The following is a 115,343-nucleotide window of genomic DNA, read 5'->3' on the forward strand; positions in this document are numbered from 1 at the left end:
ATGTTGTGAATGAAGATAAACTGGAAGAACTCGAAACGCTCCTCTATTGCCCGATGCAGTTTCAGAAAAAAATTGAAAAGAAAAAAGAACTGAGAGTTACGGTAGTAGGGCGGGAAGTTTTTGCCTTTGAAATAGATTCCCAGCAATCGGATGCCGCAAAAATCGACTGGAGAAAAGATGGGGTTAATCTTATCGATAAGTGGGTTCCTGCAGAGCTGCCTTCCGATATCGAAGCAAAACTCCTGGAACTTCTCGACGTATATCACGTAGACTATGGTGCGATCGATATTATCGTTTCCCCTGAAGACGAATATTATTTTATTGAAATCAATGCAGCAGGAGAATTCTTCTGGCTCGATAACCTTACCGAAGGAAACATGATCTCGAAAAGTATCGCCGATGTTCTCTGCGACAAAGCACCAAGACGCAATAATGTTGTTTTGGTTTGATAAATAGCTTTTTTTTAATGTTAAATTATCGATAGAACGGGCTCAGTCCCGTTTTTTTGGATTGAAGGAGTTTAGTAATAAGGGTAAAATATATCATTTGTCTTTATTCATTAGAATTTTAACAATTTTGTCTGATATTTAATCTAAAAAAACCAGGCTGTGAAAAATATCAATAGGAATCGGCTTTAGCCCATTTTACCCTTGTGAAGAGGAGAAAATGTCTGAATACTTTCGTAATTTGTGATGAATTAAAACTGAATTCTCCTTTAAAAATCGCAAATTTGCAGATACGGATTTAATGATTATAAATGATTCAATCAAGTAAAAATAACGGATGGTTTTTGTAACAGGTGCTACCGGAATTCTCGGCCGGGTAATGGTTTTGGAACTCCTTAAAAAAGGGAAAAAAGTACGTGCTGCAAAGAGGCCGGCAAGTAATTTGGACGACGTAAAACATTCCTATACGTTTTATACGGAAAATCCTGAAGGTTTTTTTGATAAGATCGAATGGGTCGACGTAGATTTTGATAATATTCAGTCGATCCAGGATGCGCTGGCGGGGGTAACTGAAGTCTATCACTGTGCCGCAAAAGTAGGGTTCAATCCGGGCGATGATAAGGAAGTGTATCATACCAACGTAAAAGGTACCGAAAATCTTCTTTATGCCTGTGAAGGTTCAGGAGTCACAAAATTTCTACATGTAAGCTCGATCGCCGTTCTTGATCTGTTTAATGAAAACGGTGAGCTTGATGAAAGTTCCGATTTTAATCCTAAAGAAGAACATTCTGCGTATGCCATATCAAAGCATCTAGCCGAAATGGAGGTTTGGAGAGCTTCTGCAGAAGGCCTGAATACCATCATCATCAATCCGGGAATGATCGTAGGAAGCGGAAACTGGGGAAACAGCAGCGGAGATATCTTTCCCACCTTGGAAAATAACAGCTTTACTTTTTCCGGGGGAACCAGCTATGCCGATGTGAGAGACGTTGCCAGAATATCGGTAGAGCTGATGGAGCAGAATATTTTCGGTGAACGTTTCGTCATTATCTCTGAAAATAAAAGATATGCCGACCTGGCAAAACAGGTCAGAAAAGAGCTTGGTTTAAAGGAAGCCAAAGTGCTTTCCCGCTTTCAGCTCAATATGGGAATTCTGGCCAATACGCTTTTCGGATGGCTCATCCCAAAACTGAGAATGGTAACCCGGTCCAACGTAGAAGCGATTTCCGGAATGAATATCGTATCCAACAAAAAAGTCAAGGAAAGACTGAATTACACCTTTATTCCTTTGGAAGAAACCATAGACTTCCATCTTAAAAATTACATTAACGATAAAAAGCTGAAGAAATGAATCTTGCGGAGGCAATCATTCAAAAAAATATAGAAAAACATCCTTTAAAACCGGCTATCGGTTTTAAAAAGAAAAACGAAGGATGGAAAGAACTGAGCTGGAAGAGATTCGGTGAAATCGTGCTGAAAACAGCCAATGCTTTAAGAGAAACCGGGATCGGCGAAAATGATAAAGTAGCCATCTATTCGGATAACTCATCGGAATGGATGATCTTTGATCTGGCGGCCATGTCGCTGGGTGCGGTTACGGTTCCCATTTATTCCACCAATAATGCAGAGCAGGCCGAGTATATTATCCGTAATTCCAGTGCCAGGATCATCCTCGTCGGAGATCAGCCGCAGTATGATGCATGTCTTGAAATTCTGCATCAGCAGGAAAACAATCTGGAAACAATTATCGTATCCAAAAAAGCGGTTTGGATCAAAAAAGAGATGAACAGCTTTTATCTCGAAGATTTTATCGCCAAATCTTCCCCGGAAGCAGAGTTCTGCAAAAAAGAATCTGACGAAGTAGCCACGCTTATCTATACCTCCGGAACGACAGGAACCCCGAAAGGCGTGATGCTCACCCACGGGAATTTTATCAAAGCTTTCGATGCGCATTTTGAATTTTTTAAGTTTAAAAATTTTGAAGAAGAGCTTTCACTGGCATTTTTGCCGCTAAGCCACGTCTTTGAACGCAGCTGGAGCTTACTTTGTCTATACGGAGGTGCCAGAGTGTATTTTCTCGAAGATCCTAAAACTATTGCCAAAGCCCTTGAAGAGGTGAAGCCCACCATGATGTGTGCGGTTCCAAGGTTTTTCCAGAAAATCTATGCCGGTGTTCTGGAAAAGGCGGAAGAAGGCTCTTCTTTAAAGAAAAAAATATTCGACTGGGCCGTAAAGACAGGCTGGGAAACCGCAGAATTGAAAAGAAATGAAAAACCGGTTTCATTCGGGCTGAAAATAAAAGAAACGATTGCAGAGACCCTCGTCTTCAGTAAGATTAAAGAAAGAATGGGCGGGAGGCTCTGGTTTCTCCCTTGTGGCGGTGCTTCTTTATCTCCGGAAGTTACACGTTTTTTCGATTCGGTGGGAATTCATGTTACCGTTGGATACGGATTGACGGAAACTACGGCAACGCTTACCCTTTTTCCGTTTACCCATTTTGAACACGGAACCAGCGGAAAACCTCTTCCGGGAGTGGAAATCAGAATTGGAGCCGATAATGAAATTCAGGCCAAAGGAAACGGAATAATGAAAGGCTACTACAATAATCCTGAAGAAACCCGGAAAGTTTTTACGGAAGACGGCTGGTTTAAAACCGGTGATGCCGGAAAGATCGACGAATACGGAAATCTTACCATCACAGACCGACTGAAAGATCTTATGAAAACATCGAACGGAAAATATATTGCGCCGCAACAGATCGAAAACCTGCTGACCAATAACAATTTTATCCAGCAGATTGTTTTGATAGCGGAAGGCAGGCAGTTTGCCTCAGCACTGATCGTTCCGAATTTTGAATTCCTGGAGGATTATCTGAAGAAGAACAATATTCCGTTTACCAATTGGGAAGAAGTGGTAAAGAACGGGAAGGTGCATGATTTTTATAGTCAGAAAATTAAAGAATTGCAGGAGCATCTGTCAGAGTTTGAAAAAGTGAAAAAGTTTACCCTGATGCCTGCAGAATTTGAGATCAATACAGGAGAAATAACCCCTACATTGAAAGTGAAAAGGAATGTTGTTCTTAAAAAATACGCCGATCTTATTGATGCAATGTATTAGTGGAGGTTGAGGTTTTGAGATCAACATATTGCGGTAACAGATAGAAAAAAAAAATATGACAGCACAGGAATTTTTAGGAAAAGAAGAATTTACAGTATATAATCGGGAGGTTTCGGAAAGCTGCCCGTCGAATATAGCCCTGATCAAATATTGGGGAAAATACGACAATCAGATTCCGGCCAATCCGAGTATCAGCTTTACATTAAATCATTGTAAAACGAATACCACCATGGAATTCCTGGCTAATGAACCTTTCACGGTGCAGACTTTCTTAGCCGGAAACGAAGAAGTGAAGTTTGCCGAAAAGATTGAAAAATATTTCAGAAATATCGAACAATATCTTCCTTGGATTTTAAAAGGGAAATATGTGATCAAAACAGAAAATACCTTTCCTCACAGCTCCGGAATTGCAAGTTCGGCTTCAGGTTTCGGTGCGATTGCCAAATGCCTGATGAACCTGGATGCCTCTTTTTCAGGAAAAACTTCTGAGGAAGAATCATTGAGAAAAGCTTCCTTTTTAGCCAGGCTCGGCAGCGGAAGTGCCTGCAGAAGCTTATACGACGGCATGGTAGTCTGGGGAGAATCGCAGGTAAGAGGAAGTTCAGATCTTTTTGCCGTTCAGTATCCGAATGATGAGATTCATGATATTTTTAAAGATTTTAACGATTGGGTACTGCTGATCCACGAAGGTCAGAAATCGGTGTCCTCTACGGTAGGCCATGGTCTGATGAATACCAATCCTTATGCAGATCGCAGATTTCAGGAAGCAAGAGAAAATTTTGGTCCGATGAAAGAGATCCTTGCGGCAGGAGATATGCCAAGTTTCATTAAAATGGTAGAGCACGAAGCATTAACCCTACACGCCATGATGATGATGAGCGATCCCGCCTTTATCCTGATGAAAACAGGAACACTGGAGGTGATCAACAAGATCTGGGATTTCAGGAGAGAGACCGGCTTATCAATATTCTTTACCCTGGATGCCGGCGCCAATGTTCATGTTTTATTTCCTAATGACGGTGCCGAAGAAAAAATCAAGTCTTTTATAGAAACAGAACTCTTGCAGCATACGCAGAATAATGGTGTGGTGAAGGATGTGATGAGGTTCTGATGCCATTTTAATTAATGTATTTAAAATACCTAACTATGTTTCATAAAAAACCTGCGCAGCTTTCGGGTGAAAGGTGCGCAGGTTTGGAGTAACTCCTGCTTAGGTTTGAGATAAAAGCTGCGCAGGTTTATAGATTTCAATGACTGGGTTTTACTTTTTACTGGTGCATGAAGGTCATAAATTGAATATTTGATGTAGTCAATGAAGTATGATGCGATAGATAAAAATACACAGAACACATTCATCCCTCCGTCACCACGGCATCCCGTTCCCCATCTTCTTTCTTTCCCTCTTCGATCATTTCCCGGGCTTCATGTTTTTCTTCCTGCGTAGCGTAATCAATCCGTTCTTCCTGCTTTTCCTCCTGTTCGTGGTCGATGAAGAATTCGCAGTATACCGGAAGGTGATCCGAACCGAAGTTTTCCAGGGTCTTAAGATCTTCAATGAAAATTTCTTCACTGTGAAACATCAGATCGATCGGGAATCTCAATAAACGGTACCTCGCATGAAAGGTAGACACAAAAGAACGCCCGATCCTCGGATCAATAAGATGGCTTGTCTTCCTGAACAGGATGGAAGACTTCGACCAGGCTACATTGTTGAAATCCCCAACAACAATGACGGGTTTTTTTATTTCAATTACCCTTTTTGCAGTACTCAGAAGGTCGCCGTCTCTTTCCTTTGAAGTCTCCTCCTCGGTAGGACTTGGCGGCGGCGGATGAACTCCGAAAAAGACAAATGAAAATCCGTCTTCTGTCTTTAAATGAGCTTCAATGCTTGGAATATCATCTGCCACAAAATAATGGGTCTGGGAACTTTCTATTTTTATTTTCGAGTAAAAATGCATTCCGTAGGTATTTTCCAGCGTGACTTTGTGCTGATAGGGATAATCTTTTTCAAGAGGTCTTAGTGCCTTTTCCCAGTCACCGTTGCTTTCCATCGTGAGGAACATCTCGGGACGGTATCTTTCGATCAGCTGAATAAACCGGTCATATTCTTTGTTGAACTGGTAAACATTGGCTGAAATAAAATGCAGCTTTTCGGAAGACCGGTGTTTTTGCGTATATTTTTTAACAGGATATAAAGGGGTGTATTTTATTAAAATCACGCTGTGATGAATGAACATTAGCAGCAGTAAACCCTGATAGTACCAGAAATATTGTGATTTACTGGCAGCGATAAAACCAAGGATCATGGTGAAAAGAATAAAAAAGGTGATCTGTATTTTACCGAACTCCGGAACACGGAATATCCAGTGAGAATGTTGAATTTTTGGCAGTATGGTTAGAATCAACAACAATACAGTCAGAATCAGGTAGGCTGTCCACATATGTTAAAATAATTCTATAAATTTAAATTATTTTTTATTATTGCTCAAATCAAATTATCTTTAAAGCTTAATATTAATAACAATTAAAACCGTTCCAGATACACCTGTTTTTTATGAATAAATTTTTTCCGTTCGTTTTTCTTTTCGGAAGTTTTCGGTTCGGACAGAGGCAGGAAGACAGTGAGCTCCCTTTGAAGGATTTATTTGTCCCCATGAAGCTGGCAAACAAAACGGAGCGTGGAAAATTTGAGACCAAAAGAGTGAACGACGAGGCAAAAATACTCAACGTTGAATCTAAAAGACTCGATTTCCAGGCAAAAAGGCTCGTCGATGAACCTCAAAGGCTGAAAAACCAGTTAAAAACAGTCGACGGCGAGGCAAAAGGCTCAACGTTGAATCTAAAAGGCTCAATTTCGAGGCAAAAAGACTGGTTGATGAACCTCAAAGACTGAAAAACCACGCAAAAAGGGTGGACGACGAGGGAAAAGACTCAACGTTGAACCTAAAAGTCTCAATTTCGAGGCAAAAAGGCTCGTTGATGAACCTCAAAGGCTGAAAAACCAGGCAAAAAGAGTGGACGACGAGGGAAAAGACTCAACGTTGAGCCTAAAAGACTCAATTTCCAGGTAAAAAGGTTCCTTTAAAAAACATTAAGATAAACGCAAAAAGTAAAGTTAATGAGAAATAAAAATCTGATACTGAATTATGTATTCCTAAGCTGTCTGCTGGTTTTGTTCATGAATGATCATTTTTTTAAATTTCACTATACCAGCTGGTTTACAGGGAAATTGTCTGATGTTGTCGGGATTATTCTTTTGCCGATGCTTATCACCTACATTTTTCCGAAACTGAAGGAAAATTCTGTTTTTGCTTCCGGACTGTTCTTTATTTTCTGGAAATCTCCTTTTTCGGAAAGTTTTATCAATATATATAATATAATTTCACCTATTTACATTCATCGGGTGATCGATTATTCAGACTTAATGGTTTTATTACTGTTGCCAATTCCTTATTTTTTAATTAAAAACGATCATATTTTTGAAAACTTCGTGATCAGGAAAATACATGCAGCGGTAGTTTTATTTCCGACAGTTTTTGTTCTGATGTCAACCTCGCAGGCGAACGGATATACTTATTCTCCCGGAAGCGGTAAACTGGCTTTTCGACATTTCAGTTTTGACATCAAAAAGACGGAAGGTGATCTGTTGAAAAAACTTAAAGAACAAAATCTTACCGTAGTAAAAGATACCGCTGAGGTTCTGCACTCTTTACGATATCAGATTTCAGATGTAGGTAAATTTGATCAGGATGCTATTGTAAAAGGAGGTGAAATTTTTAAAGTAGATAACGACGAATTAAGAAAACTTATCACGGAACAGATGTATTTAAGTTCAGATTATAAAATTAAAGATCTTAAAATAGGAGAAAGGACCGTAAAAAATGTCAGGTTTTCCATACGGCCGGCCTATAATAAAATGAATGATAAAAAGTTTATCTCTATTGAACTTCGTGAGGTGCAGATTGATAAAGATCTAGACGACGATAAAGTTGCCGACCGGCTTAGGGAAATTTATCAAAGTGCCGTAATGAGCCGATTTAAAAATTTTTAAAAATGAAGATTCATCATATTGCCATCATATGTTCCGATTATGAAATTTCAAAGAAATTTTATACGGAAGTTTTAGGCTTAAATATTATCCGCGAGCTGTACCGCGAAGAAAGGCGTTCTTTCAAACTGGATCTTGCCATAGGAGATCATTATGTGATTGAGCTGTTTTCATTTCCTGATCCCCCGGAAAGACCGTCCGGACCTGAAGCGTGCGGATTGCGCCATCTTGCTTTTGCAGTAGAAAACACCGATGAAAAACGGGAAGAATTACTTCAAAAAGGATTGTCATGTGAGGAAATTCGGATTGATGAATTCACCGGGAAAAAGTTTTTCTTTACACAGGATCCGGATCATCTGCCCCTGGAATTTTACGAAATATAAATTATTTAAAATAAATCTGATGTTAATATGAAAAAATTAATCGTACTGCTTGCGTTTGCCCTTGCCGGCGAGATGAATGCACAAACTGTTCATGAGCCGAAAGATCATCCGAAAGAGTGGTCCCAGTCTTACGAACCCTTCAGGATTGCCGGAAATTTGTATTATGTGGGAACGTATGATCTCGCCTGCTACCTCATTGTGACCGATAAAGGGAATATCCTCATCAACACCGGACTTGCCGATTCGCTGCCGATCATCAAGAATAATATTAAAAAATTAGGATTTAAATATCAGGATACTAAAATTTTACTTCTTACCCAGGCACATTTTGATCATTTGGGAGCGATGGCAGACATCAAGAAAGAAACAGGCGCCACACTTTTTGTCGACGGGGCCGATGCTGATGCTTTAAAAACCGGTGGAAAATCGGATTATGAGATGGGTAAATACGGAGTGACCTTCAAACCTGCACGTCCCGATGTGATCTTAAAAGACAGGGATATAGTAACGCTTGGAAGTACTAAACTCATGATGCTTCACCATCCGGGACATACCAAAGGATCGTGCAGCTTTGTATTTGAAACCGGTGACAACCAAAGAAAGTATAAAATTCTGATCGCTAACTTACCGACCATTATTATCGATAAAAAGTTTTCCGAGGTCAGCGCTTATCCTGACATCGCAAAAGATTACGAATACACCCTGAATGCCATGAAGAAACTCGATTTTGATATCTGGGTCGCCTCGCACGCAAGCCAGTTTGGCCTTCATGAAAAACATAAGCCCAAAGATCCGTACAATCCCGGTGCTTTTATGAACAAAAAGGATTATTTTGAGGAATTGGATGCCCTGGAAAAAGATTATCTCGAGAAAAAATCGGCCGAATAAATGTTAATGGGCGTAACCCGTAAAGAAACTAATGGCCATAATGGCTAAAACGATAGAGGAAATGACTACGTACACGTAGTCTTTTTCTTTTAAATATCCGATCAGTGCAAAGATGATTCTCATTAAAGGTGTAAAGATCAGCAGCAGGATTCCCAGCTGGATGATGGCCATTCCTTCGCCTTTACAAAGGGAATTCCAGAAATGTCCCCATACTTTCTCCGAAGAGCTTCCCATATCGAGAGCGGTATATCGTTTAGGCATTTTAAAACCTTCCATAAAGAGCTTTACAAAACCGATGAGTGAAGTGATAACGGAAAGAATAACTCCGAGTCTCAGCAAATTACCGACAGAACGGTTCAGATCTACATCCGTGAAATTCTTTTTCATTATCTGAAGCTTTTGTTGATACCGTTATACATCATGTAAACAGAGAGAATCGTGATGACGATCGCAAAGAATACCTTTAATTTCTTAGTCTTTGAAACCATCAGGGTTTTTGATCCGATGAAACTTCCTACCACCACTCCGATCAGTACAGGCGCTACGATCACAGGAACAATTTCACCCCTCTGGAAGTAAATCAGCGCACTGGCAACAGCGGTAACCCCAATCATGAAGTTGCTGGTTGTCGTTGAAACTTTAAAAGGCAGTTTCATCATATTGTCCATGGCGAGAACTTTCAATGCACCGGATCCAATTCCCAAAAGTCCGGACATGGCGCCCGCAAACATCATCATCAGAAACCCGGGAACGGTATTTCTTGCCGAATAGCTTTTTAAAACTCCTTTGTCAGGAAAAGTTCCGAAGAGTTTCAGTTTTTCCTCAAGGCTTCCCTTGATGACCGGTTCCTGATGGTCAGGTTTTCCTTTTAAGTTTAAAATAACCGTTAACAGAAGAATGCTGGCGAAAATAATTCCGATCGTATTCGGATTCAGCATTCCGGAAACCAGGGCTCCGACAATGGCGCCCGCCGTAGTGGCAATTTCCAGAAACATACCGATTCTCATATTGGTAAAGCCTTCTTTTACAAAAGCAACCGCTGCACCGGAAGAAGTTCCGATCACTGAAATAAGAGAAGCACCAATGGCATAATGCATAGGAACGCCGAAACCCAGCGTTAATAAAGGGATAATGATGACTCCTCCTCCCAATCCGGTCAGTGAACCCAGAAGACCTGCCGCAATTGCTCCAAGGAAGAGAATAATGATTTCTGACATGCTACAAATATAAAACTATTGCGCTAGTCTGCCAAACGTTTAAAAAAGATAAATTTGACGTATTTTTGCACAAACAAATTGAGTATGAAATTATTCTATGTCATTCTCGGAGCGACACCGCCCGGCAGAAATATTGAGCAGCACGATGTTTTTTTCGGAATTGCAGAAAATCTCAAAGACCTTGTGGAAGATATGAAAGCTTTCTGGAAAGAAGCAAAAGGAAAAATCCATATCGACTGCTATCAGGAAGTGAAATATGTGGACGGATATGAAGTAAGGATCGTTGAAAGAGGTACCGAAACTCCTGAGCAACAGCTGTATTTCATTAATCTTGGAGGATATAAAAGAGGTTTTTTTGAAGAATTTCATGAGCAGCATCTTGTTGTTGCCAACTCGATGGGAGAGGCCGTAAAAAGAGCGAAAGCAACGGAATTTTATAAAACAATGGGTTTCAAAGGCGCCACCAGCCATATCGATGAAAAATTAGGCGTTGATATCGACGATATTTTTCCCGTAAAGGAAATTTTACCTTCAGACATGAAAAAAAGATATGCGATATCCCTCGTGAAATCGGATGCCGAAAATCAGGAGAACTTTACGAGCCTGGGGTATCTGAAAATCGATAAAATTCAATAAAAATTAAATCTAATAGAAAATAAAAAGGAAAATGAAAATAGGAATTTTAGGAGGCGGGCAGCTTGGAAGAATGCTGATTCAGGAAGCGTTGAAGTATGACGATGAATTTTATACACTGGATCCCGCTTCTGATGCACCCTGCCATAACATTTCATATTTTACCCAGGGAAGTTTTAATGATTATGAAACGGTGATGAACTTCGGTAAAGATAAAGATGTAGTCACCATCGAAATCGAGCATGTAAATGCAGATGCACTCGCAGCGCTTGAAAAGGAGGGGATAAAAGTGGTGCCGAATTCCAATATCATTAAAACCATTCAGCAGAAAATTCTTCAGAAACAGTTTTATAAAGCTCATGATATTCCAAGCCCGGAATTTGAAATAATGGACGGAAGTTCTGACGAAATCAAAATGCCTTTACCCTTCGTTCAGAAAATGAATACCGGAGGATATGACGGTAAAGGAGTTCAGGTGATCCGCACGCCGGAAGACATGAAAAATCTGTGGATCGCAGATTCAGTGATCGAAAAACTGGTCGATATCGACAAAGAGCTTTCTGTGATTGTCGCCAGAAATGAAAACGGAGAAACCCAAACTTTTCCTGTGACGGAAATGGTGGCCGATCCCAAATTAAACTTACTGGATTTCAATATCTGCCCGGTTGTATTATCTGATGATATTGAAGAACAGATCGATTCCATCACAGAGAAATTTTTGAATGCCATTCAGTCGCCGGGACTTTTTGCGATTGAATTATTTTTAGATAAAGAAGGAAAAGTCTGGGTAAACGAAACCGCACCTAGATTACACAATTCAGGACACCAAAGCCAGGAAGGCAACGCCAATTCGCAGTTTGAGCAAATGTATCGTGTTATTAAAAACCTGCCTTTGGCCGATACGGATGCCATCATCTACAGCGGAATGCTGAATCTTGTAGGCGCAGAAGGCTATTCAGGAAAAGTAATATACGAAGGCATGGAAGACGTTTTAAAATTACCGGAAACCTATATTCACCTGTACGGAAAAACCGAAACGAAACCCGGAAGAAAGATGGGCCATATTAATGTTTTGGCCGAATCCAGGGAAGAGCTGATGGAAAAGCTGGTGATGGTGAAAAGCATGGTAAGGGTGATCGCGGAACGTTAATAGGGCTATAAGCCCTATTAACGTTTAGCCGCTACTTAAAAATCTTCTTGATCACATTTCCGATTTCCATAAAATCGTCGTGGTTGCCGACCGATCTTTTCTCAGAGCTGTTTTCATTATATTCGGAGTACGGGAAAATGAGGAGGTAATTTTTATCTGCCAGGCTTCTGTTCAGCAATTCGGGGATCAGTCTCATTCTCGGAATGTAAGAATGCATTCCGCGTTTGGCCATAAAGAGGATCAGGGCTTCATCATCCTTCAGTTGGGAGGCGGTCTCTTCACCGTCCTTCCATGTTTTCATAATGATAAATTCGGCTTCAATATTAGCCTTTTTAATGATTCTCTGCAAAATATCAAGAATATTCTCCGCAGCATAAAATACCATAGTGGCACCGGAATTTCTCGCCATATTCCATACTCTCAGTAAGGCATGGAAAAATCCTGCCTCCTTGTGCGCATTTTCAGGAATCATCACCGCATATTTTTTTATCGTGGATAAAGGCTGTGCAGCATGATAGACAAGTACATTGACATCATCATTCTGAAGGTAGCCGTTGTAAAGATTGTAGACAAAAGCAGGGGAGAAGCCTTTTTCGTCTTCCAGCCCTATGATGAGATCGGTGATATTCTGTTCCTTGATCACGTTATTGATTCCGTTGACCACATCGTTATCATACCGCTTCAGTGACTGCATTTTCACATCTGCGGCGGCGGCTGTATCGGTGGCTTGATGAAGGAGTTTCTCGGCATTTTTTACGGAAGATTCGTTTTTATCTTCATTGATGACATTTAAGGCAAATAAATCTTCTGTATTGGAGTGGGCTTTAATCAGGATTCCAAGGTTTACCATGCGTTCCACAGTTGCTTCATAATTTAAGGCCAAAAGAATATTTTCTTCTTCATGGCTGTTTCCGGAAACCGTATCTTCATTATCCTGCTCGGCGATATTCTGTGCGCTCGACATGGAAATAAAAGAGGAAATGGTACAGGAAATAAGGATGAGAAGAATACTTCCGTTGAGCACATGCTCATTGAGTAAACGGATAGGTTCTCCTGTTTCAGTTTCAGAAAGGATAATGTTGTAACCCACCATGACTGAGGCCAGCGTTGCGGCTGCCGAAGCTGAACTCAGTCCGAAAATCAGTTTTCCTTCTTCCTTCGATAACCTGAACGTTTTTTGGGTAGCCACTGCCGAAAGATATTTTCCGCCAATGGATGCGACAAGCATTATACCGGCAACTTCCAGTGTTTCCCAACTTTTAAAGAAGACTTTAAAATCAATCAGCATTCCCACACTGATCAGGAAAAAAGGGATGAAAATAGCATTTCCCACGAACTCCACACGGTTCATCAGGGAAGAAGTATGCGGAATCAGCCTGTTCAGGGCCAGCCCTGCAAAGAAAGCACCGATGATTGCCTCGACTCCGGCAAGCTCTGCCAGCAGCGCGGCAAGGTAGATCATAACGAGCACAAAAATATACTGCGAAATTTTATCGTCTACTTTTTTGAAAAACCAGCGGCCGATCATCGGAAAAATTACTAAAACAATTAACCCGAAAACGACAAATGAAACCGAAAGCTTTATCCAGAATTCTGTTCCGACATCTCCCTGCGACATCCCGACGATAACGGCAAGAACTAATAACGCCAGGACATCGGTTATCATGGTTCCGCCCACCGTAATATTTACCGCAGGATTTTTGGCAATTCCGAGCTTGCTTACCAACGGATAGGCAATAAGGGTATGTGAGGAAAATAAGCTGGCAAAAAGAACAGACGTAAGAACAGAGAATCCCAGGATATAAAATGCCCCGAGATAACCTAAAACAAAAGGTACCGTAAAAGTATAAATCCCGAAAGTAAGGCTTTTCCATTTGTTCTTTTTAAAATCTCCCATATCGATTTCCAGGCCTGCCAGAAACATGATGTAGAGGAGCCCTGTGGTTCCCGTAACCACAATGCTGCTGTCTCTGGCAAGGACGTTGAAGCCATTCGGGCCGATGACGGCTCCCGCAATAATAAGCCCCAGCAAATGCGGAACTTTAATCTTGTTCAACAAAAGAGGTGCTGCCAGGATAATGATTAAGACAAGCAGAAATTTCAGAACCGGGTCTTCGATAGGAAAACTCAGATTATGGATACTCAATAAGCTCATAAGTGTTTTATTTGGTTGAACGCACAAGTTCTACAGAGAATTTTGCCAGGCATTGGTCTACGGCAATGGTTCTTGTTCCCCTGATTTTATTGGGAGAAAACTCATTCAGCAGAACATTCATTTCTACTTGTTTTTTTGAGGTGGAGTCGGTTTTATAATTCAGTTTTACCTCGTTATTTTCATATTTCCCGGAATAGACCCTTACGAGATTGTTATTGTTGATGATTTTTGTTGAAAGCTGCGTAGAATCACTGTCGAACTCCCATGTGTCGATACGCTGGTCGCCCACCACATAATCGTTACAATTAGACTCCGTACAGATTACTTTGCCGGTCCATGAACCTGCAATATCTGCGGGCCAGGCGATAATTTTTACAGAATCCTTTTTAGAAAAGAGGCTGTCTCTCATCTTCAGGAGGGCCTGGTATTCGGATTCTTTTTGTGCAAATAATTTTTCTTTTTCCAGCAGCTGCCTTTCTCTTACCAGAAGATCTTTCTCCTTTTTGTTGTCATCGCAGGCAACGAAAAAAAATGAAATGCAGATGATGATAAATAGTGAATTTTTAAGCATATTGTAATTTTGGATTAAACAATATAATGAAAAATTAGTGAATTATCAAATTTAAATCTGCCGAAACAGGCGATGTTTCTGTCCAATTAAATCAATTCATCCGCTTTTTATTTCAGGTCAGGACCTGCCGGATCAGATCACGTAGTACCTGTTTTTTTTTCAAAATACTACTGTTTTTGGTGTTTAAAATATCATTGAAATCCAACGTATATGGATTAGTGACTCAATTCATTTCCTTAAAGAAGACTGTAAAGTGTTGTAAACTAATAAATTGTACTTGATCGGCTCTTCTAACTGGTTGATCGGCTCTTCTAACTGGTTGATCGCTTCTTCTAACTGGTTGATCGTTTCTTCGGAAAAGTTGATTGCCTTTACAAAGCACTTGGACGCCCTCACAAAGTGGTTGATGATCTCTACTGAAAGCCTGAATGCCGTTTCTAAACGGTTGGAACAGTCTTCAAACTCCCTGAACGGTCTAACGTACTCTTTTACCGGTTTTTGAGTTGAGAACATTTGAGATATTTTAAATAATTGATTTTTAAAATAAAATTATTTTATCGCAAAGAGAAACAAAGAAATGTTTCATTTTGAAATGCTTTTAAGTTAAACAATGCCACTTCATTTATAAAGATGTTGTCCTAAAAGTTTGGATAGTCTTTTTATAATAGCCACTGCTTTATCTCACAGTTAGTATTTTTAAACAATGATTTTATAGCATAGCGTAGGATTTGCTCCGCTGGAGCATAAAAAGATTCTGTCCATTTTCGGTAGCAAAAAAGAGGCTGCCTAAAGTTTTAGGACAGCCTCCCGATAAGCTTCACGCCTTTGTATAGTTTAAATTTTTAAAAAACATCTGATTAATACCTTTGTTTAACTTTACGTTTTATATAAACTTATCCCGAACTCAGGTTAAAATAAGGTTATTCAATTCTTTGCTTTTTGAACATTTCACGGTTATAATTGATGACAAAAACGCCAAGGATAATTAAGATCGCAGCTGTAATGAATTTTGCGGAAATTTCTTCATTAAGGATAAGCCAGCTCAGGAATATGGAAATAATAGTATTGACGTACGCTAAGATAGAAACCTGAACGGGTGAAACTTTTGTTAAAGCATAATGATATGCAAAAAACGCAGCGACGGAGCCGAATAATGCCAGATAAAGCATGGCTGAAATGCTTTTTACAGACCAGTTTTCAAAATGATAATCGTCGGTAAACAGAAAAGCAAAGATGATCTGGATAATGCCGGCAAAAGCAAACTGGTAAAAAAGATTCAGAGAGATATTGCGGCTTTGTATATTCATCTTTTTGGTAAAAATTGTTCCGGAAGCCCAACCTAAAATTCCACAGAACAATAAAAGTATCCCAAACCGGTAATCCGGATTGGCCAGGTCGTGGATGCCATCCCAGAAAATAAAAGTAATTCCCCCAAAGCACATCAGGACTCCTACAAGCGCTCTGATGGTAAATTTCTGCAGCCCGAGGCCGACGCTTCCCAAGAATACGATGATGGGCGAGGTAGCACTGATCAGGGAGGTAAGGCTGCTGGTAAGCGTTTCTTCAGCTACTGTTGTGAGGCCGTTGGCAACAATCAGCATTAAAGATGAGAATATCAGCTGGTAGCCCAGGTTTTTCCAGCCGATCCATTGGAATTGGCCTCTATATAAAAGGATCATAAGCATAATGACCGCTGCCAGGAACTGACGGATCCCCGCCACAAACCAGGCAGGAATTGTTTCTACCGCAACACGGATGGATAAAAATGTAGTTCCCCAGACAATCGCAACGGTGAGGATGGCAAGTGTAAGTTTATAATCTTTCAAAATGGTGGTGTATATTCAGCAAAAATACAGATTAAAAAATGGCTGGTATGTGCAGCCGGTCAGTTTGCCTTTGACGGCAACAAGTTTTGCACCCTTTTGCATGAAGATTATTAATTTTTTATCTTTGAAAATCTAATATACAGACGATATGGTAGGAATTATTATGGGAAGTCAGAGTGACTTGCCTGTTATGGAACAGGCGGCCAATTTTTTAAAGTCTTTGGACATTCCCTATGAACTGACGGTTGTTTCTGCACACAGAACGCCGGAAAGAATGTTTGATTACGCAAAAACAGCTAAGGAAAGAGGTTTAAAGGTCATCGTTGCCGGAGCAGGCGGGGCGGCACACCTTCCGGGAATGGTAGCCAGCTGTACGACATTGCCCGTAATCGGCGTTCCTATTTTATCAAGCAATTCTATTGACGGATGGGATTCCGTTCTTTCTATCCTTCAGATGCCCGGAGGTATTCCCGTAGCTACGGTTGCTTTGAACGGTGCTTTGAATGCCGGAATTTTAGCGGCAAAAATCATTGGCAGTTCCGATAAGCTGGTGGCGGAAAACCTGCAGAAATACCAGGATTCTTTGAAAGATAAAGTATTGGGAACAGTAGATGATATCAAAGCGAAGCATCCCAATCATTTTGACCGGTAAACTTTGCCTTAACAATAAATATCTGCGGCTCACGATTTTCGTGAGCCGCAGTTATTTTAGTGTTTTATGAATTTGAGATTCTACGTTTGACAGAAATAATAAAAAAGCAGCTCACAAAATTATGAGCTGCAGATATTTTATCCGTTAGTAAAGGCATTGGTACTTGGATTATCTGGGTTCCAGATTGTAATACATTTATTCCCGGCCATTGTAATCTGAATGGAGAACTTAAGTACAATTAAGGCTGGTCTTTTTTTTTAATACCTGAAATAAAAAACTCTCCTTTTAAAGAGAGTTGATCGTTTATTCCTGGGTCATATTGTCCCTTGTGTTTTTCTGAACTGCAATGGCCCCAAACAGCGCCAGTAAAAATGCAAATCCGTAAAACCCTTTTTCACTTGGGAGAATAGTCGCATTCCAGAGGCCAATGGCGAGTAGTACAATGGAGGAGAGGGTGGCAAACCAGCAGATTCCGTAATAAATATCGGTTACCTTGATATTTTCCAATCGGTCACGTACCGCCTTTTGCAGGGAAACTACTGCGAACAAACCATATAAAAGAATGGTGAAGTAGTAGCCTTTTTCATTGAGCTGCATTTCCGCTCTTGCCAGACCTACGATAAAACCGATCATTCCAGCTCCTAAGGCGATCCATGATGCAGCAACGAAGGCATTCGAAACATTTTGCTTTTTCATTAAATGTAATTTTAAAATTAATTTTAAAGATATTATTTTTTAATTAATATCAATAAAAATTCTAAAAATTGCTGTCAAATTCATTCGAGGTATTACCTCTACAACGATATATATTCGTAGTTGTATTTAACAGTATTATTGCCATTTGCATCTTTTCCGGTGACCTGAGTAGGAAGCTGAGCACTGTTGTACTGAATTTCATAAGTGTTGACCTGGCTTTCTGTCCAGCTACCGGAATTTGTCTTATAGCTGATCTTTTCTGTTGTATAGTTGTTGGGACTTAATGTATAAGCTCCGCCCATCATCGTTTTTAGGTGTTTATTGGAATTGGTAAAGGGATTTGATTTGTTATCATAAGAATATTCTCTTTTTATTGCTGGGATTATTCCTCCCGACGATTCATGTATTTCAGAAGATATGTTTTCACCGATATAGGTGTAGGAATCAGTAATTGGGTTGCTGGCAGGCTGTAATAGGGTAGAAGAAATTACTTTACCGTTATTGTACATATACGTTATGGTCCGGTTATAGTCAGGATTGCTGTAGGTGGCCATTGTTTTTTCAAGCTGATCGCCGTTGTACGTATAGGTATTGGAATATTCCAAGCTGCCGTCTGGTTTATAGTAATTTGTTTTTACGGGTCTTCCTGAAGCATCGTATTCGTAGGTTGAAGATCTGCCTTCGGATAAAATTTTCGTCACTTGGCGCTGGCTATTATATTCAAGCGTGGAAACCGTTGTTTCAGGATTTGAAGGACTGTCATAGTAGACCGTAGTGATTTTACTCAACAGCATTTGTGGTTCTGTTCCCGCGTTTGGGTTTTCCGGATTTTCATCGGTAGGGCTGCAACTGCTTAGAATCAGAGAGAAACCCAATACTGTAGCAGGCAGAAGAAACTTTTTCATAATCAAAATTAATTTCACAAAAATAAGAATTCTTCTGTTCGTCGTCACAGCATTAAACAAAAAAAATCCCATTACTTTGAATAATGGGATTCGTATTTATATCTAAATGCAATTAGTATCTGTAATATTCAGGTTTGAATGGTCCTTCTACTTTTACTCCGATATAGTCTGCCTGTTCCTGAGAAAGTGTTTCCAGTTCCACGCTTAATTTCTTAAGGTGAAGGGCTGCAACTTTTTCATCAAGATGCTTTGGCAATGTGTACACTTCGTTTTTGTAAGCCGCAGCATTATTCCAAAGTTCGATCTGAGCTAAAGTCTGGTTAGAGAAAGAGTTAGACATTACAAAACTTGGGTGTCCTGTTGCGCAGCCTAAGTTTACCAGTCTGCCTTCAGCAAGAATGATAACCTCTTTACCTTCAATGGTGTAGATGTCCACCTGAGGTTTTACTTCAGATTTTGTATGACCGTAGTTTTTGTTTAACCATGCCATATCAATTTCGTTGTCGAAGTGACCGATATTACAAACGATCGCTTTATCTTTCATTTTAAGGAAATGTTCAGCTCTTACGATGTTGAAGTTACCGGTTGTCGTGATGATGATGTCTGCATTATCTACTACCGTATCCAATCTTTTTACTTCATATCCGTCCATGGCAGCCTGAAGTGCACAGATCGGGTCAATTTCAGTTACCGTAACGATTGATCCGGCTCCTCTGAAAGATGCTGCTGTTCCTTTACCTACGTCTCCGTATCCGCAAACCACGACTCTTTTCCCGGCAAGCATTACATCGGTAGCTCTTCTTACTGCATCTACAGCAGATTCCTTACATCCGTATTTGTTATCAAACTTAGATTTGGTTACCGAATCATTAACGTTGATGGCAGGCATTACCAATGTGCCATTTTTCATTCTTTCGTACAATCTGTGAACTCCGGTGGTCGTTTCTTCAGAAAGTCCTTTGATGTCTTTTGTTAATTCAGGGTACTTATCAAAAACCATATTGGTAAGATCTCCTCCGTCATCAAGAATCATATTCAATGGCTTTCTGTCTTCACCAAAGAATAAAGTCTGCTCGATACACCAGTCAAACTCTTCTTCATTAAGTCCTTTCCAGGCGTAAACAGGAATTCCGGCAGCAGCAATAGCAGCGGCAGCGTGATCCTGAGTAGAGAAAATATTACAAGAAGACCAGGTAACTTCAGCTCCCAAAGCTACCAACGTCTCGATAAGCACAGCGGTTTGGATGGTCATGTGAAGACATCCTGCGATTCTTGCTCCTTTTAATGGCTGAGACGGTCCGTATTCTTCACGGATTGACATCAGGCCAGGCATTTCTGCTTCTGCAAGAGTAATTTCTTTTCGCCCCCATTCTGCAAGGGAAATATCCTTCACTTTGTAAGGAATGTATTGTGTTGTAGTACTCATATGTAAATGAATAGGTTTAAATTCAACGATAATAAGAATGCAAAATTACAACTAATAATTAAGATAAAAAAACTTAGGGGCCAGATCCGTTATATGAATTTATACAGGTATAAAAATTATTTTTATTTATTCTAAATAGACTATTTTTGTATAAAATAAATCAATCATGAATCATACAACTACTGAAGAAGCTAAGAAAGCGGCCAAACCCTTAACCCCAAAAGTACAGGAGCTCATCGAAAAAAGCAAAAGTGTAATATTAGCCACTATGAATGAAGAAGGAACACCGAATGCAAGCTATGCACCGTTTATCAAAATCGATAAGACCTTCTATATTCTCGTGTCATTTATGGCAAAACACACCCAAAATCTGGCTGAGGGAAGAAAAACATCGGTCATGCTTATCCAGGACGAATCTGCCACAAAGCAAATCTATGCACGCGAAAGACTGACTTTTGAAGCTTCAGTTTCACAAATAGAAAGAGATTCCGCGACCTGGAACCTTGCTGTTGCTCAATTAAAGGAAGCACATGGTAAAGTGGTGGATGTTATCGCAGATATGCAGGATTTCATTCTGATTGGTCTGCATCCTGTGAAAGGCTCTTATGTAAATGGTTTTGGAAGTGCCTATTTTGTCAATGAAAATTTAGAGATTCTTGAACATAGAAATGACCAGAACCATCAGTCGAAATAATTTTTTCACAAAAGGATAAACGAAACATTTTCATTATTATAGTTTTTAAATTAATTAGGGTAAATTCACTTAATCATTTTAGGTGAATTTTTTTATGCATAAAACGTTAGTGTTAAACATCGGTCACCATACTTAATCGTTCACAGTCAAATTTTTCACTAATTTTACCAGATAAAATAAACAGATGCCACTTTACAGAGATTTTTCTGATGATAATGCCACGATTCTCGTATGGAAATATGATGAAACGGAAGATCTTGATATTCAAAAGCTTCTCGAGCCTGAGAACGCAGAAAAAGTGAAAGACTATCATCCCAAAAAGCTGCTGGAGGTTTTAATGGTGCGTAAGCTGCTCAAAGGTTTAAAACCGCATTCAAAAATTTTGTATAAAGAAAGAGAGCCTTTTTTATCTCCGAAAGATGCAGAAATTTCAATCACACACTCGTTTCCTTTTGCCGCTATTGCCATTTCTAAAAATAAAATAGGGATTGATATTGAAAAATTTAATCCTAAAATTTTAAGGGTAATCGATAAATTCACGTATGAAAATGAAAGGGGTTTTATTCCATTTGATAACGAGGTGACCTACTACACCATTATCTGGAGCGTGAAGGAAAGCATGTACAAAATTCACCATTCGAAACACTGGTCACTGAAAAAGCACTATGAAGTAAAGCCTTTTGAACTGAAATATCTTCATAATATCAAATGCACGGTGCACGATGAAACGATGTCGGACGAATTTAAGGCACGGGTAGAATTTTTTGACGAGTACTGCTTTACGATTGTTGAGGAATAGCTTTTAAACTTTCCTTATTTTCAGTTTCGCTGCGGTATTTTTCGATCACTTTTCGCTGCTCTTTAGCCACATCATAGATCAGCTCCAGGATGTCATGAATATTTTTGAGCTCTGTAAGACGTGAAATTTTATCAGGGTCTCTAAGATCATAGCTTTCATTTTCTGCAATCTCGGTTTTTCTTTTTAAAATAAGATCGTCGAGAGGAGAATCTTCCGGTTCTATCCGGCTTTCCATATTCAGGGTTTCCGTTATTTTATCGCCGTTCAGTAGATGGGAGACTTTCTGCATTTCTGCTTCTATCTTACGGCTCCAGCCTTCGGCATCGATCTCAGGATATTTTTCGTCATCCTTCACATATTGGGAAAGGGAAGCGGTATAGGCGGTGATCAGATGGGAGGTCGCCACAAACTGATGAACGACTTCCAGTTTTTTCTGCTGGTTCTTCGGTTCCGAGATCATTCGCTGAAAGTTATCAGAAAGGTTGGCCAAGGAGATAATGGCATTTTTACGCTTTACTTTATAATCTTCAATGTCGAATTTTTCCTCCAGAAACTTGGAAATCACACTTTGGAAATAAATGAGATTGCTTTCTGCAGATTTTTTCATTAAATCAAGGTTCTGTGTGTGTTCCCAGACCGGAAGGACAACATACGCCACCAGTGAGGTAATTACCGCCGCAATCATCGTATCCACAATCCGGTCCCTGAAAATAATATTTACGTTGCCCGGGCTTAAAAAATTAAAGCTTAAAAAAACATAGATGGTCATGAACAAAACGGCCCAGAAATATTTTCCCTTCAGAAAGCTGAAACACATAATCATGCTTAATAAGAGAATGGTAAAAAGAAGTTCATTGACATGAATGTAATGCAGGATGATGTAGGCAATCGTGGCTCCGGCAATGGTTCCGTACAATCTCAGTAAATTTCTTTTTTTGGTGATCGAGTAGGCGGGCTTGAGGATCGCTACTATGGTGATCAGAATCCAGTAGGTATGTCCGATTCCTAGGAATTGAAACAGGGAAAACAAATATCCTACCAGTAAAGCGATGGTAATTCTTAGCGCATGCCTGAAATGGGAAGATGAAAACGAAATATTATTTCTTAATACTTTGATATTGAGCTTTTCTTCATTCGGCATAAATTTTTTAAGATCGAGACCTGTGGAAAGACTTTTAGCCAGCTTTACATTCTGGGAAAAGACTTTATAAATCTCATTAATCTCTTTGGTGATCTCATTGATGCGCATCAATATCTGTCTGAGAACCATGAAGTCTTCAAAATTCTCAGGGGAGATACGTTTGTTTCGCAGTTCGAAGTAGTCATGGTTAAGATGCCTCAGCTCTTCTTCCAGGTTGAAAATCGCTTTGGCTCTTGTGCCGATCTGAAGCGATATTCCGATATTGGTGATTTCCTCAGACAGAAGGTTGAGATAATCGTGAATTTTCACAAGAATAGTGGTGTCATCAAAACTCTTCTGCAGTTTCTGGTAATCGCTTTCGGAAGTCATCAGCTTTTCATGCAGATCCATGGAATTCAAAAACATCAGCATTAAAAGACGGCTGGTGGTTGTCGATTCGTTTACGATGGTTCTGGTTTTAAAAACAGTTTCGCGGGTTTCTTCCTGTAAGTTTTTTATTTCGATCTGCTTGGCAATTACCTGGGTGGTCAGTTTATCGAAATCGGGATTTTTCTGGTAATAATTGGCTTTGATTTTTAAAAATTCTGCAAGCTGAAGGTAATTTTCCCCAATCATCTGGCTGGCCAGCTTATACGGCTGAATGGTTGTCACGATCAGGAATATCAGTAAAAACCAGGTGCATCCGGACGCGAAAATCAGTAGGCTTTTAAAAATATTAGCCCCGGTTAAATGCCCGTCGATAAAGATAGCCAGAACGACTAATGATAATGAACCTACTGCGGCGAGCCTTTGTCCGTAGACGCCGATAAGGGAAAAGAACATTCCGAAAACAATAATCTCGGCAAATACCAGAATTTTAATACTTTTTACAAGACTTGCGATCAATGCCACAAATACAAAGCAGATGATGGCAAAAGTCAGGGCATTTCTTCTTCTTATAAAAGGCCCCGGCTGATCGGTAAGCGCAACAAAGCTGGTACCCAAAGGGAATAGAAAATATTCTTTCAGCATTCCGAAGTGGGCAAGAACGAGACACGGAAGAACGGTAGCCAGTGTAATTCTAATCGCAGAATATACGTATTGGCTGGTAACGAATTTTTTAAGTTCCGCAGAATAGTTCATGCTACAAAAATAAGGGTAAAATATGAATTGTCAGTTTTAGTTGGCAGGTCAAACATGAATTTTTTTGAATATTAAAATGAATAGTGAAATATAAATCTGAAACTGATCAAATTTTAAACCATGAATCATTGTAAACTTAAATTCGTATAAAATGTCTGCCATCCTAGCCCCGATGGAAACGGCATCTTTTTTCTGCGTGTGGAAGAGGTGAGGGGAAAAAAGATACAGTGGACAGCGGGAAACAGCTTCTAAAAAAGAAAAGTCCCATAAAATATGAGACTTTTCAATACTATGTGGTATTTTTTAATAATCAACATTGGAGGTTTCTTCACCGATGTTCCAGGTAAGACCGAAACGTAGGGTGTTATCCAGTGCCGTATTGATTTTGGACACATTGATAAGGTAAGAAACGTCGAGACCGAAAGAACGGTATTTCAAACCGATACCCGCAGTGGCAAACTGTCTTGCTCCCTGCTCTTCACTTTCGTGGAAATAACCTGTTCTTACAGAGAATGCATTGTCATAAGAATATTCCAAAGCACCACTCATCATGATCGAGTTCGGGTTTTTAAAGGATTTTCCGATACCGGACATTACGCCAACATTAGGAACCTGATAAATAGGCTGTCTCGTGTTCGGGTCTGTTCCTACATATTCTGATCCGGGAACCAGAATTTTTGAACCTTCGAAGCTGATGCCTACTCTGTTCATATCGTCAAGATACATGTCGTAGCCAATCCCTAATCTTGCCATGGTCGGAAGATAAGATCTTGATTCTTCATTTCCGGTGTAGTCTAACTTAGGACCGAGGTTCTGTACTGCAAAACCGGCATTCAGTTTTCCGTCCATACCTCCGAAGCTGGAAAATCTTGGAGAGGTATAGTAACCGGACACGTCTACCGCAAAAGAATTTGCCGGTTTAAGGGTAGTGTCTGTATTGAACCCTCCGGCTAAGTCGGAACGGATGAATCTACCGGTAACGGCCATGGAATAAGAATCCGAAAGCTTAAGACCGTAGGCAACGTCGATAGAGAATTCGTTCGGTTTGGAAGTACCCATCGAAGTTACTTCGTTTCCTACTAACTGAGTCAGATCCACTTCACCCATATTGAAGTAATAAATACTCGCTGAGATGGTAGATCGCTCTTCCTGCCCTAAAAATTTATGGAACGCTCCATATAATAAAAACACATCATTGGTGAGTTTCCCCATGTACGGAGTGTAGTTTAATCCTACAGAAGAACTGGTTCTGCTGAAAGGATATTTTGCCGCATTCCAGAATTGTGAAAAAGCATCCGGAGAGGTCACGACACCCTGGTCCCCCATACCTCCAGCTCTTGCATCCGGTGCGATTCTTAAGAAAGGAGCTCCGGTTAATACAGGTCTTACTAGACTTAAATCTTGAGAATAGCCTAAAAAGCCAGCACTTAACCCAATTCCTAAAAGCAGTTTAGTAGTTAAATTCATATGTTGTCTTTTATATATTATCAGTTTTTTATTGATATTATTATGTTATTGTTTTAAAATTATTTCAAAAGTACCATTTTTTCTACAGCTGTAGCACTTCCTTTGCATTTTTCTTGATTTTGACTTTTTGCAAATATCTTAAAAATATACGTACCTTTTGCTACTGTGGCACCAAAATCATCTCTTCCGTCCCATTCAATGGCCTGACGGGGCGTTCTAAAGCCCTGTAGGAACGGTTCTGCGACAACCGGCTGAGATAAAGTTCTTACCAATTTTCCCGTAATGGTATAAATCTGAACGTTCACATCAAGGATGTCATCACAATTATGCTCAAACTGGATGTACGTCTTATTGGTAAACGGGTTCGGCCAGTTTAGCGGTCTGTTGATCACTAGGTGCTGGTCTGCTTCGTCCTTAACTTCAAAATTTAACGTTGCAGTTGTTGAATTATTGTTTATATCCCAAACTTTAAACGTCAGCTGATGCTGGCCTATCGCAAGATTCCTGAAAGGGTAGGTTACATTGCCTTTTTGGTAGTCTGCCAGACTCGGGCTTAAACATCCGTTTCCTTCTCCTGAAGCATAAAAATCATTCAGCACTACGGTATTGATGATTTGGCCGTCCAAATATACAGTAATATCGTGACCAATACCAGATCCTGTAGAATTAATTCCTGTATCATCCGTAATACATGCCAGCAAGGTCGGATTCTGATCTGTAATGCCGCCTTCCGCAAAGTTGGTATTGTTCATATAAAGCTTTACTTTAGGAGGTTCGTTGTCATTGATTCCGTTTGGATTAATGTCACCGACCTGCACTGCCTGATTATTGAAAACATCACTGGCCTTATTATCTGCGTATCCTAAAATTCTTCCCTGGCCGATGGCGTAATTAATATCCTTCGGTACATAGAATTCTACGGTAAATACACCGTTTACAGCAGTTCCCGAAGCTTTTACGATAGCACTTCCTTCTTCAGTATAATTAAGTACCGGGGTTAAGGTGCCATCATTGTTCAGAGTGGTTTTATTTAATTTTTTATCAAAAATATTGATGACCACACGACCGTTGAAAGAAGTATTCACCGTTCCGTTCGGATTATTGATATGGCCTTTCACCTTTACGAAATCCAAACCTCTGATCAGACCCGGAACCGGAGTTTCGATATCGTCGATCGTAAGGAGTCGTTTAGGTCTGCTCAGTGTCATAGCGGGATCGCCCAGGAAGTTAACTTTTAAATGGTCGCTGGCCGGTCCGTACTGAATTTTGGCATTTAAATGCGCACGTCCCAGGGTTGCAAAATCATCGCTGGTAAGCTTAAATATATTCTGGGTATACAGGTTGGTGAAATCGACACCATATCCTACACCGATAGCCCGGCTTGACGTAATCATAGCGGCAGGCCCGCCTTGTTTTAATTTTATGAACTGCTCTCCTGCGGAAGAGGTTTCCGGATCGTCCCAAAGGGTAAACTCGCAGGTAATTGTCGAGACAAAAGGGAATCTGCTGTACACATTCGAGAAGTTGTTGGCATTTTGAATCTCAGATAAAGTTAAAACCCTTTCCTGAGCCCATCCGTTGATTCCTCCGTGTCCGAAGTAAAAGATATAGAGGCTGTTCCCGATATCATTTGAAATAGCCTGATTCACCTGAGGATATCTTTGTCCGCCGGCAGTACTTTGTGCCTGAAAGGCATCCAGATATAATTTTCTTACGTTATATTCCTTAAGCTGGGTCGATGTAGACTGTTCAAACACAGTTACAAGAGAATTATTCATCACGGTATGGAATGGTGTTCCACCGTCATTATCATCATCTACGACAAAATCAAGCTTCATTCTCCACTCTCCAAAAGGAGACGATTGTCCCGACAGGCTGTTGTAGTAAGCCAGGGTTTTGTCCATCATATTGGTCGCTTCCGATACATTGGCTGCGGGAAGCCTGCCTACCGGAAGATCCGGTAAGTTGTTTGTGATGAGTTCGTTGGTCTGTGGTTTCGTCATCACAATGTAGTCATCTGTAACGAAAGATCTTACAACATCGGACGATTCTTCACTCTGATAGCTCGTTACCACATTGGAGTTATTGGGAACTCTGTTTTTAAAATCATACGAAGTATCCCCCAGAATGAATACGTATTTTAATGTGCCCGAAGGAGTATTCAGTTTGGTAACGAAATCACGGATAGCGGTAAGGTCTCTGCTTCCGCTTCCGAATTCGTTATATATTTTATCCGTATCTACAATTTGTACATTGTAATTATTCTTCGTCTGATGATAACTGGCGAGTCTCTGAGCCTGTCCCATCATTTCCGGAACTGTGATAATCAGATAATCTACATTTTGAAGTGCGGAGAGATTTTGATTGTTGATGCGGCCTACAAACTGAGGAGCGTAAGCTGCATCAGCCCTGAAAGCGACAAATTCATTGTTAAAGTTTTGATCCGATGTTGTATAGGCGAAATTGAAGACGGTATTTCCGGCAGCCTTATTTACGCGCCTGTTGGCATTGGTGATATCCGTAACATCCCAGATCTGTTCTGCCGAAGAAGCATTTGCCAGACTGAATCCGTATGTGGTATTCGTTCCGCTTGCTAATGAGAAATCCCTGAAGCTCATCTGGGACCCGTTGAAATTCAGGTTATCTTTATATTGAACCTCAATATAATCTAAAAAGAAATTCCCGTTGGGATTCACTGTTATATTTGGCTTGAGGTTAAATGTAAGCTGTGTTCCGCTTAATCCTGTCATGGTACCCGTGTAGTTCACAGGATAAAATTCATGAGTAGCTCCGTTATCGATAGGAGGCACCGTCTTGGTTTGCGGATTTAAAGTATTGAGATCAAATGAAATGCTGTTTTGCTGCGATTTGTAACCCACTACATTTGCTTTATAACGGATCACATCACCGGCCTGAATAGGTGATGCGGTTGTAAAACTCACTGCTTTATCTGTCGTAAAAGGCGTTTCTTCTACCCATATTCTGCCTACTTTCATCAGGTTCTTCTGATCATTATTGACAACCTGATAATTATCAAATCTTGTAATAAGCGGAGTAGACGGAAGATTTACGTCGACCACAGAGACTCTTTTTCCCGGACCTTTATCAAAATTTATATAATAATAAGAATAGTCTTCATAAATGTTTTTCACATTCTGGCTTCTGTCGCCTCTTGTATCAACTCTTTTAAAGCCGTTTCCGTTTGAGTTATCATAAAGGTTATAGCCATTCGGTCCCTGCGCATAAAATAAAGCATAATCGTTGTCGTTCCATACTCCGTCATCTTCTCCGACAAACTGAATTGCATTTTCCTGGAGCGCGCTGTACCTCGCATCCTGATTGTATTCAGGCAGCATAATTCCTCCGTTCCCGTAAATTCTGAAATTTTTGGGATTTACCGATGAAGGGTTAATGCCGTTATCCTGTAAAAACTGCTTGGTAATTTTGAAAATACCGGATTTGTCGACTTTAATCTTATAAAAATTTCCTGTCGACAGAGGATTTGTGGTTGTTCCTACTTTTAGGGTACTTCCTAAACTGTTTGATGCATTTGTCTCTGAAATTTCAAATGACGACATTCTCTGCACCTGTCCTTTTACCCTTTTAAATAAAGCAACATTAATGCTCGCATAACGTTGTCCTTCCACGTTATAATAAGCAACGTCTTTGATCTCGTATTCGGGCAGAAGATCTTTGCTGATTTCAAATAAATCTTTTCCGGAAACATTTTCCCAGACAGGATTAGAAACTTTTAACTGCTTTTCACCAACTTGTTGCTTGGTTGTTATAAAAATGTTATTTTGGCTGAATGAAAATCTTTGATTTTTAAAATTGGGGAGATTGAGTTTTGTATCGCCATAATCCCGGATTTTAGAGCCGTCCCATTCAATGGAGATTCTTTGAGCCCAAAGGGTTGATACAAAGCTTAGTAAAAATAAAAGCGAGATTTTTTGTTTCATGTTTATTTTTGAAATTTCTGAATTACAAAATAAATGAAAATTTTATAATTAAATTGTGATACAATAAAATTAATTTGTTAACGTTTTTCAAAAAAATCAACTCTTTACTTGATTTATTGAATAATTTATTTTTTCTTTGTACTTTGAAAATATTTATATCGACTATGAAAAAACTAAAGTTGTTTTCATTAATAGCATTAAGTTCTACACTTGCATTAACCAGTTGCGGAGGATCGAATAATGGCGGCGGTACTAAAAAGTTTGTCAGCAAAACAGGTTGGAAACCAAACGAAAAACAAGGTTGGTTTTTTGCAGGAAAGCAACAAAAACAGAAAGGTTGGCCGGGGATGGTATATGTAGAAGGTGGAACTTTTACAATGGGATTAGTGAAAGATGATGTTATGCACGATTGGAATAACTCACCACGCAGAATGCAGGTAAGTTCATTCTTTATCGGGGAAACTGAAATTACTAACTACGAATACCGCGAATACCTTACATGGTTGAAGTATGTATTCCCTCCAAGCGATCCCAGCTTCAAGGAAATCTACAACGGAGCGTTGCCGGATACCTTATTGTGGGACAACAAACTATCTAGAAATGATTACAACGAGACGTATTTCCGTTCTCCTGAGTTTGATTACTATCCTGTAGTAGGGGTTTCATGGACTCAGGCCAACAGATACTGCGAGTGGTTGTCAGACAGAGCAAACGAGAAAGCCTTAATGCAGGCCGGTATCATTGCCAAAGATTTGTACATCAACGAATCCAACAACCAGGGCGGAACCGCATTCAATATGGATAAATTCAAATCGAATGATCCTGAAATGCAAGGGTACATCAACGAAAAAAGAATGCAGCAAAAAACTGGTCTGAAAACAACGAATCAGAGACTTCTTGCTGCCAACAGAGCTCCAAATGCAGCTATGGTTACCAAATTCAGACTTCCTACAGAAGTAGAATGGGAATATGCAGCTTTAGGAATGGCTAAAAACAGAGAGTACAACCAATATATGGGTAAAAAACCTCAGATTGAAAAACTGAGAGGTACCAAAGGAAAAGAAAGAGGAATGTTCCTTGAAAACTTCAAAATGGGTGCCGGAGATTATTCTGGTATCGCAGGCTGGAAAAACGACGGATCAGCACAAACTTCCGACGTAAGACAATTCCCTTCAAATGATTTGGGTATCTACGGAATGTACGGAAACGTTTCAGAATGGACGGCTGACGTATACAGACCAATCATCGATGAAGATTTCAGTGATTTCAACTATTACAGAGGAAATATGCCACAGGCTATCGTAAGAAACGGAGACGGAACTTACAAAATGGTAGACGAAACCAGCATCAAATATGATACTTTAGCAGACGGAAGACTAGTTTACAAAAACCTGCCCGGACAGTTTGAAAGAGAAACGATTGCTGACTACAGAAACTATAGAGATGGTGACAGAATGTCTTCTTTAGATTACAGAAATGCATCAGACTCAGCAGCAACATATGATATGTACAATTCTCCAAAATCCAGATTTATCGTAGATGCAAGCGGTAGAGTGGTAATGCAGAAAGACAGAAAAGAAAGAACTTCTGAAATCTCAAATGATATCAGAGTAGTAAAAGGAGGTTCTTGGCAAGATACTGCTTACTGGCTGGATCCGGGACAAAGAAGATATAAAAATCAAAATAAGGCATACGGATGGATCGGATTCCGTGTAGCTCAGGATGCCAGAGCAAGTGACAAAGGTAGAACACGAAGATAATATTTATCAAAATAATTTTCAAAAAACCTTCCGGAATTCTGGAAGGTTTTTTTATTTTTGATCCATGAATGCAGAACAATTTTACCCTTTGTTTTTACAGTCCCGTAATGTTGTCATCGACAGCAGGAAAATTGAGCAAAATGACATATTCTTTGCTTTTTCGGGAGAAACTTTCAACGCCGCAACCCTGGCGGAAGAAGCGGTGACAAAGGGTGCCCTGGCCGTGATCGTAGAGCAGCCGGAGTATGAAAACCGGGAAAAGCATATTTTTTATATACCTTCCACTTTGCAGTTTTTACAGGAACTGGCCATCTATCACCGGCAGAAGCTTACAATCCCTGTGATAGGGCTTACCGGCAGTAACGGGAAAACCACGACCAAAGAAATTATCCATGCCGTACTTTCAGAAAAATTCAGTGTTCAGTACACAAAAGGTAATTTAAACAATCACATCGGAGTTCCTTTAACAATCCTTTCGATCAGGCCGGAACACGAAATGGCCGTTATTGAGATGGGAGCGAATCATCAAAAGGAAATAGAGCTTCTCTGTTCTCTTTCAGTGCCGGATTTCGGATACATTACCAATTTCGGAAAAGCACATTTAGAAGGTTTCGGAGGGGTAGAAGGCGTCATAAAAGGCAAGTCGGAATTATATGATTATCTGAAGAATAATGGCAGAACAATTCTGGTCAACGAAAATGATCCGATTCAGGTCGAGAAAACGGTCGGTTATTCGCAAAAAATTACTTTTGGAAAACCCGATTCCGACTACCAGTTTGATCTATTTTCTGAAGAACATTTTGTAGGCCTGATGTATAAAGGAGAAAAAGCCGTTTCAAAACTTACCGGTGAATATAACTTCACAAACCTTTGTGCCGCTGCAAGCTTAGGATTGTATTTCGGAATTGGTTTTGATAAAATCGTCCATGCCATTGAAAACTATACCCCAACCAACATGCGCTCTCAGATTGTGCAAAAAGGAGATCAAACGCTTGTGCTGGATACTTATAATGCCAATCCAAGCTCTATGTCGGCATCTCTTCAAAATTTTGTTACTTTTGAAGGTTCAAAAACGATCATTATCGGAGATATGCTCGAACTCGGTGACGAAAGTGAAAACGAGCACCGTCATATTTTAGATTTAGCTTTAAAGTCAGGTTTCGGCCAGGTCATCACCGTTGGCAAAAACTTCAGGAATGTTTATGATTCTCCATTAAGCTTCATCAGTACACAAGATTTAATAGAATATCTTAAAGACCACAAAATCACCTCAAAAAATATACTTCTGAAAGGATCAAGAGGCATCGCCCTGGAAAAATCGATTGATTTTATTTAAGCCTGGTATTCCAGAATTCTTTGATAATAAGCTTTATATTCTTAAAGGTGCTTGGAAAAACTTCCTCTTCTATCTGAGCGGTGTTTTTCCAGGCAACTTCAGTAATTCCTTCTTCGATTTGCGGCTTTGAAGTATCATTGCCTGTAAAATTCATTTCAAACCAATGCGTACACTTAAGAATTTTATCCCCGTTTCTTTCAATATAAATATGGTAAGTGGTGTTGATGAAATCTGCTAACTCCACATCCGCCAGTCCCGTCTCTTCTTCAATTTCCCGTACTGCAGACTCCTCCCGGGATTCTCCTTTTTCCATTTTTCCCTTCGGAAGATCCCATTTTCCAAGTCTCCGGATAAAAAGAATATCTCCCTGCGAATTGTTTACAATACCTCCGGCTGCTTCGATAATTCTGAACAATCCCTTAAACTCCGACCAGATTTGTTCGAGGTTTTCTCCATACACATTTAATTCTTTTACCGATGTATTTTCCAGAAGATCAAGAGCGATCTCCAGGCTTGTGACGTTTTCGTATCCAAGCGTTTTTTCTAAGTTTTCCGATTGCTTAGACAACAATAATTTTTTTTCGTTCACAAAAACTTTATACATATATTTGTAAGAATTAAGAATTTAATACAAAAATAAAAAATGAATTTAGAAGGACGAAAGATTATTGTGAATAAATCATCTAAAGACCTGGTAGAAATACTGAAATCACCGGAAAATTACAAAGATTTTATGCCGGACGGTCTTCAGAAATTTGAAACGAGAGAAGACGGATTTAAATTCGGTTTGCAGGGAATGCCTGAAATTGCATTGAAAATTGATGAAGTGACGGATCAGAAGGCCGTTTTAAAGTCTGCGAGTTCAAGCCTGGATTTTTCATTGACTGCCGCACTGCAGCCTCTTAATGAAAACCAAACGGAAGTTCAGATGCTTTTTGAAGGAAAATTCAACCCTTTCATAAAAATGATGGTCGAAAAGCCTCTGCAAAACTTTATCAATACGCTGACCGACAAAATTGAAGCTTATAAATAAACACATCAACCTCCGCTCAGGAGGTTTTTTTATGCGATAATTCCGGAACTGTGATTATGTGGACTGCCGGTAGCGGAAGCCAATACATTCACTTCATTATTGACCCTCAAAATTCCCATAAAGGCAAAGATAAGTGCTTCCTTATAATCAATAATTTCCTTTTCCGGGATGATTATTTGTGCCTGTGTTTTGGTACTGATTTTTTCGATTAAATATTGATTATATGCCCCACCACCTGTAAAAAGAACATTTTTCAGTTGGTTTTCATTCAACACATTGGAAATCTGAATAGCGGCGTGCTCAGTAAAAGTAGATAATGCATCAGTTTTTTCAATACCTTCCAGTAATGGAAAAATGTTTTCATTGCACCATTCGATACCTAATGATTTCGGATGAGGCTGATGATAGAAGCTTAATGAATTCAATCGTGACAAAATCTCTTCATTAATTTTTCCTTTTCTGGCAAGATTTCCGCCATCATCGAAACTCAGGTTGAAATTATGAGCAAGTCGGTTGAGAACAATATTTACCGGAGCAATGTCGAAAGCGACTCTTCTGTGGTCGACCTTTAAAGAAATATTGGAAAATCCGCCTAAATTAAGACAGGCGTCATACTGTGGAAAAAGCAGTTCATCACCGATGGGGACAAGAGGGGCTCCATTTCCGCCCATTAGTACATCCTGACTTCTGAAATCATATACTACAGGCAGACCCGTTTCCAGCTTTATTGCTCGCCCGTCACCGATCTGAAGGGTAAACTTTTTTTCGGGCTGGTGAAAAACAGTGTGCCCGTGCGAGGCGATAAGATCAATACTTTCAAGCTTGTGTTTTGCTATAAAGTGCTGAACAGACTTTCCTAAGAAAAAGCCATACGCCGAATTCAGCTCCGATAGTTCTTCCGCAGACAAATGAATAGCATTTTGAAGCTGATCCCCCATTGCTTTGTCGTAAGGAATAGTTTCTGCTTTTAATATATCAAAACTCCAGGAATCTTCTTTCCGCAATCTCACGAAACAGATATCAAGACCGTCAAGGCTGGTTCCGGACATTAATCCTATCGCATGGAAAATCATAAATTTACCGTTTGTTTTCGGACAATTTGTCGGTGGCAAAGTCTCCTGAATTCTGATAAAATACGTACTCGGAAAAATCATCTTTGGCGGTCATCCCATGAGCTCCGATCAGTGTTGATCCGTCTTTCATCGTTACGTAAACGGTATCTTTGGTATAAATCCTTTTTTTTCTCTGATCCCAGAATACGGATTGCATGGCAAATCTATCATTCTCGTTGGTCGTAATTCTTACATCCCCCCTCGCTTCGTAGAATTGCTTATAATCGTAGAATTTGGCATATTTAGCTTTTATCTTTCCGGGAACTTTGGGTTTCTTTTTATCAAAAAAAAGAATGTCAATTCCTTTTGATGCAACGGTATAAGGGCTGTCGATCAATTCGTACTTTTCGATAACCGGAGCTTTGGCCCTCATCGTTACAAAGCCCGAATCTCTTTGGATAATATCAGCATTGTTGATGATCTGTGAAGCAAAATTCTTATTATTCTTTCCTGAATTTTTGGTAAGGTCTTCTTCACAGGATGTGATCATAAAAAATATAGCACAACTAAAAAGGTATGCTATATGATTTTTGTATGATATATTTCCGAAGAATTTCATTTTAGTTGTAAAGGACTTTTCTGAACCACTTATCCGCAAAATTGAAACCAAGCTTGAAGTTAATATAATTCTGGTTGATCAGGTTATTTTTAAGAGTACCTCTTTTTCCTACCTCGAGACCAAGTTCCAGACCGCTCATTCTCGTTATGCTGCTGTTCTTGAATGGAAGAAGTACTCCGGCAGAAACTCCGAATTTATTGATACTCTGTCCCGCAATCTGTAAACTTCCTTTTTCATAGAAAGCCCCATAGCGGTAAACGATCCTTGAAAAATAACTTCTGAAGTTATTATAATTCGGCAGGTACCAACCTCCGGCGGAAATCTGGTAAGAGTTTTGAAGATCAAGGGATTGTCCGAAATAAGCGATACTTTCCCCTTTTTTATAATCTCCCTGAACAGACAAAAACCATTTGTTCTCTTCACCGTACCCTACACCAACAGAAGCTTGCAGAGGTAAAAGGTTATTGGAATTGGTACTTTTTTTATCGATGATACTTTCATTGGCCTTTACCGTTCTGGCATCATCAGAATAATAGTAGGTGCTGTTTATGTAATCGGTCGTTATATTACTCGTATTACCGAAAGTTGTCGTTGCCCCGATCGTCAGTTTTCGGTCTGTACTGGTATTCAGTTTCTGATAACTCGCTCCTACAGTAAAGTTGAAATTTTTAATGCTGTTTTTGGTTTCATAACCGTTGATAAGCTCTGCATTTGAGACAGCAAGCTCATTCAGGTCATATAGATTTCCAAAATAATAGTTGGCTCTGGCCCCTACCGCAAACTGATCATTGATTTTATATCCCAATGCGATCTGTGCCGTATTTAAAGTTCCGCTCCCCTTGAATCTGTTTCCTGTCATCACGCCGGTATCTTTATCAGTTTCCGTATGAATGATCTCGTAACTTTTTGAGCTGTATGGCTGATAAGAAAGTCCCATTTTCAATTTTGGAGATAAAGGAAAAGCCAGTGCAATATTAGATAAATACGTAGAATGTTTGGTAGACTTCGTATTGTTGTAATCTGATGTAAAGTAATTGTTTTCGTTGGTAGCCTCCAGTTTGATGCTTGTAAGCTCGAAATTAGCATTATTTGCAGGGTTTGCAAAATTGAAATTACTTGTGAAGTCGCTTATAAAAGCGGTAGATATCCCTCCCATAGAGGAAGTTTCGATCGTATTATCATATTTTACATCCCCGATTCCGTACGTCGCATAAGGTGAATTGCTTAGATTCTGCGCGTTTAGGAAATATCCAACTGATATAAATGATAGTACAAAGATTTTTTTCATTCTTTATTTTTAAAACAATGCGCAAATATCTTAAATATTAATGAATTGTAAAAATTATATGAGGTTAAAGTTTGTTAAGGCATATACAGAGGGAACCGCAGCCTTATTACGGTGAATGGTGAATGGTCAATTCGCTTCGCTTGTCAATTTTTTGTTTGTTGAATTTTGGATTTATTTGTCATAGATAATGGTGAATCGTCAATTCTTTTAAATTGTCAATTTTTACGAAGAGCATAAAATTCACCGTTAACTTATTGCACAAAAATTCACATTTCACAATCTACTGCTCACTTGCTGAGTGAAACGCCTTTGCGACCGAAAGATCCGCGTTATGCATTAAACAAAACCTTGCGATCCCAGCGTTAAAGAATCCGCACAGGTACTTCACAAGTCACTATTGCTTTGAACTGCAAAATTCACTCATGAAATAAAATTCACATCACAATAACCTACAATTTTTTTATCTTTGGACCATGAATTGGGAGAACATTGCCGGACAGGAAAATCTTAAAAATCTTTTAAGAGAAAGTATCGCCGAAAACAGAGTAAGCCATGCCCAGCTTTTCGTAGGAAGAGAAGGCTACGGCACCTTGCCGATGGCTCTGGCATACGCCAAAGAAATCTTAAGCAGCGAAAATGAACACGCCGCCTCAAAAGTAGAACATCTCAATCACCTTGACCTTCATTTCAGTTTTCCCGTTTTTACCGACAACAGGAATTCTTTAAGTAAAAATAAATTTGAAGAGTTCAGGGAAATGATCATCAATTCTCCCTATTCAAGTTATGACGACTGGACCGCCTTTCTGGAGTCGGAAAATAAGCAGCTCTTTATTTCAGCAGATGAAATTGATGATCAGAATCAAAAATTCTCATTAAAGAGTTTCGAAGGGGGAACCAAAATCCTTATCGTGTGGCGCGCCGATAAAATGAACGTTGCCGCAGCCAATAAATTCCTGAAATTCCTGGAAGAGCCACCGTCCAAAACAATCATTATTCTTACGGCAGAGACCACAAACGACATTCTGCCAACCATTCTTTCAAGAACGCAGATTGTAGAAGTTCCGAGAATTATCGACGAAGATCTCGAAAAATATCTGAAAAATAATTTTAATGTTTCCGATGACAAAATAGGGGAGGTCATTCATCAGGCTCAGGGAGATCTGAATGATGCCGTAAAACTTCTTCAGTCAGGAAGTAAGGACGATGAGTTTGAAAAACTTTTCATACAGTGGGTTCGAGATGCATTCATGGTAAAGAAAAAACCGGAATTTTTGAAAAGTATTATTTTCTGGGCCAGGGAAATTGCCGGCTGGAACAGGGAAAAACAGAAGAACTTTTTAAATTACTGTTCCGAAATTTTCAGACTTGCCCTCCTTCAGAATTACCGGTCGGAAAATCTGGTCTACAAAAAAATTGATGCCAATGGATTCAACTGGCTCGGGTTTTCAAAGTTTATAAGCGGTGCCAATATCGAAAGTATTCTTGAAGAAATCAGTACCGCCGATCTACATTTGACACGAAACGGAAATCCCAAAATTGTATGGACCGATCTGGGCATTAAATTATCACGCTACATCCACAAAAACTCATAAGCAATACCTCCGGAAACTTTCGGAGGTATTATTTTAAAGATTAAATTTTTATCAGATTTTCCGTTTTCCCGCCAAAAACGGGTGAAATTTTTCTTTCATTTTTCTTTAAAATGCGCTGTCTATAATGTTTATTAATTTTTTGAATAAATATTAAATGTCATATTATCAATATTTTATGGTGTTGAATATTAAAAATTCATTAATAATTCAATCAATCGTTTGATTTATTCAAAATTGGATGTAAATTTGCATGCTCAAAAAATGAGAATACATAATGATATCAAAAGAAGAAAACATATTGTTTGCTGCCGAGAAGCTTTTTGCTGAAAAAGGTTTTGAAGGAACTTCCACCCGGGAGATTGCCAAAGCAGCCAATGTCAACATTTCGATGATCTCGTATTATTTCGGTTCAAAAGAAAAGCTGTACGAAAAGCTGGTAGAATACAGAATGGAAGAAGGACAGTTTTTTTCAAAGGACATCCTGGAAAGAACAGATATCAATGAATGGCAGAAGATCGAAAAAATCGTAGATCAGTTTGCAGGAAGAGTAAGACATCACAAATGTTTCTACAGGATCATGCAGAGAGAGCAGCTTCACACACAGAATCCTCATATTGTTGATTTTCTGAAGAAAACCAAATTAGGATTTATTTCCATGTACTCAAAAATATTGGAAAGCGGACTGGAGAAGGGCATTTTTACTAAAAATCCACCGATCTACCTTTTGCATTCCACGGTGAGCGGAACTTTGTTCTATGCTTCCAATGCCAAAGAAATGTACAAGGAATTCCTGAACAATACCGATGAAGAGGGAATTTTTGACGAAACCTATTACACAGAGCTTAATACACACATAAAATACTTATTAAAAGACCTTCTAGGTTATGAAGAAAATAAATAACTCAGTCCTTGCGCTGGCACTATTCGCAGGAATGACTACTGCAAATGCACAGGAGAAAAGAACACTCACTCTTGACGAAGCGGTGCAGCTGGGCATTCAGAACAGCAAAAATCTGAAGATTGATGCCGCAAAAATCGAGGAAGCTACAGCAGATCTTCTCGAAGCAAAGAACAGACAATTGCCGGAGCTGAAAGTTTCAGGAAGCTATATGTATCTTCCCCTGAAGCCGAATATTAACATCAAGCTTCCCGGAGTTTCCGGAGACGGAGGCCCTGAAGTACACCAGGTAGCCTACGGATCTGCCAACCTTAGCGTTCCCATTTACAGTGGCGGAAGAATAAAATACGGTATCGAATCTGCAAAATACCTGGTAGAAGCATCAAAACTGAGTACCGAAAACGATAAAGTAGCCATCGCTTACAACGTGGCACAGGCTTACAACAATTTATTTAAGGCCAACCAGTCCATTAAAGTGCTGGAAGAAAACCTTTCCGCATCTCAGAAAAGAGATGAAACATTCCTTAAAATGGAAAACAATGGCCTCATCGCAAGAAACGACAGGCTGAAAGCGAATCTTCAGACATCAAACATCGAGCTGCAACTCCTTGAAGCCAAAAACAACTATAATATTGCGAATATCAATATGGATCTGTTGTTGGGACTGCCCGAAACTACCGAGATTGATGTAGACCAGAACTATATCGAAGAAGGAAGTGAAGTAAAAACCGTTGATTACTATATCAACACGGCAAGAGAAAACCGCAAAGACCTCCAGGCTTTGGGCATGCAGAGACAGGCCGCCGCGTTGGGAACAAAAGCCGCAAAAGCTGAAAACCTCCCTTCGATTGCTTTCACAGGAGGATATGTTGCTGCCGATATCCCTAAATTTTTAACCATTTACAATGCCGTAAACGTAGGGGTCGGGATTTCATACAATTTATCAAACCTCTGGAAAGAAAACTCTTCTTTGAAACAGTCAAAAGCCAGGGAAATGCAGTTGTCTGCCACCAACGAATTATTAAACGACAATATCAAATTAGATGTCAACAGGGAATACCAGAATACGGATTACTCTAAAAAGAGAATCGCCGTATTTGAAAAATCTGCTGAACAGGCTAACGAAAACTACAGGATTACAAAAAACAAATACGATAACGGGCTGGCGACCATGACAGAACTTCTGGATGCAGATGCCGCACAGATCGCAGCCAATGTCGGCGTGATCAATGCCAAGGCAGATGCCGCACTCGCTTACCGAAAACTATTACAAACCACAGGAACTTTAACAACAAAATAAAATTAAGAACGATACCGACAATGGAAAATAATACGACAATAGAAACTCAGCCTAAAAAGAAAAAAAGTTTAGTTTTTCCTATCATTTTAGCGGTTGTTGTCATCGGGGGAGGAATCTACGGATACAATACCTACACCTACGGACAGTCCCATGAAGAAACAGACGACGCACAGATTACCTCTAATATGGCTCCGGTAATTTCAAAAATTTCAGGATACGTAACGCAGGTAAAAGTAAAAGATAATCAGTTTGTAAAAAAAGGAGATACCCTGGTCATTCTCGACAGCAGGGATCAGAAAATGGCTCTTGAACAGGCTGAAGCTGCTTTGGCAACAGCAAAAAGCAATATTTCCAATGCTCAGGCCAGCACCACGGCGACTTCCAAAAATATCGGTTCATCACAAGCAGCGGTTACAACAGCCAACGCCCAGATAGAAGCCGCCAAAGTAAATGTGTGGAAGACTACGCAGGATCTGAAAAGATATGCCAACCTGGTAAAAGACCATTCCATCACCGAGCAGCAGTATGAGCAGGCTCTTGCCGCAAAACAGACGGCAGACAAGCAACTGCAGGTTCTGATCGATCAGAGAAACCAGATTGCCCAACAGACCAATATCGCATCTTCTCAGACAGCGGCAAGCTCACAGCAGATCAGTGTGGCAGGTTCCGTAGCGAAGCAGAGAGAAGTAGATGTTGAAAATGCCAAGCTAAACCTTTCATACACTGTAATTGTTGCTCCTGAGGACGGATACGTAGGAAAAGTGCCGATCCAGGCCGGACAGTACCTGCAGGCCGGATCTCAATTATTTGCTTTGGTTAAAAACGACCAGAAATGGGTAGTGGCCAACTTCAAAGAAACCCAGGTCGATAAAATGGTGGAAGGACAAAAAGTGAAAATCGAAATAGATGCCTTCCCGGACAGAGAATTTGACGGGGTCGTGAGCTCTTTTTCTCCCGCTACCGGAGCTACATTCTCAATCCTGCCTCCTGATAATGCCAGCGGTAACTTCGTAAAAGTAGTACAGAGACTTCCTGTAAAGATCGATTTTGTAAATCTTGATAAGAATGTCGCCCAACGCTTAAGAACAGGAATGAACGTGAAAGCGGAAGTTTCATTAAAATAAAATATAAGTGAATTGTCAGTCTCGAAGGAGCAGTCATTGATGCTGAAAGACATGCAGAAGCTTTGGTCACCATGAAGGTAAATGAAGAGGAGACCAAAATGACGGAGAAATGCCGATGAAGACGACAATGGAGTTGATAGACTGACCATTCACTTTTAAAAAACAATATAAGAGAATTGTCAATGATGCCGTAGCGTCGGATATGCAGAATATCCATGCAGCAGTATTGATCATGAAGAAGTAGCGGGATGAAGAAGAAACCGGTCGCGATGTGGAAATTTGAACAGGCCGGAAATGAAGAGAAACCTATCCGCAGAGGAAATCAATGGGGAAGATTGAAATGAAGCCGGAACCGACGACAGATGAAGACAGACCATTGACAATTCGCTTTTTTTTAATTAAGATTTTAGAGATTCAGAATAGAAGCCTTTCGGGAAGTGGTTTACAACCCCACAGGCAGAAAATGATCAGTAAGGGTAAAGTTAGTTCGTAAAAATGCTTGTTCTCCATCTCATTTTTTTCTGAATCTCATAATCTCTTAATTTTTTAATACCTATTAAACAAACATGCAAGATTCATTAGTAGAATATGGAGCGCGGAGAGTGATCATTACGATTACAGCTATTCTTTGTGCTTTGCTTGAGATTGTGGATTCCACGATTGTAAACGTTGCCCTCAATGAAATGAAGGGAAACCTGGGAGCCACACTTTCTGAAGTGGGATGGGTCATTACCGCATACGCGATCGGGAACGTGATTATTGTACCGATGACCAGCTGGCTGTCCCAACAGTTCGGACGTAGAAATTACTTTGCAGCCTCCATCATTATATTCACCGTATTCTCATTCCTCTGTGGAAATGCCACCAACATCTGGGAACTGGTATTTTTCAGGCTGATGCAGGGGATCGGCGGAGGGGCATTGCTGGTAACTTCGCAGACCATTATTACCGAATCTTACCCGATCGAAAAAAGAAGTATGGCACAGGCCATCTACGGTCTGGGGGTGATCATCGGGCCTACATTAGGTCCGCCACTCGGAGGGTATATCGTCGATAACTTCAGCTGGCCGTATATTTTCTACATCAATATCCCGATCGGGATTGCAGCAACATTGATGACCCTACAGTTCGTGAAAAGTCCCAAATATGCAGAAAAGCGTAAAGCTTCGGATGTCGACTGGGTCGGGATCGCCCTATTGGCCGTTACCGTTGGGTCATTACAATATATTCTGGAAAGAGGTCATGAAGAAGACTGGTTTGCCAGCGGATGGATCGTACTCTTTACCGTATCGGCAGTTTTAGGATTTATCCTATTCCTCTGGCGGGAACTCACCTTCAAATATCCTATTGTGGAACTAAGGGTTTTGAAAAACAGCAACCTCAGGATCGGTACCGTCATGTCCTTTGTATTGGGATTCGGCTTATACGGATCTACCTTCATCGTTCCGCTGTATACCCAAAGTATTCTGGGGTGGACGGCCTTACAGTCGGGAGCACTGATGATTCCTGCGGCACTTACCACAGCCTTCATGATGCCGATTATCGGCCGGTTGCTGTCTGCCGGGGCCAAACAGCAGATTCTTGTCTCCCTGGGATTATTCATTTTCTTCATCTACAGTTTCTGGGGATATAAAATACTCACGCCGGATACCAGCAAAGATGCCTTTTTCTGGATGCTGATCGTAAGGGGAGCCGGGCTCGGACTCTTATTTATCCCGATCACCTCATTGTCTCTGAGTACACTGAAGGGGCAGGAGATAGGTCAGGGTGCCGCCTTTACCGGGATGATGAGACAGCTGGGAGGATCTTTCGGGATCGCTGCTATCACGACCTTCATTGCCAATGCCGGACAGAAATACAGGCTGAATTTAATTTCGCATCTTGATGAAACCGATTTCGCCGTCCAGCAGCGGCTGCAGGCATTGAAAGGAAGCTTTATGGCTAAAGGGATGACTCCTGATGCCGCCATGAATGCTGCCTATAAAATGCTCGATCTGTCGGTCACCAAGCAGGCCACGGTGCTTTCCTATATGGATGTGTTCCTCTACCTGGGCGTCATATTCCTGATCTGTATTCCGTTTATTCTTTTTGTGAAAGAGCGGAAAAGCAAAGAAAAAATAGATCTCAGTGAAGCCATGCACTAATACAATAACCTCCGTTTTGCGGAGGTTTTTTATGGAGCGGGGTATTAATCCTGAAGATCCGGTTAAAATAATAAGACATCCCTCTTTTTAACGTCAACATACCCATCAAAAATCATTTTGGTGAATCAAAGTAATAGTCCGGCGATATTCCGGATGAGTTTTTATACGTCTTAAATATATCAATCTACGCTTTAAGAGTAGATTTATATATATAATGTATATTTTTATTCATATTAAGCGTATAAATATATACTTAAAGCGTATTTTAATATTGTTTAAACGTATAGGAATGAGTCTAAGACGTATATCGATATATCTTATACGTATGCGGAGCTATATCAGACCTGTTTTTACCATTAAATAAAGTCTCCTGACATACATTTGTCATCATCGGGTTGTACATTTACGGAATAAATGTGAACTTAGCACGCCACAGCGGAGCTTTTATCATCACCGCTCCGGAAAAAATTAACCTCAACTGAAAATACTGATCTATGAGTTACTGTTCAGCAATAGAAAGAATGATCCCCGAAGAGCGTAAAGCGCTTCATCAAAAATACCACGACCATCACTACGGTTTCCCGATCCATGACGATAACGAGCTGTTTGGAAGACTCGTCATGGAGATCAACCAGGCCGGCCTCAGCTGGGAAACGATCCTGAAGAAGGAAGACGGTTTCAGAAAAGCGTATAATAATTTTAATGTTAAAAAAGTAGCGGCATATAAGGAAACCGACCGCGAACGGCTATTGGCTGATCCGGGAATTATCAGAAATAAATTAAAGGTAAACGCTGCGATAGAGAATGCAAAAACCATCATGGAGCTTCAGAAAGAATTCGGCTCTTTTGAAAAATGGCTTGAGCATCATCATCCGAAAACATTACCGGAATGGATGAAATTATTCAAGAAAACCTTCAAATTTACCGGCGGCGAGATCGTCAATGAATTCCTGATGAGTATCGGCTACCTGAAAGGTTCCCACTCCGAAAGCTGCCCCATCTATGAAAAAGTAGTGCAGCAAAACCCCAAGTGGATGGAAGCTGAGCATTGAACCATTAAGATGGATTGATTCAAAAAGTTAAGTGGGTTTAAGCAATACGGGAGAATAATGATCAATAGCGTCGGGCTTCAGCCCGATGTCTAAATAAAGAGCAAAAGGGCTTTAGCCAAAACATACGGTAAGTTTTGGCTGAAGCCCATCTGTATTCTTAATTATAAAAATGGGCTAAAGCCCAATCCTATTGATATCTTATGTTAATCAAATTATTTCCACCTGACTTTTAATCCTTTCCGAAAGCATGGCCATAATTCTTTTATTATAGGCCTTCGTGTCGGAAAGATATATTTTCATTTCTTCAGAAACCAGCATACCGATGGTCATTCCGATGAAGAGGTTTCTGAGTGCATTGTCCTTCTGCAGGCTCTGATCGATAAAACTGATTTTCTTTTCCGTACTCAAAGCCGTAAAACCGGAAGTTTTCCGCAATGCATAATCTTTGAACAGCATTACATAGATCTCGTTCTGTAATTTCAGAACGGGACGCAGAACCTGGTTTTGAAAAGTTTCAGTGTCGCTGCTGTTTTCATATAACGGAAGGGAAATGGTTTCCCGGAGGTGTTTTTTGTCTGGCATATTTATTTTTATGATAGTTGTATCAATTTAGTGCCAGTCGTGTCGACAGAACCTGCATTGTTTTGCAGAAGGTGTTCTTGCCAGCTTTCCGCACTTCGGGCAGTTGTTGAAAAATACTTTTTCAGGGATTTCCCTCATGATTCGATGTACTACGTAAAGCTCAAATTCATCATATCCCTCTTCTAAAAGTTTCTCCACTTCCGGATTATCATCAATCCATTTTCTTTCGGTCATTATCCTTCTCAGAGTCGGATTATCTGTCGTTTTAGAGGTATACATGTGATTTTTTAGGGCAGATACTTCATGATCAGTCATCAGATCCATAAAGTATCTTAAAATATATTGTATTTTTTCCTGATCCATATTTAATTTTTAAATGGGTTAAGTTTATCCCACCGTCTTCGTATCCTCTTCCTTTAAGATTTTATTTTCTTTCATGGAAAGCATCATCCGTTCGCATTTGTACTTGTCCCATTCGAATTGACTGAGAAAATCGAGGGCAGCCTGGAAGCCACGGTTGAAGAGGTCTTCTTTTTCTTCTTTTTTCATAAAGAAATTCAGCCAGCTGCTGCTGCCGCAATTCACGGTCTGTATGCTGAAGAGATGGTAGAAGGTATGTTTGGTAAGGAACGTTTTGTCATTAAATCCCTTCAGCGTACTGATGATATTCCCGGCATAGGAGAGAGGCGAGGCCAGGATCTGGGCGCTGGTTTTTCCCCGGCTGGACATCAGGTCGGAGTCGCTGGTAAGCTGTACGCCGAAAAGAGGCATCCTCGGATAAAAAATATCCGCCGCATGGAAAAGATCAATCGGGAAATTGGAAATGCTTCCGCCATCGATGAAAACACCGGCAGGATAGATGTCTTCGGGTGAGGTATTCATCCAGAATTTCCAGGCATACTTTACGGAATCATCATCTTTATTGATGGCTTTCTGCATGGGTTCGAAAAAGAAAGGAACCGACATGGAAGCCCTCACAAACTCGGACGGACTGATGTGTTTCAGTTCTTCTTCAGACCAATACAGATTGGCCATGGTGGGCAGCTCGACCTTTATTTTGGCGTTGATGTCTGTGGTTACCACGATGTATTCGGACTTCAGGAGATAGAAGGGATCTTTCTTATAGTATTCGTTATTGACGGTGCTGTCGTAGAAAATTTTATACCGGATCTCATCAATATGTTCCCTGTTGTTGGCTTTTATTTCCTCGATGCTTTCCAGGGCCATCTGGTAATATTGGGTTTCGTTCCCGTAGCGGTAGTTGAGGTTGAGGTCTTTGCCTTTTTTCACAAACTTTTCATTGAGATCGGCCACTGTTTTTATCCCGAAGCTGTCTAAGGCATTTTTCATGGCTGTTAGGAAAGTATTCCCCGGATTCAGTCCTGAATTTCTTTTCTTCAGATCCGTATAGAGCTTCGTCAGGCAGAGGACCCCAATGATCACCAACAGCAAAGGGATGGAAAACAGAATTTTCGTCTGCCATGTTTTTTCTGTGGGATATACGAAAGCTAAAATTCCAAAAAACACCAGAGTCCCGATGGCTATATATGAATTGATCTTCAGGAAATTCTTATTGTTCAGCATGGCGTGGATGGTGGTTCTTACGTAGGGCTTACCATCCATAAAATCGGCGAAATTCCAGTTAAACAGGATCTCTTTGATGATTTCGCTTTTGGCTTCTTCTTTGGTTTTACAGGCGGCAATCAGCATGGTGTTGATGGCGCCGGCACTGGTTCCTGCGACTTTCAGGAAACGGATCCCGAAAATTTCCAGTCCGTACAGATAGCCTACCAGAGCACTTCCCCAGACACCGCCCCCTTCCTGTACAAATTCTACATATTGATTTCCTTCGGCATCCAGGAGGTCTGAGAATTCTTTTGCCGAAATTCGGTCGTGCAGTGCGGCCAGCTTTTCTTTGGATTCTTTGGAAAGCGTATCTTCTTCCAGAATTTTCTTCAGGGTTTCCGGTTTCATGGTGATTGGGTGGTTATGTTATTTTGGTGTAACGAAGATATTTAATTCTTGTCTGACTAAAACACCCGGGCGGAAATTTTTTCAGTCTCTGCAGTTGTTTTCATCATGGGGTAACCGATCATTTAAATTTACCACTGCTTTCTTCTGGCGTAGATGAAGGTGCAGATTACCACGAGGGCCATTAAGCCGAGGGTAAAGAAGTAGCCGTATTTTGTATGTAATTCCGGCATATTGTCGAAGTTCATTCCATAAACTCCTGCTATAAACGTTATCGGTAAAAAGTACACGGAATAGATGGCGAGTACTTTCATCACCTGATTGGCTTTCTGGTCAGATAACGCCAGGAACATCGAAATCAGGTTGGTGATCTGAATATTGAGATGTTCAAAATCTGCTACAACGTCTTTATGCTTATCCTTTAAGTCATACGTTTCCGAGTCCTGCAGATTGAGAAGCTTAAATTTATCAATCGCATCGGTAGAAATGGTAAGTACTCTTGAATTTAATCCCGATTTTCTTTTAAGTTTATATAATCTTTTGATCTGGTTGGTGTGGTTGGTGTTTTTAAGGAAGATTTCGTTTTCGATATTATCCATGGTTTCAAACAGACTGATGGATTCATCATCAAAACTTTTCATGATGAGCAGGGCAATTTTAAGGGCAATCTGATCGGAAGTGGTTTCGGTGGTGAGCTGAGAAATCTGTTTCTTCGTTTCAGAAAGGCTTTTGGTCTTCATCCTGTGAACGGTGATGATCGTTTTTCCCAGAAGAAAAATTCCGATTTTGGTGCTGATGTCACTGATTGTATTCAGGTTTTTGCGTTCCAGCTCGGTGCTTTCGCGCAACAGGAAAAACTTTACGTCCCCATCTTCCTCGTATTTGGGAAGGTGATTGGGATCAAGGGTGTCTTCCAGCAGAAGATTATTGATCTCATATCTTTCGTGTAAAAATTTCAGGTCCTCCGCGGACGGAGCTTCCACATCTACCCATTCGCACTGGGAGTCTCTGTAAATGGTCTCAATTGGCATATAGTAAAAATAGTGTATTTTAAAAAACTATGTATCAAATAAGTTCTATATTTGTCAAAATTAGAAAACTATATGATTAAAAGTACAATAAAAGGCATCGGATTCCATGTTCCGGATAACATTGTTACGAATGATGATTTAGCAAAATTAATGACCACCAATGACGAATGGATTACGGAGAGAACGGGCATTAAAGAAAGAAGACACCGGGAAAACAGAAACGACTCCCAGGAAACGACGGCGTATCTCGGTTTCAAAGCTTCTGAAAAGGCTATTGCCAATGCAGGACTTACCTCAAAAGATATTGACTATATAGTTTTTGCAACGCTTTCCCCCGATTACTATTTTCCGGGATGCGGAGTTTTGCTTCAGGAGATGTTGGGGTGTGATACGATCGGAGCCTTGGACGTAAGAAACCAGTGCTCAGGATTTGTGTATGCGATGAGCGTGGCCAATGCTTTTATCAAAGCCGGAAATTATAAAAATATCCTGGTTGTGGGTGCTGAAATCCATTCTTTCGGATTAGATTTTACGGACGAAGGGAGAGGCGTGTCGGTGATTTTCGGGGATGGAGCGGGAGCCATTGTTCTTTCGGCTACAGAAGATGAAAATGCAGGTGATATTCTGGCGGTAAATATGCATTCTGAAGGGAAATATGCGGACGAACTATGTACCCAGTTTCCGGGATCCAAATACGGATGGAGCGACAGGATGAGAAAAGAGCCTGAAAATGTGACCAATAAAGAAGTGTATCCGATCATGAACGGAAATTTCGTTTTCAAACATGCGGTAACAAGATTCCCTGAAACGATGCAGGAAGCTTTAGATAAAGCAGGTAAGACCATCGAAGATCTGGATATGTTTATTCCGCACCAGGCGAATCTGAGAATTGCCCAGTTTGTACAGCAGAAGTTTGGTTTGCCAGATGAAAAGATCCATAACAATATCCAAAAATACGGAAATACGACGGCGGCATCTATTCCGATTGCTCTGAGTGAAGCGATTGAAGAAGGAAAGGTCAAAAGAGGGGACCTGGTATTGCTTTCAGCGTTTGGAAGCGGCTTTACGTGGGGAAGTGTACTGTTTGAATATTAGATTAAAAGCATTAAATAAAAAAATCCGCAGACTATATATTAGTTGCGGATTTCTTTCTTATATTAGTTTTGTTATAAGCTTTGCAGCAGTTTCTCTGTGTCAGAATAATCTTCTCCTGTTTTCTTTGCAAGCTCAATTGCTTTTTCGGCCCAAAGCTTGGCGTTTTTCTTATCTCCTAATTTATTGTAAAGATTGGCCAGTGTATCCGTATTGGCAGAGTTTTCATCTTTTTTTACCGATTCCTGTGCCCAGCTCAATGCTTTTTCCAATGCCGGTTTGCTGTTTACATTTTCAAAGAAGTTCCACGCAATAGAATTGAGTTCTTCTGAACCTAAAGCAGAGGTGTCTTTGTAAATTTCCATTGTCAGCTTTTCATAAGTGGCAATGTCTTTATCTTTTAAGGCTCTGTTTGCTTTAGCTCTTTTTAAGATTTTTTCTGCTTCTTCTTTGGTTAAAAACTTCTGAGCTTCCCCCATAAAATAAGCGTCATTCCATTTTTTAGTATCAGGATTATAAGATTTTTTAACGATCGTATTCATCTTGATGTTTTTGTCAAAAGCATTGTATCTTTCTTCAGGAAGGATTTTGGTAATTTCTGCTTTTTTTGCAAGGAATGTTTTGTATAACGGGCTGTCCGTACTTTGTGTCGCGGAAAGCAACATTTGGACATCGTCTCTGTCTAGTGTGGTTTTCCCACTGAAATAGCGGTCTAATACTCTTGCGGCAAATTCAGAATCATTGTACATGGTAAGGCCGGCAAGGTTTTTCAGGAATTCGGGATCTTTTTCTCCGTCTTCAAATTTCTGCTTTAGAGTTCCTAATCTTTTGCTTGGATCAACGGCATCTTTGGCAAACTGGATAAAGTCGTTTTCCTCAACGTATCCCAATGTTCTGTGTACCACTTCACCGTTTCCATCTACGAAAAGGTACGTCGGAAAAGCTTTTACATTGTATTTTTTGGCAAGATCAACCCCTTCTCCTTTTTCCATATCGATTTTGGCATTTACAAAATGGGAATTGTAATAATCACCTACTGCCTTTTGGGGGAAGACATTTTTTACCATCAGTTTGCAAGGCCCGCACCATGAAGCATAGGCGTCTATAAAAACAAGCTTGTTTTCCTTTTTGGCTTTCGCAAGAATAGTGCTGAAGTTGGTATCTTCAAATTTGATTCCCTGTGCCAATGCAAATGCTCCGATAAAAAGAGCCGAGAATATTGATAATTTTTTCATGATATTTATTATTGATTGCAAATGTAATAATTATGTTCACATATCAGTCTTTATGACATAAAAATTGTTACAGCATTTTTTTGATTAATTTTCAGTTTCAAGGTTAAAGCTAAAAATGCCTGATTTTTAAACAAAAAAACCGCAGAATTACCTGCGGCCGTATTATTTTTTCGTGGACGAATCGGACTTCATTTTTAAGCTGTCTGCGGTGGCAGACTCGGAGTGAGACGCTGCGGTATCTCCCATGCTGTTTCTCATATAATCTTTATTTCTTTCTTCTTTGAATTCTTCCCGGTTTTCCTTTTTCTGTGCGCAGCTTCCTAAAAATAATAAGGCTAAAACTGCGCCTGCGAATAATTTTGTCATATAGATATTTTTTAATGTTTATGTGTAATCAAATATAGTTATTATTAAAGTAAAAAGTAAAAAGTAAAAAGTAAAAAGTAAAAAGTAAAAAGTGAGATTGATAAAATACTTTAAAGATTTACATTTTAGGTACAAAAAATCCCCAGAATGATCTGAGGACATTTTCATTTAAGTTAAACTACTATTATTTAACAGTGGTTGCAGAATCAGCTTTTACACTCATAGTGTCAGCAGGAGTTGTTGTCGTAGTCATTGTATCTGTAGTAGCAGGTGCAGCACTTGTCGTTGCATTATCTACTGCTGTAGAATCTGTACTGCTGTTTGACATTGACGATTCTTTTGTTCCGCAACTTACCGCTATTACTCCTAGTGCTGCGATTAACATTAACTTTTTCATAATATTTATTTGTTTGTGTGAGAAATTACACGAATCAATAATTATTCCGAATTTCAAAAAAGACGATTAATTTTTTGATAAAATAATTTAAATATTGTTAATAATACTGAAAAAGCTCCGAAATCAATCCGGAGCCTTTTGTAAAATGCCATGAAATATTCACCGCACATATTGTTGAAATTATCCTAAATAAGGATATTTATAGTCTTTAGGAGAAACAAAAGTCTCTTTTACCGATCTTACGGACGTCCATCTCAAAAGATTCATTTTAGATCCGGCTTTATCATTGGTTCCGGAAGCTCTTCCTCCTCCGAAAGGCTGCTGGCCCACAACGGCTCCGGTAGGTTTATCATTAATGTAGAAGTTTCCTGAAGCATTTTCCAAAGCTTTGAAAGCCTCATTAATCGCATAACGATCCTGTGCAAATACGGAACCTGTCAATGAGTAAGGAGAAGATGAGTCTACAAGTTCCAAAGTTTCTGCCCATTTTGCATCTTCATATACATAGACGGATAGAATAGGACCGAAGATTTCTTCCACCATACTTTCGTACTGAGGATTTGTCGTTTCAATAACGGTAGGGTGTACAAACCATCCTTTAGAATCATCAGTTTTTCCTCCGATTACTACATTCGCTTCGTTTGAAGAATTGGCTCTGTCGATATATCCTTTACATTTCTCAAAAGAATTTTTATCGATTACCGCATTTACAAAATTGGAAGGATCTTCAGGAGAACCGATTTTAATAGAATCGATCTGGGTTTCCATTACTTTCTTTACATCAGCCCAAAGAGACTGAGGGATATAAGCTCTGGAAGCGGCGGAACATTTTTGTCCCTGATATTCGAAAGCCCCTCTCACCAAGGCTGTTGCTACGGCATCTACATTTGCTGAAGGGTGAGCGATCACGAAGTCTTTTCCTCCGGTTTCCCCTACGATTCTGGGATATGTTCTATAGTTATGAATGTTGTCTCCGATCATCTTCCACATTCCCTGGAAAACTTTGGTAGAACCGGTAAAGTGAAGTCCGGCAAAATCTCTGTGTGCCAATACTTTTTCTGCCGTTTCTTTTCCGTCTGTGAAGATCATGTTGATGACCCCTGCAGGAAGACCGGCTTCCGTTAAAACATCCATGATTACTTTTGCAGAATAAATCTGCTTGTCGGATGGTTTCCAAACGACTACGTTTCCAAGCATGGCCATACAAGTCGGTAAATTTCCTGAAATAGCGGTAAAGTTAAACGGCGTTACCGCAAAACAAAAACCTTCTAATGGTCTGTATTCTACTCTGTTCCAGATTCCTGCATCGGATACGGGTTGTTCAGAATACATCTCCGTCATAAATTCTACATTGAATCTTAAGAAATCGATGAATTCACAGGCCGCATCAATTTCAGCCTGGTGAACATTTTTAGACTGACCGATCATGGTAGCTGCGTTGATTACATCTCTGTAAGGTCCTGCCAGAAGATCTGCTGCTTTTAAGAAAATTGCGGCGCGATGTTCCCAGCCAAGTTCGTTCCATTGTTTTTTTGCAGCTAATGCAGCATTGATGGCGTCATCAACATGTTGCATTGTTCCTCTGTGATAAAACCCGAAATCGTGTGCATGGTCCTGTGGAGACTGAAGCTGAACTTTATCGTCCGTTTTTACTTCTTTACCATTGATGACCATCGGGATTTCTATTTTTTCTGCCCACATTTTTTTGTACTGAGCGATAAGACTTTTTACCTCCGGAGTTCCCGGCGCATAAGAATTTACCGGCTCGTTTACCGCAAATGGTACTTGCGAAATTGCTTTAGACATATTGGTTGTATATTTTTATTTGCTAATGATACAAATTTACAACAATTATTCGGGTCGATATCAAATGTGAATGGTCAATTTTGCTTTGCAAGTGAATGGTGAATTTTTGAAAGATTATTAAAAATTACAAGCAGCAGGTTGATTGACAATTCAAGATTCATCCTTCTGTCAATTGTCAATTTTGCTTTGTAAGTGAATGGTGAATTTTTAAAAGATTATTAAAATTGCAAGCAGCAGGTTGATTGACAATTCAAAACTAATCATTCCGTCAATGGTCAATTTTGCTTTGCAAGTGAATTGTGAATTTTTAAAAGATTATTAAAATTGCAAGCAGCGGGTTGATTGACAATTCAAGATTCCTCTTCTGTCAATTGTCAATTTTGCTTTGTAAGTGAATGGTGAATTTTTAAAAGATTATTAAAATTGCAAGCAGCGGGTTGATTGACAATTCAAGATTCATCCTTCTGTCAATTGTCAATTTTGCTTTGCAAGTGAATGGTGAATTTTTGAAAGATTATTAAATTGATAAGCAGTAGGCCTATTAACAATTCACAATTGATAACTCTTCCAATAATCAATTTTGCTTCGCAAATGGATGGTGAATTTTTTGAGCGTAATTAAAATTGACAAGCGCAGCGGATTGACAATTGACAATTGACCATTCACCATCACATCTTTTCGTTTTCCAGGATTTTCAGTACCAGTTTTTCTTCATGGGTGAGGCCTGCTTTTCCATCATTTTCCTCGATCTGTTCCAGTTCATCAAGATATTTTTTGATGGTGTTATTTTCGTATAAATTAATAACCAAAGGATGAACATAGTATTTTCTGCACACGGTACTTGTATTTCCGAGGTGAGATGCAACGATTTCGAGAGCTTCTTTTACCTTCTTTTTATATTCTGTGTGGGTTTCCGCATAACCGATTTCTTTAAAAGCGATTAACGCGCTTACCGTTCCCGACCATGTTCTGAAATCTTTTGCGGTAAAATCTTCCCCGCTTATTTCTTTGATATAGTCATTCACCATGCCGGAATCTACCGTATGACGGTTTCCTTGATCATCGATATATTGGAAAAGCTCTTTTCCCGGGATGTCCTTGCATTTCTGGATGAGTTTTGACAATCTTTTGCTTTTCAGGTCAATATCATGCATTACACCTTTTTTACCTTTGAAATGGAAGGAAATTTTCTGTCCCTGAACTTGTACATGCTTACCTTTTAGCGTCGTTAAACCGAAAGAGCCGTACAATTTTTCGTACGCATTATTTCCGATTCTGATATTGGTACGTTGCATAAGGCTTACAATCAGGGCAAGGATTTTTCTCTTCTCGAAATTTCTTAGGGCAAGATCTTTTTCCACCTGAAGACGGATATCGGGAAGTGCATACCCGAATTGCAGCATGCGGTAAAATTTAGTGTGATTTCTCAAAGCGCTCCAAAGAGGGTGGTAGCGGTACTGTTTCCTCTTCTTTACATCGAAACCTGTCGCCTGAAGATGACCGTTATCGAGCGCGCAGATCCACACGTTTTCCCAAGCCGGCGGAATGACCAGTTTGTTGATTCTTGTGATTTCCTCTTTGTCCTTTATTTTTTCACCGTCTCTGTAATAAGAATATTTCTTTCCTGTCTTTTTTCGGGTGATACCGGCTGTCTCTGCATCGGAGGTATAAATGAGATGTACCGCCTTTGCAGATGCTACCGGATCTTTCATAATTTTGACAATCTTTGAGGGCTTCAGATGGGAAATGATTTCTAAGTCTGAATTTTCCATAAGATCTGGTTAAGAGTTCCTACCCCTTGAGAATAGCCATAAAATAATAGCTATAACGCCTACTACCAATATGATTCCCCACCACATTCCTGCCTTAAAGATTGTTTCTACTGCTTCGCAGCTTGTAAGTGACAGTAATGTTAATATTGCAATACTGTAAAAGCTCCATTTTTTCATGATAATATTATTTTAGTGTTTATTATTTTCAAACTCTGTGAAGATCGGCTCTCCATCTGGTGATGGATTTTTTAATCTCGTCTCCTTTCATCTTTTCTTTCAGTGCTTTCTCGAGCAGGATTTTGAATTCATCGTCATAAGCGAATCTTAAAGCGGCGATCTGGCTGAAGGAAAGTTTTTCCTCCACATCATCGGACCTTAATCCGAAAAGTTCGAAATACCGCTGCCGGAATTCGAGCCTTACGATTCGATTCTGGAGTACCAGTGCATAATGTTGCCTCAGCATGATGGCCAGATAAAAAATCAGGAAAATCACTATTGAAAACAAAATCCATAAAAGCTGATTTTTTTCGTCACTGAAAATCTTATATATTCCGATCCCTTCTAAAATGATGAGAAGCGGAAGAAAAACGAAATGATGAGGAGCATAAAATCGTACATGAGTTTTATAATTCTGACTTTCCATTTCTCGTATATTGCAATAATCTTTCCAAAACTTTTAATTTCTGATCTGAACTTGATTTTAAGACTAAAGGAATGGTGAATTAAGAATTAATATTATGTCTAATCATATACAAACTATACGTTATGATATGATTAATTACGGTTTATTTAAAAAAATCCTTATTTTAAAGAATATATTATTGCAATTATGGACAAACAATTAAAAAAATTTCTAATCAAATCTATTATTGTTTTAAGCGTAATACATTTGGGCTATTTTATCGATGGGTGTTTTAAGTTTGAAGGGATCCGTAAAATTGATAGGTATACGGAGTTTTACAGATTCAAATTTTACGATGACGTTTCTATTTCACACTTTTTTATTACGAGCCTGTTTCTGTTTTGTTTTCTTGTTTTGTTATTGAGAAATCATTCCAAAAAGAAATATAGCGTTACTAATACTGTGAAAATTGGCGCTTCTTTATTGCTTATTTCCTTTCTCTCGCTGACTTTTTTTATAAGCTACAGTTTTGGGTTAAATGCCGCAATGAGACACGAACTGCCTGAAAAGGATTTTAATAAAGACAAAACATTGCTGAATGTCTTAAACCCGTTTCTGTACAATTATACTTCCTATAGCTCTGAGAAATTATTTAATCCTGAAAATATTTTATATCCTAAACCTTATCCGGTGATTGCAGAAAAGGACACCACTTATTATGATCCTAATGATAAGGAAAATTATTCCGTTGAAACAAGCTATTACAGCATAGATACCCTGAAAGTACTAAGTTCTGATTATAAAAATATAAGTTCTAAAATCCTGTCAGGAATGGATTATTTTGGGTTTGAGCCTAAAGACTTTACCAAAAGAATTATTTCCAAAAAGGCGATCGGAGACAGTACGGAAGTCATATTCAAAGGTACTGAGGTCGACCCCGAGTATGACGAAGATATCTGTATCTTTTTGGAGAATAAGATTTTATATAGTCCAATCCATAACGTTTCTCAGCCAATACAACAGTATCAAAATGCCGTAACGAGATATAAATTGCTTTACAAATATGATCAGGATTCGCTGCTTCATTCATTTCAAAATTTCGCTGCTTTGCTGAAGAAGTATAATATAGAATCGCAGATCGTTCCCAAAGATCTGAATCGTGATGTATTTTATTTCCGTGATCATAACCGCGAACCTCTCAATGAGATCCGTAATACTTTTGATCGGGCTAGATTGAGGGAAACAGTTAATACGCTTGAACGTCTGTTTTACAAACCCAATTATCTTCATCCGTTAATACAGGTTATTTTCATGGTGGTTGTCCTGGGTGTTTGGATCGGTTTATTCGTGATGTATCTGATCTGGAATTATATTAGGACAAAAAATAACCGATTATCCACAGAAAATAAAAAAAAAGCGTTGTTAATGCTTTAAATATGAACATTAACAACGCTTACTGCAAAAGCCGAATAAATTTTAAGATATTATTTGCGGATCGTTACACCGCCATCCACCGACAGGTACGAACCTGAAATATAAGAAGCTTCGTCTGAAGCCAGGAAAACAATAGCATTTGCGATTTCTTCCGCTTCTCCGATGCGTTTCAGGGGAACCGCTGCAGCAATAGCATTTTTAATATCTTCCGGTGTTTCATGATTCATTGGGGTGTCGGTTAATCCCGGAGCAACGGTATTTACCCGGATTTTTCGGTCTGCCAATTCTGTTGCTGCGGTGCGTGCAATGGCATCAACGGCACTTTTTGTTGCGGCGTAAGCGCCCATTTGTGCATATCCGCTCACTGAAACTCCCGACGAAATCAGAATCACAGAGGCGCCTTCTGCTAAATGTGGAATGAGTTTCTGCAGTGTAAAGAACAATCCTTTCACGTTGATGTTAAACAAATCATCAAACACTTCTTCTGTTGTCTCTTCTATTGAAAATTGTTTTGCAATCCCTGCATTCAGAACAAGCACGTCAACTTTATTTCCGCTTTGTGCAATTTCTTTCTCCAATGCTGCAATGTCTGTCAATTTGGAAATATCAGAAGCCTGAGTTTTCAATTGGGGGCTGTTAATTTTTACGGATGCTGCCTGCAAACTATCAGTGTTTCTTCCTGTTATCAAAACGTTCGCTCCTTTTGCAATAAACGTTTTTGCTGTTGCTAATCCGATTCCTGCGCTTCCGCCGGTAATCACTACATTTTTATCTGTGAAATTCATTTTTTTAAATTTTAAATGATGAAAGTTAATTTTAGTCTAAGACTTTTGAATGTATTTGTTTTGAAATCGATTTCTTTAACGATGCAAATGTAAAATGAATAAATTTATTTTAGTAACTTTGTAACTAAAAGTAACAGTAACTTTTGAGTAACAAGGTAACTTATGGAGGAAATAAAATGTTCGGATAACGACACCAATAAAAAACAAATTATGGCTGTTCATGATGCCATGGACGTATTGAATGGCAAATGGAAAATCTCTATAATTTCATCGGTCTGTTATTACAACAAACGGCGTTTTTCCGATATTTTGAACGATGTGAAAGGAATTTCCAATAAAATGCTCAGCAAAGAACTGAAAGAACTGGAAATGAACCAACTCGTAAAGCGGATCGTCCTCGATACCCAACCCGTTACGGTACAATATCAGCTAACGGAATATGGTTTGACTTTAAAAAAAATCATCGACACTCTGGCCGATTGGGGAACTGAACATCGAAAAGTAATTATCGGAAAGTGATAAAAGGCGATCACCTGCTTGGAACAGCCAGCTAAATTAATTAAATCGTATTTGTCTGATGATTTATTATACCGGATAAAATGCGGTAATAAATCCGCTAAAACATAATTTAACTCTGTTGGATAACCTTTAAATTCGTAACTTCACATCTTTAAAAATTATTCAAAAAATGACTTCAAAGGAAAAAATAGCTGCGCTTAGGGAAGAAATGCAGAACCATAATGTTGATGCATTTATCGTATATTCTGCAGATCCGCACATGAGTGAATATCTCACTGAAGAATGGCAGGAGAGAGCATGGTTGTCAGGGTTTTTAGGCTCTGCGGGTTTTGTGGTGGTGACTAAGGATAAAGCCGGACTCTGGACAGACGGAAGATATTTTACCCAGGCTGCCATTGAACTGGAAGGATCCGGCATCGATCTTTTCAAAGAAGGAATGGAAGGAACACCTAATTATATCGATTGGATCATTTCTGAAATTCCTGCCGAAGGAAGGGTAGCCGTGAATGCTTTGGCTACATCTCATGCCAACTGGGAACTTCTGACGGAAAAATTAAATGCCAAAAATAGATCTTTATTGGATATTCCGCTTTTGGATAATGTATGGAAAGACAGAGGGACGCCTTCTAAAAACCCGATTTTCATTCAACCGGTAGAGAGAGCCGGTGTATCTGTTGCTGAAAAAGTTGCAGCCATCCGTCAGAAGATGGAATCTCTGGAGGCAACCGTTCATGTGATTTCAAGTCTTGACGATGTCGCCTGGACACTCAACCTCAGAGGAAGTGATGTGCAGAGCAATCCTGTATTCTTAGGATATATCGTTATTACTAAAAACGATGCCAAGCTTTTTACAGACCTTGAAAAACTTGAAGTGGAAGCCCGAAAACAAATGGACGAAGCATGGGTGAAAATGATGCCTTACGAAGAGTTCTACAACTGCCTGAAAGAATTCAAAAATGAAAAAGTTTTAGTTTCTCCAAACAGCAATCAGTCTATTTTTGAAGCATTAAAATCTGAAAATCAGCTGATCAAAGCCCCTGTTCCCGGAAATCTGATGAAAGCCCAGAAGAATAAAACCGAACTGGAAGGTTTCAGAACAGTGATGGTAAGAGACGGTGTTGCTATGGTTAAATTTTTATATTGGCTGACCCACAATGCCGGAAAAGAACCGATGACCGAATATTCCATCGGGGAGAAACTGAGGGGTTTCCGTGCCGAAGGAGAAAACTTTATTGGAGAAAGTTTCGGAAGTATTGTCGGATACAAAGATAACGGAGCGATTATGCATTATTCCGCGAAGAGTGAAGGAAGCAAGGAGGTTACCAATGACGCCAGCATTCTGGTGGATTCCGGAGGCCAGTACCTTGAAGGAACAACCGATATTACAAGAACTTTGGCTTTAGGAGCCGTATCTGAGGAGTTTAAAAGAAACTCTACTTTAGTTTTACAGGGGTTAATCCGTCTTTCGATGGTAAAATTCCCGAAAGGAACGAGAGGCGTACAGCTTGACGCAATTGCCCGACTTCCTTTGTGGATGGAAGGCAAAGACTACAACCACGGTACCGGTCATGGAGTAGGAAGCTTCATGAATGTACACGAAGGCCCTCAGAACATCCGGAAAGATATGAATCCTCAGGAGCTGATGGTCGGAATGGTCTGCTCAAACGAACCGGGCTATTACCTGGAAGGAGAATACGGCATCCGTCATGAAAACCTCATCGCGGTAAAAGAATCCGAAACCACCATCCACGGGACTTTCTATGAATTTGAAACATTAACCTTCTGTCCCTTCTTTAAAGATACGATCGTTAAAGAAATTCTTTCTGAGGAAGAGATCAACTGGCTGAACAGATATCATAAAACCTGTGAAGAAAAAATAGGACCTCATCTGGAGGGTGATGTCAAAGAATGGTTTAATGATCTGGTAAGTCCGCTATAAACAATAAAAAATATACTATTGGTGAAGATTTCAGCATCAGTGGTAATGAGTAATAACCCCGCCCGGCAGCTCTTGCCAGGCGGGGTTATTGTATAACCGTATTTTTACGGTACAAATTGCAGGGATTATCCTGAATTCCAGGAAGACGAGCTGGTGTATCTTTGTATCAGTAAACAAGACATCAATCATCTTCATATAACTTAGTAAATTCAAAGCACTAATCACTTCATTTCCTGAAGTGGTTTTTTTTGTGTATTAAATTATTCTGAGAATGCATAAATGTGGGAAGTTTTCAACATCCTCCTGATTTCATGTGAGGTCGTGCTATCATAGCCCGGATTGCAGCAATTGTCTGAGCTCATTTTATAGATTAGGGGCGGCGGCATGGCCGCTGCCCCTAATCTATAAAATAGCGAGTGCGGAAAGCCGGAAAAAGCTCCTGATAATCGTTTGATTGCTTTTAGGATAAAGGTATCGGGTTGTCTGTTTGAGCTTTTTGAATGATGACAATAGATAAAGGAAATTTTTGATTGCGGTGAAAAAACGTAAATTTGCACCATGAATAATGATACCATTTGTGCGCTGGCCACGGCCAATGGCGTTGGAGCTTTAGGAATTATCCGTGTTTCCGGAGACGATGCTTTATCTGTGGTTCAGAAGTCCTTTCCTGGAAAAAACCTGTCTAAACAGAAATCCCATACGATCCATTACGGCTATTTTATGGATGGGAAAGAGGCAATCGATGAGGTGATGCTTTCGATTTTCCTGGCACCGAAAAGCTTTACAACCGAGAACTCTGTGGAGATTGCTTTTCACGGGTCACCGCATATCGGGAAACGTATTCTGGAAACGCTGATCAAGAACGGTGCGCGGATGGCCAAAGCCGGTGAATTTACGCTGCGGGCTTTCATCAATGGCAGAATCGACCTGTCACAGGCCGAAGCGATTGCGGATGTGATTGCTTCCGAAAACGAAGCTTCAAGGAAAGTCGCCATCAGCCAATTGAAAGGAGGGATCACCAATGAAATTTCTTTTCTGAGAACGGATCTTCTGAATTTTGTTTCGCTGATCGAGCTGGAACTGGATTTTGCAGAGGAAGATGTTGAATTCGCAGACCGCAGCGCCCTGAACCAACTGCTGGATAAAATTACCCTGAAATTAAATTCCCTGATCGAAAGCTTCCAATACGGAAATGCCATCAAAAACGGGACAGCCGTGGCGATCATCGGAAAACCGAATGCCGGAAAATCAACGTTGCTAAATGCGCTTTTAAAAGAAGAGCGTGCAATTGTCAGTAACATTGCCGGAACGACCCGGGATACGATTGAAGAGGTGCTGCATATCAAAGGTCACGCGTTCCGCCTCATCGATACGGCCGGACTACGCGAAACGATGGATGAAATCGAAGCGATCGGCGTAAAAAAGGCCAGGGAAAAAGTAGCCAGTGCCAATATTCTCGTTTATCTGGCCGACGCCGGAACCTCCGATTTTTCGGAAGATATCGAAATGATTCAATCTTTATTGCGCGAAGATCTGAAACTGATTATCTGCGCCACAAAGATCGATGAAGTAATCCCGACCCAATATGAAAAAGTAGAAGATATTTTTAGGCAGAGCATTACCCACGAATTCGATTTCATTAAAATTTCTGCCGTCGAAAACCAGAATATCCTGGATCTTAAAAACGAGTTGTCTTCCTATGTAGAACAGCTGAAGGCTTCAGAAAACAACGTCGTGATCACCAATCAGCGTCATTTTGAAGCATTACAAAAATCCCTCGATGCCGTAGAGAAAGTCAAAGAAGCCATCACTTTCCGGATTTCCACCGAGCTGCTGGCGTATGAATTACGGAATGCATTGGAACATCTCGGTGAGATTTCAGGTGAAGTGACGAATGATGAGGTGCTGGGGAATATTTTTTCGAAGTTTTGTATCGGAAAGTAAAGTCGAAAAAAAAAGGAAAATAAAAACATATTAAAAACAACATTAACAACAACTTATATATCTAATTTTAAAACTTATTTTCTCTTAGTTTCCTATTTTATTTACATTTTTGTTGTTAATTTACATTTTATTTCTATTTTTACGTAAATAATGTAAAATGGAAATATCATTACGTCAAAGAATATCAAAAAAAACTGGTAGAATTACCCTATATTTAGAAATATATAAAGGCTATTCAAAAGATGAAAATGGAAAAATTAAGCATTATAGGGAATATGAATATTTAGATTATTTTCTCTATGAAAAGCCAAAAAATCCTATTGAGAAGCAGCATAATAAAGAAAGCCTTAAATCAGCAGAAGCAGTCAAAGCTCAGAAAATATTAGAAATTCAAAATGGAAAGTATGGATTTAGTAACACACATAAATTAAATACTAACTTTATTGATTATTTTAAAAAGTTAACAAAAGAACGTTTTGAGAGTTTAGGAAATTATGGAAACTGGGATAGTACCCTGAAGCATTTGCTTAGCTACACTAGTAAAACAACTACTTTTAAAGATATCAGTCCAGAATTTTGTGAAGGCTTTAAAGATTATCTATTGAATAAAGTAAAAACAAAAACGGGGAATGCTTTGTCTCAAAACTCTTGTTCTTCTTATTTCAACAAATTTAGAGCTTCCTTAAATCAGGCTTTAGATGATGGAATTATAAATGATAATCCTTGTAAAAAAGTTAAAGGTATAAAAGCAGAAGAAACGGAAAGGGAGTACTTAACTCAAGAAGAGTTAAATGCTATCATGAAAGCAGAATGTAGATATGATATTTTGAAAAATGCTTTCTTGTTTAGTTGCTTTACAGGTTTACGTTGGTCCGATATTCATAAGCTTACTTGGAGTAAAATACAAGATTTTGAAGATGGTTATAAAGTTCAGTTTAAACAGCAAAAAACTAAAGGAGTTGAGTACCTAGATATACCAAAAAATGCCTTAAAGTATATAGGAAAAAGAGGAAATCCGGAAGATAGAGTTTTTATAGGATTGAAGTATAGTGCATATATGAATACAGCATTAACACAGTGGATGCTGAGAGCAGGAATTACAAAACCTATTACTTTTCATTGTGCAAGACACACCTATGCAACTTTTCTTTTAACAAAAGGTGTTGATATTTATACGGTTTCAAAAATGCTAGGTCATAGAGAGTTGAAAACTACTCAAATTTATACTAAAGTTATAGATCAGAAAAAAAGAGATGCTGTAAATGTTTTTGACGAAGCTTTTAAAAATTAATAAAATATGAGTGAATTTAATATAATTTTCCATAGGGTTCATATAGATACTTTTTTTAAAAACTTTGACGTGGATTTCGAGAATAGAACAACCAATGAAGAAAAAATAAGTTGTTTTGATTTTTATTTAGAAATTGAGGAGCAAAGATTGAATAAATATTTAAAAGAATTAAATCCCGATTTTTATATTGATCATAGAATGTATGTTGATGAAATAAAAAATCTTATAACTAAACTAAAAGCTTTAAAAAATGATTTTAAAAATTCACTAAATCCTTTAGAACTTTCTACTTATTGTTGGCGGATCGAAGAAGAAAAATTAATGTTATTATATGAAAAGTTAGTAGATAATTTTATTAGTTCAAAAACTACATTTGAAACTTTCAAATTCCTTTTTTCTGGAAGGCATTTAAATGAAGCTAAGGAGAAAATTGTTTGGCTGAAAATTTCTAAGAATAAACATCCTAATAAAAAATCAATTACAGATTTTATAGATGTTCTAGTCGAAAAATATATTATTTCGACACCTTATCCGATTCAAAAATTTGAGAAAATACAAATTCTTAATACCTTATTTTCTTCAAAAGATAAAGAATTAAAATTTACGAATTCCAACTTTACCACATCTGCGAAAACCTCCGAATTTAGAGTGGATTTGGAGAAAATTGCCAATGCTTTATTATAACTTACTTCCTCTTTTTGTAAGGTATTGTAAGATATAAGTTATTTCCTATCTTTTTTCCTTTCTTGACCTTTGTTGCATACAATAAGCAAATAATTTCTTATGGAAAATATAGAACAAAGGTTAGAAAGGATTGAGAAACTGTTGATTTCTCAAAAAACAGTTTTAAATTTTGAAGAACTTGTAGAATATACAGGTCTTTCTCATAGTTACCTTTACAAACTTACGAGCAAGGGAAATATTCCCTTTTATCGACCAAACGGAAAGCATCTTTACTTCAATAAAGAAGAAATAGACGCTTGGTTACTCCGTAATCGCTCCAAAACTAATGAGGAGATTGAAAACGAAATTACAACCAAAAGAACTCTCAGAAATTAACGATAAAGTGCTTTACAATGATAGATTTTATTGTAATAATTGCTTCTATTGAGCCTTTGTGGGACTTTACATCATTAAATCCCTTTGTATGGAAAGGATTAGAATTTTATCCAAAATATAAAAAAGGGAAATTAATAGGTTTTGAAAGTGATTACAAAGGATTAAGGGTAATGTTATATTATGAAAGAATTGAAGTTTCCAATTCGTTACACAAATTTTACAAAGGCAATAATTATTCTAGATTTTCTTACTCTGAATTGGAGAAAACTATAGAAATAATTTGTAAAAAATTCGATATAGATGCTAGATTTTGGGAAATTAAAAAAATGGAATTTGGGTTCGTTATTGTAACTCCAAAGCCTGCTGTTGAATATTTAAACTTTTTTTTTCAATATAAAGGTAATGACTTTGAAAAAATGAAAGATAAGAAAACAGAATACGGTAGAAAATGTTACATGTATGCTTATGCTTTAAAAGTCTATGCTAAAAGTTTACAAACTAAAATTATGGACAATGTGATAATTCCAGATGATAATTTACGAATCGAATTTTACTATAATGAAAAAAGAAAGTTACCTAAATCAATAAAAACATTGAATGATTTATTGGATAGAGAAAAGTTCAAAGAACTATTTAATGAACTCTATCAAGCATTTACCATAGTTGTTTATAAGGATGAGGCTGATCTTTCTAATTCAACCAATGAAGAAAGACTGCTTTTTTATGCATCACTCAATCCAGATTTTTTAAAGTTTGAAGAGAAAGTCAATAAAAGTACAGTAAAAACAATAAAGTCAAAGATAAAACAACTAAGAGAAAGATTTTTGAAAAAAAAATTTAAATTATGGTTTTTAAAATCATTGAAAACCAAATATATAGATCTTTATTGTAGTTGATTTATCAGACTTGTAATATAGCAGGAAAATAATAAAAATTTTAAATTATGAAAATATCAATTTCAGTAAGAGATGTATTTAACTTCTTAGATAACATTGAAAATTATGATCGTATTTTATATCGAGCAGAAGAAATGTTTAATCTAAAATATCTAGAAATAGAAGATGTTCTAGATAGATTTGACATCTTACCCAAATCTATTATAAAGGAAAAATTTGATAATGATGATTTTGACTACTTTGATTTAATAATTTGGGAAAATCAGATGCCAGACGAATATTTCTTTCATTTTTTTTATGAAGATATTTGGGATGATGGTTTGCCGGACATGTATATACTAGATTTCAAAAAATTTTTTATTCAATCTTTGAAATTGGAACTAAATAATTATTTGAAAAAGCTACTTTAAAGTTGAGAGCTATTATTATTTAGTTTGGGAGGATATGTTGAATCCCAAACTAAGTTTGTTATAAAGTTAAATAATGAAACAAAATAAACCTAGAAGCCAATCATATACCCCAGCTGAAATTATAAAAATTACAAAGCAGGTTTGTAAGAATTATTCTGCAGGAGAATATACCATAGAAAGTTGTTGTGAGAACGCTGGAGTGCCTTCTAGAACGTTTCGTAACTGGTTCAAAACTTATAAAGATTTTGGAGAAGACGTCCCTGAAAAATGGGAGTACTTTGCCGAACTTGCCGCTCTATACGCACGCACGAGAGAAAGCGTCAGAAAAATCGAAAACGAAATGCTTGTAGAGAAAGCCATTAGTTCTTTGATGAAGTTGGTATCTGGATTTGAGAAAGAAGATACGATTATAATCTATAGGGAGAAACAAGACAAAAAAGGAGAAAAATATCTTGAAATTGTCAATGTTAAGAAGATAAAAAAACAGATAGGACCTAATGTAAAAGCTGTAATGTTTGTTCTTTCGAAACTCTACCCAGAGGTCTACGGAGATAAGAATACAGTGATTTATGTAAATAATTTTAATAATGAATATAATGATATGTCTAACGAAGAAATAGAAGCTGAGCTTGTTAAATTGCAATCAGATTTGAATGAATCTAAAAGAAATGAAAAGTAACTTTACTTAACAAAGAAATCTTAACCGTTTCAAAAAAATTCATAACACGATCAGTAAACATGATATATTTATAAGTTTACTTGAAAATAGTGGAATTTTTCATTATGGAAAACCACAAAATATCTTATGGTTTTTTTATTATATTTGAGGAAAAAATTAATGACCGAAGAAAACAAGACCGAAATTAGATTTCAGTTATTTTCATTAAAATTCACACCAATAAACGGTGTTAATAAAGACAGTAAGGATATAATATTCAACGTTATAACTTACATTATGAATAAACTGCAAAAAGAAAATAAAGGACATCTTATTGATAGGCATGAAAATAGGGCAAATAGCCGAAGAGAACTATTCATGAATCGTGCTGTAATTGTTGGAAAAGATAAACGATTCAGATGTTCGATGGCTCTGTTGAGAAGTGGGAAAGTTCCATTGATTAAGCCGAAAGAGGAATATAAATTAATTCCAATTTCTGATTCAATTAAGGGAAGTATAGCTGAAGAAACGCATTTTTTTATTGATTATAGTAAAAATACAGTAATTATCTGTTGCGAGTATAATCATCATGGACCTAGAATTACAGATATTGAATATTACTTCAGAAATATCGCTCATAAAGTTTTAAGAGAGAGTAAAGCAACAGAAGTTAATGCTTATTTGGAAGCTCCTATTGAAGAAACTTTGGAAAAGTTGCGTAATGTTTTGAACATTAATATTAAAATTGATCCGAGGGAAATAGATAAAATGGCGCCAGATATTTATAATAAATATTTTTCAGGAATGAAAAATTTGAGTAAAGTTTTTGATCCTAAATTTTTAAGAATTGAAGCTTATTTTCAATCACCTGGTGGAAGTATCAAAAGTGATGCTCTTAATAATAACGCTAATAATATGATGAAAGATCTGCTTAAAAAGCTAAAAGGAAATCAAATCAACTTTGATGCATTTCAATCTTTTATTTTCAAGTATGAAGATAAAGATGGAAATGAAGAACTTTTTAATTTGCTGAGTGGAAAAAAAGAAATAATTTTAGAAGTAGATTTAAAAGAAGTTACTAGTGCGAGAAAATGGTATGAAATGGTAAAAGAAGAATTTGATAATTTTATAGCAAGTTTATGATACTTGATTATTATTTCAGAAGACCTGTATTATGGGATTATTTAATATCAATAATGATCTCATCAGGATTGTATTACTTATTTTGTAATGCAAGAATTTCCATCCCTAAGGATTCTGATTCTTACAGCTTAACGGGTGATATTTCTAATGTGGCTTTTACTTTAGCAGGATTCATCTTGACTATTCTTACAGTATTGATTACTTTTAAAGATTCGACAGGAGAAAGAACGGATAATATTTTTGCAAGATTTTTTAATTCGGATTATTATCATCAGTCTGTGGAACACCTTAAAAATTGTATTAAGTCTATTATTATTGTAGCAATTCTTGGTTTTTTCTTAAAAATCTTTGTAGCTGAAAATTATAGGATTTATCTTTTTTTCTATAATGTTTTTGCATTGATTATCACTTTTTTGAGTGTTTGGAGATGTATAATGATACTAAGTAAAATACTAGTATTACAAAAACCAGATAATTAAAACATTCCTGCTTAAAAGCGGGATTTTTTATAATATGTAATAATGAAATGTTTTTTTCAAGGTGAGACTTATTTTTTGTGAAAAATTATTTAAAAACATACAATTAAAAGTTTAAATGTTTGATTATCAATTTGTTAATTATTATCTTTATACAAGTAATCAAAAAATAACAAATCAGTATGCAGACTAAAATTTTCAGCATAGGTCAGGGTAATCGCCAAATCAGTGAATTTATAAAGTTACTTGAAAACAATAGAATACAGATAGTGGTAGATGTTCGTACCAATCCTTACTCTAGATGGAAGCCAGAATTTAACACAAAGGCATTCCAGATCACTTTAGCAGAATTTGGCTTACAATACATTCACAAACCAGAACTTGGAGGAAAACCAAAAGATGAAGAATTTTACACCAACGGAAACTTAGACTATGATAAACTCCGCAAGTCGGTGTGCTACCAACAAGGTTTAGAATATCTGGAAAAAGGCTTGGAGTTCGATTATAAAATTGCAATCATGTGCAGTGAGCAGAATCCGCAGGATTGTCACCGTTACAATCTGATCGGAGAAGACTTACACCGCAGAGGATGGGAAGTCATTCATATTGGTAAACAAGGAGAACTTTTACCTCATACTACAGGACTTTTTTAGGTCCTTTTTTATTTATTCAAAATGTATCTTTAATTCAACCAACATTTAACAAAAGTTACGAATGAAGTATATCAGTTATCTGAGAGTTTCCACCAAGAGACAAGGTGAAAGCGGACTCGGAATAGATGCCCAGAAATCTGCGGTAACTAAATTTCTTAAACATGATGATGAATTAATTGCAGAATACAGGGAAACTGAATCAGGAAAGAAAAATAACCGTCCCATGCTCATGAAAGCGATTGAAGAATGCAGGAAGCAGGGAGCAACCTTACTCATCGCCAAACTTGACCGTCTTTCCCGAAATGCTTCCTTTATTTTTACCCTTCGGGATGCTAAAGTTGATTTTGTTTGCTGTGATATGGCAAATGCCAATCCGGTAACCGTTGGAATCATGGCCGTTTTAAGCCAAGACGAGAGGGAACGTATTTCCCAGAGGACCCGAAGTGCATTGGCAGAACTGAAAGCAAAAGGAATTGAATTAGGCAAACCCGAAAACTTGACAGACTATTCCAGACAACGAAGTATAGAAGTCCGCCAGAAAGATGCGAGGGAAAATGAAAACAATCGCAGGGCAACGGCACTCATTACTTCCATGCGCTCCGAAAACATCAGCTATCATAAAATTGCAGAAAGACTTAATGAATCTGGATTTAAGACCAGACAGAGTAAATTATTTACTGCAATGGCCGTTAAGAGATTATTTGACAGACATCAGGAGAGCTTCAAAGCTCAGGGGTAGTTCAAATTTAAGATTTAAGAGCATTTTTCTTGCAAAATGAAAAAGGGCAATGAAAATAAAAACAATAGAAATTTGAGCCTTAAAATGAGTTGTTTCTGATTTTTAGATTTGAACATCTCGTAGAAAATCCTTAAGTTTACAGGCAAATTTTTAAAGAATCAAAATATAAGATTAAAAACAAAGGATGTAAATAACATATAGATAATTGCGTTAGCAATTCATTTTTTCAACTCAAAATACTGGTAATATTTTTAACTAAAGAAAAATGAAATGCAAAAGACGCCCCAGATCGGGGTGTGTTTGCTTCATTTCTTTAGTGGGTTATACCAGTAGCCTCGAGTTGAGAATGATGTCATTCACACCCTTTCTCATTCAAATAACCAAAATATTATCTATATGGCACAGGTGAACAATACACAACCAAGTACTCAACGAATTTTACTTAACATCTTCAAATGGATCGTCGGAATATGGATGATCTTCTCCGGAATCGGAGTAATTTTCACAAAAACCTTTTTCGGAGGTTTATTATTACTCATTGGAGGAATACTCCTGATCCCTCTCATTTCTAAATTCCTCATGCAAAAATTATCTTTCTGGCGGGAACGAATTATTAGAGTTGTTGCAACTCTCGGAATTTTATTTTTTGGATCAATAATACTTGGAATGAATGTTTCTCCCAATTTTTCTGATCCTAAGACCACTCAGTCAGAAGAAAGTACAGGAAGTGAAGAAAAATTACCCTATCAAGATTATCTCGAACAGGCAGAAGAATCTGTGAAACTGCTTTCCACAGACAAGTTGGAAAACCGAAACAATGCGCTAGCTGAACTTCAAAAAAATGACATTTATCAAAAGTTAGTAATAAACGAAGAAGTGTCTCCAGAATATCTTATTCTATTAAATGCAATTTCAAGTGGAATCACTCATAGTAAAGATGATGAATTTGCTGTAGATGAATCTCTTTATTCTAAAATTCAAAAGTCGGAAAACGGTGAAGATAAAATCATATTTGTTACAAGGGTGATCGGTTTGTCTTTACCAACAAATGGTGGAATTACGAAAGAAATTATTGATGTATTTGAAAGATATAAGAAAAGATTTAAATGGTATGGAAGCAAAGGAGATATTTTCATGGACGGCAATGGTATGGAGACAAAGATTCCGGAAAATTATGATCTGACACCTTTCTTTTCCTTAATCCAGCCAAAAGACAAAGAAATATTAAACAAGCTCTATGAAGCACATCAAAAAGGGATATCCAACTGGAATCCAAAAGGAAACTACTTATATCCTTATATGGCAACAAAAGAAGGTTATGTAGATTATATAAAACAGGTTAATCCAGAAAGTCAATATATTCCTAAAGTGGATATCGAAATCACCGCACCGGAACTTTACAGAGCTTATGAAGCTAATGAAGTTTCTGCGGACGAGCAGTATAAAGGCAAAAAGATGGCGATTACGGGTGTTGTTGGTAATATCGGAAAAGATATTTTGGATAATCCTTATCTCTCCTTGAAAGTAGATTATTTTCAGTCTGTCAACTGTTATTTCTCAGATAAAAATAATAAAATTATTTCCCGGATCAATAAAGGTCAAAAGGTTACTATTATCGGGGAATGTGCTGGGCTTACATTAACTGATGTTGTTGTTCAGGATTGTGAATTGTGGGAATGATAACTTTATTAATCAAGGACAAAATAAATGGAAAAGATATCTAAAATTACATTGACCGCGGATAACGGAGTTTTTAAAGATCTAATTCAGGACATTGTACATGCTGTTGTATATAATAAGGAACTGGAAAAATTCAAAATTATTTTTTCAGTAAATATTTTAGAAACAAGCATTATTATTACAGAAAACAAGCGTTTCAAACTCTTTTCGGAAGACTGGATTAAATTACAACAATTTTTAGAAAATAAAACAGTTGATTTGGTTTTTATAACGGTTTTGGAATGAATCTTTTAAGTATAATTAAAATAAAGTTTAATACAGTACGGTTTTCCGTAATAAAAATAAAAAAGATAATATTTATTTTGTATTTATGAAATTATGTAAAAGTCAATTTATTTATTTAAAAAAAGTATTAGGAATAATTAAAAATTACTAAATTGGATAAATGATAGCGTAAATTAATTTTACGCTATTTTTATAAATAATAAACTAATAACCCAAAATGAGTCCTAAAAGATCTCCTGAAAAAGTTCAGGAAAAAAAAGATGAAAATCCAACTATTCCGAAGTTGGAAAATCCTTTAGAAGAAAGACTGGAGAATTTTAAAAATTTGATTCAGGATTGTAGTATTAATTTTTTAATAGGCTCCGGATTATCTGTTCCGTTTATGAAAACTCTTGGAGGTATTGAGACATGGCTTACTGGTCTTGAGGAAAATAAAAAAATCAGTGACGATTTGAGAAATTATATAAAAGCTTGTTTATATAAAAGTTACTTTGAGGTTGCAATGAAAGGAAATATAGAAGTTGAAGAGTTGTCTCAAAAAAATAAAAATTATTGTTCTTCGAGTGCTCAAGCTGTCGAGTTAATTGAAACTTATGAAAACTATAAGATTTTTTTTCAAGTTATCAATCAAATTTTATACGAAAGGAAAAGTAATACAGTCAATAAACAAGTAAATATTTTTACTACAAATATTGATATATTTTGTGAAAAAGTAATTGAAGATTTAGGATTATATTTTAATGATGGATTTAATGGTATTTTTAAAAAACAATTTCAGCTAAGCAATTTTAAAAAATCATTCTTTCAAAAAAGTCTTCAATATGACAATATTGCGGAAATTCCAGTCTTTAATTTACTTAAAATTCATGGTTCAGTAACTTGGAAATTAGCAGATGGAATTATAGAATTTGCTGGATTAAATGTTTTAAACAAAGTTATTTCTAAGATTAAGGATGTCAATTTACTTAATATCTTAGAAATGAGTAATGAAAAATGGAATAAAGAGGAATTGGATTTGACTATAGAAGAAATAATTTCTGAAGCAGAAAAGCAAATTCCGATACCATCGACGGTAGAATTTATAGAAGCATATGAAGACTTACAAGTAGTAAATCCAACTAAGGATAAATTCAGAGATACTACTTTTAATAAAACCTATTACGAGATGCTACGTCTTTATTCTAATGAGTTAGAAAAAGAAAATTCAATATTATTTATAATGGGTTTTTCGATGGCTGATGAACATATTCGTGACATTACCTTTAGAGCTATAAAATCAAATCCTACATTGAAAGTCTTTATTTTTTGTTATTCAACAAAGGCAAAAGATATATTAAAGAATTTAAGTAACGACAAAATAGACCTTAGTAATTATCATAATGTAGAGCTACTAAATCCTGTTGAGAAATTTGGATTAAATAAAGCTAATGAACTTTTATTTATACCATTATTAGAGAATATCCAACTAAAAAAAAGTAAATCATGAAAGTAGATTTACAAAAGGATTCTATTTTTAAAGTAGGTAAAGTAATCTCAGTCGAAGGTAGAACAGTAAAAATTGAAGTCGACAAGACGAAAAATAGTTCTCACCTCTTATATAACGGAGAACTTCTAAGGAATATTTCAGTTAATGGCTATATTAAAATCACTAAGGGTTTCACAAAAATTATAGGTAAAGTTGAAGGAGAGTTCATTCTAGAAGATAAGCAAATATCTGGAAAAGACTATAAAAGTGAAAAATTCAAAATTAAAAGAATTTTAATTATTAGTTTACTTGGTTTTTTTAGTAAGAAGGGATTCGAGAGAGGTATTAAAGAGCTCCCTTTGATAAATAATGAGTGTTATTTGTTAGAGAAAGAAGAGTTTGAGGATGTTCATGACTTTGTAAAAAAAGGAGATACCCCTCTTATTTTAGGAACTCTTACACATGAGAATGAACAAAAAATAAGTGTTGGGATAAATGATTTATTTGCAAGTCATATAGGTGTTTTTGGTAATACAGGAAGTGGGAAGTCTTATACATTGGCAAAAATGTATAGAGAATTATTCTTAAAGTTTATTCAAAATCAGAATTTTAAAATAAACACACACTTTATATTTATTGATTTTAATGGAGAGTATATAGGAAACGAAGAGATTGGTTATGACATAATAATTGAAAAAGATAAAAAGCAAATATATAATTTGAGCACCCGAGATTTAACCGTTTATGAAAAGTACCCTGTAAATAGAGATACTATAAACAATGTTGAATTTTGGTCTATTATTCTTGAAGCAACAGAAAAAACTCAAATACCATTTCTTAAAAGAGCTTTCAAAAAGGAAATTGATCCACTAAACATTCATAAAGAGATAGATGAAATTATAAAAGAAATTATCGTTAAGGGAGATAAAGATTTAGGAATAAAATCTATTTTAAACTATTTGTGGGAATTAATGCCTCTAGTCTCCAATGAGTCAAATCTAAAAGAATTAATTAATTGGATTGATAGTAATTTAGGCACTTATAATAATGGGGGATTTTTTGTTAAAAGTAATGTTGCAGATAAACACGATTTAAATGCAAATGCTTTCCCTTACATAACCCCATTGGTAAATGGATTAAATTTCTTAACAGCAAATGAATTTAATAAAATTAGATATAAAATAACATATACTTACTATAAGGAAATTGTGAGAGGACATTCTAACAAAGAACATTTATCTCCTTTAATCAAAAGATTAGATAGCAGATTGAAAGATGTAAATAAAGTTATAATGTTACAAGATGAAAGTGAAATTTCTACTAAAAATATTTCTATAATCTCATTGAAAGATGTAAATATACAAATGAGGAAAATTTTACCTCTTCTCATTTGTAAACAACTTTACGAAGACAAGAAAAAGGAGGATGACAAAACAAAATATTTGAATATAATAATAGATGAAGCACATAACATTTTATCTTCAGTGTCTGAAAGAGAAAGTGAAACGTGGAAAGATTATAGATTAGAAACTTTCGAGGAAATTATTAAAGAAGGTAGAAAATTTGGAGTTTTCTTGACTATAGCGAGTCAAAGACCTTCCGATATCTCTCCAACAATCATTTCGCAATTGCATAACTTTTTTCTACATAGATTAATTAATAATAATGATATCAAAGCTGTAGAAAAAACGGTGTCATATTTAGATAAGCTTTCTTTTGAATCGCTTCCTATTCTCCCTACAGGCACTTGTATTCTAGCAGGTCTTTCAGCCCAAGTCCCTGTAATGATCGATATTGGCAAAATTGATAAAAAACAATATGAGCCCAATAATAAAACAATGATATTAATTAATAATTGGATTGATAATAATGACTAAATCAGAAGAATGGGCATATAATTTATGCAAGAAATCCTTTTTTTCTTTATTCAGTTTTGTTAATCCTGTTGGCAAAAAGGATAAGGAGCTTTGTGATGTGATAGTGATATGTGGAAGTGATATAGTATTAATTTCAGTAAAAGAAATTAATATTAGTCAATCAGATAATTATGATGTAGATTACAACAGGTGGAATAAACGGGCTATTGAAGATTCTTTAAAACAACTGAATGGAGCAGAAAGATTTCTGAAGAGTGTTTCTTCTTTTAAACTCAAGGATGCAAAAGAAGAAATTGAACTTCCAAAAGAAAAAAAATTTTATAAAATTGCTCTGGCTATTGGAGGTATAGGAAAATTTCCACTTCCTGAATCTATTAGGAATAATGGGTATGTGAATATTATGGATGAAATATCTTTTCATTCAATTATTTCAGAATTGGATACTATGAAAGATTTTATTCTCTATCTAAGAGAGAAGCAAGCTAAACTTTTAGATGTTCATTTTACAGGTAATGGAGAGGAGGACTTATTAGCATTTTATTTATGTAACGAGTTAAACTTTCCAGAGGAGGCATTTATCTACTTTGATGAAGGTATCTACGAAACTCTTAAAAAGAGTAAGGGTTATCTACAAGAAAAAAAGGAAAGAAAAGAAAGTTATAAATGGGATTTTATTATTAATCATTTTACTCAAAATTATTTTGATAAAAATGGCTACAATACTGATACATTGAATGATATAAGAAGAGCTTGTGAAACTATGGCTCAAGAAACAAGATATGAAAGAATAAAATTGATTGATAATCTAAATACCGTCATTAACTCAAATATAAGAGCAAGAATTTATTTTTCTCCGACTTTTAATCACATAATATATGTTTTTGTTTCAGGGAAATTTGATAATGAAGAACAAAGACTTAGAGAAACTGAACATAGGTGTTTAGTTGCTGCATTTTTATTTAATAAGTCAGCTGTCGTAATTGGAATTGCGTGGGAAGTAAATCCTAATTTTGATGTGTACGATATTGTATATCATAATTATAAAGATATATGGAATGATAATTTAGATAAAACAGCATTATTAGCGATAAATGAACTAGGATATTTTAAAAACCAATATGACCAATTAAATCATTGATTAGTAAGCCGGATAATATCAGAACTATTGAAACTGTATTAAATCTTGATACAGGAGATAAAATATATTCAAATATTTTATTTGATAATAAAGAAAATGAACATATAGTTTTTTCTTACAGAGAGAAATGTCAAGAAGCAATAAGTGAAAGACGAGAACCTTTTCTTGTATGTGAAGTTTGTGGACAAATGGTACAAATAAGTGGGGGAAAGGGAATAAATGGTAAAATAAAATATTTTAAGCACCTCAAAGATAGTAAGGATTGTCCTATTAAAACTGATACCAAATTATCAAAAGATTTAATTCTTAGAGGGAAGTTTAATGGTCAAAAAGAGGGAAAATTACATATTGAAACTAAACAATATGTGTTTGATTTTTTGTGCTATAATCAACAAAATAAAGGAGAGGTAACATTTGTGAAACAGGAGATGGTAAACAAAAGTATAAGGGATCATCTTGAATGGAAAAAACCTGATGTTACATCAGTCTTTAATCACAAGAATTTAGTTTTTGAAATTCAACTTGCTACTACTTTTTTAAATGTCATCTGTGATAGACAATATTTCTATAAAGACAATCAGACGTTTATAATTTGGGTATTCAAAAGTTTTGATATTGAATCAGATAAACAAAGATTTACTCAAAAGGATGTATTTTATTCTAATAATCGAAATGCCTTTATTCTAGATGAAGAAGCCATTAGGTTATCTCAAAGTAATAAGGATTTATATTTACTTTGTCAATATCAAATACCAAAAGAACAGGAAGAAGGAATAGGATATGTTTGGGAAAGTAAATATGTATCATTAAAAGATTTGACATTCGACAAGAATTCTTATAAAGTATATTACTATGATGTAAATGCAGAAGAGGAAAAAGTCAGGTCGGATATTGAGAAGAAAAAACTTGCGCGAAAAGAAAAGGAAAAAGAAAGGCTTAGGTTATTTTACGAATGGGAGGAAGAAGAAAGAAGAATCGAAAAGGATGAGGAAAAATTAAAATTTGAGCAAGAAGAAACAGAAAGACGAATCCAAAAACATAAAGCAGAAAGACAACAAGGATTAAAAAAAGAACATCAGGATTTTGTAGCAAAGAATTTTTCTTTTTTTGAAAGACTTGAAAACTATGGTAATTTAAGCCCATTACAGAACGTTTTTCTCGCTAATTTCTATCAAATAAATGAACAAATTGATATACTTTTCAAAAAAGGTTACCAGCCTTGTGAAGAAGATTTAAAATTTATAAAAAACGAATATCAATTAGAACGGAGAAATTACAAAATTCCTGACAGGTACTCAATATTATATTTTCTTTCATTGATTACATTTTATTGTAAACTCAATAAAAATCCAGAATATTTAAAAGTTTTCCCCAGAGTAGAAAGAGTTTTAATTGCAATTTTATCTATTAAAGAGAAAATTGTTATTGGCTACAGTTTTAAAACACTTATTCAAATACCTCATCAATTCATAGGAAACCCATCTAGACAAGAGTTTTCTAAACCGATTTTAGAAGCAATAAAAAGCTATTATGGATATGATAGTTTTATTCAAGAGCAAGACAAGAAAAAAACATTAGAAAAAAAGATTCAATCTTTAAATGGTAATATTCCAAACCTTCCTGATAAATATAAAAAAATAGTAAGTATAGTTTTTAAAGATTTAATATTATAATATTTATGATAATTAGTATTTATTTAGAAGAACACGGATATTTAATAGAAAAACCACAAACTTTAAATTTTGGAGGGAAATATATTTATTCTTTTGAACCTAATGGAAACCATCTTTTAATTAAAAGAAAACTTAATAAAAAATATATTGAAGATTTTTTTAACATCTCAGATAGCGCTTGTAAAATAACTTTATTAAGTGCTATTGTAGGTCAAAACGGTGTCGGAAAATCTTCTATTTTAGATATTATAAGAAGAATTTTTTTAGATAATCCTGACTTATTATCTTACAATAAATCTACAGTTTTAGTGGAAGTAGACGGAAAAACAAAAGTGTTGCAATCACAATATAGTAGTATTATGATTGTTGATGAAGAAAGGAAAAATGCTCGTCCAAAAAGGTTATATAAAATTGATAGAGAAGCATATCAAAGTATTTATTATTCTCCTCATTTTGATTTAAAGTATAATAATAATTTTAGTGCGACTGATAAGTATGATATCTCTTTGGATCAATACATTAAAGAGGATTTACAAGACACTGATAAAAAGGGGACTAATGAAAGCGGATGGAAATTTGATCCGCATGAAGAATTAGTATTTAAAAATACTTTAAGGCAGGTTGAATTTATGATCTCCAACATATTTAAAAAAGATGAGACCTTACGTTTTTTTCAATTACCAACATACGAGTATATTACAGTACTTTTCAGAAATATCGATGTTGATGAAGATTTTTGGAATACCCCTAATCAGTTTAGAAGTTTAATCAAAATAATAAAAGAAAAAACGAAATTAGAGCTTGATAACTGGCATTCAATTAGAAAGTTTGATAAAAACCACAAAGTTATTAATCAAGAACAAGTAAATCAATATATACTAAAAAGATTCATAATAAATACTATTTTATCTGTAATCATTAGAATGATGGAAGAAAGGAATTCTTTCCTTAATGAGGGATTTATAGATGAAAAAATTGAAATAAATAAAGACTTAAGTGCAGAAAAATTATTTTTAAAGTTTATAAATAATTCTTATATTAAAATATCCGATAAAAAAAAGAAAATATTTGACTCTAAACACTATAATCTTTTCTTTGTAGAAGTTGATAAAGTTATTGAAAAAAATCTTGGGCAGAGAAATATAAACAACCAAAGTATTGAAGTCAAATTAGAAGATGTTGAAGATCTGTTATTACTACATAGAAAGATTGTAATCGGCTTCTTTAAATATTACTCACACTATGAGAACTATTCAAGAAGCAATACGAATTTATATGAATTTATTGGAGTAGCACCAGATACAAGTATGAGTTCAGGAGAACTAGCTATGCTTAATTTCTTTTCAAGATTAGATTACTTTTTAGAAAATAATCTTAAGAATCCAGCACTGACTTCAACTATCAAAAACAACTATATCTTATTGTTAGATGAAGCAGATTTGGGTTTTCACCCAGTTTGGAAAAAAAAGTATGTTGAAGCTATTTTGAAAATTGTACCTTATTTTTTTGAGTCATTCAAAACAAAACCTAAATTACAGATAATAATTACAACACACGATCCTCTTACATTATCTGATTTACCAAATAATAATGTAGTTTTTCTACGAAAAAATGACATGTATTGTTCTGTGATTTCAGATACTGACCAAAGTAAAATTCAAAAAACATTTGGAGCAAATATTACAGATTTGTTGGCACACTCCTTTTTTATAGAAGATGGACTGATTGGAGATTTTTCAAAATCGAAAATTAAACAAGTAATAGATTGGATAAATAAGAACAAGAATTTATCAAATACTGATAAGTCTACTCCTGAATTCAAAGATAAACTACAGTATTATAAAAAGGTTGTTAATCTTATTGATGAAAAAATTGTTAAAATAAAACTTGCAGAAATGATTACTGATTTAGTTCCAGACAATACTTACTATAATCAAGTTATTGATGAAGAGGTTGAATTTTTAAAGAGTAAAAAGAAATAGTTATGCAATATATTGACATTAATCTTCCAAACATTATTGAAGCAAGAGATATTCATTATCTTTTTATGCGATATATTATAAAGAAAAAATTAAATGGAAGTGAATTTTCTGAATCTCCTCCTTTATCAGATATGAATCAGATAAACAAAGTCGGAAAAATAAACTTATTAAGCCAAGATGTAATAACTTACTTAAACGATGATGATAATCTAAAAAAAATCTTAATTGGAAGTCCAGCAGAATTGGATAGTATAAAATCAATTTTCACGAATCAAGTACAAATAGAAACAATAAAAAAAATAATAAATTATGATAGTTGGATAGGTATAAGTGAAGATTCAACCTATCAGAAATATAATGCTTATAATTTAGCCGAAAAACTAGATATTCCTACTTGTATCTATTGTAACCGCATTTATACTAAAACTGTAATAAATAGTTTAGAAAAAAAGATTATACGCCCTACTTTTGATCATTGGTACCAGAAAAGCAAATATCCATTACTTGCTTTATCATTTTACAACTTAATTCCAAGTTGTAACGTTTGCAATAGTGGTGTCAAGGGTTCTACGCCTTTTTCTCTTTCTACTCATTTTCATCCTTATTATAAATATCCAAACAAGGAACTCAAATATACGTTTAGTTATGACCACGAGGATTATAGTAAATTTACCTTTAAAATTTTAACAGATAAAGGAGATCTTTTTTCAAGAAATTCTGTCGATGCATTTGAATTAGAATCAATATTTAAAGCTCATGAAGATGAAATTGAAGACTTGAGAAGAATAAAAGATTCATATTCTGAGGATTATATTAAAATGTTAGAAGATAGTACACTAGAAGGAATCACGCTTGATAGAGATGAGGTTTATCGATTAGCTTTTGGAGTTCATTTTCAAGAAGCAAAATTTGATAGAAGACCAATGAGTAAAATGAAAAAAGATATTCTAATAGAATTAGGAATTATAAAACCCTGAGACAATGAGTTTTGAAATTATCGCATTAGAAGTATTAAACGAATGCAGTTCTAAACATTCAAAAAATCTTATAAAAAATAGTCCTTACACTTTTTATAAGAACTATAAAATTAAAAGAGAAAACAAAAGTGAAACTATTGAAGTCATTTCGGAGGATTTTGATTTATATTCGAAGGAAAATAATAATCCTAAAATTAATATTTCTGCAATTGTAGGTAAAAATGGTAGTGGAAAAAGTACAATTGTCGAACTAATGATAAAGGCAATAAACAATTTATTCTATAAATATAAAAAACAACACTCTAGTAGAAATTTTCATGATGTTGAAGAAGTTGCAGGTATCGAAATTAACGTTTTCTATAAGATTAGAAAAAATATTTTCAAGCTTTATATTAAAAATTCGGATTATAAGGTTTTTCAGTATGAATACATTGAAACTCAAAAGCATTACAATAAACCTAAAGCAATAACGAAAATTAACTTAAAAGATTTTTTTTATACTGAAGTAATAAACTATTCTCTTTACGCTTACAATTCACGACAAGAAGGAGATTGGATAAAACACATTTTTCATAAGAATGATGCTTATCAGACTCCTGTTGTGCTTAATCCTTTTAGAAGAGTTGGTAATATTGATATTAATACAGAAAATGCTTTAGTTTTTCAAAGATTATTGGCAAATCTTTTAAGGTATGATGCTGATAATAAACTAAACTTACAATTAGGAGAAGATTTAGAGGCTCAAAATATATTGTTAGATTTAAAAGAAAAAAAGAAAACTGTTTATTATTTTGATAAATTAAGTAAGAAAGATGTTAAAATGGGTTTGTCAGGATTTGATGCTATCATGAGGAGTGACATATTGAGTGATTGCCTTGAAATACTTTACTCTAAATCCATCGAAGATATTAAGATTCCTGTAAAAATATTAAATAATGCTAAAGCATATGTATTATACAAACTAATAAGTATTTGTTCTAAATATGAAGAATATGGTAAAGGAAAATATTTTGATTTTGATAGTGAAAAATTTAAAGACTTAAAAGGTCTTTTGCTTCGTCTAAAGGATGACTATAGTCATATTACATTCAAATTAAGACAAACTTTAAACTATTTAATCCATAAACATATCCCTTATATATCAACACAGAAAAATAATAAAATTGAAGTAAAAGATTTAGCAGATAGGATTTCTGAGTTTAGTGTAAATAATATTATTGAGGTTTTACCTCCTCCAATATTTAAGGTTGATATAGAACTTGAATCTACAAAATCAATAGAAAAAAATATTAAATTTAGTACATTGAGTTCTGGAGAGAAACAACAAATTTATTCTGCTAATTCGATATATTATCATCTAATAAATCTAGATTCAGTCAGGAATAATACAGACAAAGAAAAAGTTTCATATCGAAATATTAATGTAGTTTTAGAAGAAATAGAATTATATTTTCACCCTGAATATCAAAGAACATATATAGATATTTTGCTAAATGGGATAAAAAACCTACATCTAACAAATATCGATGCAATAAATTTTATTTTTGTAACGCATTCGCCCTTTATTTTATCAGATATCCCATCATCTAATATAATGTATCTAAGCATTAATAAAGATGGTTTTTCAGAGGATTCTAATAATAAGAAGAAATCTTTTGGAGCGAATATTTATCATTTATTAGGTGATAATTTTTTCTTTGGAAAGGAAAATGTTTTTATTGGAAAATTTGCCCATCGCAAGGTAAGTGAAATAATTAATTTTATTAAAGGTGATAAAAATAATAACAGAGTAGAATATTATTACAGCATAATAGAATTGATTGATGAACCTATTATGAGAAATAAACTTACAGAAATGTTATTTGATAAATATCCTGAATTTCAAGAACAGAACAATGTAGAAATGAAAAGGAAAAAAATAATGGCTTATGCAGAAAGTTTGGGAATTAATAATGTGAAATTTTAATGACATGCCTAAATTCGAAGAAGCATATTACGATAAAGATAATTGTTCAATAAAGATTGAAGATTTTAATGATATTATTCATTTTGGTAATATATACTGTCCGGAATGCCATATTGCGCCACTACATATAGTAAGAAAACAAAAAGTGTATCCTTACTTTGCTTCTAACAGTAATCAAGAACATTTAGAAGATTGTCAATTCTTTGAAGAAGTTATTTCTCATAATAATTTAAATAAACTTATTTCTAGTAAGGAAATACAAGATATAGAAAGGTTAAATTTTTTAATCAAAAATAACCTACAAAAAGCAATTAATTTAATCCTCAAAAATAGTTGTAAAAGTGATAATATTTTTATTACGACACCCTATTTTAGTGAAACCGGAATGTTAAATAAAATTGTAAAAAAATATAAATATGAAAGTATTCCTAGAGTACATTTAAGTAACATTTTAAAAAAGAAAAAAGGATATGTTAATCACCATTTAATTGTTTGGGGTAAAGCATTTATTGAGTGTAAAATTGTAGAAAGAATTAATCAATTAACGAAACAACCTTTTCATTTAAAAATTTTAGTCTTTAGAGATTCTGATAAAAAATTTAGATTTAATGTTTTTCTTAATAACAAACAATCATTAAAACATGACTTATCAGATGGATATATAAATTTCGCTATTTTTGGAAAATTAAGCGAAAATAACGGTTTTTTGAATTTTAAAATTGAAGATAATAATCATCTGAAAATAATTTAATTTTCACTTTATTATTCTTTATTTTCTATTTATTTGCTGCATTTTTACATTTTTTTATTTATATACTTCATTTAATTAATTGATAACAAGATGTTTATATTAGGTTCTTTACTTTTTGTATCGGGAAATAATTTAGCTTTTCTTTGGTTTCTTTTTTCTTTCTTTTATTTGATTATCAACTATTTATAAAAATTTTATTTTCTCTTTTTGGAGTTTATTTATATATTTGTACCACTTCTATACTACTTTAGACTACAGAAAAAGTGAAAAGTACTACAAATCCAAATTTATGAAAATATCACTTAGCCAAAGAAAATTGAAAGACGGAAGAATAAGTCTTTCGATTGAATTTTATCGTGGTTCCGAAATTACAGAAGACTGAAAAAGAAAACATCTGAGGAATTTTGAGAATTTGGATACCTATCTAATTGTAGATCCAAAAACTGCCAAAGAAAAAAAAGAAAATAAAGAAGCTTTGGAATTTGCAGAAAATGTTATTGCAATTCGAAAAGCTGAATATGCTCAAGGAAGATTTGAGTTGAAAAATACTGCGAAAGCTAAACGGGTATTTTTAAATTTCTTCGCTGATCTTGCTGAGGAAAAACGAACACTCGATTACTCAAATAATTATGGTAATTGGTTTTTCTACCTACCAACATTTAAAAAAAGTAGTTCCAAAGAATTTAACTTTTGAGGAAATTGATGAATATTTCATTAAAAAAGTTCGGAAATACTTTGAAAAGGATGCAATCAGTAAGAGTGATTTACCTCTTTCTCAAAACTCAAAGCATTCTTACTTCAATAAGTTTAAAGCGGCACTTCGAAATGCTTTCGATAATGGGTATTTGACAATTAATTATGCTTCAAAAGTAAAATCCTTTGAACAAGCTGAAAGCCAACGAGAATATTTGATTTTTGATGAACTACAACGTTTAGCAAAAGCAGAATGTAAATATCCGGTATTGAGGAGAGCATTTCTTTTTTCATGCCTATCCGGCTTACGTTGGTCAGATATTAATTCTTTAACATGGAAAGAAGTCCGTGACGAAGGCGATATCTCAAGAAATCAATCTGTCAGAAGTGTCTTCTAAGGATTTTGTTACCTTCACAAATTTTATATCCAAAATTAATGTAACCCTATTTTTAACTTTTTGAAAACAGTAAGAATACCCTTTCATTTTGAAAGGGTATTTTGTCTTAGATAATTTGTGGTCTGAGTATATTGTTTTGATATTAATGTGTTTAATTTAATATTCTTTTTTTAGGAATATTATTTGGCATCAATTATCAAAAAAGAATTATGAACTACAAAGAAGCAGTTTCAGAGATTATCCAGGTCATTCCACAGTCTAATGAGGATTTTAGCGAAACTTGCCGAGTTAAAAATCCATATATGGTGATCAACACTTTTCTTCGTTATATCAGAAAATCTATACAGGAAAATAATAATGAAGTACTCAAGCAGTACTTTCAAAAAATGAATGATCTTTATGAAAAGGGCGATGCTGCTTTAAAAAATGCCGTAGAAAATGTTTTTATTTATTCTTTAGATAGTCTTACTTTCAGCTGCAAGGCCGCTAGAAGACAAGAGATTTTTTCTCTGCTTTCTTTATCACTTAATAAAAAATATTTATATCAAGTTTATAAATCAGGATTATGATAATACGAAGAAAAGGAAGCTGGAAAGAGTGGAGTAAAGTCAATAAAAGACATAATCTTCAAATTGCGGGAATGCATATCGCTACGATTATCGGTGTATTTCTAGCTGCTGCCATATTTAAATATATGTAATAATAGTGAGCAGCAGTAGTGAATTTTCAATTATAACATCAGCAGGTTTTCGAAAGTCTGCTGATTTTTACATTTAAAATGTAAGTGCAGACTTAAAGATAATAGTAAATTTGTAATTAAAATAAAAACAGTGAATAATATACTGGTCATTGACGATGAAGAAAAAATAAGAGTTTTACTCTCAAAAATTCTGAGCTTAGAAGGTTTTGAAATATTTCAGGCATCAGATCTGGCTAATGCCAGCAAAAGACTTGAATACAGTGATATCGATGTTGTCATCTGTGATGTAAAATTACCTGACGGGAGCGGTGTCGATTTTTCAAAGCTGATCAAAGAAAAATATCCTGCCATAGAAGTAATTCTTCTGACGGCATACGGGAATATTCCTGACGGAGTACAGGCCATGAAAAACGGCGCTTTCGATTATATCACCAAAGGAGATGATAACAATAAGATCATTCCTTTGGTTTATAAGGCCATTGAAAAGTCTACTCTTAACAAACGAATCTTACAGCTTGAAAAGCAAATTGGTAGCAAGCATTCTTTTGATTCCATTATCGGTCATTCAAAAAAGATCAATTCAGCGATAGAATCGGGAAAAAAAGTTGCAGTGACAGATGCTACCGTTTTATTGACCGGTGAAACAGGTACAGGAAAGGAAGTTTTTGCCAATGCTATTCATAATGCAAGCACAAGAACAAAAAATAATTTTATAGCGGTCAACTGCTCAGCATTCAGTAAAGAGCTTTTGGAGAATGAATTATTCGGGCATAAAGCAGGAGCCTTTACAGGAGCAGTTAAAGATTCCAAAGGGATTTTTGAAGAAGCTAACAAAGGAACCGTTTTTCTGGACGAAATTGGTGAAATGCCTTTAGACCTGCAGGCCAAGCTCCTGCGTGTACTGGAATCCGGAGAATTTTTAAAAGTGGGAGACAGTAAGCCCACTAAAATTGATGTCAGAATTATTGCAGCGACCAACCGTAATTTAGAAGATGAAATCAAAGCCGGCAATTTCAGGGAGGATCTTTACTACAGAATTAACATCTTCACCATCCATCTTCCCCCATTGAGAGAACGTGCCAGTGATATTAAAGATCTGGCCAATAGTTTTCTCCAAACCTTTTCTGCCAAAGTAGGAAAAAAGATTATCGGATTTTCCGATGATTATTTGGAAGCATTGAAAAGACATTCCTGGAAAGGCAATATTCGCGAACTACGAAACGTGATCGAGCGAAGCGTTATTCTTTGTGACAGCAGCCGGCTTGAACTAGGGGTGCTACCGCAAGAGCTTCAAAATATTAGCAAAGAAGGTATTAAAAACAAAACCTTATCAGCGTTTGAACTGGCAAGTGCAGAGAAAGTTCACATTCAGAAAGTATTGAATTACACCAGTGGTAATAAAACGGAAACAGCACGTCTGCTGAACATAGCTCTGACAACACTTTACAGGAAATTATCAGAGTACGGAATCAACATATAGGTAAATTTAATTTAAATTATCGATCAATATCAAAACACTATTAATACCCTTTCAAAATGAAAGGGTATTTCTTTTTCTATTTCATAGGTTTTATTTTTATTATTCTGATTTACAGTTAATTGTTGTTTTTTTTGGATTGTGGACTTCTTATTGTGATTATTCTGGCATAACAAAAATTTGACATTATGAAAAACTGGAAACTAAAATTCGTAAAGCACTGTAAACCCTGGCAAATTCTACTAGTGCTATATGGTTCTATGGTCGTAGTAAGTCTTGCAATCAAAATCTTATAATAAAAAAAATGACACTCATCCTAACACTCACAGGCGCAGTACTTTTTGTACTTTTTTTTCTAACCGTAAAATATTTTGAAAAAATATGACAGCATTATTTATCATAGCCATCGCAGTATTTGTTTACATCTGCTATGTCTTAGTGAAACCGGAAAAATTCTGAAATGATAATAGGACCTCAAGCGAAAAGAAAATTGATGGAATGGCTGACCTTACTCTTTTGGATAGCCTTTGTAGCAGCCTTCATTTATCTGATCATTTTCGTTAAAGGTATTGCCTTAACATCATCAACACTGCACCAAAGCACCTCACAAATAAATAGACATTATACTAAAATTATTAAATAAAAAATGAATACAGAAATTACAGGAATTTTGCTGATGTATGCCTTAGTGGTTTTGCTGGCAATTCCTCTGGGGAGATATATTGGAAAGATCTTTACCAAAGAAAAAACCTTTTTGGACGGACTTTTTGATCCAATCGACAAACTATTTTACAGAATTTCCGGAATAGATCCAAATTCAGAAATGAACTGGAAACAGCACCTTTCAGCATTGCTGACCATCAATGTGGTATGGTTTCTCATTTCGATGTTTGTTTTGACCAATATGAGCTGGCTTCCTCTAAATCCGGATAATAACCCGTCAATGAGCGGCGATCTGGCTTTCAATACGGCAGTAAGTTTTGTGACCAATACTAATCTTCAGCATTATTCCGGAGAATCAGGGTTGTCTTATTTGGGGCAATTGACATTGATGCTGTGGCAGTTTATCTCCGCAGGCTGCGGTATTGCTATTGCAGCTATGGTTTTCCTGGCTATGAAGGAAAGAACAGCGGATAAGTTAGGAAATTTTTACTTTTTATTTATCAGAACTTGCACAAGAGTTTTATTCCCAATCGCTGTAGTTGTAGCTTCATTATTGGCTTTTAACGGAACACCAATGACTTTCGAAGGAAAAGACCCGATTACAACATTACAGGGTGATAAAGTTGAGGTAAGCCGTGGTCCGGTAGCAGGATTCGTTGCCATCAAGCAACTAGGAACCAATGGCGGTGGATTTTTTGGTCCTAACTCTGCGCATCCTTTAGAAAATCCAAATTACTTTACCAATATTGTCGAAACAGTTTCTATTATGTTGATTCCGATTGCAATGGTATTTGCGATGGGTTATGTTTTAAGAAGAAAAAAATTGGCGTGGACTATTTTCGGGGTAATGACCGTAGGATTTCTGTTATTGTTAACGCCAACAGTTATTAATGAAATTAATGGAAACCCAGCTATCAAAAAAATGGGAATTGCTCAGAATTTGGGTAGTATGGAAGGCAAAGAAGTTCGTTTCGGACCCGCCGCTTCTGCTTATTGGGCAATTAATACAACGGTTACCAGCAACGGTTCTGTCAACGCAATGCACGATTCTCTGACACCGCTTTCCGGAATGAACACAATGCTCGGAATGATGGTCAATGCGTTCTACGGAGGTGTAGGTGTAGGTTTTTTAAACTTTTATATATTCATCATCCTCGCCGTTTTCATCAGTGGATTAATGGTAGGAAGAACACCTGAATTCTTAGGGAAGAAAATCGAGGCCAGAGAAATGAAAATCGCAATGATCATCGCATTGCTTCACCCTTTCCTAATTCTTGTAGGAACTGCAATCTCAAGTTATATGGTTGCACACAATCCAGATGAATACGGAAGTTGGTTGAACAATCCGGGCTTCCACGGTTTCAGTGAAATGTTATATGAATTTACGTCATCAAGTGCCAACAATGGAAGTGGTTTCGAAGGTTTGGCTGATAACAACCCATTCTGGAATATCGCGTGCGGAATCGTAATGCTGATGGCCAGATATTTACCAATTATTGGCCCGGTTGCCATCGCAGGAAGTCTTGCTGCTAAAAAATATATCCCTGAAAGTGCAGGAACGCTCAAAACAGATACAGCAACATTCGGTTTAATGGTGTTTGCGGTGATTGCAATTGTAGCAGCGTTGTCATTCTTTCCGGCGTTAGCATTAGGTCCAATCGCTGAATATTTTTCACTTTAATTCTTATCTATATTATAATGAAAGGAAATAACAACTTGTTTCAGGCAGAATTAGTCAATGAAGCGCTGAAACAATCATTTATAAAACTGCACCCGGCAAAGATGTTCCGAAATCCGGTGATGTTTATGGTGTACATAGGGACTTTGGTAATGGCAGGTGTTTGTCTGTGGATCGCAATGGGTGAGCAAAGTCAGGGAAGTTTGATCTATAATATTATTGTAACATTTATATTATTCATCACTTTACTTTTCGCCAACTTCGCCGAAGCTATTGCCGAAGCAAGAGGTAAAGCTCAGGCAGATTCTTTGAGAAAAACAAGAGAAGAAACACCTGCAAAAATGCTGACTTCAAGTAATGAAGTTAAAATAGTGCCATCCAACCAACTAAGAAAAGGAGATGTCTTTGTTTGTGAAACAGGAGATATCATTCCGTCCGATGGCGAAATTATCGAAGGTTTGGCAACGATTGACGAAAGCGCCATCACCGGAGAATCTGCTCCCGTCATCCGTGAAGCCGGTGGTGATAAAAGCAGTGTAACAGGAGGTACAAAAGTTCTTTCTGATAAAATAAAAGTGAAAGTAACGACGGAACCGGGCGAAAGCTTTCTTGATAAAATGATTGCTTTGGTAGAAGGTGCATCAAGACAGAAAACACCGAATGAAATTGCTTTAACCATTTTATTGGCAGGATTTACCTTAGTATTTATCATTGTTACTGTGACATTAAAACCATTCGGTGATTACGCCAATACACCAATTACCATTGCAGCATTCATCTCACTATTTGTTTGTCTTATTCCAACTACGATTGGTGGTCTGTTATCAGCCATCGGTATTGCGGGAATGGACAGAGCTTTAAGAGCCAACGTGATTACTAAAAGTGGTAAAGCAGTGGAAACTGCGGGTGATATTGATGTTTTATTATTGGATAAAACCGGAACAATTACCATCGGAAACAGAAAAGCGACAAATTTTTATCCGGCAAATGGGGTGGATGAAAAAGCTCTAATAAAAGCAGCTGTCCTAAGCTCTATGGCTGATGAAACACCTGAGGGGAAATCAATTATTGAATTGGCAGGAATTAATCCTCTGAGTTATGAAGTGAAAAATCCTGAATTCATCACGTTTACGGCAGAAACCAGAAGCTCAGGTATTGATTATGAAAACACGCGAATTAGAAAAGGTGCAACTGACGCAATTAAAAATATTGTTACAAATGCGGGCAATACTTTCCCTCCGGAAGTTGCAGAGAGAGTCAGAGAAATTTCGCAAAACGGTGGTACGCCGCTTGTGGTTTCAGAAAATGAAAAAGCACTTGGGGTTATAGAATTACAGGATATTATCAAACCTGGAATCAAAGAACGTTTTGACCGCTTGAGAAAAATGGGTATTAAAACCGTAATGGTAACCGGAGATAATCCTCTGACAGCTAAATTTATTGCTGAAAAAGCTGGAGTAGATGATTTTATCGCAGAAGCAAAACCTGAAGATAAGATGAACTACATCAAGAAAGAACAGTCTGAAGGAAGATTGGTAGCGATGATGGGAGACGGAACCAACGATGCTCCGGCTCTTGCTCAGGCAGATGTCGGTGTTGCGATGAACAGTGGAACGCAGGCTGCGAAAGAGGCCGGAAATATGGTGGATTTGGATAATGACCCGACTAAACTGATTGAAGTGGTGGAAATCGGTAAACAATTACTGATGACGAGAGGAACTCTTACAACATTCAGTATTGCGAATGACGTGGCGAAGTATTTTGCGATTGTTCCGGCATTATTTATTGCTTCCATTCCGGCATTGCAAGGATTGAATATTATGGGACTTCATTCACCTGAATCAGCAATTCTTTCAGCCGTAATTTTCAACGCGATTGTCATCCCAATGTTGATTCCGTTAGCATTAAAAGGTGTGGCTTACAAACCGATCGGGGCAAGTGCGCTGTTGAGAAGAAACCTTTTGATCTATGGTTTGGGAGGTGTTTTGATACCATTTATCGGGATTAAACTCATCGACATCATTGTCTCGCTATTTATTTAAAGTAAAAAGTAAAAAGTAAAAAGTAAAAAGTAAAAAGTAAAAAGTAAAAAGTAAAAAGTAAAAAGTAAAAAGTAAAAAGCTTCTTGTTAGACTTCTAACTTTTTACATAAAACATTTAACATACAAAAAAAATGAAACAGAATATATTACCCGCAATTAGACTGACACTTTTCTGCGCCGTGTTTTTTTCAGGAATTTACACCTTTTTAATTTACGGAATAGCTCAGGCATCTCCGAATAACGGAAAAGGGGAAATTATTGAGCACAATGGTAAAAAGTTTTATGCCAATGTAGGGCAGAAATTTGATAAAGACGAATATTTCTGGTCCCGTCCATCGGCTGTAGACTATAATGCTGCGGGAGCAGGCGGAAGTAACAAAGGGCCTTCTAATCCGGATTATCTGAAAGAAGTTCAAGGAAGAATCGAGAACTTTATGAAACACAATCCGACAGTTAAAAAATCGGAGATTCCTTCAGATATTGTAACTGCAAGTGGAGCAGGTCTTGACCCGAATATCTCTGTTCAGGCGGCTAAAGTTCAGGCTCAAAGAATTGCTGACATCAGAAAGATCGATATCAGCAAAGTCAATTCACTTATCGAAAAAAATATCGAATCTCCATTCCTTGGAATGTTCGGAACCGAGAAAATCAATGTTTTAAAACTCAATATCGCATTAGACGGTTTGAAGTAAATTATCTATTTAGAAATGAAATCGAAGATTCACGAATTCGAATCTATCAATAAAAAAATTATGAGTAAAAGAAAACTATCATTACTGGCATTTGCAATGCTTGGAGCAGCTTCTACACTGCACGCTCAGGAAGAAACTGAAACTAAAAACCCTTTAAAAATCTCTGGTTATGCAGAAGTGTATTATCAGTATGACTTCAACAATCCTGAGAACAATACAAGACCGGGATTTGTTTACAGCCACAACAGAAACAACGAGGTCAATCTTAATTTAGGATTTGTAAAAGCTAATTACGAAACTGAAAAACTAAGAGCTAATGTAGCTTTGGGAGTAGGAACATATATGAACTCAAACTACGCGGCTGAACCGGGTGTTCTGAAAAATATTTATGAAGCTAATGTTGGCGTTAAAATCTCAAAGAGTAAAAACCTTTGGATAGATGCGGGTATTTTACCTTCTCACATTGGCTTTGAAAGTGCCATCAGCAAAGACTGTTTTACTTTGACAAGAAGTATTTTGGCAGACAATTCTCCTTATTTCGAAAGTGGGGCAAAAATCTCTTACACCAGCGATAACGGAAAATGGTTTGTCAGTGGTTTAGTTCTAAACGGCTGGCAGAGAATCCAGCGTGTTGACGGAAATTCTACGGTGGCCTTTGGACATCAATTAACATACAAGCCATCAGAAAAAATTACTTTAAACAGCAGTTCTTTCATCGGAAATGATAAACCGGACAGCATCAGACAAATGAGATATTTTCATAACTTATACGGAAGTTTCCAGATCAGTAAAAAGTTCGCCTTAATTACAGGTTTCGACATCGGTGCAGAGCAGAAAGCTAAAGGAAGCGAGCAGTACAATGTTTGGTATTCTCCCGTGGTTATCGCTAAATTTTCTCCAACTGAAAAATTCAGCATTGCGGCAAGAGGTGAATATTATAGTGATGAAAAAGGTGTGATCATTGCCACGGGAACAGCAAACGGATTCAAAACCTTCGGATATTCTCTGAATGCAGATTACTGGATTTTGCCCAATCTGGTCTGGAGAACCGAACTTAAAAATCTAAGCAGTAAAGATGACATCTTTCTCAACAGTGACAACAAGTTAAAATCAAATAGTGTTACAGCAGTGACCTCACTTGCGGTAAGCTTTTAAACAGACTCCATATTAACTCAAGAAATCCTGGCCGGGCAACCGGTTCGGGGTTTTTATAGTAAAAAGGTCAAATGTGAAAGGAAATTGCCTAACTTTTCTCAAAAATTTCTGATGAAGCGATTTGATATTTTTAAAAGATATTTAGGGCAACAGATCTATACAGCGAGGGAAGAGCACGAAAGGGAAGGTACAACGAAATCAAAGAAGGGGTCATTTTTAAAGGCTTTAATCTCTGGATTTTAGGTTTTGCAATGGTGATTGCCTGCATCGGCCTCACGACCAATCTGTAAGTGCGGTTATCGGTGCAATGCTGATTTTTCCGTTGATGGGACCTGTGATAGGATTTGCATTCGGTTAGCCATTAATGACAGAGATCTGCGGATAGAAGGCGTAAGAAACTGGGTGAAAATGACGGTCGTAAGTCTGGCATCGGCAACTGTGTTTTTCCTCGTCAATCCTTTCGATCATACCACGCAGCTTTTGGAATCTTTTCAAAAAGCTTCAATTTTTAATATTTTTCTCGCATTCTTCGGAGGTTTGGCAGGTTTTATCGGAATTGTTAAAAAAGAGGGGGTAAAGATCATTGCCGGTGTTGCCATTGCAACAGCCTGTATGCCGCCTTTGTGTACAGCTGTCTATGGAATTGCGCATCTGGATTATGTTTATTTTATAGGAGGGATTTATTTTTATTTCATCAATTGTTTATTCATTGGCTGGGCAACTTTTCTCCTTTCGAGATATTTTAAGTTCGAAGCACTTAACAAAGAAAAACGTACCCTCAAAAATGTTATTTTATGGGATGTTTTACTGGTTATAATGATGATTCCCGGAGTCTGGATTGGTTATCAAAAATGTAAGTGGAAGAAGACAGCCCAGTAATGCAGACCGATTCTGAAAAGATAAAGGCATTGGAAAAACGGGTAGAAATTTTGGAACGGAATGTCAGAAAAAATTAAATTAAAAAAAATAAAAAATTATACTATGTCACAAGACGGAAATTCTGCGGAAGATTTTCTTAACCTGATTAAAAAATCAAGAAGGGGTAAGTTCAAGGTGTATATAGGAATGAGTGCCGGTGTCGGAAAAACCTATCGTATGCTTCAGGAGGCTCACGCACTTCTGGAAAATGGGATAGATGTCAAGATAGGATATATAGAAACCCATCACCGTAAAGAGACTCACGCTCTTCTGGATGGATTGCCTGTTATTCCGAGAAGAAAATTGTTCTACAGAGGTAAAGAATTGGAGGAGTTAGATGTGCAGGCCGTTCTAAACCTGAGACCGGAAGTGGTTATTGTAGATGAATTGGCGCATACCAATATTGAAGGCAGCAAGAATGATAAACGCTGGCAGGATGTTATGGAAATACTTGATTCTGGAATCAACGTCATCAGTGCAGTGAATATCCAGCATATTGAAAGCCTTAATGATGAAGTAAAAAGTATCACAGGAATCGAAGTGAAAGAAAGGATACCTGATTCTGTGCTTTCAGAAGCGGACGAAGTGGTTAACATAGATTTGACTGCCGAAGAGCTTATTGATCGTCTTAAAGCAGGAAAAATCTATGACCAGAATAAAATTGTTTCAGCATTGAACAATTTTTTTAAATCGGAAAGCATTCTGCAGTTAAGGGAATTGGCTTTAAAGGAAGTGGCTTCCCAGGTTACCAGAAAGGTTGAAGCGGAAGTAGTGATCCACAAGGCTTTTAAAAAAGAACGATTTTTAGCCTGCATAAGTTCTAATGAGAAGACAGCAAAGAATGTGATCCGAAAAACAGCAAGACTGGCCAACTATTACCATAGCCAGTGGTATCTTCTCTATGTTCAGATTCCAAGTGAAAGTTCAGACAAAATAGCTTTGGATAAGCAGCGCCACTTAATCAATAATTTTAAATTAGCAACGGAATTAGGCGCAGAAATCATAAAAGTTGAAAGTATAAAAGTGGCTCAGGCGATTATGCAACAGTGTGAGGAAAGAAAAATCACAACAGTTTGTATCGGCAAGCCTCATTTAAACCTCTGGAAGATCATTCTGGCTACCGATACATTTAATACACTGCTCAATAAATTGTCTCAGGAAAATATAGATTTAGTAATTCTCTCGTAATGAAAATAAAAACAAAACTCAATATAGGTGTCGGTCTTTTATTCGTTATGATTATTGTGCTATCGGTCCTAAGCGCCTGGTACATTAATCAGTTAAAAAAAGACACCAACAATATTCTGGTTGCCAACTATAATACCCTTGAATATTCCAGGAATATGCTGCTTGCCCTGGAAGAAGTGAATTCAGATCCTTTAGCGTTTACCGTTTTTGAAAAACATCTTGAAAAACAGAGAAAGAATGTAACTGAGCCGGGAGAAAAAGAAGCTACAGAAAAGGTCGTTACTCATTTTGGTGCGCTAAAAAAAGATCCTGAAAATGCAGCTTTAAAATCATCCATCAGGAAAGACCTGACCGAACTGATGCAGCTTAATATGGCAGCCATTCAGCATAAAAGCTCAATAGCTGATGATACGGCGCACGATGCGATTACCATGATTTCAATAGTAGGCATGCTCTGCTTCCTGATCGCATTTATTTTAATGGTCAACCTTCCCTCCAATATTGCAGATCCGATTCGCCAGTTGACCATAAGCATCAAGCAGATTGCCAATCAAAATTATAAAGAACGCGTACATTTTGAAAGCAGCAGTGAGTTTGGTGAGCTCGCCAGATCCTTCAATACTATGGCAGAAAAAATTCAGGAGTTTTCGGAGAGCAAGATCGAAAAAATCCTCAAAGGCAAAAAAAGGATTGAAACCCTGATTGACAATATGAATGATCCTGTTATAGGCATAGATGAGAACCGGAAAATCCTTTTTATAAATGATGAAGCACTCAATATTACAGGACTTAAAAGAGAAAACTGCTTAGGGAAACTTATTCAGGATGTAGCAGTTACCAATGATTTGGTACGAACCATCATCAAAGACATTGTTCAGCCCGGCAGTCCCGCAAAAAATGAGGTGATGAAAATTTATGCTAACGGTAAAGAAAGCTATTTTGAAAAAGATATTATAGCTATTAACATTGTGCCTACCGGAGAGCAAAACACCCAGTTTATCGGTCAGGTGATTATGCTTCATAATGTAACGCCTCTCAAGGAACTGGATGTTGCCAAAACCAATTTTATAGGAACGGTTTCGCATGAGTTCAAAACACCGATTTCGTCTATAAAGATGGGATTGCAGCTTCTTGAAAATGATAAGATTGGACCTCTGAATCAGGATCAGCTCAATTTGGTTAATGGGATAAAAGATGATACCAACAGACTTCTGAAAATTACAGGGGAGTTGCTTGATATTGCACAGCTGGAAAGTGGTTCCATTAAATTAAATATAAGACCATCCAAAGTTTCTGATATTGTCGATTATGCAACAGAAGCCAACAAAGCATCGGCTGAGCAAAAAAACATACAATTTATCACCAGGATTGATCCGGAGATACAATATGTATCCGCAGATCTTGAAAAAACCTCCTGGGTGCTTAATAACCTCTTATCCAATGCGGTCCGTTATTCCTATGAAAATTCAGAAATTATCATTGAGGTTAAAAAAGAGACAGAGAAAGTCATTTTTTCAGTAACGGATACAGGGCAGGGTATTGAACCCCAATATGTGTCAAAAGTTTTTGAACGTTATTTCAGAATTCCTGGCACTAAAAAAGAAGGAACAGGTTTAGGCTTAAGTATCAGCAAAGAATTTATAGAAACTCAGGGCGGCACACTGAACGTTAAAAGTGAATATGGGGCAGGGAGCACATTTACTTTTGCATTAAATGAAGCATAGATACCGAAATTATATTTATTAGAGCTCTCAAGCCTATGGATGTATCGATTGGCAGTTTTTAACGTCTTGTCTCACAATAGGGATGACCACGCAAAGAACTTTGCCTTCTTGATGGACGACTCAGGTAACTGGAAGTTTTCACCTGCCTACGATCTGACTTTTTCAAACGGTCCCGGTGGTGAGCAGAGCACTATGGTTTTGGGAGAAGGTAGAAATATAAACATTAAACATTTAGTGAAGTTAGGTCAGGAAGCTAAACTCTCAAAAGGACTTATTGATAGTGTTATCGCGCAAACACTTTCAGCACTTGATAAATGGTCAAGACTATCAAAGAATTTGGAGTTAGTAAATCAAGTAGAGAATTAATAGATAGAATGATCAAATAGAATTTAAGGCGAAATGTATCAATTATCACTGTTACAGTCGGGAAATGTTAATTGTTTAATTTACAGAAATTTATAAGGTCGGAGGTGTACAGAAGTAGTACAAATGAATTTTTAAATTTTCTGTAAAATATCATAAAATATTGATATACAATCGTTTAAGTTGATGGGGTTCCTGCGGGAAAGTAGAGAAAAAAGATGTTGCAGCATCTTAATCGTGTACCACTTTTGTACATCTTGTATTGTGTAAATCCCCATCAATAAATACTTCTATAGATACTGTATCGGGCGGCGCACAAGATTTCAGCGAATATAAAAACTCTATCCCCTATTTTTAGAAGAATTGTTTAGTTGAACAAATCCTTGGGAAATTATCTTGATGATATAGAAGTTCGAGCAAAATATAAAAACAAGTAAGTGATTATTACCTTAAGCATAGTGATTTAGAAGGACAAATATTAATTTTTGTAAATCCTATAATACTTGATTTTTGGAATGTAAAATTATATAATATGGCTTTCTTTTCATAATTTTATAATCTCTCAATTAAAAATGCTATATCTAAAAAATGTTGCATTTGAAGGGAATAAAATTTATAGGTTCGCCCGATTCCGTTGTTGGCAAAGAAAAAACAAGTAAGGGAACACCTAATTCCTTTTTTGTTAATGGTGACAATTACATTTTGTTGAATGTACAACAAAAGAAAGAATTGGAGAGTCAAAATCATTTCAGAAACTTTCAGAAGTGTACATTATTTAAACTTTTATGAATAATAATCCTAACGTGCAAATAAACACTGTCCGTTCCTTATTTCAAGGAAGAGAGGAAGTGTTTGCCGTTCGTTGGGAAAAAGCAGGAAAGTCAGGTTATATGCCTGCGTATCAATACGACCCATATCATTACCGGGTACATAAAATGAATGGCGGTACTTTTTCAAATTATTCAAACAAAAATTATTTACCACTTACCGATAACGAAATTCAAAAACACTTAAATGGTATTCAGCAAATTGGTGTTTATCCATTATTGCAGAACAATACTTCCTGGTTTTTGGTCGCTGATTTTGATAAACAGAACTGGAAAGAGGAAGCGGTCAATTTCTTAAACGCTTGCAAAAAGAAAAATATCCATGCCTATTTGGAGCGTTCACGTTCGGGAAATGGCGGACACGTTTGGATATTTTTCGAAAAACCTTATCCATCTGTCAGAAGTAGAAAAATTTTCATTTCGATTTTGGAACAATCGGGTATATTTTCAATGTTTGACAAGAGTTCAAGTTTTGACAGACTGTTTCCTAATCAGGATTTTCTTTCGGGGAAAGGTTTGGGGAATCTGATAGCATTACCACTTTATAAGCCTGCAATGGAAGCCGGAAATAGTTGTTTTATTAATCCGGAGACTTTTGAACCTTTTTTACATCAATGGCAATTTTTGAATGAAATCGAGAGAGCTTCCATTGATGTTTTAGACAATCTATTTCAGGAAATTTCAACAACGCACAATTCACCAATTTCCAAAAGCGGTTACGAAAAATTATGTATCACACTCTATAAAAATATCCGTATTCAAAGAGATGGATTGACACCTCCATTGATTAATTTTTTAAAAGAAGAATTAAATTTTGCCAATTCTGAATTCTTTATCAAGAAGAAATCAGGAAAAAATACTTTTGGAACAGACCGTTATTTTAAACTTGTTGAAGAAACAGAAAATGAAATTATTGTTCCACGAGGCTTTATTGGGAAATTGCTTCGGTTTTGTAAAGAACAGAATTTGGATTTTGATTTTAAAGACCAAAGGAGGCTAAAAGAAGAAATTGATTTTGCATTCAATGCAACTTTGAGAAATCATCAAGATAAAGTTGTAAAAGCTGTTTCAAAAAAGGATTTTGGTGTTATCGTTGCTCCACCGGGTTCGGGTAAAACGATTATGGGGTTGAAAATTATTTCGGATAAAAAACAACCAGCTTTAATAGTTGTACATCGCAAACAGTTGTTGGAACAATGGCAGGAACGAATCCAAGCATTTCTCGGAATTCCTAAACACGAAGTCGGCATTATAGGTCAAGGGAAAGCTAAGATTGGAAAGCAAGTCACCATTGCTACGGTTCAGAGTTTACCAAAACAAACAGAAAAAATGCAAAATCTATTCGGAACAATTCTAATAGATGAATGCCATCATATTGCTGCGGAAACATTTCGAAGTACCATTGAAAAACTGGAAACTTTTCATTTGTATGGCTTGACGGCAACACCATTCAGGAAATATAATGATGACAAACTTATATTTGCTTATTTAGGTGATGTGATTTCAGAGGTTATAAGCAATGAAATAGAAAACTTTAAACACGCTCAAATCATTGTCAGAACTACCGATTTGGATGTGCCATTCAATTCAAAAACAGACAATTTTGAAACTCTTTCAAAAATTTTAGTTCACGACTCAGAACGAAACAAACTTATTCTGAATGATATAAAAATAGAGCTATCCAAAGGAAAACGAATCGCCATTATCACTGAAAGAAAAGAGCATATTGATACGCTTCATCTTTTTCTGAAGCAATCTTATGAAATTATTACACTAAGCGGCGATGATTCCGAAAGTAACAGGAAATCCAAATGGCAAGCCTTACAACAAGGTAATTTTCAGGTGTTCATTACTACAGGACAGTATTTTGGCGAAGGTTCGGATTTGTCCAATATCAATACCTTATTTTTAGTCTACCCTTTTTCTTTTAAAGGTAAACTGATTCAATATATAGGTCGTGTACAACGTTCGGAAATCAATCCTACTATTTATGATTACAGGGACATCAAAATTGATTATCTGAACAAACTTTTTTTAAAACGAAACAGTTATTATCGTCAAATAGCCAAACACGCAAACTTGTTTGACGAACCAACCGAACTTATCACCGAAAGAGAAAGTTTAATCATTACTAAACAAATTAGAATTACAATAGAAGATTTGGATTTCAGATATGGTAATGTTGGTTTTGAATATAATGATAAAGAAAGTAGCCAGCGATTTAATTTTGAAATTGAAAATGAAGAATTTAGACCAGAATTCGAAGTTCTTAAACCTTATTTTGCCAGGGTTTTAAAATCAAAAGTTATTAATATTGAAATTTATGCAGAGGTAGAAAATGGAGTAATCTTGTCACAATTAGCAACTTCTGCCGATATTGAAAACATCAATAAAGAATTAATTGAAAGCGTAAAGTTCCAATTTCTGAATAAAAACTTCATTGGTCAAATTCCTATATCAAAACAAAATATTCTTACGACCAATGAACTTCCTAATAATCAAAATATTTATACAAACCCTGAAAGTATTCTGGGGGATTTGTTAAAAGGAAAGCAATATAAACATTCGCAACACATTCAGTTTTTGGCTGACAAGCACGAGCGAAATGTAATGAAGCTACGGTTTGTTTTGCAACCTTTTTCATTTGTATTCTTATTATCAGGAACTCAAAAGTATCATATCGTTTTAGAGACTTTAGACACTGAAGAAGCAACCTACATTTGGCATACAGAAAAAAATAAAGCTACATTGATAGATACCATAAAACAAATTGACAAAGAATTGAATATTATAAAAGAGAAAGGGAGACAAACTTATTTAGAAACCAATCCTCAGAACTTTTCAAGGATTATGCACGATTATTCGGACAGTAACAAAGGATTTGCAACTTGGAAAGGGCAGTTGGAGGAACGGTTAAATTAGCTGGTAGTTTGCAATAATAGTATAATCAACATTCATTGCTAGTTTATAGAAGATTTGAGATCGTGCGTACTGGATGCGCAAAAATAAAGATACTCTAGGAGACACCTCCAAAAACGAAGGGCGATTTTACTATCAATACCCTTTAAATTTGTATCAAATTTAAAGGGTATTGAGCAGAATAGCAAATTTAAGACTATTTTGTCGCAAATATTTGCTAAATTTGCGACAAAAATACGCTGTAAACCAATGGAAAGTATCGATAATAAAATACTTGATAAAATAAAAAAAGCCAAGAGGGGTTCGCTTTTTTATACTGAAGATTTTTTATCTTTTAGTAACTACAAAGCTGTTTCCAAAGCACTAGAGCGTTTGGTTAACGAAAAGAAAGTTTGTCGAGTTGCAAGAGGTATCTTTTCTATTTTAGAGCAGGATCCTTATTTAGGTGAGATTTTGCCAACGGCAGAAAAGATCGCAGAATCTATAAGAAAAAGGGACAAAGCTCGAATTATTCCGACAGGTGTGTTAGCTCTTAATAAACTCGGATTGTCGTCACAAGTACCAATGAATCTGGTTTATCATACAGACGGATCAGCTAGAACTGTCAAAGTAGGTAATCGAAGTATTGTTTTTAAAAAAACAAGTCCCAAAAATTTAGCTGTGATTGGAAATATTAGTGGGATAGTAATTCAGGCTCTTAAAGAAATAGGAAAAGATAATGTAACGGATGATGAAATTCAAACGGTTTTAAATCACTTGAAAAATGAAGAGCAATACCGTTTAGAACATGACATTAAATTAGCTCCTGAATGGATCAGAGTAATAATGCGTAAAGCTTTGACTAAATAAAATGAAAAATAAATTTCTAAACTTACCGGAGAAAACAAGAATTAATGCATTCAATCACGTTGCAGAAAAGAAAGGGATTACACCTTTTGCTGTTGAAAAAGACTGGTGGGTTACGCAAAGTTTGTCTATAATATTTGAAATGGACGAAGCTAAATATTTAGTTTTTAAAGGCGGTACTTCATTAAGTAAGTCTTGGAATTTAATTCAAAGGTTTTCTGAAGATATTGATTTGGCTATCGATAGAGAATTTTTGGGTTTTACTGAAATAACCAAAAGAAAGACTAATCTTCGAAAGAAATCAGGGAAATTCGTATCTGAAGAATTTTATCCAAAGCTACAGAAATGTTTTGAAGAGAAAGGCATTGCAGAAGGTGTTACATTTACCTTAGAAGATGTTCAGTCATCAGACCAAGATCCACGAATCATTAATATTTACTATCCTTCCATTATTGAAACGAAAGGATATTTGAATCCTCGAGTACAAATTGAAATAGGGTGCAGATCACTAAAAGAACCTTTTTCTGATTGTTTAATTTCTTCTTTTGTCGATCAGGAATACAAAGATCTAGATTTTGTAGATGGTGAATTTCTTGTACCCTCTGTCAACCCTGAGAGAACTTTTTTGGAGAAGATATTCTTATTACATGAAGAATTTCAGAAACCATATGATAAAATTAGAGTAAATCGTCTGAGTAGACATTTATATGATATTTATTGTCTTTATCATTCTGAGTTTAAAGATAAGGCTCTGAAGAATGAGGATTTGTATAAAACTATTGTTTATCACAGAATCGAATTTACTAAAGTTACTGGTGTTGATTATTTAATACACAATCCTCAAACAATAAATCCAATTCCTCCGGACACAATTATTAAGAGATGGGAAGAAGACTACGAAACCATGAAATCTGAAATGCTGTACAGCGAACACCGACCCAATTTTTCTGAAATTATTATAACGTTAGAAAAGCTAAAGTCTGAAATTAATAAATTGGAATGGGTTGTTTTTGAGGGGTAAAGGATTTGCTCAGGAAAATGATGACCTTGAGAAAAAGTACGAAAAAATTTTATTTGACTCAATACAAATTTTAAGGTGTTAAAGCTACATTCGAAAATTTATCTTTATTCAAAAAATAGAAAAAAATTGAGGTGTACAGGCGAAATGTATCAATTATCACCGATGCATTCGGTAAATGTTAATTGTCTAATTTACAAGAATTTATACGGTTTGAGGTGTACAAAAGTAGTACAAATGTATTTTTTAATTTATCGTAAAATACTGTAAAGTATTGGTTTACAAGTGATTGACGTGACGAGATTCGTGCGGGAAAGTAGAGAAAAAAGATGTTGCAGCATCTTAATCGTGTACCACTTTTGTACATCTTGTATTGTGTAAATCCCCATCAATAAATACTTCTATAGATACTGTATCGGGAAATAGAACCCGCGCACTATTTATTTGTATTTTTTTTAAGAGTGTTGTAGGTTTTCTTTCAATCCTGCCAGACAATATCTGTATCATTTAAAGGAACTATTGTCGGATACGTCTCATCGGAAAATACCGATGGTCATCTTTGCCATTCTTTATTCCGGAAATCTCTGCCTTTAAAGAATCTTTTCCGATCCTTGTATAAGTATCAAATGCAGGATAAGATCGGATTTTCTCCCGGATCATCAGAGCTGGGTAAGCTACAACGTGTCACTGCCGTTAAACTTCTAAACCTTTACGTACAGGTCTAAACAGCAGTTTAAAAATAGCGTAACATCCCGGAATCATTGGCAGAATGGCTGTCCACATGCCAGGAAAATAATATCTCCCTGTTGTCCTGTAATAGTAATTTGGCATATTTTCTATCACGAAACCTGTAATGGAATGTGTTACCGGATGTGGGTCGTCTGCTAAAAGATCCGGTGAGATCAACGGGAAGATAAAATGAGTAAATTCAGCGACACCCGGTCCTATAAAGATAAACCATGCGATAAACCCTGCAATGGGAATCCTGTAGTACAACCCAAGTGATGTCAGCGTATAAATAGTGGGTCCGACGAGCGCAAATATCAAGAGAAAGCTTTTTTCACTCCAGGGAATTCCGAACAGGCGGCTCATAGCAGGAGCGAAGCCCATCAGGTATTCCTCTGTGATGTGTATTTGCAATGCGGCCACCGTAAAGATAAACAGTGGCAACATCACCGATGGCGACACCGGATTCTGCAAATAGGTTCTATACCAGCATATCAATGCGATGAATGCGGAGCCGCCGACTATGATGACAGGAGGTAAACCAATAGAAAAATAACCGATGACAGGCGCTGCAATGGTGATGATAAGTACTGCTGCAACCGTGAGTTTCTTATTAAATAAAATCGGGTGAATCATAACTGTATGAATTTTTTTTAAAATTACATATCAGCATAGAGCCCGCATTTATCAAATGATAAAATCGTTAGCTTCCCCTTCGAATCCTGCTTAAGGAAACTTGGGTAATCCCCAGGTAAGAGGCTAGATCTGCCAGGCTGATCCGCTGTAGGAGATGCCCCTGGTCTTTTATAAATCTGTTATAGGCTACCACTCCAGTTTCTTCAAGCGAATGCCCTACTCGGCTCATCATTTCTACAACCGCCATCGAAAGGAGTTTTCGGTAAAAGGTTTCGATCTGATGATGTTCAGAACATAATTTTTGAAGATCCTCGTACAAAATATAGCTCACCGTAGAATATTCCAAAGCTGTAATTCTATATATGGAAGGTTTTTGCTCAATGAAACTGTCCAAAACGGAAAAAACATGGCCTTCCGGGAAAAAACGCATAATAAAATCCCGGCCGTCTGCGGTAAAAAGGGTTTTAACAAGCCCGGTATTCAAAAAGAAAATTTTCTTGCAAACGCTTCCTTCGTTTACCACATGTTCTCCTTTTTTATAAGTTTGTTCCTTTATTCTGCAACGTAAGGCAATATAAGCATCTTTACTTAAAGGGCCTTGGAATTCTATGAATTGCAGGAGATTTTCAGACGTTGGGTGGCTGGCATTTATCATTTCAGAGAATATTTTATATAGACAGCTAGTGATTTAAGGTTGGTTCTGCATGGTGCCAGATTGTTTGGCAATAAGATATTCTCAGAACTTTAATATCTTCAAAGAATTTGTATTTACATACATAGAGATATGTGATATTCATACTAAGCCTATTAACATTGTTCTAATATAATACATTTAAACTTTTATTTCGTAGATAAATTTTATCCGGAAACTTACGATTCATAAAGCGTTTATCCAAAACATAAAATTCATCTTACTAAATCGTAAACTTAGTATTTTTAAGAGGTCGAGCCTACTGTCGGCGCTTTTCCGAATTTCTTTTTAAATGCATGAGAAAAATGAGAGAGGCTTTCGAACCCCAGGTCTAGGTAGATGGAAGAAGGTTTCTTGTTTTTACTTTCAATCAGGTGTCGTGCCTCATTCAGCCTTTTTTCCTGGAGCCATTTCCTGGGCGGCATTCCAAATGTTTTCCGGAAATCCCTTTTAAATCCTGAAAGGCTTCGTCCTGTAAGCTGTGCAAACTTTTCTACCGGTACATTGAAATGAAAATTACTGAGCATAAATCGCTCCAGATCCACCTTATAAGGCTCTGAAAAATCGAAAAGAAAATTGCGGAGCTCGGGAGCGGCGATTAGCATTAGTTTGATGCCTTCCTTCACCTTTAAAAGTCCCAGTTCATCAGTCATTTCAGCCCCAGAGCTTCTGGCATAGGGAACAATGGATTGAAAATACCCCTTCAGAAACTCGTTATTCGGGAGAATTAGATTTGAAAGCCCGCTATATTTAGCATAAGCCTCCATTTTTTCTTCCAGGGCTATTTTTCGCATCAGATCCTCCTGAAGCGAGATGACAATGGTCTCGTAATGTCCGTCCGGCTCCGGTGTCTTCATGAGGGTTCCCAGCTGATTTTTATGAATCAGCAATACCTCGCCGGCAGACATTATCAGTTGCTGTTCAGAGGTTTCCAGAATCATCTGACCTGAGACCTGCATGACCAAAGTGTGATGATTCCAGATGCAGGCTTTCTCTTTCCGTTCCGAAGAAAGGTAAGAGTAGAATATAACACCGGGAAGGATCTCAGCTGGGCTTTCCATTATCTTTGCAGGTAGGTACCGCCTTTGAGGGCACCTATGGCAAATGTAGTGTTTAAAATGTTCATTTCCTCATTTGTGAATACAATATCCATGGCAGCGATGTTCTCAGGAAGTCTTGATCTGCGGCTCATACTTACCAATGGCATGATATGGTCGCCCTGTTCGTTCACCCAGGCGATGGCAAGCTGTGTTGGTGTGCAGCCTTTGTTAACAGCCATTTGTTTAAGAACTTCAACTTTTTCAAGATTATAAATAAGGTTCTCACCCTGAAAACGGGAAAAATGGTTCCGGTAGTCATGTTCTGAAAGTGGTGCTTTCAGATCACCGGTTAGCAGGCCTTCTGCCGTATTGGCGAAAGCTATGACCCCGATTCCTAATGCTCTGGCGGCGGGCAGCAGATCATTTTCAATCTGGCGGTCTGCCAGAGAATAGCCGATTTCCAATGCACTGATCGGATGAATGTTGTGGGCTGTTTGAAGCTGTTCGGCGGTGATCTCTGAGACTCCGATATGGCGCACTTTGCCTTCTTCGATCAGGCCGGCGATGGTCCCGATGATGTCCTCAATCGGTACGCTGCCATCCATTCTGCTTGGCTGGTAAAGATCAATGGTCTCTATTCCCAGTCGGGTAAGGGAGTAGTTGACGAAATTCTTAATCGCTAGCGGACGCAGATCCATCCCGATCCATTGTCCGTTGTGAAAGATCGCTCCGAACTTGACACTGATAAACGCATCATTACGTCTTCCCTTAATGGCCTTGCCAATGAGCATCTCATTGTGACCCGCACCATAGAAATCTCCGGTATTGAGGAAATTGATCCCACTGTCCAAAGCCTGATGAATTGTGGCAATACTTTCAGCTTCATCAGGCGTCGGGCCGCCCCAGATTGATGACATCCGCATACATCCCAAACCAAGCTTTGAAATCATAGGTCCATTATGACCCAATTGAATTTTAGTAATTTCTGACATTTGTTTATTTTAATTTGATAGGGCAAAGTTCAGTTTTTCTTTAACGCACCACTTGACTGTATGGTCCAAATTACTTGTCTGTACGGTTCAGATATTGTAACTCATCAACATTTAATCTAAATTAAAATTGAAAAGAAACTTTAATACAGTCTGACAAGGTTGCTTATATGAAAAATATCAGTAATTTAAAACAGTGAAAACCAGGGTTAAAAGTCTATATTTGATAGGAGCCTTCTTCTTAAATAAATAAATTACAGAAGTTTAAATTGACGGAATGAAAAAAATACTGATTATCAATGGTCACCCCAACAGGGAGTCGTTTAATTTCGGAATTTCCGAATCCTATAGAAAAGGAGCTGAGGAATCCGGGGCTGAAATAAAGGAGATCGTTATTGCTGATCTGAACTTTGATCCCAATCTTAAGTTTGGGTATAAGAAAATCATGGAACTGGAACCCGATCTGGTAGAAGGTTGGGAAAAAATCGTTTGGGCAGACCATCTGGTATGGATACATCCGGTCTGGTGGGGCGGTTTGCCGGCGATTACGAAGGGTTTTATTGACCGGTTGTTTTTGCCGGGACGTGCCTTCAAATACCGGGAAAATTCTGTCTGGTGGGATAAGCTTCTGAAAGGAAAGACCGCCCATATCATTACCACACTGGACCAGCCCGGACTCTATTACAGGTTAATGTTTGGAAGACCCAGCGTGAATCAGCTCAAAAGGTCGGTTTTACAATTTTGCGGGATAGAGCCGGTAAAAGTCACCTATATCGGGATCATTAAAACTTCCGATGAACATCAGCGTAAAATTTGGCTTGATAAGGTAAGATTGGCAGGAAGAAAACAAAGTTAGCTTCTTATTCATCCGGCTCATTTAAATTTAAGCTTTAAAATAGATTAAAATTTTTAACACCTTATTCCGCCAGGCTTTTAAATGCCCTGTTCAGACTTCTTACCGTAATGCCAAGATAAGAAGCCATGTCTACTTTTGAGATAAATATTTCCTGTTTGGATTGCAATTTTAAAAGTTTTCCCAAACTATGCTCAATGGTATAAAGCTGCTGATAAGAAGCCCGGCTTGATGTGTTGATAATGCGTTCTGCAAAAACATTTAACAGCATATTATTCAGTGTAAGGTTGGTTTTGATGAGTTCTGAAAAATAGTCGGGAGCAATGGCATAAACCGTTATATCCGTCACCGCTTCAATATTACAAAGGCAAACAATATTACGGATAAATTCAATTTCTCCCAGGATTTCGCCTTTTCCCAAAAATTCAAGTATATACTCTTTATCGTTTTGTTCCGTAAAAAAACATTTGGCAATGCCTTCCCTTACAAACATGATTTTCGTTGCTTTTTCATTTTGAAAAAATAGTTTTTGCCCTTTGCTATACTGCTTAATGATAATATTTTCTTTACGTTCCTGCTGTTCGTAAAGTTCCTGCACAAAAGCTAAAACGGATTGGTTGGTTCGTAACATGGATCACTCGGGACAAATGTCCTTTTTTTAGTTTTCTACTTTATTGAATTTTGTCTTTTCAGAAATACAAAAATAAAGAAATGCAAAACACTGTAAAAACAATAGCATTTGATGCAGATGATACGTTATGGGTAAACGAGCCTTATTTTCAGGAAGCGGAAAAACAATTTTGCGCATTGCTTGAAAATTACCTGCCCCGACATTCGGTATCGCAGGAGTTATTTAAAACTGAGATGAAAAACCTTCACCTGTACGGCTATGGAGTGAAAGGCTTTATATTGTGTATGATTGAAACCGCAAGCAGGATTTCCAATCGTACCGTTTCGTTGGAATTGATAGATGAAATTATCATTATAGGCCATGAACTTCTCCAAAAACCTATCGAATTATTACCAGGAGTAACCGAAACTCTGGAACAGCTGAAAGGGCGATACAGGCTGATAGTAGCCACCAAAGGTGATCTGTTAGACCAGGAACGGAAATTGAAAAATTCAGGATTGGAAAACTATTTTCATCATATCGAAATAATGAGTGACAAGAAAATACATGATTATCAGAAACTATTAAAACATCTGGATTGTAAGCCCGAAAACTTCCTTATGTTGGGAAATTCAATAAAATCCGATATACTGCCTGTCCTGGAGTTGGGCGGTTATGCTGCACATATTCCGTATCATGTAACCTGGGCGCACGAGCGGCACGATCACCATTTGAAACACGATCATTTTATGGAACTGGAAAGTATTGATCGTATTCTTAAGTATTTGTAAAAATAAGCACGCATATCGAAAAATTGAAAAAGAAATGTTTAATGGTCATGTACTCTGGGGAAAATCTTTGCATCTTCATATGAATAGATGATGCTTGCAATCTTCCATTGCCCCTGTGCTTTGATCAGATGCCAGTATTCGCTCCCCCAGTTTGTGGTGTCCTTTCCCTCGCGGAATGAATAGTTAAATGTCACACTGGCGATTACATCATCATTAATGATCCTGATGTTTTCAAATGTTTCCTCTTTCACTCCTGTTTCCATGATGTAACGGAAAAAATTTTTGTATGTATCGCTGAAAAAGTTTTTGCCGTTACCTGGATTCTTTTCCAATCGTTTTTGCTGTGATCTGTTTTTCACGACACCAATCCAGACCACGGGATCTTCATGGAACAAACTGTAAAACGTTGTAGAATCTTTCCTTATAATACTCTCTTTAAACTGTTTGACTATTTTTTTAATTTCGGTTTTTTCTTTGGTAAAATGCTGAGCCATTGCCTGATTGCCCAGCAGCATTACGACAATGAGAATAATGTTTTTCATAGAGGAGGTATTAGATAATTTTATTTAAATACTTGATTTAAAGGTATTTATTTGATATTTGAGTAATTAATTTGTAAGACTTTATCCCTGATCATCAACGATGCTTTTTCAATGCTGTACCGGTAGAAAAAACCGATCGCTAAACAAGCCAGAAAGCAAATAATCACGGTTGTATTGCCGGAAACCGGAATATTATTTTCATCCAGGAACAATTGTACAAGATGGATAATGCCTTTGTGCGACAAATAGACAGAGTAGGAGAGAACCGCCAATTGTGAGGTTATAAAACAAGGCTTTCTGCTTAGAAATGATGATTTTGAAATGGCGCCCGCTACCATTATTCCATAACTGACGGCCACCAGGGTGAAACCAAAAATCGATGCGCTGGCAGAATACTGATCCCTGCAAAACCACAATGAGAATGCGACGGCCAATATTCCCGTCAGCAAAAGTCGGTTTCCATTCCGTTCAACGAACCCCTTAAACTTAGCTGAAAACTGGAAGAGGTAGCCGATCAGGACTCCCATGGAAAGACCGTCCAACCGGGTGTAGGTAGGATAATAGATGTTCATATACCACTCTTTCCAGAAATCTTCACTATTGATATTAGGAATGATATAGTGATTCCAGAGAAAAGCCCTGAGCAGAATGATGGTAACAAGAAGAAAAACAATTCCAAATTTTATGGATTTTATTGATTTCAGCCTGATGAGGGTCAATAAAAGAAGCGGCAGTGCAAAGTAGAACTGTTCCTCGATACACAGTGACCAGGCGTGCGAAAACGTTCCCTGACTGATTACATCAAGTCCGTAATTTTGCGTAAAGGTTATAAATTTCCACCATGGAGGAAGTGCTTCCCGCTCCCTGAAGGCCGGAACAGAAAAATACAATAGCAGTGTAAAAGCATAGGGCGGAATAATCCTGAAAAATCTTTTGATAAAGAAAATTTTCGGTCTGATGGTTTTGTGTTCTCTGATTTCCCTGAATAACTGGTTGGAAATAAGAAATCCGCTTAGTACAAAAAACAGATCGACCCCCGTCCAGCCAATCCAGCCGATGCTGTCGATCCAGGCCGGGTGTTCAAACATTCTGTAGTGATACAGGAGTACCAGTACAATAGCAGAAGCTCTCAGATGATCAAGCCCGTGAAATTTTTCGCTCTCCATTATTTTTTTCTGTGAAATTCCAAATTTTAAATATGGGTTTAAATCAATGCCTGTACAATCATCCATTTTGAATGTATACGGCAGATTGCTGCGTTTACCAGCTTATCGATGTTTTTCGCCATCAAAACAGATGCTTTGAAAACCGGAGGTCGAATGAAATGATTTAAATAATATCTTTACGGTATTGTGAAAAAAACATCAGGCATAAAATTAGGCCGGGAAATCGTGCATCAGGCTGTATTTTGGATCGCGTTATTCGTTTTCGGAATATGGCAACATGACCGGCAAAATTTCATTCAAATATTATACTATGACATAGGCCACTGGATTTTCCAGATTATCGGGGCCAACTTCATCTATTCTATTCTGATACGCAAATTCTTTGAACGTAAAAAATATGCTCTTTTTACGATTGGTTTTGTATTTGGAATATATCTTTTAAGCGTACTAAACCGTATTTTTATCGTGTATGCTGCCGAACCGTTATTTACCGATGAGCCACAGGACAGCATAATAGATATTTTTACCGATATCCAATATCTTTTGTTCCATTACCTATTGCCTATCATCTCCGGGGCATTCATTTTTATTTCCATGAAATTTATGCTTCGGTATAAAGACGAGAAACAGAATACGTTACAGCTGCAGAAAGAAAAATCCGAACTGGAATTAAAAGTCCTGAGGGCCCAGCTCAATCCGCATTTCCTGTTCAATACGCTGAACAACATCTATTCTTTATCGATAACAGATCCCGATTCTGTCTCCCTGTCGATCAGCAGGCTTTCCGACATCCTGGATTACATTCTTTATCAGGGACAGAAAGATCTGGTTTCTGTGAGTGATGAATTTAATATTGTTAAAGAATATATAGCACTTGAAACAATTCGTTATGATGAAAGGCTGAAAGTGAGTGTAGAGGAAAAAATTGATTTCCCGAGCCGTATTCCGCCTCTGCTGTATTTGTCTTTTGTTGAAAATGCCTTTAAACACGGAGCTGAAAAAACCAATGGCCATATTGAGATCAGAATTTCTATTGAAACCACGACGGAGCATGCTATCTTTAAGGTGGAAAATCAATTTTCTGAAAAACTCCATGATTCAAGGTCCGGAATAGGGCTGGAAAATATCAAAAGACAGCTTGAACTGAATTATCCGAATCGATATTCACTGGAAATAAAAAAGGCAGACAGTTGGTTCAAAGTAAAATTAATGACTCCCGGAAATGATTAACTGTATTATTATAGATGACGAACCCTTGGCCATCAGGCTTTTGGAAAATCATGTGTCTAAAATTGAAGGACTTAAACTCGTGGGCACAGCTAAAAATGCAATGGAAGCCTACGTGATTCTGCAAACGAAAAATGTAGATCTGATGTTTCTCGATATCCAGATGCCGGATATGAATGGTATTGAATTTCTGAAATCACTTCGTCAGAAACCACAGACGATCTTCACCACGGCGTACCGCGAATTTGCGATTGAGGGCTTTGAGCTTGAAGCGGTGGATTATCTGCTGAAACCGATTACCTTTGAACGTTTTTTCAAAGCGGCAGACAGAATACTGAGCAAAGCGGGAAAGGAGAATGAAGATGATTTTCTGATTCTCAGGTCGGAGGGTTTTCACCGGAAAATCCTGATCAAAGACATTCTTTATTTCGAAAGCATTGGTAATGATGTTAAAACCGTACTAAAAGATAAAACGGTCACCGTTTCTAAAATGTCCGTTTCTGAGCTGGCTGCCAATTTACAGCAAAAGGGCTTTATAAGGATACACAGGTCTTTTATCATCAATGGCGATCATGTCACCGCCATCAGTAATAATGAAGTGTTGGTAGACAAGATTTCACTTCCGGTAGGGAGAAGCTTCAGGACGGAATTTGATGATTTTGCGCGACAGTTTTCTATAAAACGTTTGTTTTAATGCCATGCGAGAGTGGTAAATTATTTTAATCGCTATCGTTAAATCAGCACAATCCAGGTTGTTTAAAGTTATCCTTCGTACCGTTACAACATACCATCTGTGAAGGATTTAATGAAATTTTCCCTATAAATTTCACCCATCGGAACCTCTCTGTCATCAAAGTTGATCGAATAGCTGTCAAACGAAATGATATGTGCACTGTTGACCACATACGACTTGCTTACTCTGATGAAATGAGGCAAAGGAATTTTTTGGTGAATGGTTTTAAGGTTCATTGAAGCGATGATTCTTTGCGATACGGTATGGATCAGGACATAATCATTTAAGCCTTCAATATATTTTGTATCTTAAAAAATGATTCTTTGATTCTTCAAATTATATCTAAAGACAAATCGGGTTTTTAAAAATTTGATATATATTTAAATATCTAAAATTTTTATATGCTTAAAGATTTCGAATTCTATCTCTTCCTGGTTTTTTTGATTACAATGCTTATCATGCTGGCCAATAAAATTCAGGTGGCATATCCTGTTCTTTTGGTATTGGCGGGGCTTTTAATAAGTTTTATTCCCGGCGTTCCACCGATTAAAGTAGAGCCGGAATTACTGTTTATCATTTTTTTACCTCCATTGCTCTACGAAGCCGCATGGTCAGCCTCATGGAAAGAGCTCTGGAGATGGCGCAGGATCATTTTCAGCTTTGCCTTTGTGGTTGTTTTTTTTACGGCATTGTCAGTCGCTGTCTTTGCCAATTATTTTATCCCCGGGTTTTCTCTGGCACTTGGTTTTTTATTGGGAGGAATCGTTTCGCCGCCAGACGCAGTGAGTGCCGGTGCTATTTTAAAATTCGTAAAAGTTCCGAAAAGATTGGCTTCCATTCTTGAAGGGGAAAGTCTGCTGAATGACGCTTCTTCTCTGATCATTTTCAGGTTTGCCATGATTGCCGCCGCAACGGGGCAGTTTGTCTGGCATGAAGCAGCCGGAAGTTTTATATGGATGTGCCTGGGGGGCTTAGGAATCGGGATTGCTATAGCATACGTTTTTCTGAAAATGCACAAACTTTTACCGACCGATTCAAATATAGATATTTTATTAACCTTTATTGCCCCGTTCTCAATGTATCTGGCGGCGGAACAGCTGCATGCTTCGGGTGTTTTGGCAGTAGTAACCGGTGGATTATTTCTTTCTTACCGCAGTCATGATTTTTTAAGCAGTGCCTCACGAATACGTACGGTAACAGTCTGGGAAAGTTTCTGCTTTCTGTTAAATGGAGTTGTCTTTATGCTTATCGGTTTAGATTTACCAGAAATTGTTTCCGGATTAGGCGATACAGATATTTTTACGGCGATCGGCTACGGAATTGCAGTAACCGCTGTGCTGATTATTGTCAGAATCCTGGCAGGCTATGCTGCGGTGGTCACCACTTTAATCATGCGAAATTTCATCACGGTTGCCGATGCACAGTCACCCGGCTGGAAAACCCCCTTAATAATTGGCTGGACCGGAATGAGAGGCGTAGTTTCCCTCGCGGCCGCACTTTCCATTCCCTTGACTTTGGATGATGGCTCTCCTTTCCCGCAAAGGAATATGATCCTGTTCATTACCTTTATCGTAATTTTGCTCACGCTTCTTTTACAGGGGCTTACACTCCCTTTTTTTCTGAAGAGATTTCCACCGGTAGACCGGGATTTTACAAAAAGCGTAAAAGAAATAGATTACGAAATTCTGAACAGTTTGGCCACGGTAGCCATCGATAAAATCAGAAGTGATTATGCGAACAAAATAGAAAGTTTTCCGGCTTTGAAAGATCAATTGCAGAAATACGAAAACCAATTGAGCAGTTCTGAAATTATTTTAAATTACGAAGAATACAGACGTATTTATATCGACATCCTCGACACTCAGAGAAGCTGGCTTATCCATAAAAACCGCGAAGAACTTCTGCTCGATGAAGATATCATCAGGAAACATCTGCGACTGCTTGATTTACAGGAAGAAAGATTGAATATGAAAGGTTGATTATTGTAAATAAATAATTTTAAATAAGCGATCTGAACCGAATACATAAATACTGTATTGTAGATAATTTTGTCAATTTTTACCTTGATAAATATGTCAATTTTTCCATATTAAATGACAAGATTTCATAATTTAGATGTGGCATATTGCTTGTAATGAATGTGTTACGATTATTGATTTATTGTTTAACCTTTAAAAACTCGTTAGTTATGTCAATCGTTAAAAGAAACAATGGCAGTTTGCTCCCTGCAGATCCACGTGTGCTGTTCGATGATTTTTTTAGCCGCGAACTTTTTAATTGGGGCAATAACAATTTTTCATCCACACTTACTACGCTTCCTTCGGTCAATATTAAAGAAAATACCGAAAGTTTTGAAGTAGAAGTCGCCGCTCCGGGAATGGAAAAGCAGGATTTCGAAATTACTCTTGAAGGTAATACGCTTACAATTTCGTCTACCCGTAAAAATAATACGGAAGACAGGCAGGAAAACTATGTCCGAAGAGAATTCAGCTATCAGTCGTTCCGCAGAAGTATTGAGCTTGCTGAAAATATTGTGGACGAAGAACACATTCAGGCAAAATACGAAAACGGTGTTCTGAAGCTCACTATTCCAAAATCGGAAAAAGCTAAAAAGCAGGCACCCCGGATCATAGAGATTCAGTAATCATTATTTTATTTTATACATTGGTTTTCCTTGATGGAAAACCAATTTTTTCGTATCCAACAGTTTATTCTTAAATACCGTAACGTTATGAATGAATTACTTTGGTCAGTAAGTATTTTATGCCTTACCACTTTAGGAATGATGTTTATTCTTAAAAGGTTTAATCAGCCGTATCTTATCGCTTATATTTTTGTTGGAATTATCCTGGGACCTCATATCTCCGGCGTTTTTACAAACCCTGAACAGACAGAAACAATAGGAGAAATAGGAATTCTGCTTCTGATGTT

Annotated in this window: 108 protein-coding genes (2 of these 108 cut by a window edge); 71 read left to right on the forward strand and 37 right to left on the reverse strand. The window is 36.9% G+C overall.

Features of this window, described 5'->3' with window-relative positions; all coding sequences use genetic code 11:
• From AC0N32_RS09590 to AC0N32_RS09605, 4 genes are all read left to right on the forward strand, one after another.
• On the forward strand, nt 1-449 hold the 3' end of the coding sequence (locus AC0N32_RS09590) for an MvdD family ATP-grasp ribosomal peptide maturase (protein WP_476393628.1). It extends 556 nt beyond the left edge of the window; only the last 449 of its 1,005 coding nucleotides appear in the window; the start codon falls outside the window, past its left edge; the stop codon is at nt 447-449.
• A 334-nt stretch (nt 450-783) separates the two neighbouring features.
• A complete protein-coding gene (locus AC0N32_RS09595) occupies nt 784-1,797 on the forward strand; it encodes an NAD-dependent epimerase/dehydratase family protein (protein WP_476393629.1) in 1,014 nt (337 codons plus the stop codon).
• Nucleotides 1,794-3,563, forward strand: a complete 1,770-nt coding sequence (locus tag AC0N32_RS09600) for an AMP-dependent synthetase/ligase (RefSeq protein ID WP_476393630.1) — start codon at nt 1,794-1,796, stop codon at nt 3,561-3,563. Before AC0N32_RS09595 ends, AC0N32_RS09600 begins: the two co-directional genes overlap by 4 nt.
• A gap of 55 nt (nt 3,564-3,618) precedes the next feature.
• Nucleotides 3,619-4,674: a diphosphomevalonate decarboxylase gene (locus tag AC0N32_RS09605; protein WP_476393631.1), complete on the forward strand. Its 1,056-nt coding sequence runs from the start codon at nt 3,619-3,621 to the stop codon at nt 4,672-4,674.
• A 241-nt stretch (nt 4,675-4,915) separates the two neighbouring features.
• On the opposite strand, the gene AC0N32_RS09610 is transcribed toward AC0N32_RS09605, so the two are convergent.
• Nucleotides 4,916-6,004 carry an endonuclease/exonuclease/phosphatase family protein gene (locus AC0N32_RS09610; protein ID WP_476393632.1) on the reverse strand — a complete coding sequence of 363 codons (1,089 nt, stop codon included), beginning with the start codon at nt 6,002-6,004 and terminating at the stop codon, nt 4,916-4,918.
• A 113-nt stretch (nt 6,005-6,117) separates the two neighbouring features.
• Here AC0N32_RS09610 and AC0N32_RS09615 point away from each other — a divergent pair, with 113 nt between their 5' ends.
• From AC0N32_RS09615 to bla, 4 genes are all read left to right on the forward strand, one after another.
• Complete coding sequence (locus AC0N32_RS09615) at nt 6,118-6,456, forward strand: hypothetical protein (RefSeq protein WP_476393633.1); 339 nt, start codon at nt 6,118-6,120, stop codon at nt 6,454-6,456.
• Nucleotides 6,457-6,681: 225 nt separating this feature from the next.
• The gene (locus tag AC0N32_RS09620) at nt 6,682-7,614 is read left to right on the forward strand and encodes a hypothetical protein (protein ID WP_476393634.1); all 933 of its coding nucleotides are present in this window, start codon (nt 6,682-6,684) and stop codon (nt 7,612-7,614) included.
• 2 nt (nt 7,615-7,616) lie between these two features.
• Nucleotides 7,617-7,994, forward strand: coding sequence for an SMU1112c/YaeR family gloxylase I-like metalloprotein (gene gloA2, locus AC0N32_RS09625; RefSeq protein WP_476393635.1), 378 nt, complete (start codon nt 7,617-7,619; stop codon nt 7,992-7,994).
• Nucleotides 7,995-8,021: 27 nt separating this feature from the next.
• Nucleotides 8,022-8,882 (forward strand): subclass B3 metallo-beta-lactamase, encoded by an 861-nt coding sequence (bla, locus tag AC0N32_RS09630; protein WP_476393636.1) that lies wholly within the window; start codon nt 8,022-8,024, stop codon nt 8,880-8,882.
• Nucleotides 8,883-8,885: 3 nt separating this feature from the next.
• Here bla and AC0N32_RS09635 read toward each other — a convergent pair whose 3' ends face one another.
• Together AC0N32_RS09635 and AC0N32_RS09640 are read right to left on the reverse strand one after the other, a co-directional pair.
• Nucleotides 8,886-9,269, reverse strand: a complete 384-nt coding sequence (locus AC0N32_RS09635) for a DUF1634 domain-containing protein (protein WP_476393637.1) — start codon at nt 9,267-9,269, stop codon at nt 8,886-8,888.
• Nucleotides 9,269-10,099, reverse strand: coding sequence for a sulfite exporter TauE/SafE family protein (locus AC0N32_RS09640; RefSeq protein WP_476393638.1), 831 nt, complete (start codon nt 10,097-10,099; stop codon nt 9,269-9,271). Before AC0N32_RS09640 ends, AC0N32_RS09635 begins: the two co-directional genes overlap by 1 nt.
• 84 nt (nt 10,100-10,183) lie before the next feature.
• Here AC0N32_RS09640 and AC0N32_RS09645 point away from each other — a divergent pair, with 84 nt between their 5' ends.
• Both AC0N32_RS09645 and AC0N32_RS09650 read left to right on the forward strand, forming a co-directional pair.
• Nucleotides 10,184-10,735, forward strand: coding sequence for a DUF1543 domain-containing protein (locus AC0N32_RS09645; protein WP_476393639.1), 552 nt, complete (start codon nt 10,184-10,186; stop codon nt 10,733-10,735).
• Between the two features lie 31 nt (nt 10,736-10,766).
• The gene (locus AC0N32_RS09650; protein ID WP_476393640.1) at nt 10,767-11,882 is read left to right on the forward strand and encodes a 5-(carboxyamino)imidazole ribonucleotide synthase; all 1,116 of its coding nucleotides are present in this window, start codon (nt 10,767-10,769) and stop codon (nt 11,880-11,882) included.
• A 31-nt stretch (nt 11,883-11,913) separates the two neighbouring features.
• On the opposite strand, the gene AC0N32_RS09655 is transcribed toward AC0N32_RS09650, so the two are convergent.
• The 4 genes from AC0N32_RS09655 to AC0N32_RS09670 all read right to left on the reverse strand — a co-directional run bounded on the left by AC0N32_RS09655 (nt 11,914) and on the right by AC0N32_RS09670 (nt 16,434).
• A complete protein-coding gene (locus tag AC0N32_RS09655) occupies nt 11,914-14,037 on the reverse strand; it encodes a cation:proton antiporter (RefSeq protein ID WP_476393641.1) in 2,124 nt (707 codons plus the stop codon).
• 7 nt (nt 14,038-14,044) lie between these two features.
• The gene (locus tag AC0N32_RS09660; RefSeq protein ID WP_476393642.1) at nt 14,045-14,608 is read right to left on the reverse strand and encodes a hypothetical protein; all 564 of its coding nucleotides are present in this window, start codon (nt 14,606-14,608) and stop codon (nt 14,045-14,047) included.
• A 228-nt stretch (nt 14,609-14,836) separates the two neighbouring features.
• Nucleotides 14,837-15,121: a hypothetical protein gene (locus tag AC0N32_RS09665; protein ID WP_476393643.1), complete on the reverse strand. Its 285-nt coding sequence runs from the start codon at nt 15,119-15,121 to the stop codon at nt 14,837-14,839.
• A gap of 407 nt (nt 15,122-15,528) precedes the next feature.
• Nucleotides 15,529-16,434, reverse strand: a complete 906-nt coding sequence (locus AC0N32_RS09670; RefSeq protein WP_476393644.1) for a DMT family transporter — start codon at nt 16,432-16,434, stop codon at nt 15,529-15,531.
• A 148-nt stretch (nt 16,435-16,582) separates the two neighbouring features.
• Here AC0N32_RS09670 and purE point away from each other — a divergent pair, with 148 nt between their 5' ends.
• Nucleotides 16,583-17,086, forward strand: a complete 504-nt coding sequence (gene purE / locus AC0N32_RS09675; RefSeq protein ID WP_476393645.1) for a 5-(carboxyamino)imidazole ribonucleotide mutase — start codon at nt 16,583-16,585, stop codon at nt 17,084-17,086.
• 303 nt (nt 17,087-17,389) lie between these two features.
• Here purE and yiaA read toward each other — a convergent pair whose 3' ends face one another.
• The 3 genes from yiaA to ahcY all read right to left on the reverse strand — a co-directional run bounded on the left by yiaA (nt 17,390) and on the right by ahcY (nt 20,113).
• A complete protein-coding gene (gene yiaA, locus AC0N32_RS09680; protein WP_476393646.1) occupies nt 17,390-17,782 on the reverse strand; it encodes an inner membrane protein YiaA in 393 nt (130 codons plus the stop codon).
• A gap of 98 nt (nt 17,783-17,880) precedes the next feature.
• Entirely contained in the window at nt 17,881-18,687 is an 807-nt protein-coding gene (locus AC0N32_RS09685) for a hypothetical protein (protein WP_476393647.1), read from the reverse strand.
• Between the two features lie 112 nt (nt 18,688-18,799).
• Nucleotides 18,800-20,113 (reverse strand): adenosylhomocysteinase, encoded by a 1,314-nt coding sequence (ahcY, locus tag AC0N32_RS09690; protein WP_476393648.1) that lies wholly within the window; start codon nt 20,111-20,113, stop codon nt 18,800-18,802.
• 166 nt (nt 20,114-20,279) lie between these two features.
• On the opposite strand from ahcY, the gene AC0N32_RS09695 reads away from it, so the two are divergent.
• The gene (locus AC0N32_RS09695; protein ID WP_476393649.1) at nt 20,280-20,807 is read left to right on the forward strand and encodes a HugZ family pyridoxamine 5'-phosphate oxidase; all 528 of its coding nucleotides are present in this window, start codon (nt 20,280-20,282) and stop codon (nt 20,805-20,807) included.
• A 184-nt stretch (nt 20,808-20,991) separates the two neighbouring features.
• A complete protein-coding gene (locus tag AC0N32_RS09700) occupies nt 20,992-21,606 on the forward strand; it encodes a 4'-phosphopantetheinyl transferase family protein (RefSeq protein WP_476393650.1) in 615 nt (204 codons plus the stop codon).
• Here the strand turns inward: AC0N32_RS09700 and AC0N32_RS09705 are convergent.
• From AC0N32_RS09705 to porU, 3 genes are all read right to left on the reverse strand, one after another.
• Nucleotides 21,587-23,869 carry an FUSC family protein gene (locus tag AC0N32_RS09705; RefSeq protein WP_476393651.1) on the reverse strand — a complete coding sequence of 761 codons (2,283 nt, stop codon included), beginning with the start codon at nt 23,867-23,869 and terminating at the stop codon, nt 21,587-21,589. The two genes, AC0N32_RS09700 and AC0N32_RS09705, sit on opposite strands and share 20 nt — an antisense overlap.
• A gap of 303 nt (nt 23,870-24,172) precedes the next feature.
• Nucleotides 24,173-25,336, reverse strand: coding sequence for a type IX secretion system outer membrane channel protein PorV (porV, locus tag AC0N32_RS09710; protein ID WP_476393652.1), 1,164 nt, complete (start codon nt 25,334-25,336; stop codon nt 24,173-24,175).
• A 59-nt stretch (nt 25,337-25,395) separates the two neighbouring features.
• Nucleotides 25,396-29,295, reverse strand: a complete 3,900-nt coding sequence (porU, locus tag AC0N32_RS09715) for a type IX secretion system sortase PorU (protein WP_476393653.1) — start codon at nt 29,293-29,295, stop codon at nt 25,396-25,398.
• Between the two features lie 164 nt (nt 29,296-29,459).
• Here porU and gldJ point away from each other — a divergent pair, with 164 nt between their 5' ends.
• Nucleotides 29,460-31,055, forward strand: a complete 1,596-nt coding sequence (gldJ, locus tag AC0N32_RS09720; protein WP_476393654.1) for a gliding motility lipoprotein GldJ — start codon at nt 29,460-29,462, stop codon at nt 31,053-31,055.
• Nucleotides 31,056-31,119: 64 nt separating this feature from the next.
• Nucleotides 31,120-32,391, forward strand: coding sequence for a UDP-N-acetylmuramoyl-tripeptide--D-alanyl-D-alanine ligase (locus AC0N32_RS09725; RefSeq protein ID WP_476393655.1), 1,272 nt, complete (start codon nt 31,120-31,122; stop codon nt 32,389-32,391).
• Here the strand turns inward: AC0N32_RS09725 and AC0N32_RS09730 are convergent.
• Nucleotides 32,384-32,995, reverse strand: a complete 612-nt coding sequence (locus AC0N32_RS09730; RefSeq protein WP_476393656.1) for an NUDIX hydrolase — start codon at nt 32,993-32,995, stop codon at nt 32,384-32,386. The two genes, AC0N32_RS09725 and AC0N32_RS09730, sit on opposite strands and share 8 nt — an antisense overlap.
• A gap of 39 nt (nt 32,996-33,034) precedes the next feature.
• Here AC0N32_RS09730 and AC0N32_RS09735 point away from each other — a divergent pair, with 39 nt between their 5' ends.
• Entirely contained in the window at nt 33,035-33,424 is a 390-nt protein-coding gene (locus AC0N32_RS09735; RefSeq protein ID WP_476393657.1) for an SRPBCC family protein, read from the forward strand.
• Between the two features lie 29 nt (nt 33,425-33,453).
• Here AC0N32_RS09735 and AC0N32_RS09740 read toward each other — a convergent pair whose 3' ends face one another.
• The 3 genes from AC0N32_RS09740 to bamG are packed head-to-tail and all read right to left on the reverse strand — an operon-like array spanning nt 33,454 to nt 36,383.
• Entirely contained in the window at nt 33,454-34,497 is a 1,044-nt protein-coding gene (locus tag AC0N32_RS09740; RefSeq protein ID WP_476393658.1) for an anhydro-N-acetylmuramic acid kinase, read from the reverse strand.
• A gap of 4 nt (nt 34,498-34,501) precedes the next feature.
• Nucleotides 34,502-35,095, reverse strand: a complete 594-nt coding sequence (locus AC0N32_RS09745) for an LptA/OstA family protein (protein ID WP_476393659.1) — start codon at nt 35,093-35,095, stop codon at nt 34,502-34,504.
• A 1-nt stretch (nt 35,096) separates the two neighbouring features.
• On the reverse strand, nt 35,097-36,383 hold the full coding sequence (gene bamG, locus AC0N32_RS09750) for a BamG family beta-barrel-assembly machinery protein (protein WP_476393660.1): 1,287 nt from the start codon (nt 36,381-36,383) through the stop codon (nt 35,097-35,099).
• A 473-nt stretch (nt 36,384-36,856) separates the two neighbouring features.
• Here bamG and AC0N32_RS09755 point away from each other — a divergent pair, with 473 nt between their 5' ends.
• From AC0N32_RS09755 to AC0N32_RS09780, 6 genes are all read left to right on the forward strand, one after another.
• Nucleotides 36,857-37,975 (forward strand): DNA polymerase III subunit, encoded by a 1,119-nt coding sequence (locus AC0N32_RS09755; protein WP_476393661.1) that lies wholly within the window; start codon nt 36,857-36,859, stop codon nt 37,973-37,975.
• 274 nt (nt 37,976-38,249) lie between these two features.
• Nucleotides 38,250-38,876 carry a TetR/AcrR family transcriptional regulator gene (locus AC0N32_RS09760; protein WP_476393662.1) on the forward strand — a complete coding sequence of 209 codons (627 nt, stop codon included), beginning with the start codon at nt 38,250-38,252 and terminating at the stop codon, nt 38,874-38,876.
• Nucleotides 38,860-40,173, forward strand: a complete 1,314-nt coding sequence (locus tag AC0N32_RS09765; protein ID WP_476393663.1) for a TolC family protein — start codon at nt 38,860-38,862, stop codon at nt 40,171-40,173. Before AC0N32_RS09760 ends, AC0N32_RS09765 begins: the two co-directional genes overlap by 17 nt.
• A gap of 20 nt (nt 40,174-40,193) precedes the next feature.
• Nucleotides 40,194-41,297 carry an HlyD family secretion protein gene (locus AC0N32_RS09770; RefSeq protein ID WP_476393664.1) on the forward strand — a complete coding sequence of 368 codons (1,104 nt, stop codon included), beginning with the start codon at nt 40,194-40,196 and terminating at the stop codon, nt 41,295-41,297.
• A 566-nt stretch (nt 41,298-41,863) separates the two neighbouring features.
• The gene (locus AC0N32_RS09775) at nt 41,864-43,441 is read left to right on the forward strand and encodes a DHA2 family efflux MFS transporter permease subunit (RefSeq protein WP_476393665.1); all 1,578 of its coding nucleotides are present in this window, start codon (nt 41,864-41,866) and stop codon (nt 43,439-43,441) included.
• Between the two features lie 494 nt (nt 43,442-43,935).
• Nucleotides 43,936-44,493, forward strand: coding sequence for a DNA-3-methyladenine glycosylase I (locus AC0N32_RS09780; RefSeq protein ID WP_476393666.1), 558 nt, complete (start codon nt 43,936-43,938; stop codon nt 44,491-44,493).
• Nucleotides 44,494-44,700: 207 nt separating this feature from the next.
• On the opposite strand, the gene AC0N32_RS09785 is transcribed toward AC0N32_RS09780, so the two are convergent.
• The 4 genes from AC0N32_RS09785 to AC0N32_RS09800 form a co-directional block, all read right to left on the reverse strand.
• Nucleotides 44,701-45,075 carry a glyoxalase gene (locus AC0N32_RS09785; protein WP_476393667.1) on the reverse strand — a complete coding sequence of 125 codons (375 nt, stop codon included), beginning with the start codon at nt 45,073-45,075 and terminating at the stop codon, nt 44,701-44,703.
• Nucleotides 45,076-45,102: 27 nt separating this feature from the next.
• Nucleotides 45,103-45,438, reverse strand: coding sequence for a hypothetical protein (locus AC0N32_RS09790; protein WP_476393668.1), 336 nt, complete (start codon nt 45,436-45,438; stop codon nt 45,103-45,105).
• A gap of 24 nt (nt 45,439-45,462) precedes the next feature.
• Nucleotides 45,463-47,049, reverse strand: coding sequence for a patatin-like phospholipase family protein (locus tag AC0N32_RS09795; RefSeq protein ID WP_476393669.1), 1,587 nt, complete (start codon nt 47,047-47,049; stop codon nt 45,463-45,465).
• A gap of 128 nt (nt 47,050-47,177) precedes the next feature.
• On the reverse strand, nt 47,178-48,077 hold the full coding sequence (locus tag AC0N32_RS09800; protein WP_476393670.1) for a magnesium transporter CorA family protein: 900 nt from the start codon (nt 48,075-48,077) through the stop codon (nt 47,178-47,180).
• Between the two features lie 72 nt (nt 48,078-48,149).
• Between AC0N32_RS09800 and AC0N32_RS09805 the strand changes: the two genes are divergently transcribed.
• Nucleotides 48,150-49,172 (forward strand): 3-oxoacyl-ACP synthase III family protein, encoded by a 1,023-nt coding sequence (locus tag AC0N32_RS09805; protein ID WP_476393671.1) that lies wholly within the window; start codon nt 48,150-48,152, stop codon nt 49,170-49,172.
• A gap of 71 nt (nt 49,173-49,243) precedes the next feature.
• On the opposite strand, the gene AC0N32_RS09810 is transcribed toward AC0N32_RS09805, so the two are convergent.
• The 7 genes from AC0N32_RS09810 to AC0N32_RS09840 all read right to left on the reverse strand — a co-directional run bounded on the left by AC0N32_RS09810 (nt 49,244) and on the right by AC0N32_RS09840 (nt 55,388).
• Nucleotides 49,244-50,404: a thioredoxin family protein gene (locus AC0N32_RS09810; protein WP_476393672.1), complete on the reverse strand. Its 1,161-nt coding sequence runs from the start codon at nt 50,402-50,404 to the stop codon at nt 49,244-49,246.
• Nucleotides 50,405-50,566: 162 nt separating this feature from the next.
• Nucleotides 50,567-50,770, reverse strand: a complete 204-nt coding sequence (locus tag AC0N32_RS09815; RefSeq protein ID WP_476393673.1) for a hypothetical protein — start codon at nt 50,768-50,770, stop codon at nt 50,567-50,569.
• A gap of 184 nt (nt 50,771-50,954) precedes the next feature.
• Nucleotides 50,955-51,167, reverse strand: coding sequence for a cytochrome C551 (locus AC0N32_RS09820; protein ID WP_476393674.1), 213 nt, complete (start codon nt 51,165-51,167; stop codon nt 50,955-50,957).
• Between the two features lie 180 nt (nt 51,168-51,347).
• Nucleotides 51,348-52,973 (reverse strand): L-glutamate gamma-semialdehyde dehydrogenase, encoded by a 1,626-nt coding sequence (pruA, locus tag AC0N32_RS09825; protein ID WP_476393675.1) that lies wholly within the window; start codon nt 52,971-52,973, stop codon nt 51,348-51,350.
• A 668-nt stretch (nt 52,974-53,641) separates the two neighbouring features.
• On the reverse strand, nt 53,642-54,745 hold the full coding sequence (locus AC0N32_RS09830; RefSeq protein WP_476393676.1) for a DNA topoisomerase IB: 1,104 nt from the start codon (nt 54,743-54,745) through the stop codon (nt 53,642-53,644).
• A gap of 9 nt (nt 54,746-54,754) precedes the next feature.
• Nucleotides 54,755-54,922 carry a phosphatidate cytidylyltransferase gene (locus AC0N32_RS09835; protein WP_169232790.1) on the reverse strand — a complete coding sequence of 56 codons (168 nt, stop codon included), beginning with the start codon at nt 54,920-54,922 and terminating at the stop codon, nt 54,755-54,757.
• Between the two features lie 28 nt (nt 54,923-54,950).
• On the reverse strand, nt 54,951-55,388 hold the full coding sequence (locus tag AC0N32_RS09840) for a DUF6526 family protein (protein WP_476393677.1): 438 nt from the start codon (nt 55,386-55,388) through the stop codon (nt 54,951-54,953).
• A 525-nt stretch (nt 55,389-55,913) separates the two neighbouring features.
• Here AC0N32_RS09840 and AC0N32_RS09845 point away from each other — a divergent pair.
• Nucleotides 55,914-56,801, forward strand: a complete 888-nt coding sequence (locus AC0N32_RS09845; RefSeq protein ID WP_476393678.1) for a hypothetical protein — start codon at nt 55,914-55,916, stop codon at nt 56,799-56,801.
• A gap of 50 nt (nt 56,802-56,851) precedes the next feature.
• On the opposite strand, the gene AC0N32_RS09850 is transcribed toward AC0N32_RS09845, so the two are convergent.
• Nucleotides 56,852-57,586 (reverse strand): SDR family NAD(P)-dependent oxidoreductase, encoded by a 735-nt coding sequence (locus AC0N32_RS09850; protein ID WP_476393679.1) that lies wholly within the window; start codon nt 57,584-57,586, stop codon nt 56,852-56,854.
• A gap of 162 nt (nt 57,587-57,748) precedes the next feature.
• Between AC0N32_RS09850 and AC0N32_RS09855 the strand changes: the two genes are divergently transcribed.
• From AC0N32_RS09855 to AC0N32_RS10050, 40 genes are all read left to right on the forward strand, one after another.
• Nucleotides 57,749-58,105, forward strand: coding sequence for a winged helix-turn-helix transcriptional regulator (locus AC0N32_RS09855; protein WP_476393680.1), 357 nt, complete (start codon nt 57,749-57,751; stop codon nt 58,103-58,105).
• 169 nt (nt 58,106-58,274) lie between these two features.
• On the forward strand, nt 58,275-60,044 hold the full coding sequence (locus AC0N32_RS09860; RefSeq protein ID WP_476393681.1) for an aminopeptidase P family protein: 1,770 nt from the start codon (nt 58,275-58,277) through the stop codon (nt 60,042-60,044).
• A 558-nt stretch (nt 60,045-60,602) separates the two neighbouring features.
• Nucleotides 60,603-61,988, forward strand: coding sequence for a tRNA uridine-5-carboxymethylaminomethyl(34) synthesis GTPase MnmE (gene mnmE, locus AC0N32_RS09865; RefSeq protein ID WP_476393682.1), 1,386 nt, complete (start codon nt 60,603-60,605; stop codon nt 61,986-61,988).
• Between the two features lie 157 nt (nt 61,989-62,145).
• Nucleotides 62,146-63,279, forward strand: coding sequence for a tyrosine-type recombinase/integrase (locus AC0N32_RS09870; protein WP_476393683.1), 1,134 nt, complete (start codon nt 62,146-62,148; stop codon nt 63,277-63,279).
• Nucleotides 63,280-63,285: 6 nt separating this feature from the next.
• Nucleotides 63,286-63,963 carry a hypothetical protein gene (locus AC0N32_RS09875; protein WP_476393684.1) on the forward strand — a complete coding sequence of 226 codons (678 nt, stop codon included), beginning with the start codon at nt 63,286-63,288 and terminating at the stop codon, nt 63,961-63,963.
• A 99-nt stretch (nt 63,964-64,062) separates the two neighbouring features.
• Entirely contained in the window at nt 64,063-64,338 is a 276-nt protein-coding gene (locus tag AC0N32_RS09880) for a helix-turn-helix transcriptional regulator (protein WP_476393685.1), read from the forward strand.
• Between the two features lie 17 nt (nt 64,339-64,355).
• Entirely contained in the window at nt 64,356-65,234 is an 879-nt protein-coding gene (locus AC0N32_RS09885; RefSeq protein ID WP_476393686.1) for a hypothetical protein, read from the forward strand.
• Between the two features lie 47 nt (nt 65,235-65,281).
• Entirely contained in the window at nt 65,282-65,644 is a 363-nt protein-coding gene (locus AC0N32_RS09890; RefSeq protein ID WP_476393687.1) for a hypothetical protein, read from the forward strand.
• A 73-nt stretch (nt 65,645-65,717) separates the two neighbouring features.
• Nucleotides 65,718-66,323, forward strand: a complete 606-nt coding sequence (locus tag AC0N32_RS09895) for a hypothetical protein (protein WP_476393688.1) — start codon at nt 65,718-65,720, stop codon at nt 66,321-66,323.
• A gap of 159 nt (nt 66,324-66,482) precedes the next feature.
• Nucleotides 66,483-67,445 carry a hypothetical protein gene (locus AC0N32_RS09900; protein WP_273005599.1) on the forward strand — a complete coding sequence of 321 codons (963 nt, stop codon included), beginning with the start codon at nt 66,483-66,485 and terminating at the stop codon, nt 67,443-67,445.
• Entirely contained in the window at nt 67,442-67,924 is a 483-nt protein-coding gene (locus AC0N32_RS09905) for a hypothetical protein (RefSeq protein WP_476393689.1), read from the forward strand. The genes AC0N32_RS09900 and AC0N32_RS09905 overlap by 4 nt, the downstream gene beginning before the upstream one ends.
• Before the next feature lie 179 nt (nt 67,925-68,103).
• Nucleotides 68,104-68,574, forward strand: coding sequence for a DUF488 domain-containing protein (locus AC0N32_RS09910; RefSeq protein ID WP_476393690.1), 471 nt, complete (start codon nt 68,104-68,106; stop codon nt 68,572-68,574).
• A 61-nt stretch (nt 68,575-68,635) separates the two neighbouring features.
• The gene (locus tag AC0N32_RS09915) at nt 68,636-69,313 is read left to right on the forward strand and encodes a recombinase family protein (RefSeq protein ID WP_476393691.1); all 678 of its coding nucleotides are present in this window, start codon (nt 68,636-68,638) and stop codon (nt 69,311-69,313) included.
• A 396-nt stretch (nt 69,314-69,709) separates the two neighbouring features.
• A complete protein-coding gene (locus tag AC0N32_RS09920) occupies nt 69,710-70,993 on the forward strand; it encodes an OB-fold protein (protein ID WP_476393692.1) in 1,284 nt (427 codons plus the stop codon).
• A gap of 27 nt (nt 70,994-71,020) precedes the next feature.
• A complete protein-coding gene (locus AC0N32_RS09925) occupies nt 71,021-71,278 on the forward strand; it encodes a hypothetical protein (RefSeq protein WP_476393693.1) in 258 nt (85 codons plus the stop codon).
• Between the two features lie 217 nt (nt 71,279-71,495).
• On the forward strand, nt 71,496-72,764 hold the full coding sequence (locus tag AC0N32_RS09930; RefSeq protein ID WP_476393694.1) for a hypothetical protein: 1,269 nt from the start codon (nt 71,496-71,498) through the stop codon (nt 72,762-72,764).
• Nucleotides 72,761-74,620 (forward strand): ATP-binding protein, encoded by a 1,860-nt coding sequence (locus tag AC0N32_RS09935; RefSeq protein ID WP_476393695.1) that lies wholly within the window; start codon nt 72,761-72,763, stop codon nt 74,618-74,620. The genes AC0N32_RS09930 and AC0N32_RS09935 overlap by 4 nt, the downstream gene beginning before the upstream one ends.
• A complete protein-coding gene (locus AC0N32_RS09940; protein WP_476393696.1) occupies nt 74,613-75,758 on the forward strand; it encodes a hypothetical protein in 1,146 nt (381 codons plus the stop codon). The genes AC0N32_RS09935 and AC0N32_RS09940 overlap by 8 nt, the downstream gene beginning before the upstream one ends.
• On the forward strand, nt 75,755-77,431 hold the full coding sequence (locus AC0N32_RS09945; protein ID WP_414844890.1) for a DUF6035 family protein: 1,677 nt from the start codon (nt 75,755-75,757) through the stop codon (nt 77,429-77,431). The genes AC0N32_RS09940 and AC0N32_RS09945 overlap by 4 nt, the downstream gene beginning before the upstream one ends.
• Before the next feature lie 5 nt (nt 77,432-77,436).
• Complete coding sequence (locus AC0N32_RS09950; protein WP_476393697.1) at nt 77,437-79,413, forward strand: AAA family ATPase; 1,977 nt, start codon at nt 77,437-77,439, stop codon at nt 79,411-79,413.
• A gap of 2 nt (nt 79,414-79,415) precedes the next feature.
• The gene (locus AC0N32_RS09955; protein WP_476393698.1) at nt 79,416-80,390 is read left to right on the forward strand and encodes a hypothetical protein; all 975 of its coding nucleotides are present in this window, start codon (nt 79,416-79,418) and stop codon (nt 80,388-80,390) included.
• Nucleotides 80,391-80,394: 4 nt separating this feature from the next.
• Nucleotides 80,395-82,356: a hypothetical protein gene (locus AC0N32_RS09960; RefSeq protein ID WP_476393699.1), complete on the forward strand. Its 1,962-nt coding sequence runs from the start codon at nt 80,395-80,397 to the stop codon at nt 82,354-82,356.
• A gap of 4 nt (nt 82,357-82,360) precedes the next feature.
• Nucleotides 82,361-83,107, forward strand: coding sequence for a hypothetical protein (locus AC0N32_RS09965; protein ID WP_476393700.1), 747 nt, complete (start codon nt 82,361-82,363; stop codon nt 83,105-83,107).
• A gap of 412 nt (nt 83,108-83,519) precedes the next feature.
• Entirely contained in the window at nt 83,520-83,801 is a 282-nt protein-coding gene (locus tag AC0N32_RS09970; protein ID WP_476393701.1) for a hypothetical protein, read from the forward strand.
• Nucleotides 83,737-84,198, forward strand: a complete 462-nt coding sequence (locus AC0N32_RS09975) for a phage integrase SAM-like domain-containing protein (protein WP_476393702.1) — start codon at nt 83,737-83,739, stop codon at nt 84,196-84,198. Before AC0N32_RS09970 ends, AC0N32_RS09975 begins: the two co-directional genes overlap by 65 nt.
• 209 nt (nt 84,199-84,407) lie before the next feature.
• Nucleotides 84,408-84,767: a DUF7674 family protein gene (locus AC0N32_RS09980; RefSeq protein ID WP_476393703.1), complete on the forward strand. Its 360-nt coding sequence runs from the start codon at nt 84,408-84,410 to the stop codon at nt 84,765-84,767.
• A complete protein-coding gene (locus tag AC0N32_RS09985; RefSeq protein WP_476393704.1) occupies nt 84,764-84,898 on the forward strand; it encodes a hypothetical protein in 135 nt (44 codons plus the stop codon). The genes AC0N32_RS09980 and AC0N32_RS09985 overlap by 4 nt, the downstream gene beginning before the upstream one ends.
• 130 nt (nt 84,899-85,028) lie before the next feature.
• Complete coding sequence (locus AC0N32_RS09990) at nt 85,029-86,378, forward strand: sigma-54-dependent transcriptional regulator (RefSeq protein WP_476393705.1); 1,350 nt, start codon at nt 85,029-85,031, stop codon at nt 86,376-86,378.
• Nucleotides 86,379-86,756: 378 nt separating this feature from the next.
• Nucleotides 86,757-86,834 (forward strand): potassium-transporting ATPase subunit F, encoded by a 78-nt coding sequence (locus tag AC0N32_RS09995; RefSeq protein ID WP_072884257.1) that lies wholly within the window; start codon nt 86,757-86,759, stop codon nt 86,832-86,834.
• Nucleotides 86,835-87,021: 187 nt separating this feature from the next.
• Entirely contained in the window at nt 87,022-88,719 is a 1,698-nt protein-coding gene (gene kdpA, locus AC0N32_RS10000) for a potassium-transporting ATPase subunit KdpA (RefSeq protein ID WP_476393706.1), read from the forward strand.
• Nucleotides 88,720-88,736: 17 nt separating this feature from the next.
• Nucleotides 88,737-90,758, forward strand: coding sequence for a potassium-transporting ATPase subunit KdpB (gene kdpB / locus AC0N32_RS10005; RefSeq protein WP_476393707.1), 2,022 nt, complete (start codon nt 88,737-88,739; stop codon nt 90,756-90,758).
• Nucleotides 90,759-90,889: 131 nt separating this feature from the next.
• Nucleotides 90,890-91,450 carry a K(+)-transporting ATPase subunit C gene (locus AC0N32_RS10010; RefSeq protein WP_476393708.1) on the forward strand — a complete coding sequence of 187 codons (561 nt, stop codon included), beginning with the start codon at nt 90,890-90,892 and terminating at the stop codon, nt 91,448-91,450.
• Between the two features lie 60 nt (nt 91,451-91,510).
• The gene (locus tag AC0N32_RS10015; RefSeq protein ID WP_476393709.1) at nt 91,511-92,605 is read left to right on the forward strand and encodes a porin; all 1,095 of its coding nucleotides are present in this window, start codon (nt 91,511-91,513) and stop codon (nt 92,603-92,605) included.
• A 258-nt stretch (nt 92,606-92,863) separates the two neighbouring features.
• Entirely contained in the window at nt 92,864-93,484 is a 621-nt protein-coding gene (locus AC0N32_RS10020; RefSeq protein ID WP_476393710.1) for a DUF389 domain-containing protein, read from the forward strand.
• 102 nt (nt 93,485-93,586) lie between these two features.
• Nucleotides 93,587-94,711: a sensor protein KdpD gene (locus AC0N32_RS10025; protein ID WP_476393711.1), complete on the forward strand. Its 1,125-nt coding sequence runs from the start codon at nt 93,587-93,589 to the stop codon at nt 94,709-94,711.
• Nucleotides 94,711-96,435, forward strand: coding sequence for a HAMP domain-containing sensor histidine kinase (locus tag AC0N32_RS10030; protein WP_476393712.1), 1,725 nt, complete (start codon nt 94,711-94,713; stop codon nt 96,433-96,435). Before AC0N32_RS10025 ends, AC0N32_RS10030 begins: the two co-directional genes overlap by 1 nt.
• Before the next feature lie 39 nt (nt 96,436-96,474).
• Nucleotides 96,475-96,801: a HipA domain-containing protein gene (locus AC0N32_RS10035; protein ID WP_476393713.1), complete on the forward strand. Its 327-nt coding sequence runs from the start codon at nt 96,475-96,477 to the stop codon at nt 96,799-96,801.
• A 782-nt stretch (nt 96,802-97,583) separates the two neighbouring features.
• Entirely contained in the window at nt 97,584-100,547 is a 2,964-nt protein-coding gene (locus AC0N32_RS10040; protein ID WP_476393714.1) for a TOTE conflict system archaeo-eukaryotic primase domain-containing protein, read from the forward strand.
• 246 nt (nt 100,548-100,793) lie between these two features.
• Nucleotides 100,794-101,393, forward strand: coding sequence for a DUF6088 family protein (locus AC0N32_RS10045; protein WP_476393715.1), 600 nt, complete (start codon nt 100,794-100,796; stop codon nt 101,391-101,393).
• 1 nt (nt 101,394) lies between these two features.
• Nucleotides 101,395-102,411, forward strand: coding sequence for a nucleotidyl transferase AbiEii/AbiGii toxin family protein (locus tag AC0N32_RS10050; protein WP_476393716.1), 1,017 nt, complete (start codon nt 101,395-101,397; stop codon nt 102,409-102,411).
• A gap of 690 nt (nt 102,412-103,101) precedes the next feature.
• Here AC0N32_RS10050 and AC0N32_RS10055 read toward each other — a convergent pair.
• The 4 genes from AC0N32_RS10055 to AC0N32_RS10070 all read right to left on the reverse strand — a co-directional run bounded on the left by AC0N32_RS10055 (nt 103,102) and on the right by AC0N32_RS10070 (nt 106,493).
• Nucleotides 103,102-103,770, reverse strand: coding sequence for a hypothetical protein (locus AC0N32_RS10055; RefSeq protein ID WP_476393717.1), 669 nt, complete (start codon nt 103,768-103,770; stop codon nt 103,102-103,104).
• Between the two features lie 67 nt (nt 103,771-103,837).
• Complete coding sequence (locus tag AC0N32_RS10060; protein WP_476393718.1) at nt 103,838-104,425, reverse strand: Crp/Fnr family transcriptional regulator; 588 nt, start codon at nt 104,423-104,425, stop codon at nt 103,838-103,840.
• Nucleotides 104,426-104,706: 281 nt separating this feature from the next.
• Complete coding sequence (locus AC0N32_RS10065) at nt 104,707-105,522, reverse strand: helix-turn-helix domain-containing protein (RefSeq protein ID WP_476393719.1); 816 nt, start codon at nt 105,520-105,522, stop codon at nt 104,707-104,709.
• Nucleotides 105,522-106,493, reverse strand: a complete 972-nt coding sequence (locus AC0N32_RS10070) for an aldo/keto reductase (protein ID WP_476393720.1) — start codon at nt 106,491-106,493, stop codon at nt 105,522-105,524. Before AC0N32_RS10070 ends, AC0N32_RS10065 begins: the two co-directional genes overlap by 1 nt.
• Before the next feature lie 274 nt (nt 106,494-106,767).
• Here AC0N32_RS10070 and AC0N32_RS10075 point away from each other — a divergent pair, with 274 nt between their 5' ends.
• Nucleotides 106,768-107,346, forward strand: coding sequence for an NAD(P)H-dependent oxidoreductase (locus tag AC0N32_RS10075; RefSeq protein ID WP_476393721.1), 579 nt, complete (start codon nt 106,768-106,770; stop codon nt 107,344-107,346).
• 61 nt (nt 107,347-107,407) lie between these two features.
• Here AC0N32_RS10075 and AC0N32_RS10080 read toward each other — a convergent pair whose 3' ends face one another.
• Entirely contained in the window at nt 107,408-107,974 is a 567-nt protein-coding gene (locus tag AC0N32_RS10080) for a Crp/Fnr family transcriptional regulator (RefSeq protein WP_476393722.1), read from the reverse strand.
• Nucleotides 107,975-108,054: 80 nt separating this feature from the next.
• Here AC0N32_RS10080 and AC0N32_RS10085 point away from each other — a divergent pair, with 80 nt between their 5' ends.
• Nucleotides 108,055-108,744, forward strand: coding sequence for an HAD family hydrolase (locus AC0N32_RS10085; RefSeq protein ID WP_476393723.1), 690 nt, complete (start codon nt 108,055-108,057; stop codon nt 108,742-108,744).
• A gap of 38 nt (nt 108,745-108,782) precedes the next feature.
• On the opposite strand, the gene AC0N32_RS10090 is transcribed toward AC0N32_RS10085, so the two are convergent.
• Nucleotides 108,783-109,286, reverse strand: coding sequence for a YybH family protein (locus AC0N32_RS10090; RefSeq protein WP_476393724.1), 504 nt, complete (start codon nt 109,284-109,286; stop codon nt 108,783-108,785).
• A 47-nt stretch (nt 109,287-109,333) separates the two neighbouring features.
• The gene (locus AC0N32_RS10095) at nt 109,334-110,452 is read right to left on the reverse strand and encodes an acyltransferase family protein (protein ID WP_476393725.1); all 1,119 of its coding nucleotides are present in this window, start codon (nt 110,450-110,452) and stop codon (nt 109,334-109,336) included.
• A gap of 186 nt (nt 110,453-110,638) precedes the next feature.
• On the opposite strand from AC0N32_RS10095, the gene AC0N32_RS10100 reads away from it, so the two are divergent.
• Both AC0N32_RS10100 and AC0N32_RS10105 read left to right on the forward strand, forming a co-directional pair.
• The gene (locus AC0N32_RS10100) at nt 110,639-111,682 is read left to right on the forward strand and encodes a sensor histidine kinase (RefSeq protein ID WP_476393726.1); all 1,044 of its coding nucleotides are present in this window, start codon (nt 110,639-110,641) and stop codon (nt 111,680-111,682) included.
• Complete coding sequence (locus tag AC0N32_RS10105; protein WP_476393727.1) at nt 111,675-112,373, forward strand: LytR/AlgR family response regulator transcription factor; 699 nt, start codon at nt 111,675-111,677, stop codon at nt 112,371-112,373. Before AC0N32_RS10100 ends, AC0N32_RS10105 begins: the two co-directional genes overlap by 8 nt.
• A gap of 83 nt (nt 112,374-112,456) precedes the next feature.
• On the opposite strand, the gene AC0N32_RS10110 is transcribed toward AC0N32_RS10105, so the two are convergent.
• Nucleotides 112,457-112,708 carry a LytTR family transcriptional regulator DNA-binding domain-containing protein gene (locus AC0N32_RS10110; protein WP_476393789.1) on the reverse strand — a complete coding sequence of 84 codons (252 nt, stop codon included), beginning with the start codon at nt 112,706-112,708 and terminating at the stop codon, nt 112,457-112,459.
• Between the two features lie 105 nt (nt 112,709-112,813).
• On the opposite strand from AC0N32_RS10110, the gene AC0N32_RS10115 reads away from it, so the two are divergent.
• The 3 genes from AC0N32_RS10115 to AC0N32_RS10125 form a co-directional block, all read left to right on the forward strand.
• A complete protein-coding gene (locus AC0N32_RS10115; RefSeq protein ID WP_476393728.1) occupies nt 112,814-114,391 on the forward strand; it encodes a Na+/H+ antiporter in 1,578 nt (525 codons plus the stop codon).
• 209 nt (nt 114,392-114,600) lie between these two features.
• Nucleotides 114,601-115,056 carry an Hsp20/alpha crystallin family protein gene (locus AC0N32_RS10120; RefSeq protein WP_476393729.1) on the forward strand — a complete coding sequence of 152 codons (456 nt, stop codon included), beginning with the start codon at nt 114,601-114,603 and terminating at the stop codon, nt 115,054-115,056.
• 87 nt (nt 115,057-115,143) lie between these two features.
• Nucleotides 115,144-115,343 carry the 5' portion of a cation:proton antiporter domain-containing protein gene (locus AC0N32_RS10125; RefSeq protein WP_476393730.1) on the forward strand. It continues 994 nt past the right edge of the window, so 200 of the gene's 1,194 nt are visible here — the first part of the coding sequence; the start codon lies at nt 115,144-115,146; the stop codon falls past the right edge of the window.

Source organism: Chryseobacterium endophyticum (assembly GCF_056333165.1).

What these genes read in the sequence shown, in the direction of transcription:
- AC0N32_RS09725 (WP_476393655.1), top strand. Translation starts at nt 31,120, where the DNA reads ATGAATGCAGAACAATTTTACCCTTTGTTTTTACAGTCCCGTAATGTT.
- AC0N32_RS09880 (WP_476393685.1), top strand. Translation starts at nt 64,063, where the DNA reads ATGGAAAATATAGAACAAAGGTTAGAAAGGATTGAGAAACTGTTGATT.
- AC0N32_RS09665 (WP_476393643.1), bottom strand. Translation starts at nt 15,121, where the DNA reads ATGTTCTCAACTCAAAAACCGGTAAAAGAGTACGTTAGACCGTTCAGG.
- AC0N32_RS09835 (WP_169232790.1), bottom strand. Translation starts at nt 54,922, where the DNA reads ATGAAAAAATGGAGCTTTTACAGTATTGCAATATTAACATTACTGTCA.
- AC0N32_RS10015 (WP_476393709.1), top strand. Translation starts at nt 91,511, where the DNA reads ATGAGTAAAAGAAAACTATCATTACTGGCATTTGCAATGCTTGGAGCA.
- AC0N32_RS09600 (WP_476393630.1), top strand. Translation starts at nt 1,794, where the DNA reads ATGAATCTTGCGGAGGCAATCATTCAAAAAAATATAGAAAAACATCCT.
- AC0N32_RS09930 (WP_476393694.1), top strand. Translation starts at nt 71,496, where the DNA reads ATGAGTCCTAAAAGATCTCCTGAAAAAGTTCAGGAAAAAAAAGATGAA.
- yiaA (WP_476393646.1), bottom strand. Translation starts at nt 17,782, where the DNA reads ATGAAAAAGCAAAATGTTTCGAATGCCTTCGTTGCTGCATCATGGATC.
- AC0N32_RS10030 (WP_476393712.1), top strand. Translation starts at nt 94,711, where the DNA reads ATGAAAATAAAAACAAAACTCAATATAGGTGTCGGTCTTTTATTCGTT.
- gldJ (WP_476393654.1), top strand. Translation starts at nt 29,460, where the DNA reads ATGAAAAAACTAAAGTTGTTTTCATTAATAGCATTAAGTTCTACACTT.
- AC0N32_RS09645 (WP_476393639.1), top strand. Translation starts at nt 10,184, where the DNA reads ATGAAATTATTCTATGTCATTCTCGGAGCGACACCGCCCGGCAGAAAT.
- AC0N32_RS09995 (WP_072884257.1), top strand. Translation starts at nt 86,757, where the DNA reads ATGACAGCATTATTTATCATAGCCATCGCAGTATTTGTTTACATCTGC.
- AC0N32_RS09845 (WP_476393678.1), top strand. Translation starts at nt 55,914, where the DNA reads ATGAGACACGAACTGCCTGAAAAGGATTTTAATAAAGACAAAACATTG.
- AC0N32_RS09660 (WP_476393642.1), bottom strand. Translation starts at nt 14,608, where the DNA reads ATGCTTAAAAATTCACTATTTATCATCATCTGCATTTCATTTTTTTTC.
- AC0N32_RS09895 (WP_476393688.1), top strand. Translation starts at nt 65,718, where the DNA reads ATGAAACAAAATAAACCTAGAAGCCAATCATATACCCCAGCTGAAATT.
- AC0N32_RS09900 (WP_273005599.1), top strand. Translation starts at nt 66,483, where the DNA reads ATGACCGAAGAAAACAAGACCGAAATTAGATTTCAGTTATTTTCATTA.
- AC0N32_RS09605 (WP_476393631.1), top strand. Translation starts at nt 3,619, where the DNA reads ATGACAGCACAGGAATTTTTAGGAAAAGAAGAATTTACAGTATATAAT.
- AC0N32_RS10055 (WP_476393717.1), bottom strand. Translation starts at nt 103,770, where the DNA reads ATGATTCACCCGATTTTATTTAATAAGAAACTCACGGTTGCAGCAGTA.
- AC0N32_RS09615 (WP_476393633.1), top strand. Translation starts at nt 6,118, where the DNA reads ATGAATAAATTTTTTCCGTTCGTTTTTCTTTTCGGAAGTTTTCGGTTC.
- AC0N32_RS09975 (WP_476393702.1), top strand. Translation starts at nt 83,737, where the DNA reads ATGGTAATTGGTTTTTCTACCTACCAACATTTAAAAAAAGTAGTTCCA.
- AC0N32_RS09790 (WP_476393668.1), bottom strand. Translation starts at nt 45,438, where the DNA reads ATGGATCAGGAAAAAATACAATATATTTTAAGATACTTTATGGATCTG.
- AC0N32_RS09925 (WP_476393693.1), top strand. Translation starts at nt 71,021, where the DNA reads ATGGAAAAGATATCTAAAATTACATTGACCGCGGATAACGGAGTTTTT.
- AC0N32_RS09655 (WP_476393641.1), bottom strand. Translation starts at nt 14,037, where the DNA reads ATGAGCTTATTGAGTATCCATAATCTGAGTTTTCCTATCGAAGACCCG.
- gloA2 (WP_476393635.1), top strand. Translation starts at nt 7,617, where the DNA reads ATGAAGATTCATCATATTGCCATCATATGTTCCGATTATGAAATTTCA.
- AC0N32_RS10070 (WP_476393720.1), bottom strand. Translation starts at nt 106,493, where the DNA reads ATGTCAGAAATTACTAAAATTCAATTGGGTCATAATGGACCTATGATT.
- AC0N32_RS09740 (WP_476393658.1), bottom strand. Translation starts at nt 34,497, where the DNA reads ATGATTTTCCATGCGATAGGATTAATGTCCGGAACCAGCCTTGACGGT.
- AC0N32_RS09755 (WP_476393661.1), top strand. Translation starts at nt 36,857, where the DNA reads ATGAATTGGGAGAACATTGCCGGACAGGAAAATCTTAAAAATCTTTTA.
- AC0N32_RS10060 (WP_476393718.1), bottom strand. Translation starts at nt 104,425, where the DNA reads ATGATAAATGCCAGCCACCCAACGTCTGAAAATCTCCTGCAATTCATA.
- AC0N32_RS09875 (WP_476393684.1), top strand. Translation starts at nt 63,286, where the DNA reads ATGAGTGAATTTAATATAATTTTCCATAGGGTTCATATAGATACTTTT.
- AC0N32_RS09780 (WP_476393666.1), top strand. Translation starts at nt 43,936, where the DNA reads ATGAGTTACTGTTCAGCAATAGAAAGAATGATCCCCGAAGAGCGTAAA.
- AC0N32_RS09595 (WP_476393629.1), top strand. Translation starts at nt 784, where the DNA reads ATGGTTTTTGTAACAGGTGCTACCGGAATTCTCGGCCGGGTAATGGTT.
- AC0N32_RS09620 (WP_476393634.1), top strand. Translation starts at nt 6,682, where the DNA reads ATGAGAAATAAAAATCTGATACTGAATTATGTATTCCTAAGCTGTCTG.
- AC0N32_RS09860 (WP_476393681.1), top strand. Translation starts at nt 58,275, where the DNA reads ATGACTTCAAAGGAAAAAATAGCTGCGCTTAGGGAAGAAATGCAGAAC.
- AC0N32_RS09955 (WP_476393698.1), top strand. Translation starts at nt 79,416, where the DNA reads ATGCAATATATTGACATTAATCTTCCAAACATTATTGAAGCAAGAGAT.
- AC0N32_RS09905 (WP_476393689.1), top strand. Translation starts at nt 67,442, where the DNA reads ATGATACTTGATTATTATTTCAGAAGACCTGTATTATGGGATTATTTA.
- AC0N32_RS10075 (WP_476393721.1), top strand. Translation starts at nt 106,768, where the DNA reads ATGAAAAAAATACTGATTATCAATGGTCACCCCAACAGGGAGTCGTTT.
- AC0N32_RS09885 (WP_476393686.1), top strand. Translation starts at nt 64,356, where the DNA reads ATGATAGATTTTATTGTAATAATTGCTTCTATTGAGCCTTTGTGGGAC.
- kdpB (WP_476393707.1), top strand. Translation starts at nt 88,737, where the DNA reads ATGAAAGGAAATAACAACTTGTTTCAGGCAGAATTAGTCAATGAAGCG.
- AC0N32_RS09985 (WP_476393704.1), top strand. Translation starts at nt 84,764, where the DNA reads ATGATAATACGAAGAAAAGGAAGCTGGAAAGAGTGGAGTAAAGTCAAT.
- AC0N32_RS10025 (WP_476393711.1), top strand. Translation starts at nt 93,587, where the DNA reads ATGTCACAAGACGGAAATTCTGCGGAAGATTTTCTTAACCTGATTAAA.
- bla (WP_476393636.1), top strand. Translation starts at nt 8,022, where the DNA reads ATGAAAAAATTAATCGTACTGCTTGCGTTTGCCCTTGCCGGCGAGATG.
- AC0N32_RS09870 (WP_476393683.1), top strand. Translation starts at nt 62,146, where the DNA reads ATGGAAATATCATTACGTCAAAGAATATCAAAAAAAACTGGTAGAATT.
- porU (WP_476393653.1), bottom strand. Translation starts at nt 29,295, where the DNA reads ATGAAACAAAAAATCTCGCTTTTATTTTTACTAAGCTTTGTATCAACC.
- AC0N32_RS09650 (WP_476393640.1), top strand. Translation starts at nt 10,767, where the DNA reads ATGAAAATAGGAATTTTAGGAGGCGGGCAGCTTGGAAGAATGCTGATT.
- AC0N32_RS10095 (WP_476393725.1), bottom strand. Translation starts at nt 110,452, where the DNA reads ATGGAGAGCGAAAAATTTCACGGGCTTGATCATCTGAGAGCTTCTGCT.
- AC0N32_RS09935 (WP_476393695.1), top strand. Translation starts at nt 72,761, where the DNA reads ATGAAAGTAGATTTACAAAAGGATTCTATTTTTAAAGTAGGTAAAGTA.
- AC0N32_RS09805 (WP_476393671.1), top strand. Translation starts at nt 48,150, where the DNA reads ATGATTAAAAGTACAATAAAAGGCATCGGATTCCATGTTCCGGATAAC.
- AC0N32_RS09760 (WP_476393662.1), top strand. Translation starts at nt 38,250, where the DNA reads ATGATATCAAAAGAAGAAAACATATTGTTTGCTGCCGAGAAGCTTTTT.
- AC0N32_RS09685 (WP_476393647.1), bottom strand. Translation starts at nt 18,687, where the DNA reads ATGAAAAAGTTTCTTCTGCCTGCTACAGTATTGGGTTTCTCTCTGATT.
- AC0N32_RS09950 (WP_476393697.1), top strand. Translation starts at nt 77,437, where the DNA reads ATGATAATTAGTATTTATTTAGAAGAACACGGATATTTAATAGAAAAA.
- AC0N32_RS09730 (WP_476393656.1), bottom strand. Translation starts at nt 32,995, where the DNA reads ATGTATAAAGTTTTTGTGAACGAAAAAAAATTATTGTTGTCTAAGCAA.
- AC0N32_RS10080 (WP_476393722.1), bottom strand. Translation starts at nt 107,974, where the DNA reads ATGTTACGAACCAACCAATCCGTTTTAGCTTTTGTGCAGGAACTTTAC.
- AC0N32_RS09960 (WP_476393699.1), top strand. Translation starts at nt 80,395, where the DNA reads ATGAGTTTTGAAATTATCGCATTAGAAGTATTAAACGAATGCAGTTCT.
- AC0N32_RS09705 (WP_476393651.1), bottom strand. Translation starts at nt 23,869, where the DNA reads ATGAACTATTCTGCGGAACTTAAAAAATTCGTTACCAGCCAATACGTA.
- AC0N32_RS09765 (WP_476393663.1), top strand. Translation starts at nt 38,860, where the DNA reads ATGAAGAAAATAAATAACTCAGTCCTTGCGCTGGCACTATTCGCAGGA.
- AC0N32_RS09840 (WP_476393677.1), bottom strand. Translation starts at nt 55,388, where the DNA reads ATGGAAAGTCAGAATTATAAAACTCATGTACGATTTTATGCTCCTCAT.
- AC0N32_RS09965 (WP_476393700.1), top strand. Translation starts at nt 82,361, where the DNA reads ATGCCTAAATTCGAAGAAGCATATTACGATAAAGATAATTGTTCAATA.
- AC0N32_RS09785 (WP_476393667.1), bottom strand. Translation starts at nt 45,075, where the DNA reads ATGCCAGACAAAAAACACCTCCGGGAAACCATTTCCCTTCCGTTATAT.
- porV (WP_476393652.1), bottom strand. Translation starts at nt 25,336, where the DNA reads ATGAATTTAACTACTAAACTGCTTTTAGGAATTGGGTTAAGTGCTGGC.
- AC0N32_RS09745 (WP_476393659.1), bottom strand. Translation starts at nt 35,095, where the DNA reads ATGAAATTCTTCGGAAATATATCATACAAAAATCATATAGCATACCTT.
- purE (WP_476393645.1), top strand. Translation starts at nt 16,583, where the DNA reads ATGGTAGGAATTATTATGGGAAGTCAGAGTGACTTGCCTGTTATGGAA.
- bamG (WP_476393660.1), bottom strand. Translation starts at nt 36,383, where the DNA reads ATGAAAAAAATCTTTGTACTATCATTTATATCAGTTGGATATTTCCTA.
- AC0N32_RS09695 (WP_476393649.1), top strand. Translation starts at nt 20,280, where the DNA reads ATGAATCATACAACTACTGAAGAAGCTAAGAAAGCGGCCAAACCCTTA.
- AC0N32_RS10010 (WP_476393708.1), top strand. Translation starts at nt 90,890, where the DNA reads ATGAAACAGAATATATTACCCGCAATTAGACTGACACTTTTCTGCGCC.
- AC0N32_RS09815 (WP_476393673.1), bottom strand. Translation starts at nt 50,770, where the DNA reads ATGACAAAATTATTCGCAGGCGCAGTTTTAGCCTTATTATTTTTAGGA.
- AC0N32_RS09890 (WP_476393687.1), top strand. Translation starts at nt 65,282, where the DNA reads ATGAAAATATCAATTTCAGTAAGAGATGTATTTAACTTCTTAGATAAC.
- AC0N32_RS09820 (WP_476393674.1), bottom strand. Translation starts at nt 51,167, where the DNA reads ATGAAAAAGTTAATGTTAATCGCAGCACTAGGAGTAATAGCGGTAAGT.
- pruA (WP_476393675.1), bottom strand. Translation starts at nt 52,973, where the DNA reads ATGTCTAAAGCAATTTCGCAAGTACCATTTGCGGTAAACGAGCCGGTA.
- AC0N32_RS09610 (WP_476393632.1), bottom strand. Translation starts at nt 6,004, where the DNA reads ATGTGGACAGCCTACCTGATTCTGACTGTATTGTTGTTGATTCTAACC.
- AC0N32_RS09920 (WP_476393692.1), top strand. Translation starts at nt 69,710, where the DNA reads ATGGCACAGGTGAACAATACACAACCAAGTACTCAACGAATTTTACTT.
- AC0N32_RS10090 (WP_476393724.1), bottom strand. Translation starts at nt 109,286, where the DNA reads ATGAAAAACATTATTCTCATTGTCGTAATGCTGCTGGGCAATCAGGCA.
- AC0N32_RS09980 (WP_476393703.1), top strand. Translation starts at nt 84,408, where the DNA reads ATGAACTACAAAGAAGCAGTTTCAGAGATTATCCAGGTCATTCCACAG.
- AC0N32_RS10085 (WP_476393723.1), top strand. Translation starts at nt 108,055, where the DNA reads ATGCAAAACACTGTAAAAACAATAGCATTTGATGCAGATGATACGTTA.
- AC0N32_RS10045 (WP_476393715.1), top strand. Translation starts at nt 100,794, where the DNA reads ATGGAAAGTATCGATAATAAAATACTTGATAAAATAAAAAAAGCCAAG.
- AC0N32_RS09800 (WP_476393670.1), bottom strand. Translation starts at nt 48,077, where the DNA reads ATGCCAATTGAGACCATTTACAGAGACTCCCAGTGCGAATGGGTAGAT.
- AC0N32_RS10040 (WP_476393714.1), top strand. Translation starts at nt 97,584, where the DNA reads ATGAATAATAATCCTAACGTGCAAATAAACACTGTCCGTTCCTTATTT.
- ahcY (WP_476393648.1), bottom strand. Translation starts at nt 20,113, where the DNA reads ATGAGTACTACAACACAATACATTCCTTACAAAGTGAAGGATATTTCC.
- AC0N32_RS09635 (WP_476393637.1), bottom strand. Translation starts at nt 9,269, where the DNA reads ATGAAAAAGAATTTCACGGATGTAGATCTGAACCGTTCTGTCGGTAAT.
- AC0N32_RS09940 (WP_476393696.1), top strand. Translation starts at nt 74,613, where the DNA reads ATGACTAAATCAGAAGAATGGGCATATAATTTATGCAAGAAATCCTTT.
- AC0N32_RS09640 (WP_476393638.1), bottom strand. Translation starts at nt 10,099, where the DNA reads ATGTCAGAAATCATTATTCTCTTCCTTGGAGCAATTGCGGCAGGTCTT.
- AC0N32_RS09910 (WP_476393690.1), top strand. Translation starts at nt 68,104, where the DNA reads ATGCAGACTAAAATTTTCAGCATAGGTCAGGGTAATCGCCAAATCAGT.
- mnmE (WP_476393682.1), top strand. Translation starts at nt 60,603, where the DNA reads ATGAATAATGATACCATTTGTGCGCTGGCCACGGCCAATGGCGTTGGA.
- AC0N32_RS10105 (WP_476393727.1), top strand. Translation starts at nt 111,675, where the DNA reads ATGATTAACTGTATTATTATAGATGACGAACCCTTGGCCATCAGGCTT.
- AC0N32_RS09915 (WP_476393691.1), top strand. Translation starts at nt 68,636, where the DNA reads ATGAAGTATATCAGTTATCTGAGAGTTTCCACCAAGAGACAAGGTGAA.
- AC0N32_RS09775 (WP_476393665.1), top strand. Translation starts at nt 41,864, where the DNA reads ATGCAAGATTCATTAGTAGAATATGGAGCGCGGAGAGTGATCATTACG.
- AC0N32_RS10035 (WP_476393713.1), top strand. Translation starts at nt 96,475, where the DNA reads ATGTATCGATTGGCAGTTTTTAACGTCTTGTCTCACAATAGGGATGAC.
- AC0N32_RS09700 (WP_476393650.1), top strand. Translation starts at nt 20,992, where the DNA reads ATGCCACTTTACAGAGATTTTTCTGATGATAATGCCACGATTCTCGTA.
- AC0N32_RS10065 (WP_476393719.1), bottom strand. Translation starts at nt 105,522, where the DNA reads ATGGAAAGCCCAGCTGAGATCCTTCCCGGTGTTATATTCTACTCTTAC.
- AC0N32_RS09795 (WP_476393669.1), bottom strand. Translation starts at nt 47,049, where the DNA reads ATGAAACCGGAAACCCTGAAGAAAATTCTGGAAGAAGATACGCTTTCC.
- kdpA (WP_476393706.1), top strand. Translation starts at nt 87,022, where the DNA reads ATGAATACAGAAATTACAGGAATTTTGCTGATGTATGCCTTAGTGGTT.
- AC0N32_RS10115 (WP_476393728.1), top strand. Translation starts at nt 112,814, where the DNA reads ATGCTTAAAGATTTCGAATTCTATCTCTTCCTGGTTTTTTTGATTACA.
- AC0N32_RS09735 (WP_476393657.1), top strand. Translation starts at nt 33,035, where the DNA reads ATGAATTTAGAAGGACGAAAGATTATTGTGAATAAATCATCTAAAGAC.
- AC0N32_RS09855 (WP_476393680.1), top strand. Translation starts at nt 57,749, where the DNA reads ATGGAGGAAATAAAATGTTCGGATAACGACACCAATAAAAAACAAATT.
- AC0N32_RS09810 (WP_476393672.1), bottom strand. Translation starts at nt 50,404, where the DNA reads ATGAAAAAATTATCAATATTCTCGGCTCTTTTTATCGGAGCATTTGCA.
- AC0N32_RS09850 (WP_476393679.1), bottom strand. Translation starts at nt 57,586, where the DNA reads ATGAATTTCACAGATAAAAATGTAGTGATTACCGGCGGAAGCGCAGGA.
- AC0N32_RS09770 (WP_476393664.1), top strand. Translation starts at nt 40,194, where the DNA reads ATGGAAAATAATACGACAATAGAAACTCAGCCTAAAAAGAAAAAAAGT.
- AC0N32_RS10050 (WP_476393716.1), top strand. Translation starts at nt 101,395, where the DNA reads ATGAAAAATAAATTTCTAAACTTACCGGAGAAAACAAGAATTAATGCA.
- AC0N32_RS09830 (WP_476393676.1), bottom strand. Translation starts at nt 54,745, where the DNA reads ATGGAAAATTCAGACTTAGAAATCATTTCCCATCTGAAGCCCTCAAAG.
- AC0N32_RS10120 (WP_476393729.1), top strand. Translation starts at nt 114,601, where the DNA reads ATGTCAATCGTTAAAAGAAACAATGGCAGTTTGCTCCCTGCAGATCCA.